Raw genomic sequence first — 115,343 nt, forward strand, 5'->3', positions numbered from 1 at the left:
CCCATCACCAATGGGATCAACCATACTGCTGTTATTATTCTATGTTTTAGCAAAACTTTCCCTCTTAAATTTATTACTCAGCCTGCAAAGTCTCAATTTGAGAACCCGTCAATCCAAAACGGCGCTGCCGGGTAGCAAATACGGCTACCGCATCTTTAAAGGCCTGTTCATCAAAATCTGGCCATAACACATCAGTAAACACTAACTCTGCGTAAGCCGCTTGCCATAACACAAAGTTACTAATGCGAAAATCGCCACCGGTGCGAATCATTAAATCAACTTCCGGTTGATTTTGCATGCTTAAATGCTGACTTAGCGCCTCCTCGGTGAACTGACTGCTGGTCATTTCGCCAGATTCCACCTTTTTGGCTAAGGTTTGCGCCGCCTGCACTATGTCCCAGCGACCGCCGTAGTTGGCCGCCACATTGAGGATCAAACCAGTGTTGTTGGCCGTCTTCTCCATCGCCGCGGCGATCTGCTTCTGCAGTCGGGCAGAAAAACGACTGATGTCCCCTATGATGTTGAGCCTTACCCCGTTTTTATCCAGTAGTTTTATTTCTCGTTGTAAAACGGTGAAAAACAGCTCCATCAGGAGGCTGACTTCTTTCTCGGGTCTGCGCCAGTTTTCACTGGAAAACGCAAACAGGGTTAACGAACCTATCCCCATCTCACGCGCCATACTCACCGCGCGACGAACAGTCTTTACACCGGCCTTGTGGCCCACAACACGGGGCTTGCCCTGTGCCTGTGCCCAGCGTCCGTTGCCATCCATGATGATCGCCACGTGCTTGGGAATAGACTGTTTTACCAGCTCTGCGAGTGCTTCATTAGATAACTCAGAGCCAGATTGAGATTCGATTGACATCTATTACAACCCTTAAAAATAGCAAACGCCGTGTAGTATACCCCTACACGGCGTGCGAACTCTAGTAACGAAACAGGGAGATTAGACTTCCATCAACTCTGCTTCTTTTGCCGTCAAGATCTCATCGATCTGCTTGATGTGAGCGTCAGTAAACTTCTGAATCTCATCTTCAGTGCGGCGTACATCGTCCTCGGTACACTCTTTCTCTTTCTCTAGCGCTTTCACGTCAGAGTTAGCGTCACGACGTACGTTACGTACGGCGATACGACCGTTTTCAGCCTCGGCGCGAACTACCTTGATCAGGTCCTTACGACGCTCTTCGGTCAATGCTGGTAGCGGAATACGGATAGTCGTACCGGCAGACATAGGGTTTAGGCCCAGATCTGAACTCATGATCGCCTTCTCAACCGCTGCAATCATAGTGGTATCAAAGACAGTGATTGCCAGAGTACGAGAATCTTCAATAGATACGTTACCTACCTGCTTAAGCGGGGTTGGCGTACCATAGTAAGGTACCTTGATCGAATCAAGCAGACTTGGGTGAGCACGACCAGTACGTACTTTAGCCATTTGATTCTTAGTCGCTTCAACACACTTCGCCATACGGCTCTTTGCATCTTCTTTGATTTCGTTAATCACGTTAAATATCCTTAAATTCGTTCGTATCGGGTTATTTATTCGGCAGTCTTACGGCTACTTCTAATAAGCGTACCTTCATGGTCGCCCATGATAACACGTCGTAGCGCACCAGGCTTGTTCATATTAAACACTAAGATAGGCATATCGTGATCTCTTGCAAGGGTAAATGCCGCAAGATCCATCACTTTCAATTCTTTTTCCAGGACTTCGCCATAACCCATCTCGTCATATTTTACCGCTTCTGGGTTCTTAACTGGGTCATCTGAGTAAACACCATCTACCTTAGTGCCCTTGAGTACCACTTCGGCTTCGATCTCGATACCGCGCAGGCAGGCGGCAGAGTCTGTGGTACAGAAAGGATTACCCGTACCGGCGGCGAAGATCACCACGCGGCCAGATTTAAGCAGGCTAATCGCTTCGGCCCAGTTGTAGTCGTCACAGACGCCTTTCAAGGGGATGGCCGACATCAGGCGGGCATTCACATAGGCTCTGTGCAGCGCATCGCGCATCGCCAGACCATTCATTACGGTTGCCAACATGCCCATATGGTCGCCCACCACACGGTTCATACCGGCTTGTGCCAGGCCTTCACCACGGAATAGGTTACCGCCACCAATCACAACACCTACCTGAATACCAAGCTCAACCAGCTCTTTAATCTCTTGTGCCATGCGATCTAGCACCTTGGGATCGATGCCAAAGCCCTCTTCGCCCATCAGGGCCTCGCCACTCAGTTTGAGAAGAATACGTCGAAAAGCAGGTTTTGGATTTGTGCTCATAGTTGTTTGTCCTGATAAATGCCGATGGGTAACGTGCCAATTATATAGAAAAAAAAGCGCTGTGCAGCAATCTAATTGGCATAATAAAACCGCAGCGAATGCTGCGGTTTTTAGGGTATCTTACAACTGGCGATTACGCCTTAGAAGCGGCGATTTGCGCTGCTACTTCAGCGGCAAAATCTTCTTCTTTCTTCTCGATACCTTCACCAACTTCTAGACGAATGAAGTTAGTTACTGTAGCGCCTTTCTCTTTTAGGATTTCGCCAACAGTCTTCTTAGGCTCCATGATGAAAGCTTGACCAGTCAGAGAAACCTCACCGGTGAACTTCTTCATACGGCCAGCAACCATCTTCTCAGCGATCTCTTGAGGCTTGCCTTCGTTCATCGCGATTTCGATCTGAACGGCTTTCTCTTTTTCAACAACTTCAGCTGGTACGTCTGATGGGTTAACGTATTCTGGCTTAGAAGCGGCAACGTGCATAGCAACGTGCTTCAGAGTCTCTTCGTCAGCTTCACCAGTTACAACAACACCGATACGGTCGCCGTGACGGTAAGAAGCTTGGCTAGCACCATCGATGTACTCAACGCGACGAACGTTGATGTTTTCACCGATTTTAGCAACTAGCGCAACACGAGTTTCTTCGAACTGAGCTTGTAGGTCGGCAATAGATACTTTGCCAGCTGCAGCAACATCCAGAACTTCGTTAGCGAAAGCCAGGAAGTTAGAGTCTTTAGCAACGAAGTCAGTTTGACAGTTAACTTCTAGAAGTACTGAGAAACCTTCGCCTTGCTTGATCAGGATAGTACCTTCAGCAGCAATGTTACCTGCTTTCTTAGCAGCCTTTGCAGCACCGCTCTTACGCATGTTTTCAATCGCTAGCTCAATGTCACCATTGGTTTCAGTTAGCGCTTTCTTACAATCCATCATGCCAGCGCCAGTACGCTCGCGTAGTTCTTTAACTTGGGCAGCAGTAATTGCCATTGTTAAATCCTCTATAGGTAACTCTACAAATCAAATGTGAAAAAACAGGGGCCTTAGGGCCCCTGTTCACCAATTATCTATCTTGGTTAATAAGGGCGATGAAATTCATCCCGCCTTTATTATTCAGCTTCTACGAAACCGTCTTGCTCAGCTTGTACCGCTAGGTCTTGACCACGACCTGCTTTAGCAGCCGCTGCTACTGACTCAGCATACAGACGAATTGCACGCATAGCGTCATCGTTACCAGGAACGATGTAGTTGATGCCGTCTGGAGAAGAGTTAGTATCAACAACAGCAACAACTGGGATACCTAGGTTGTTAGCTTCTTTAATAGCGATATGCTCATGGTCAGCACCGATAACGAAGATAACGTCAGGTAGGCCGCCCATGTTCTTGATACCACCAAGAGACTTTTCTAGCTTCTCAAGCTCACGAGTACGCATTAGCGCTTCTTTCTTGGTCAGCTTGTCGAAAGTACCGTCTACAGACTGGCTTTCAAGATCTTTTAGACGCTTGATTGATTGACGAACTGTTTTCCAGTTAGTCAGCATGCCGCCCAACCAACGGTTGTCAACGTAGTATTGATCACAAGAAATAGCAGCTTCTTTGATCGCTTCGCTTGCAGCGCGCTTAGTACCAACGAAAAGTACTTTACCTTTCTTAGATGCTACGTTGCTGATGAACGCTAGTGCTTCATTGAACATAGGCACAGTGTGCTCTAGGTTAATGATGTGTACACCGTTACGAGCGCCGAAGATGAAAGGCTTCATCTTAGGGTTCCAGTAACGAGTTTGGTGACCGAAGTGAACACCGGCCTGAAGCATGTCGCGCATTGAAACTGTAGTCATTTTTTTACCTTAAAAAATTGGGGGTTAGACCTCCACGCATCCCATATCTCCGACCTAAATAGGCACCCCGAAGAACGTGTCGATACGTGTGTGATTTAGTATTTAGTCATAGCCATGTATAATGGCCGCCACATTCGCTCAAAGATGGGGTCACAATGAACCTCATCGACAAGAGTCAAACATAACGGCGCGCTTTATACCATAATATCGGCGCCAACACAAATTTTTAGCGCCTTGAGGCGCCCCAAATTCGACTACCGACACAACAGAGAAAGCTTAATGAGTATAGTGATAAAAACAGCCGAAGAGATCGAAAAAATGCGCGCGGCAGGCAAGCTGGCCGCCGAGGTATTAGAGATGATTGCCCCCCATGTTAAGGCCGGGGTAACCACAAACGAACTCAATGATATCTGTGCGAAATATACCGAAGAACAAGGCGCAATTTCGGCCCCGCTGGATTACCATGGCTTTCCTAAATCTATCTGTACTTCCATCAACGAAGTGATCTGCCACGGCATCCCAAGTGATCGCGCCCTGAAAGATGGCGACATCATCAATATTGACATCACAGTGATCAAAGATGGCTACCATGGCGACACCTCTAAGATGTTCCTTATCGGGGACGTCAGCGCCAAAGATAAGCGCCTATGCCGCGTGGCTCAGGAGAGCCTGTATGAGGCGATCAAGAAGGTGCGTCCAGGCATGAAACTGGGCGAGATCGGCACCATCATAGAGAAATATATCAAGAGCAAGAAAACCGGCCTGGAAAAATACAGTATCGTCACCGACTACTGTGGCCACGGCATCGGCGCCGGCTTCCACGAGGAACCACAGGTAATGCACTATAAGAACAATGACAAGACAGTACTGCGTCCTGGCATGTGTTTCACCATAGAGCCGATGATCAACGCAGGTCGTCACACCAGCGTACTGGACAAAGACGACAACTGGACGGTCACCACCTCTGACGGTAAAAACTCGGCTCAGTGGGAACACACTTTGCTGATCACCCCAACGGGTGTAGAGGTCCTTACCCTGCGCGAAGAAGAAAACTTCCCCCGCATCATCAACCACTAATCGCACACGCAGCTAAATTGTGGTTTACTCCCATAGCAGGCCATCCGGCCTGCTATGCTCGCTCTGAGGTTAAGAACTGCAATGAACACTGCGCTAACAGCTAAGAACGCCCTAAAACAACAAAATCAAGAACTCCTAGAACGTTTCAGCGCCGGCGAATCTGTAACCGCCCTGGTCAGCCAACGCTGCCGTTTCGTCGATGAACTCCTTATTGCCCAGTGGCAAGCCCATCAGCTCGATACCACGCCTGTGGCGCTAATCGCCGTCGGCGGCTATGGTCGGGGGGAGCTGCATCCCCAATCCGATGTGGATCTGCTGTTTCTTATCCAAGGTTCGCTCGAATCCAGCGACGAAGCTAAACTCAGCCAGTTTATCGCCTTCCTCTGGGATGCGGGCCTCGAGGTGGGTCACAGCGTCAGAACAATTGATGAGACCATAGCTCAGGGCAAGGCCGACATCACCATCGCCACCAACCTGCTGGAAGCCAGATTACTCTGCGGCCCCCAGGCGATGTTTAATACTCTGTATGACAAGGTGCGTGAGGGCGATTTCTGGCCCGCCAGCGACTTCTTTGTCGCCAAGCGCGATGAGCAGGTGGCGCGCCATGCCAAGGCCAGCGCCTTCGATCTCGAGCCCAACCTCAAATCCTGCCCGGGCGGCCTGAGAGACATTCAGACCATCACCTGGGTAGCGATGCGCTACTTCGACGCCAGCTGCGCCGAGGAGCTGGTCGCCCACGGCTTTCTGGAGCAGGATGAACTCGAGGAGCTGCTGGAGTGTCAGGGCTATCTCTGGCAGCTGCGCTTTGCCCTACACCTGATCTCGGGGCGCGACGAGAACCGCCTGCTGTTCGACCTGCAGCGTCAGGTGGCGGAGCTGCTCGGCTACAAGGACGAGACCCAACTTGCGGTCGAGCAGATGATGAAGCGCTACTATCGCACCGTGCGCCGAGTGATGGAGCTCAATCAGATGCTGCTGCAACTCTTCAAGCGCGCCACCCTGGGCCACACCAAGGAGCTGGAGATCCAGCCCATAGACGAGGATTACCAGCGCCGCGGCAGTTTTATCGAATCCCTGCAGGCAGATCTGTTCCATGACCCGGTAGAGATCATGCGCCTCTTCCTGCACACGGCGCGCAACTCTAACATCAAGGGGATCTACGCTCCCACCCTGCGCAGCCTAAGACGCGCCCGCCGCGCCCAGCAGACACCGCTGATGGACAACGAGGATTGCCGCAAGGTGTTCCTGGAGATCTTACGTCACCCAAGGGGCATAGCCTCTCTCTCCTTGATGCACCGTCACGGCATACTGTCGGCCTACCTGCCAGCTTGGCGCAACATCGAGGGGCAGATGCAGTTCGACCTCTTCCACGCCTACACGGTCGACGAGCATACTCACAGACTGCTGCTCAACATCGACAGATTCTCACAGACGGAGCAAAAGGATGAGTTCCCCTTAGGCTCCATACTGATCAATCAGCTGCCGAAGAAGGGGCTGCTGGTGCTTGCGGCCATCTTCCACGATATCGGCAAGGGACGCGGCGGCGATCACAGTAAACTCGGCGCTGTGGATGCCCAAGAGTTTTGCGATCTGCACGGCCTCAACAAGCATGATGGTCGCCTGGTGAGCTGGTTAGTGGAAAACCACCTGGTGATGTCGGTCACCGCCCAGCGCCGGGATATCTCGGATCCCGATGTGGTGGCCGAGTTTGCCGACAGGGTGCGCGACGCCGTGCATCTTAGCTACCTCTACTGCCTCACGGTCGCCGATATCTGCGCCACCAACGAGAAGACCTGGAACAACTGGAAGGGCTCGCTGCTGCGGGATCTCTACTTCTCCACCCAAAGGGTGCTTGCCCGGGGCAAGGAGAAGCCGGTGGATATTCGCGCCCGCGTGCGCGAGCATCAGGGCAAGGCGAAGAAGGAGCTACTGCGCCGCGGGATCAAGGAGAAGAGTCTTGATACCCTGTGGCAGCGATTCAAGGCCGACTATTTCCTGCGTCATCAGCCCAATCAGGTGGCCTGGCACGCCGAGGCGATACTCAAACACAAGCACGATGAGGCCTTGGTGTTGATCTCCAAGCACACCACCCGCGGCGGCACCGAGCTGTTTGTCTACAGTCAGGATAAGCCTAAGCTGTTTGCCACAGTGATGGCCGTACTGGATAACAAGAATATCAATGTCCATGACGCCAGCATCATGACCTCAAAAGATGGCTACGCACTGGATTCTTTTGTCATTTTAGAGCAAGATGGCAGCCCGGTGTCGCAGATCTCCCGCATCCAGGGGATCAAGAAGGCACTGGTGAAAGCCTTAAGCAATGACACGGCGAAATTGCCGAAATTTAAGAAGCTGCCGCGTAAGATGAAACCTTTCAGGGTACCGACCCAGGTAAGCTTCCTTCCGGCGCGCAAACAAGGCACCAGCATGATGGAGCTGATCGCCCTGGACAGCCCAGGATTATTGGCCAAGGTGGGTGACATCTTCTATCGTTGTGAGATCACCCTGTTAGCGGCGAAGATCACCACCATAGGCGAGCGCGCCGAAGATTTCTTTATGTTGCAGACACAAGATGGGCAGCAACTGAACGAGACACAACAAGAGGCGCTCAGTGAAGCACTGGTCAAGGCGCTCGATACGCAAAACCAAGTTTAATCAACAGACAAATTTATGATAATTGGGAGACGTTAATGGAGGCTTTACGCCAACGTATAGAAGCAGCTTTTGAAGCTCGCGCAGAAATCACCCCTACCACGGTCGAGCCGAGTGTTCGCGCCGACGTTGAGAAAGCCATCGCCATGCTAGACACAGGTGAAGCGCGCGTCGCCGAGAAGATCGACGGCCAATGGCATGTACACCAGTGGCTAAAGAAAGCCGTATTACTCTCTTTCCGCATCTTCGACAACCAGGTGATCGACGGCGCTGAAACCAAGTTCTTTGACAAAGTACCGATGAAATTTGCCGACTATGACGAGGCACGTTTCAAGCAGGAAGCGATCCGCGTAGTACCGCCTGCCGCGGTGCGTAAAGGCTCTTTTATCGGCAAGAACACCGTGCTCATGCCGTCTTACGTTAACCTCGGCGCCTATGTCGATGAAGGCACCATGGTTGATACCTGGGCGACCGTAGGTTCTTGCGCCCAGATTGGTAAGAACGTGCACCTCTCAGGCGGTGTCGGCATCGGCGGCGTGTTGGAGCCGCTACAGGCAGGCCCTACCATCATCGAAGACAACTGTTTCATCGGAGCGCGCTCGGAGATCGTCGAAGGCGTATTGGTCGAAGAAGGCAGTGTTATCTCTATGGGGGTATACATAGGCCAGAGCACCCGCATCTATGACCGTGAAACCGGCGAGATCCACTATGGCCGTGTGCCAGCGGGTTCGGTTGTCGTATCAGGCACCCTGCCCTCTCAGTGTGGCAAATATAACTTGTATGCCGCCATCATAGTGAAAAAGGTCGATGCCAAGACTCGCGGTAAGGTAGGTATCAACGAGTTGCTACGCATCGTCGATTAATTCCTATCGCACCCTAACCTTAAAAAGCCAGGTATTCACCTGGCTTTTTTACCCCTAAAGGGATATCCAGACATATTCTGTTACTCCCAGACATAGCCTGATCCACTCCTCACATACCGATACATTTCGCGACAAATAGCTAACAGCTTTTCGCCAAATAAAGGGCTTTACTCATAGTCGATCCCAACGGAAATATGCTAGGAGCACAAAATGAGAAAGTTACTAACGATTGCCGCCATCGCATTAGCCCCACTGGCTTTTTCTTCTCAAGCCGCCATGTCGCCTCAGATGGAAAAAACCTTAGTTGCCGTATGCAAAGCCGGCGCAAGCAACAGCATTATTGAATTTAACGGTACAATGAAAGAGTATCGCATCAACAAACAGCGCGTCTTCCCTCGCCTTGTCTGCAATGACCAGAGCTTCCATCAATTTGCTTTGAGCAACGGCGCCGATCGCACTGCCGCTAAGATTGAACGCTACAGCTTAGGTACTGTGACCATTAAAGATCTCGCCATGAACTATGGTGACGAAGAGATTTTAGCCGTTAACTTCTAAGGTAATAAGCTTTGGCAATAAGCTGACCAGCTGCTAAAAACCAATAAAAAAGAGCCTACAGGCTCTTTTTTATTAACTATAAATTATAGATTTGCTCGGCACTACAGACTAGAAGACCACAGTCTTGTTACCGTAGACGATCACCTCTTCCTGCAACACCAATTGCAACGCTTTACTCAGTACGCTCTTCTCCACATCCCGGCCACACTTGGCCAGCTCCTCGGCGCTGTAACTGTGATCCACAGGGATCACATCCTGTTTAATAATCGGCCCTTCATCCAAGCAGTTGTTTACAAAGTGGGCCGTGGCACCGATGATCTTCACCCCACGCTCCCACGCCTGACGATAGGGCGAGGCGCCGATGAAGGCTGGCAAAAACGAGTGATGAATATTGATGATACGGTTGGGATATTGCTCGACAAACTCTGGGGTCAGCACCCGCATAAACTTCGCCAGCACCAGGTAGTCAGGGTCATGTTGCGCAATCACGGCTAACATCGCCTGCTCATGCTCATGGCGCGTCTTACCCTCATGAGAGACACAATAGAAAGGCACCTCAAACTTATCGGCTAGCGGCTTGAGCGTGTCGTAATTACCGACGATAGCGGCGATCTCCACATCCAGGCCACCATAATAGGCCTTCATCAGGATATCCCCGAGGCAATGGGCCTCCTTGGTCACCATCACCACCACGCGCTTCTTGCCCTTGACCACCAGCTTACGATGACGCTGCTCAGGCAGTACCTCATCGATATCGGCCAGGAACTTTGCCTCGTCGAACACCCCCTCCAACTCGGTGCGCATGAAGAATCGCCCCTGAGCATTGTCGACAAATTCACTGTTCTTAACGATATTGAGCCCGTGGGCATAACAGACACCCGTGATCTTAGTGATAAGTCCTGGTGCGTCGGCACAATCTGTGATTAAAACTCTCTGTTGCATCTTCTCTACCTCTAAATGTCTAACCTTTCAATTTCACGATTTGTGCCTATCTAGATAGCGCTGCAATAAGCGCCTGATACTCTCCGCTTTCGTGCCATAAACCAACTGAACCCCGTTGCCAACCAATACCACGCCCTTGGCGCCGAGCTTGTTGAGCTGGGCCTTATCCACCAGCTCGGCATGTTTCACGCTGATACGCAGTCGCGTCAGGCAGGCGGTTAACTCATTGATATTATCTTGTCCGCCCAACGCGGTGATCATGGAGATCAGCCCGGCCCGCTGACCGCTGCCCGCCTCCATGCGTCCCGGGGTCTTGAGGTTAAACGCCAAGATGGCGCCGCGAAACACCAGATAATAGATAACCGCCGTGAGGGGGCCGAGGATCAAAAACCATTCTACATTTCTGGACTGTCCCAGCAATAGACTGAAATCGACTAAGCCATGGGAAAACACTACGCTATGGTGGATATCCAGCGAAATCGTCACCGCATAGGCAATCCCCGTCATCAAGGCATGCAGAATAAACAGCAGCGGGGCGACAAACATGAAGGCAAATTCGATGGGCTCGGTGACCCCGGTCAGCCAACAGGCGGTGGCCGCCGACAGCATGATCCCGGCGACTCGGTTGCGCTCGTGTTTATCGGCACAGCGCCAAATGGCCAGCGCGGCTGCGGGCAGGCCCCACATCTTTATTAGATAACCACCGGCCAGATTACCTGCCTGTGGGTCGCCAGCCAGATAGCGGGCCACTTCGCCTCTGACCCACTCATCGCCATTGAAATACTGCCCCATTTCCAGGTAGAAAGGGGCATTCCAGATATGATGTAACCCAAGTGGGATCAGCAAGCGCTCCACCATGCCATATACGGCAAAGGCTGAGGCGGGTTCCTGATAGACGGCCCAGTTTGAGATCTGCTCGATCCAACTAGACAACAAGGGCCACAGTAGCAGAAACAGGTAGGCCAGCAAGATGGCCATCGGCAGCATTAACAGCGGCGCCGAGCGGCGTCCCTCGAAGAAGGAAAACACCGCCGGCAGGCGTATACGCTCGCTGTGCTTGACCGCAAGACAGGTAAAGGCGCCTACCATCATGCCACCGGCAATGCCTGTGTCTATGGTGGCCTGCCCCAAGATCATCTCGGTCGGCAAATGATAGATCTTCGCCAGCGCCGACAGGCTAGAGAAGAAGACTCCATAGCCGAAAACCGCACTGAAGGCGGCTATCCCCTGATCTCGGCAGAAGCCTATGGCAATAGTGACCGCAAACAGCATGGGCATCATGGAGAAAACCAGGTTGCCCACGGTCCACATGAGTGTGGCGAGATCCGCCGAAATAAAAGGAATGGGGTTGGTCGCCAGGCCAATCATCACCCCCGCCGCGGGCAAGATGGCGATAGGCAGCAGCAGGGCCTGGCTCAGCCGCTGAGCAAACTTAAACCATTGACGACTGATCCGGCTCAGTCGGCCGCGTGGTCGTTGATGAGTTGGGTCCATTGGGTTAACCATGCTTTTGCTTCTACTTCCGGCTCCATCGTCTCACAGGCATCTATCTTAAGCAGTTCACCTATGCGCGTGCCGCCAAGTTCAGTTAACAACTCATCGAAACGTATACCGGCGAAACAGAAGGTCTCATAGCTCGAGTCCCCCAGCGCCACGACACCATATTCCAGTTTTGGCAGGTAAGGCGCCTCGCCTCTGAGGGTCTCAAACCAGGGGCTAATATCATCGGGCAGATCGCCCTGCCCCGTAGTGGAGGTAACCACCAGCAGCAACTCATCCTCGGGCGGAACGAAGCCGTTGAGGGTCTCAGGCGTCATCAGAGTGACCTGGATATCTTTGGCCAATAGCTCTTCTTGCAGGGTCTCGGCAACAAACTGTGCATTGCCATAGACAGTTCCATATACCAGATTCACTTTTCTCATGTTTTACTTAGCCCTTAGCGCATTAATTACTTATACTCTAAACATACTTTATTGAAAGCTTGATAGCTACACTAGGTTATTGAGTTTCAAGGATCAATTCGATGCGACACTCGAGCCGACAGAAACATCTAAAGCATGTTCACCGCAGCGCGCACATCAGGCGCATGTGTTATTTCAGAACCGTTCAGTCCCTCTCGCTCAACCCGCATCCCCCATCAGAAATTGACCTCCCCGAAGAGAAGCTATCGCCCCTAACAGTGATAAAATCGGCCTGTGCGCTGGTCAAGTAACCCTAAGGCACGAACTTCAAGTATCGAGTCACGGGCCTTAGGGGTTAGGCGGAATAAACTTCTCTAGGCGCTCACCTTTAGCCGTTAAGCCTCACAGATAAGTAGCGCTTCTTCACCACTCAGCTGCTGGTCATCCCAGCCGAGCAGCTCAAACAGCGACAGCCACTCGGCCTCTAGCTCTGTCTCCACCGCGATTCGCTCGCCGCTTCGTGGATGATTGAACTCGAGTTTCTTGGCAATCAGCCATAAACGATTGACGCCACTATGCTCGCGCATGAAACGGTTCTGCTTGCCGTCACCATGGGTGGTATCACCAATGATGGGATGACGCAGATGGGCCATATGCCGACGCAGCTGATGCTTGCGCCCTGTATGGGGAGTTAGCTGAACCAAGGCATAGCGACTGCTGGCATAGCGGCCAGAAGGATAAGGGATCTCACAATTGAGCAAGGGGTGATAACTGGTCTGCGCCTCCTGCGCCGCCTTGTTAGGGTCGACATTCTTATCACCCAGCTCGTCAAGCTCCTGCTTCAAAGGGTAGTCCAGCAGCCCAGGCTCGTGCATGTTCCCCCTGACTAGGGCAACATAATGCTTTTGCACCGACTTGCTGGCGAACTGCTCACACAACTGATTCGCCATCTCACTGCTCTTGGCAAACAGCAGCACACCCGAGGTCGGTCTGTCGAGACGATGGACGGGAAACACATGGCAGCCCACCAGATCCCGCGTCATCTGCATGGCGAAATATTTTTCCCGCCGCGCAAGGTAGCTGCGATGCACCAGCAGACCAGCGGGTTTGTGGATGGCGACAAGATCGTCATCTTCATAGAGGATCTCGATTGTCGGTGCCGCTTCGACGACAAGGCTGTCATCGTCGCCAGCTAGCCGCTCATTAAGGTTTTCCATGGTTTCAGGGTTAGTTAGATCCACTCAAATGCTCATCTAATTGATTAATAATGGTGATTAATACTCGCATCTCGGCCCTACCTTGCCACACATGCTCGGCCATGGGAGCCAAGGCAATCTGACTGGGCAGCGCGCCATTGACCGCGATGATCTCGCCCATCTTGGGCAGAAAGATAAACTGCAACCACTGCTCAAATGTCATCGACTCGCAGGCAAAGGGCGTCGGGTCCGCCATCGCCTCGGCAGAAGGCGGCTGGTCTTGCCACAAATGCAGTCGTTTCAATTCGGCTTCGATAAGCCCCAGCTGTTTTTCGGTATAGAGAGACACACTCACCTCAATGATAATGATCGCCGTGGCGCCTAAGCCTTTACATGAACCCGAGTCAGCACATGAGTCAGTACAAGAGCTTTAGCCTGCGAGCTATTTCGGCCGAAATTGTACCATCTCAGCGGACTTCTCCCTATAATAAGCGCCATTTAATCTGTTCCCTGTAAGTAAAACGGCATTCTAATGACTGAAATTACCACTCTTACTCAATTTCTCAGCACGGCTAACACCCAATTCCAAGTCTATGATCTCGGCCGCCGGGTACAGCATATTGACATGATGGCCTTCTCCCAGATTGAGGCGCTCCAGGCCCCTTATCCCTCGCCTATCCAAGGCCATGCCCAATTTGCCATCGTCTTCTGGGACGACTCCAACCAACACTTCATCTGGTTCCTTAAGCTCCCCTTGGATGAACGAGGCCTACTCTCACCTGCGCCGAGAACCCAGTTTATTCGTATGGTGATAGAGGCGCTGGGCAGCGATCCCACCCAGGCACTCTCACAAGATCAGCAAGACAAGCTCGCCAACCATCCTTTCGCCTTTAAACCGAGTGCGGAGAAACTTGCGCTGTTCAACGCCTTGGTACGTAAACAGCTGGGCCTACCCGCCTCGGCGCAATATGAATTTGCCTATCAATACCTATCGGGGCAAGTTTCACCTGAGCGTTGGCAAGATGTGGGGTTACAGGGATTAGCGGATATCTGCGTGCGCGCCGCGGCGCTCGACCACAATGAGCAGCTGCTTAACGCCTTTGAACACAGCGCAGACGAAGTCAAGATAGCCCTGTGCCAACAGCTGGAGCACATCACACTCGAGGCGCCTTTAGCCGAGCGGCTGTTAAGCGCGTTTTATCAGGCTAGTCCCGAACAGCGACTCTACTATCTGCGCGCCCTAGCCTCGGCGCCAGCCCTTGCACAGCAAGCGATACAGTATCTGGATGAGCAAGATGCGCTGGATGACAACGCCTTGATCACCATTGCGGGCCGAAATTGGACTGCGTTAAAAGACGATCAGACTCGCAAGATCTATCTCGAGGCCTTAGCAAAACAACCCCAGGGCTTCTTTAACCAGATCTTTGCTGATATTGTGGCAATTCCAGCGATACGAACTCAACTATTGATGGCATTAAGAGACAGCGAGCGTAGCCAAACCCTCGCCAATGCCATAGGTGGACTCTTTAGGGTGACCAAAGCATGATGACAGATTTTTTAATGATCGCCGCGCTGGTGATCATTGCCGCCTTCTTCTGGCAATTACGCCAGATGGCGGAGCTGAGCCGGGTATTTGCCAGCAGTGAATGCAAGAAACAGCGAGTGCAGCTCCTGGCTATCGCCATGGAATCGGCTCGGCCCAGCGTGGGGGGCACTAGCGGACTGACCTGGAAAGCCAAGTTCTTGATGGAGTTCAGCACCGACGGTATCAATCAGTATCGCGCCCATATCTGGATGCATGGTAAGAAGATAGAGAAGATTCAGTGGCCTATCTTTCCCGAACCCGAATGGTTGCAAGCCCCAGAGGCACGAGGTTCGGTCGGCGGCAGCTGTGGCAGTCGCGGCGGTTGCAACTCAGGCGGCTGCAAGTAAGGCATCAAGCACGCATCGACGGCTGCCTCGCATTCCAATGCTTACTAACATTAATGGTCAGCTGGCGGCCATGCATAATACCAATCGTAGTAAATAACTGATCATGCTAGCTTGTTAAAACGTCCAATAACGGTGTTATCATTTTTGATTGTAGAATAACTACTTATCAAAAAATGCTGCCTTATTCTCGAACGTTTTTCCCGCGCTATTTCTGATCACTTACTTACTGTGATTGGTATAAATCCAGGCGCCTGCTATTACCAACAGAGTTCCTGTTCTAAAACCCAGATAAAGAAAAAGCGCGGCTCAATTAAGAGTCGCGCCTTCTATCTTTTTCGCTAAGCAATCCAGCTATTATAGTGCTCCCTGCTCCATCCTTGCGAATTTATGCTCCTTGCATCTTCCTTGGTCCATCTATTCCTTGTACCTTTTAGCACTTCCATACTAAGGTACCGTCCCTGAGCTTGGTCATCCATTTACCAAGTTTGCTTAATCCCTAAGCATGTCCAATCTCTTCCTTGGGATTCCTTTCCTACACTCCTTGTCATCTACCATCCTAGGCAGATATCCATCATCCGTGAGTGTTTGGCCTTCCCTAGTTGTCGACTCTTCCGTGAGTTGCCATCCATGTACCATCCTTGCCATCATCATCCTGATGATGTGTAGGTCATCCTGACCCTTCCTTGCGCATTCATCCTTGAACACTGTTAATTCTAGCGTCCCTGTCACCCAATAATAGGGATGGAAAAAATTCTGCTTAAGAAGTCACATTATTGCCATCTTACAATTTAGCAGTAAGCGTATGAATTTAATGAAAAATGAGTACAGATACAGATATAGACAGCATGTTATCAGCTTTATCTCGCACATCAATGTAAGAGATGTCTCACATGGCGGCGGGCACTTTCTGTGAGCTAAGGCCAACTCCAGCAAAACCTTTTACTCAATGCCCCCAGCTCTCTGGATTTCCTAGCTAAAAAGAGGGGCTAAAAAATCGAGCAGAAAAAGAAAAGGCGCACTTTATAGTGCGCCTTTCTATACTCTTGTGTTAGCCATCCTGCTATCGCCGTGCTCCCTGCATCATCCTGATCACATCGGCGTCCTGCCATCTCCAATTCCTGAGACATCCTGTCTTATTCTTCCCTGGGTGGTCGACTCATTCAACCACGCTCCCACATCCTATGGGCTCCAACGCATCCTGCCATTATCCTTTTATGCTTACTCTTACCTGTTCCCTGGTAAGCAATTCCTTGATAAACATCCTTGGTTACACTCACAATCCCTTGAGTGGCAATCCTTTTAGCAATAGTCCATTTTGCTGAAGTCCATTTCGCGATAATCCCTATCGCCTATCGTCCTAAAGCATCCTGCTCTCATCCATGATGTTAAGATTCTCGCTTCCTCGACAATCTTGCTATCCTTGGCTTTCCTTCGCCGTCCGTATTGCTTAAGTAAGCTCCTTAACTTGAGTTCAGTATACTTACCGCTGCGCCAGAATGTACGCCATCAGAAACAATTGTGAATCGCTTAAATTTTAGACACAGACAAATATACAGTTAACTTATTGAACATTAATGAGATTCAAATATCCGCAGGCGAAAACAGGGGTGATTTCAGGAGAAAGACTCACATGTTTGTAAGCGATCTCTCACAAGCGACCTAGCAAATTGTGAGTCGCCTCATCCTCAACTAAGTTTATTCACCGCTGCGCTAGTACAATCATATTCACCGGCTCGTTCAATGTTCGTGGGTCAAAGGCTCAATAAGCCACTTCCTAGCCGATGCTAAAAGGCTAATGATTGACGAGTCTGTTATTAGCTAAACGAGCGCTATTAGATGAAGGCTTAATAGCTGAGAAGCTATTAGATGAAGGCTTAATAGCTGAGAAGCTATTAGATGAAGACTTAGTTAGAGGGAAATTTTAGCTAAGGACTAATCAGATGATTATCGACTAGGCCCACATTAACCTACCATTAGTGACCTGGCCATTAATGACCTTGCTATTAATGACCAGACGCTAAATATTCAGCCTTAATGCCCAGTCTCATAATGTCCAGGCGCTCAATATCCAAATTATTCGCGACTGGCCTTTATCGACGGCCGGTTAGCCACTGAGCCAACATAACCCAGTCGGCAAAGAAGCTGTATAAGGGGTACTCGAAGGTTGCGGGCCGGTTTCGCTCAAACACGAAATGCCCTATCCAGGCCGCGCCATAACCCAGAACAGGCAGCAACCAGAGTAGCCAATACTTGGCTAGCAGTATGGCCACCACCAGGAGCGCGATTACTGACAGGCTACCCACATAGTGCAAGGCGCGGCATCTGGGATCCCTATGTTGCGACAGGTAGAAGGGATAGAAGTCTTTGAAGCTGGCGTAGCGCTTACTCAATCTCAGGGCTTCGATAGAAAAGCAGCTCGCCCGGCACGCCGCCTATGACCAGACGTTCGATGGGCGCAAAATCCATGGAGGAAAACAGGTGGGCATGATCATCCTGGGTCACGTAAACCCCAACCCCTTCGAGCTCTGGTTGCTCGTCACACCAGCTCATCACCGCCTGGATCAAACGTCTACCTAACCCCTTATGCTGCTCGATCGGTGTGACTGCAATGAACTGCAATATGCCGCATTGAGTGCTGGGTAGATGCTCTAAAATCGAAGATTCTTTCTTCATCAGCGCCTGGGTCGACTGCCAACCGGCGCTCAGCAACATCTTGAGGCGCCAATGCCAGTATCTAGCCTCCCCCAATGGCACCTGCTGGGTCACGATACAGGCTAAGCCAATCAGGCGTTCCTCCTCAAACAGGCCGATCAATGCCTGCTCCTCTTGCCACAGGGTGTGCAACTCCTCACGAATGGCACCGCGTAGCTTCTGCTCATATTGCGCCTTGTCTCCCTTATGCAGGGCAGCAATAAAGAAGGGGTCATCATGGTAGGCGTTATAGAGAATCGAGGCGGCGACGCGTAGGTCTTCGGCGGTTAAATAGACAGCTTTATAGGTTTCGTTAACAGGTGGGGTAGCTGTTGTCATCATTGCTGTTATTCCTTGATCCAGATCAACATGGTCCAATGTAACAAGCTTGTAAAAAAGTGCAAACTTTAATCGATTCGAAACTTTATCAATTTATCGCATACTAAATAGAAGCACCTCATCACCAACAAGCGAGGGATAAGATGGACATCACACAACCGGATCTAGCCACCCTATTTGACCAACTCGGCCTGCCGAGTGAACCCGATGCCGTTGAGGCTTTCATCAAGCAGCATTCCATCGCCGCGGAGATCCATATCGCCGAGGCCCCCTTTTGGACCCAGGCCCAGAGGCATTTTTTAGCCGAAGCCTTAGCAGAAGATGCCATGTGGACAGAGGTGATCGACCATCTCGACGCTCAGCTTCGCACTTAGATAGCGAGGCTTAAACATCCTCTTATGACTCGGGTATCAGGGACTAAAGAATAGGCTTAAAAGTTAGGCTTCGAAAAGTCTCACTAGTGGATGGCTTATACAGAAAAGGCAAGCCGAACTGGCTTGCCTTTTTACTAAAGATTATCCCATTACATGTTGTGGTAGGCCTTCTCACCCCAGCCCACGACGCGATTATCTGTGATCACGATAGGCGTACATTCATCCTTGGTGGTGGTGCCATCTTCGCGTGTACGCTGGGTACGATAGTAGAGCACGTTGATCGTCTTATCTTGCTTGGTATAGGCCTCGTTAAAATCGGCGGTGCCCATAAGTGTCATCACCTGATCGCGCGTCATCCCCAAGGACAACTTAGACAGGTTCACACGATTCTGCTCCTGCACGCGCTCCCAAGAATTGCCCGTGCTCCAGCCCTTGTCGCCTTCACCCACATTCAATACACACCCAGATAGCACTAAACTGGTAGCGCCGAAGACCAATGCTGTTATTAATTTTGTTTTCACTTTCACGTCCTGTTTATCTATTATAACTGGATTCAGGTAAAGCAAAGCTTATGCCAAACAGATATATCTATAATTTTCAAAATCTTGAAGTAAACCCAAGGATCAAGAATATGTCTGTCAGGCTAAAAAGTAAGGAATTTCACCAATCATGAGTCCACTCGAACAGGTGCTGGTCGCCGCACGTAAATTGAGTCTGGCGGGTAAGCCTCCCAGCCTGGCATTGATCAAGGCTAGCCTTGGCAACTCGCTGCCCATGCCTATCCTGGTTCAAGGATTACAACGCTTTAAATCTATGTCAGCCGATGAGCAGGCGGCGATAGTGGTAACCACAAGCGCGCCAGCAGCAAATGTCCAAAGCGACGACGCTACGCCGACGCTGGCCCAGCTCGCCGAGCAGGTTGCCAGGCTCACAGCCAATCAACAGGCCTTGGTTGAGCGTATCAGCGAACTCGAAGCCAAATTAAGCAACAAGGACCCCCGCTGATGCACGTGGTGGAACTCAGATTCGAGTGTTTTGACAACACCACTATCACGGCCGCCGAACGCGCGATTAATGGTCTGTTGGAAGCCTACCGGGCCAATGGCCAGGTACTAGGCCGTGAATTTGCCGTGGCCTTCAATGAAGGGGAGTTCAGGGTGCGCCTGCTGCTGCCAGAAAAGAGCAGCCTGGCCAAACGATTCAACAGCCCCTGGGCCAATTACGCGCTCGAGGAGCTCACCCAGGCTAAGCTGCTGCATCCAAGGGAAAAATATATCGGCCAGGATATCAACTCTGAAGTCAGCAGCACAGAGACCCCCAGCTGGCAACTGCTCTACACCAGCTATGTACACATGTGCTCGCCGCTACGAAACGGCGATACCCTGCAACCCATTCCCCTGTATCAGATCCCTGCAACCTTCAACGGCGATCACAAACGGGTGATCAAGTGGCAAACCGAATGGCAGGCCTGCGATGAGCTGCAGATGGCGGCGGCCACCAAGGCGGAGTTCGCCGCCTTAGATGAATTGAGCCAGTGTTACAGCGACCTGTTTCGCCGAGGCTGGGATCTGCGTGGACGCATCGAATACCTCACCAAGATCCCCACCTACTACTATCTCTACCGCGTGGGCGGCGAGAGCCTGGCCGCCGAGCAGCAAAGGCCCTGTCCACGCTGCGGCAACACCCACTGGCTATTGGAAACCCCTTTGCTGGATCTTTTCCACTTCAGGTGCGACAACTGCCGCATCGTCTCCAACATCTCCTGGGATCACCTCTAATGGCGGTTCGCGCTCACTCGATTCTCGCGAGCTAATTATCTTTTAACACGCCGACTATCTGCTTGAGCGTAGGTGCCGCCACATGGTCTTGAGTCGCTGCCAAATCCCGGGATGATCCGTCTCGGGCATAGGCGCTTCGACCGGCTTTTGTGGCGGGCAGACTCGCGGGCGAAGAGAGGCGATAAAATCCTCCAAACTAGCGGCCAATTGCCTATGGGGCTGCTCGCCGGGGATCTCTATCCAGACGCTGCCGGTCTCGTTCTCCACCACCAACATCTCATCCCCCTCCCCAAGCACACCGATAAACCAGGTCGCAGGCTGTTTCAGCTTCTGCTTCATCATCAGATGGCCGATTAGGTTTTGCTGCAGATATTCGAAATCTTGTTGGTTCCAGGGCTGCAACAACTCACCCTCACCAAAGTCTGAGTCAAACATCAACGGCGCCGCAAAGTAACGCCCGTAGAAGGCCTGTATGCTTGGATGCAGTGTGATTGAGAGGGCATGCTCTATGTTATCGAACTGTCCCTGGCTGTCGCGTTTTACCGCCTGCCACTGCACCGAACGCTCGGGCGATGCATCGACCTTCTCCTGATCACACTCCAGCACGCAGGGAGAGGTCTCCCCGAGCGGGTAATAACGGGGCGATTCCCCCAGTTTATCGCTATAGGCTTGATGATAAAGCGTAAAAAATTGATCCAGTGCAGGCAAAGAAGACACTTAGCAGTTACCCGAATTTTAAGTATAATGTGCGCCTATTTTGACATGGAAAAACGATTGATGACACAGGTTCATGACCCTTATCGCGACGCCCCCGCGTTGTCCAAACTGACCTTAGGTAAATCGACCGGCTATCAAGCCCAATACGATGCCTCCCTGCTACAAGGCGTACCACGCCAGCTCAATCGGGATGCCATCGCCTTAGGTGATACCCTGCCCTTCCATGGCGCCGACATCTGGACCGGCTATGAACTCTCCTGGTTAAACGCCAAAGGCAAGCCCATGGTGGCCATCGCCGAGTTTATCCTCGACTTCAACAGCGACAATCTGATCGAGTCCAAGTCTTTCAAGCTCTATCTCAACAGCTTCAACCAGACCCGTTTCGACTCCATCGAGCAGGTTCAGCAGACCCTGGCTAAAGATCTGTCGGCCTGCGCCGGCGGTGAGGTAGTGGTCAAGATCATCGAGCCAAAGCAATTCGCCCATCAGCGCGTCGTGGAACTGCCTGGCACCTGCATCGACGATCTGGATATCGAGATCGACAGCTATGAATTCTCTAGCGATTATCTTATCGATAGTACGGATGACAAGAGCGTGGTGGCCGAGACACTCACCTCTAACCTGTTGAAGTCTAACTGCCTGATCACCTCTCAGCCCGACTGGGGCAGCGTGATGATCCGTTACCAGGGCCCTAAGATAGATCGCGAAAAATTGCTGCGCTACCTGATCTCCTTCAGGCAACACAATGAGTTTCATGAGCAGTGTGTCGAGCGTATCTTCGTCGACCTCAAGCGCCTGTGTCACTGCGCCAAGCTGACCGTCTACGCCCGCTACACCCGCCGCGGCGGCTTAGACATCAACCCCTATCGCAGCGACTTCGAAAATCCACCCGAAAACCATCGACTGGCACGCCAGTGATCTGTTGAATGAGTAAATAAGCCCGCACTAAGCGGGCTTTTTGTTATAGAGCCCCGATGAAGTAATAAAAGCGCTACACTCACCTCACGTGCCACCTCATCTCACTTCATCTCACTTCAATGCATGCAAAAAATATTATTTAGCACACCTTAAAAATACCACTTTAGAGATACCTCTAATTTAGTATAACCTCATGATCTTTATCACAATTATTGACACAAAAAATCAATCACTGTGCAACATTGTTTTAGATCAACAAACCGATCCTTTTGCAGCCCTATAACAGCTCCTGAGCAATGACCAAACAAAAGGATCACAATTAATGAAACTTCACGCCCTCAGCCTCGCCGTGCTTGCCAGCTTGTCCGCCTCTTCTGCCCTTGCGACAGAGAGCGTCGATCCCCTCAAGAAAGCCTTTATCGACGATTCTCAAGTCAAAGTGCAGTTCCGCCTACGCTATGAAGATGTGGACCTGGCCGATGTCGACCAGCAAAATCAAACCACGCTGCGTACCCGCCTGACTTATCAAACCGGCGACATCTACAAGCTATTTGCCCTGGCTGAAGTGGACGACGTGCGCTCTACCGACGATGAGCCACTGATTGCCGACTATGAATATACACAAATCAATCAGGCCTTTATCGGTTACCGTGGCCCGGCCAATACCTTAGCCCAATACGGTCGTCAGCGCATCCTGCTCGACAACCAACGTTTCGTCGGTGGTGTTGGCTTCCGTCAAAATGAACAAACCTATGATGCCTTCTCGGTGAAGAACACAGCAGTAGAAGGGCTGACGGCTTACTACGCCTATGTGAATAACGTTAATCGTATCTTCCCGGAAGGTTCTGGCAAGGATGAGCACAAGAACAAGACCCACCTGGTTAACGTTAACTACAAAGGGTTAGACTTCGTTAAGCTCAGCGGTTACGCCTATCTTATCGACAACGTCAATGTGGCCGCCTTCTCCACAGATACCTATGGTCTGCGCGCCACTGGCGATATCAAGCTGGAAAAACTCAAGTTCAACTACGAGGCGGAGTACGCCCAGCAGTCTGAAGGCGGCGACAACCCTGTCAGCTACTCTGCGCCTTACTATAAGCTGGGGGCCGGCGTAAACTTCGATGCCTTCGGCGCGAAAGTGGGCTACGAGGTGTTGGGTTCTGACGATGGCAAGGCGGGCTTTATCACGCCACTGGCCACACTACACGCCTTTAACGGCTGGACAGATAAGTTCCTCTTCGGCGGCAAGGGTAACTGGGAAAACGGTATCGTAGATACACACCTGATAGTGACCGCAAAGGTTGCAGGCTTGAAACTGTTGGCCAAGTACCACAAGTTTGATTCAGACTACGGTGATGTGGACATGGGTAAGGAATGGGGCGTCTCAGCCACCTATCCTTTCGCCAAACACTACAGCCTAGGAGTGAAATACGCCAGCTTCAGCGGCGCCGATGCTGGATATGCCTTCTCTAACGACACAGACAAACTCTGGTTGACCTTCCAGGCAAACTACTAAGCCTTTTCCTATCGCCCGAGACGGGCGATAGGCGCCAATACTCCCTGAGTAACAACAGCTTTTGCGGGAAAACCATAGGTGACACGCCTTGGTCTTCCCGCTTTTTTTAGCGGTAAATATCCTGTTAGCTTTTGGGCTAAATTGAAATCTTTATTGGATGAAATCTGTATTGAGTGAAATCTGTAGCTCGGGTAAGGCTTTTCACTTAGACAACAAGGCCTGTGCACTCACCATCTCACAGCGTAAATCTAGCGGATCTGTCGATGATAGGCTCAGCGCGAAGCGATACTCATCATCCAATTGCCACAGCATACTCTGCCAGCCCGCAGCCGGTTGCGCCTGTTGTGGGTCATTGCCTAAATCCGTTTGCTGAGAATCTTCTTTGACGATAAACAGGCGCGCCGCCTGCTCGAGCCTGGCTTGTCTGGTATCTAGCCCCTTAAAATTTAGCGCCTGATGCTCTGTCTCACTCAACTCGAAAAAGAAAGATTTGAGCGAGAGTGCCAGCCCAAGCCCCTTGGCCTTGATGTAGGACTCCTTCAACGCCCAAAGATCGAAGAAGCGCTCTCGCTGACGCGCGCTCGGCAGCGCCAGCAGGGCCTCTCGCTCCTGGCGGGTAAAGTAATGATTCAGGATGGCATGAATGTTGGTGTTCTGCCTCAGCCGCTCGATATCGACCCCGAGTTCCAGCCGCGGCGATTTAGCGATAGCCAGCAACATATAGTCGCCACTGTGGCTCAGGTTAAACACCAGCTGGCTGCGCACAAAAAAAGCTTTGCTGAGAATGGGCTTACCCTTATCCAGGTAATCGAAGCGCCACTCACCTGGGGCGATAGCGCCATCTATGTCGGCATTTAATTGGCTTTGGTTTAACGGGCTTTGGTTTAACGAACTTTGGTTTAACTGGGTATGAGCTTTTGACAGCAGCGCGCGCAGATAGCTCCTGACCAGGAGCCCCTTCTCCCTCGCCGGCGCCATTCGATAGCGGGCAACTTTCTGCTGCTCATCCATAGGTAAGGTATCGAGCATATGCGCTTGCAGCTCGCTGCTAAGTCCCGGCAGGTTCAAGGGGCACAGATAAAGATGTAGTGGGATAGCGTCGCCAGCGGCCATGTTCAACTCGATTAATTTCCTGCGCTTAATGTCCAGCAGAGGAGGAAAAAAGATAAGAGGCCCAAGCCTAGCATCTCAGGCTTTGGAGTACCACACATGCCTTTAAAGCTGAGCCTTTCAAGCGGCGCCGTTCAAAAGGAATCGTTCAAAAGCAGTCGTTCAAGCAAGGCCTTAAGCATAGGATTAGACAAACCAACTAAAAGCTCCACTTAAGCTGCAGGTAGCCCAAGGTGGAAGCCGACTGGCCGAACAGGCTGGCGCTCGAACCGTCGAAGCGCTGCGCGATCAGGCTAAGTTGCCAGTCATCCGCCAGCGAATACTGGTAGGTTAAGCCGACAAAAAAGGAGTCATCATCATAGTAGCTGGCGTTGGCACTGAGACGACTGAGCGGCGTCAGATCAAAACCCAGATCCAGATAATAGGTCCAGGTGGTGAAGCTCAAGGTACGGGCTGAGAGCGGCAGATTCAGGTAGAGCAAGGCACTGTCGACACTCAGGGGCGAAGAGATATAAAGGGCGGCGCCGAGCACGCGCCAGTTGGCATCACTGGCGAAGCTGTAATCCATCTCCAGGGTCGCTACAGTACTGGCCTCAAGTACCTGTGTCGCGCTTGCGAGCGACTGCGTAGTCCTAGGCTCGGCATCGACAGGCGCCACGTATGACGTATTTATAGGATCGAAATGGGTCAGCTCGCCACGCAGCCCCGCGCCCCAAATATCGCCGGCAAATCCGCCACCAAACACCCTGTCGTCACGGGTCTTGCCGAGTATCAGCTGCCAATCCCAGCCCAAGTCATCGCCGAAGTCATAGCCAAAAAAGTTATGCCCAAGATAGCGCCCGGCGTACTGACGATTCTTGCGGCCAATCGATACATCATTTATTGCGCTATCCGCCTCCTGGCTATAGACAAACTCCAGCTGGCTGGCGTAGCCCAACTGGCGGCTAAGCTTTAGGGCATCGACCCCGCGGCGCTCGGCATAGTCGACATCATAGATAGAGTAGGCATTGAAGATATCATTGGGATTCCAAAGCGTACTCATGGCCCAGTTAACCCTAAAGCGCCCGGCGACCAGCTCCCAGTTGTCAGCAAACTGCCAACTTAAATAAGCGCGATCTAACTGGCTGTTGCCGATCCAGCCGTCGCTATCTAGCCAGTTGGCCGACAGATCCCAGTAGCCGGGATCCCAGGCCAGCAGCTCGCCATAGCCCGGCAGCCTGCCGCTGTCCCCCACCATGAGGCGATTGCGCAGGCCGACATTCACCCTGAGCGACTGCCAGCGATACTCGGCGTCGATACGATTATGCAGCAGGCTGTCCCAAAGCTGCTCGCCCTCGGCTGGGTCAACGACAGAGCCGAGATAACTCACATAGCCCTTTACCTGCCAGGGCTGCTCTGGCGTAACGCCAGGAATGGGCGCCGCCTGTGAGCCACGACTTGACAAGGCACCAAGACTCAACACAGCCGCCCAAAGGCAGAGGCTGGCAGCCAGCATTGGCCTTAACCCTAGCTTTAGCATAAGCACTCAGCCGCCCGATTCATTGGCGACGATCCTCAACCAAGCGACCATCCTCAAATACGATCACCCGCTTGGCCCTGGCGATCACCCTGGGATCATGGGTCGAAAAGATAAAAGTAGTGCCCTCCTGCTCATTGAGCGACTGCATGATATCCAGCAGCTCGGCGGTGCTCTTGGCATCCAGGTTGGCGGTGGGTTCATCAGCCATCACAAACCTCGGCCTGGGGGCCAGAGCCCTTGCAACCGCTACCCTCTGCTGTTGCCCGCCCGACAACTTGGCGGGGATCTTATCCTGCTGACCTGTCAGCCCCACCTGGGCGAGCAGCGCCATGGCCCGCTCGCGACACTCGGCCTCGCTGTGGCCTTGCAGCTGCATGACAAACTCGACATTTTCCAGCGCCGTCAGCACCGGCAGCAGGCTATAGTCTTGAAAGATAAAGCCCACATGGTCGCGGCGAAAGGCGATTAGCGCCTGCTCGCTCAGGTGGGTGATATCCTCACCGTCGATAAACACGGCGCCGCTACTCGGACTGTCGATGCCACCTATCATGTTCAGCAGCGTGGTCTTGCCCGAACCCGAGGGGCCCATGATGGCGACAAACTCGCCCTGAGCTATGGTGAGGTCCAGAGACTTTACCGCCGCCACCGGAAAGTCACTCTCGGGGTTATAGATCTTAGTTAATGCTTGAATCGCTATGGTCATTAAATATCTGACTCCTTTGGCCTAATGCTTCTGCGACATGGCGTCTACCGGACGCTGCTTGACTATCTGCCGCGCCGGATAGAGGGCCGCCAGCAGGCTTACAATCACCACCATCGCCAAGGTCGAGAGATACTGGCCGAGGGTGACCTGGGGATAGAGGGTGGTCGATACGCCGAAGGCGCCGAGTCCATCGGCCATGTTACCAAGGGGGATGCCTGTGTTTGCCAGCAGCGCTATCACCAAAACGCTCAGCATGAGGCCAAGTAGCGCCCCCGTCAGCCCAAGCAGCAGAGACTCCAGCAGGATCAGCCCCAGTATTTTGCGCTTCACCATGCCGATGGCCATCAGCACGCCAAACTCCCGCGTACGCTCAAACACCGCCATCAACATGATGTTGGCAATCCCCAATCCCAGCGCCGAGATGAAGATCAGCAAGATCACCGCATTGCTGGTATCCATCTGAGCGATAATGGTAGCCAGCATCGGCTGGATCTGTTGCCAGTCGCGCACCCTGTCCTGGGGCGCCAGCACGCTCGACAACCTCCTGGCAAGCGCCTTGGCGCGGCTATTATCCAGACTGTCGCTCTTCGTCAGGCGAATGGCGATCTCATGCACACCATCCAGCCCCGCCAAGGCGGTCAGATCGGCGCGGCGCACATAGGCGTTGGCCTCATCGAAGGTGCTGGAGGGGGAGCGATAGAGACCCGCCACCCGAAACGCCGCGCCGCTAACCGCCTTATCGGCGTTGCTGAAGGTGAGCACCACCTTGGAGCCCAGCCTCAACTTAAGGCGGCTCGCCGTCTTCTCAGAGATCACTATGGGATGCCGTCCACCGGCCTCGAGCCAGCCACCCTGGGTGATATTGTCGGCGATGGGCGTCACCCTAGCCTCGGCGGCGGGGTCAACGCCATTGATGCGAATGCCGCGACTCGCCCGGGGCGAGGCCAGCATCCCCTGTACCACAAAGCGCGCCGAAACACCTTGCACCTCAGGGATCTGACTAAGCTTTGTCAGCACAGGCTCGGGCGCGCGTATCCGGCTATTGATATCCGGGTCGAGCAGATAGTCCTTGTTATGCACCTGCAGGTGGCTGGTCTGCCAGGCGACGGCGTTATCTATCATGTTGGCGTACATGCCCGTCATGAAACCTAACATCACCACAACGCCCACCAGGCCAAACACCATGGCGCACACCATGATGCTGGTGCGCAGCCGGTTACGCCACAGATTGCGCCAGGCCAAAAGGGCCAACATGGGCGGATGCCAGCCAGAATTATCCTTGGTCATCATCGCCTCCTTTGAGAGCCGCAACCACCACCAGATGCTGGGTGCGCCACAGGGGATAGCAGAGGCACAGCGCCATCAAGCTGAGGATAATGAACACCTGATTGCGCACCAGCGCCAGCGATACCTTCATGGGCATCACTGGCTCCCAGCCCATCTCGAGCATCATCTTGGCGGTCTCGCCAGTCAGAGAGATGGGATGATAATAGAAATAACCTATCACCACGCTGCTGACTCCAAGGCCCAAAGCCGTGCCCAATGCGGCGATCAACAAGGATTCGATCATCACCAGGCGCAGCAAGGTCAGGCGCGCCATGCCGGTCGCCAGCATGACGCCAAACTCCCGCCTGCGCTCCAGCGTCATCATCAAGATGGTGGCAAACAGGGCGAAGCCGACGATGAGATAAAGCAGGCAGATCATAAACAGGCCGCCGGCCCGGTCCAGGGCTATCTGCTGCGCCATCTCAGGGGCCAGCGACTGCCAGTCCCGCACCTTGACCCTGTCACCATAAAGCGCAGAAAGTCTCTCGGTCAGAGGCGCCACCTCATCTAAGTTGTCGCTATGCAGTACCCAGGAGGTCACCTGTTCACCGGTTGAAAACAAGCCTTGGGCCGCGCTCAGGGGCATATAGACCAACTGATTATCCAGCTGCGCCAGGGGGAAATGCAGTATGCCGGCGATAGGATAGACTCCGGCCGCCGTCTGACCATGGTAGCCCTGACCATAGAGCACCAGCTCATCGCCGACACCTAGTTTCAGATACTCCGCCAATCCTTGTCCCAGCAGCACCTGCTGGGCTCCTGGGGTTAAGTAACGACCGGCCACCAGCTTGTCATCTATGGCTGAATAGTCGCTCTCAAGCTGTGGCCGCACGCCGTACACCAGCACGCCTTTGGAACGCTCCTCGCTGGAGGCCAACAGGAAAGATTCGATTCTGGGCAGGGCGTAGCTGATGTGGGGCAAGGCCTTAGCCGGGGCGATAAAATCATCATCGCCGGGCAGTAGATCTTCGATGCTCTCTGTGGTGGCATACTCGGGAGATTGCAGCTGGATCAGGCCGGTAGAGAAGCGGGCACTGTTGTCGATATTGTGCTCGTAACTGCCCTCCTGCATGCTGCGCATAAAGAGGGAGAGAAACAGCGCCAGCGCCAGGGCGAAGGCGGTCAGCAGGGTGCGCCGCTTCTGCCGCCAGAGATTGCGCCACGCCAGCTTAATCAACATGCCTCACCTCTATTCTTGTATCTAATTCTTAGCGTTTTAGATTTATCTCTGTGTTAGTCCCGCAGCGCCTTCATCTGCTGCTGAGAGAAGAAATCATCGCCTATCTCGAAATCAAATGCCGCCTCATGGGTGATAAGCTCGGTGCGCTGCCCCGGTTTATCGGCCGGGATCATCACCATCTTGGTGGCCAACATACGCCCGCCCATCTCCTGAATACCCGAGGTGGTCAGGGTGTTTACCAGCTCATCGAACTCGTCGAAAAATTCCACCTTACGTTGCAGATAATCTCGACTCGAGATCCACAGACGGATACGGCTCCAGACCACGGGCGCGTCTGGCTTGGCGAAGGCATCGATGACGAAGCAGTCATCCCCCTCTATCGATTCGTGCTGCACCAACTGATGGCGATAATCGACCACTATGGAGGACTGATTGATAAGGTCGTCATTGGTGAAGTCTGAGCCCATCCAGGACTGGCTCAACATGGAGGGGGCTATCTTGATGATGCGCTCGATGGCGGGCACCCAGTTCCACATCTCACGGTAGCGTTTGAGAGACACGCTGCCCTTGTCCTTCGCCGGCGCCGTCACCAGTACCAGCGACAGCTCCTGCCCCTTGGTCCAGCTCTTCATGCTCATAGAGCGCGTCCAGTCCGGGCGCACGATATTCATGGTCGCCACCACATAGCTGGACTTGCCGCGCATCTGCTCGTCGGCGCGGCGCACTATCTCGCGTGCCTCCAGGGCGTCGCTACTTTTTATAACCTCAGTCTCGGCAACCCTAGCCTCTGAAAGTAAACTCCCAGTAGCCAGAGTCTCGGCTGTCGCTGAAATTGGTGCCATACACACCAGGGCAAGGCCTAGCATGCCCGCTAACCAAGGTCTCGCTCCATCCATGTCGACGCCTCCCCAAATGGCTCAAATGCCGTGCTAAACACTAAAACTTTAGACTATAACTTGTTGTCTTAAAAGGAAACAAACGAAAGTGTGACCCGCTTTTTTCCCCTCGCTCTTAACTTACTTAAACCTTCTCCTAGGCCTTTTCTCTGTCACCATGACTTGGCGGCGTCGAGGTCACCAGAAATTCCAGCGCCTGCTCACCGCCGTTGCGCAGGCAATGAGCCTGACCCGGCGCCACATGCATCCCCTGGTGAGCAGTGAGTCTATGCTCGATACCCTCCACCTCAAGCAGCGCCGTCCCCGACAGGATAAAGAAAAACTGCTCCGCCACCTTATGGTAGTGACGCTGCTCGCCCCTGCCCACAGGTACCCGCTCCTGAATCACGCTCAGCGCAGGACGCTTCACCAGATGCCAGCCATCACAGGCTTTGCCTTCCATATCCTGTTCGCCCCAAAGATAGTGCTCACTGTTATCGCGACTGACCACCGTCATCGATACCCACTCCTCATTTCCGCTGCTAGATTAATTTATGATGCGACCAAGCTAAAGCTAAGACTCTGCGAGTGCAATAAGCGTCGGGGCATTTAGCTAATGCAACAAAGCGCTGGCACAAGAAAAAAGGAGAACTAAGTTCTCCTTTTTGCGACTCATTTTCTTGACTCAATCATCGAGGCTCATTTTCAATGACTCATGTTTCGAGAGCAGCGAATGACGCTAATGCCTAGGCGGGTTTTAGTGTCATTTAGTGAGCCTTTGCCGCCGAGACCAATGCCTTCTGCACATGATCCGGCACCACATCATAGCGGCTAAAGGTCATGGCAAACTGACCATCGCCGCCGGTTAAGGATTTCAGCCGGGTCGAGTAATCATCGACGGTCGCCAGCGGCGCTTCGACCTCCACTTCCACCTTGCCGTTACCCTGGGCCTGGGTGCCGCAGATGATGCCGCGATTGGCGCTGATATCCCCGGTAATGTCACCCACATGCTCCTGGGCCACCTGAACCTGCATCTCAACGATCGGCTCCAGGATCACTGGGTTGGCTTCCTGCACGGCATCGAGGAAGGCCTTCTTACCCGCCATCACGAAGGCGATCTCCTTCGAGTCGACGCTATGATGCTTACCGTCCAGCAGGGAGACGCGCACATCCTGCATCGGGAAGCCCGCCACAGCGCCGCCGTTCATCGCCTCCTTCACCCCTTTCTCGACCGCAGGAATGTATTGGCTCGGCACAGAGCCGCCCACCACCTTGCTGACAAACTCGAAACCAGCACCTCTTGGCAACGGCTCGACGGTGAGCTCCACCTCACCAAACTGACCGGCACCGCCAGACTGCTTCTTGTGACGGTAACGCGCCGTGGCGCTGCGGGTGATAGTTTCGCGGTAGGCCACCGCGGGCACATCGGTTTCCATATCGACGTTAAAGAGATCATGGGCCTTCTCCAGCGCGATCTGCAGGTGCAAGTCCCCCTGGCCCTGTAGAATCGTCTGTCCTTCGGCCTCGTTCTTGGCGATGTGCAGGCTAGGATCTTCCACCACCAACTTGTTGAGCACCTCGGCAATCTTCTGCTCATCGCCGCGGCGCTTGGCCGACACCGCCAGGCCGAAGATAGGTTGTGGCAGTACCAACTCAGGCAGGTGGAACTCATCTTCGTCGTGACTGTCGTGAAGCACGGCGCCCACGGTCAGCTCATCCACCTTAGAGATGGCGCAGATATCGCCCGGCACCGCAGAGGTCACGCTAACCTGCTTGTCCCCCTGAAGCTTAAACAGGTTACCTACCTTGATGGGTTTACGACCATCGCCGATAAACAGCTTCATCCCCAGAGAGATGGTGCCCTGATAGACCCTAAACACTCCCATGCGACCGAAGAAGGGGTCGATAGCCACCCGAAAAACATAGGCCAGGGCGTGATCTTCGCTGGACTGGGTCACATCCACCGGCAGGGCTGACTCACCCTGCCCCTTGATGAACTGGGGCGGGTTGGCCTCTAATGGGTTGGGGCTCAGCTTGATGATGAGCTCTAACAGCGCGCCTATGCCCACCTGCTGCTCGGCGCTGGTGAAACAGACAGGCACCAGATGGCCCATGCGCAGCGCGGTTTCCAGCGGGGCATGTAGCTGCTCGGGCGTAAGGTTTTCCCCCTGCTCCAGATACAGCGCCATCAGCTCATCGTCTTCCTCGAGCACAGTATCCACCAGCTCATCGCGGGCACTGGCCACATCATGGAACAGGGCCTCCCCCTGCAACTCAGGCTGAGGATGCAGATAACAGTCGATCACATCATCCAGGGCGGCATTAGGCAGATTCACCGGCAGGCAGCGATGACCAAACTTAGTTTGGATCTCATCGAGCAGGCCCGCCAGATTGGCGCCATTACCGTCGATATGGTTAATCGCAATCAGTACCACCTTACCCTGTGCCCTGGCGGCCTCGAAGGCGCGCTGGGTGATGGTCTCTATGCCGGTGGCGGCGTTGATCACCAAGAGCACAGACTCCACACCGCTAAGCGGCAACAAGGCACGGCCGAAGAAGTCGGGCAGACCCGGGGTGTCGATGAAATTGATGTGATGATTGTCGAAATCGAAATTGAGGAAGGAAGGTTCTAGGCTATGTCTGTGGTCTTTTTCCTGGGCAGTGAAATCAGCATGATTTGTGCCCTTGTCCACCCTGCCTTTTTGGGCGATCGCCTCGCCCTGGAACAGCAATGCCTCGAGCAGAGTGGATTTACCCGCCCCTGTGTGTCCGAGCACCGCCAGATTCCGGATCTGCTCCGTGGTAAACTCAGCCATATCGGCCTCCTTTGATCTGTTATATCAATAGGTAACAGCACCACGACCTCTTTCCCTGCCACTAAAATCGTGTTTGCTGCAAACAAAAACAATGTGTTGTGATCGGTCTATTAACAACCAGTATAGGCCTGTCACCCTGCCTTGCTTTTGATCGAGATCACGCTTTAACTCACAGGGTTAATTTAGCTAACGCCTGTCACAAACAGCGAACATATGTAAGCTAAAATAGCCGGTGTCGAAGACTTTTAAGTCCCAGGTGATTGTATTGGCCCTCAAGCTACTGTAGTCTGCTGCTCTATTAACGTCAGTTCAGACGGACAACGCGGGATTATGCAGGCTAGCAGCAAACCGCGACAGCGCTTGTCCCAATAGATTATTGATGGAACGCCCTAACCAGTATGCTCGAGAAGCCTAACCACAAGACGCAGCGCCGGGACTCGCAAACCGCGGCGCGAAAACTCAGCGCCAGTGAATATAGGCACAAGAATGCCACCACCACCCCTGAGATGCGTCAGTTTATCCAGGAGTCGGAATTACCGGTGAGCCAGCTGGCAAAGGTGCTCAACATCAGCGAAGCCACGGTGCGTAAATGGCGTCGACGTGACTCCATCGAGGACACGCCTAACACCCCCCACCATCTCAACACCACGCTAACGCCGATGCAGGAATATGTGGTCGTGGGGCTGCGCTACCAGCTGAAGATGCCGCTGGACAGGCTGCTCAAGGTGACTCAAGAGTTTATCAATCCCAATGTGTCCCGCTCCGGCCTCGCCCGCTGCCTCAAACGCTACGGGGTGTCGCGCATCCACCACATCGAGCGTCCCGAGGTACCGGACCATTACTTCAACCAGCTGCCCATCGCCCAGGGCAGCGACATAGTCACCTATACCTTAAATCCAGAGACCCTGGCCCACACCCTGGCGCTGCCACAGGCCGACGGCGACACAGTGCTGCAGGTGGCCTCGCTCACCCTGCCGCCACAACTGGCGGACGCCGAGCCAAGCTCGGTACTTTTGGGCATAGATCCCCACAGCGACTGGATCTACTTAGATATCTATCAAGACGGTAACACCCAGGCCACCAAGCGATACATCACCCATCTACTTCGTCAGGGGCCGTTTCATCTGCGTAAGCTTTTGGTACGCAACTATCACACTTTCTTACAGCGCTTCCCAGGTGCCACCATGGCACAGCTAACACCCGGCGCTGACATACAGACACCTGAGCATCAGGTAGCAAGCGGAGACTCATAATGAGCCAGACCGAAACATCAAAGACGTCAAGCGATCAGCGCCTCAACAAGCGTCTGAAAGATATGCCCATTGCCATCGTTGGCATGGCGAGCATCTTTGCCAACTCACGTTATCTCAACAAATTTTGGGATCTGATCTGCGACAAGATTGACGCCATCACCGAGGTGCCAGACACCCATTGGCAGGTCGACGATTACTACGACAGCAACAAGAGCGCGCCGGACAAGAGCTACTGCAAACGCGGCGGTTTCATGCCCGAGGTCAACTTCAACCCCATGGAGTTTGGCCTGCCGCCCAACATCCTAGAGCTGACCGACACCTCACAGCTGTTGTCACTCATCGTCGCTAAAGAGGTGCTCGCCGATGCCAAGCTACCGAGCGACTACGACAGAAACAAGATAGGCATTACCCTAGGCGTAGGCGGCGGTCAGAAGATCAGCCACAGCCTCAACGCCAGGCTGCAATATCCAGTGCTCAAGAAGGTGTTCAAGCACAGCGGCATCAGCGACGCCGACAGCGAGATGCTGATCAAGAAGTTTCAGGACCAATATGTCCACTGGGAAGAGAACTCCTTCCCGGGCTCCCTGGGCAATGTGATCGCCGGGCGTATCGCCAACCGTTTCGACTTAGGCGGCATGAACTGCGTCGTCGACGCCGCCTGCGCCGGCTCGCTGGCAGCCATGCGCATGGCCCTGAGTGAACTGGTGGACGGCCGCGCCGAGATGATGATCACCGGTGGCGTCTGTACCGACAACTCCCCCTCCATGTATATGAGCTTCTCCAAGACGCCAGCCTTCACCACCAACGAGACGGTGCAGCCCTTCGATATCGACTCCAAGGGGATGATGATAGGCGAAGGGATAGGCATGGTGGCCCTGAAGCGTCTAGAAGACGCCGAGCGCGATGGCGATCGCATCTATGCGGTGATCAAGGGCGTAGGCGCCTCGTCGGACGGTAAGTTTAAGTCTATCTACGCACCGCGCCCCGAAGGCCAGGCCAAGGCGCTCAAACGCGCCTACGACGATGCCGGATTCCCGCCACATACCTTAGGGCTAATGGAAGCCCACGGCACGGGCACCGCCGCCGGTGACGTGGCCGAGTTTAACGGCCTCAAGTCTGTGTTCAGTGAAGGCTGCGAGACAACCCAGCATATCGCCCTGGGCTCGGTGAAGTCGCAAATCGGCCATACCAAGTCAACCGCTGGCACTGCCGGGCTTATCAAGGCGGCGCTGGCGCTGCACCACAAGGTACTACCGCCGACCATCAATGTGGATCAGCCCAATCCTAAGCTGGATATCGCCAACTCGCCCTTCTATCTCAATACCGAGACGCGCCCCTGGCTGCCACGCCCCGACGGCACCCCGCGTCGCGCCGGTATCAGCTCCTTCGGCTTTGGCGGCACTAACTTCCACTTTGTGCTCGAAGAGTATCAGCGCGAACATAGCCGAGATCAGGGCAAGCTGACCCAATTCCGCCAGCGCGCCGTGCCTCAAAGCTTGCTACTGAGCGGCGCCGACAAGGCTGGGCTCATCGCCACCATCAGGCAGCTCGTTGCAGGCGCAGATAAAAAATCCCTCGACGTCCTGGCCAGTCAACATCCGCTGCGCGCGCTTGACGCCAATGCCCCGCGTCTTGGCCTGGTGGTCAGCGACACAGACAGCCTCAAGACCCAGCTTAATCAGGCGCTTAACCGCCTGGAAGCGGGCGATGAGGCATACTGGTCGCTACCTAGCGGCCTGCACTATCGCAGCAGCAGTCTGGCTAGCCCTAAAGTGGCCGCGCTGTTTGCCGGACAAGGCGCCCAATACCTCAATATGGGGCTTGAGCTTGCCTGCCACTTCCCTGAGATGCGCGAGCAATTTGTAATGGCCGACAAAGTGTTTGCCAGCCAGGATAAGACGCCGTTGTCGCAACTGGTGTACCCGGTGCCAGTCTTCACGACTGAGGAGCGCAAGGCACAAGAGGTACTACTGACCAATACCGCCAATGCCCAGAGCGCCATCGGTGCCATCTCTATGGGACAATACACCCTGCTCAAGCAAGCCGGCTTCACGCCCGACATGGTGGCAGGCCACAGCTTTGGTGAACTCAGCGCCCTGTGCGCCGCCGGGGTAATTAGCCTCGAAGACTACTACCAGCTGACATTTGCCCGTGGCTATGCCATGGCCAGCCCAAGTGTCGAGAGTGTCGAGAGTGTCGAGAGTGTCGAGAGTGCCGAGGGTACCGATCGCGGTACCATGTATGCCATCATCACCAAAACCGCCGAAGATCTGACTCGACTGGAGGCCACCCTTGAAGCCTTCGACGGCGTCAAGGTCGCCAACTACAACGCGCCGACCCAGCTGGTGATCGCCGGGCCGACAGATGCCACCACCCAGGCGGCCAAGGCCCTTAGCGAGCTCGGCTTCAAGGCGATCGCCCTGCCGGTATCCGGCGCCTTCCATACGCCATTGGTAGGCCACGCCCAGGCACCGTTTGCCGAGGCGATCGACAAGGTGAAGTTTGCCAAGCCGGCGCTGCCTGTGTACGCCAACGCCAGCGGCGCTCGCTACGCCAATGTCGCCAAGACCATGAAGAGCGAGTTTAAGCAGCACATGCTGCAATCGGTGCGCTTTAGCGAGCAGCTAGAGGCCATGTACGCCGATGGTGCCCGCGTCTTCATCGAGTTTGGCCCTAAGAATATTCTACAAAAATTGGTAGAGAACACCCTTAGCGGCAAGCTAGATACCCTGTGCAGCATCAGCCTCAACCCTAATCCTAAGGGCGATAGCGACCTGCAACTTCGTCAGGGCGCCATGCAGCTTGCCGTCTGCGGCATCGCACTGGATGAGATAGACCCGTACCAAGCCGAACCGGCCCAGGCCGAGCCAGTCTCTCCCATGAATATCACGCTCAACGCGACCAACTACATCAGCCCGGCGACCCTGGCGAAGATGGAAAAATCCCTTAACACGGGCACCATCACGCCACAGACCCGAGTGCAAGAGAAGATAGTGGAAGTTGAAAAACTGGTCGAAGTCGAAAAAGTTGTCGAAAAATTTGTAGAAGTAGAGAAGATAGTGGAAAAATCGATCCCCGCAGCCCAAGCGCCACGGGCCAATGACTCTCATGGCTCAGTCATCAATACACCTGCCATCCAGACGTTACAGACAATCGCTGGCGATGATGCCCTGACGGCACTGTTCGCCGCCCAGCAACAGACGGCGCAGCTGCATCAACAGTTCCTGACCATACCTCAGCAGTATGGTGAGACAGTCACTCAGCTGATGACGGCGCAGGCACAGATGGCCGCCGCCGGGGTCGCGATCCCTGAGAGCCTGCAGCGCGCCATGGAGCAGTTCCACCAACATCAGGCGCAGACGTTACAGAGCCATACTCAGTTCCTCGAGATGCAGGCCCAGAGCAATCAGAGCGCCCTGCAACTGATGGGACAAGGCGGTCAACCGCTAACGCCTACAGTGCAAGCCGCGCCGCTAGTAACGCCTGTTATTCAGCCTCAATCTTTACCAGCAGAGACGCCCGCCGTCCAGAGCGCTCCTGTCGTGACGCAGGCACCAGTGATGCAGCAAGTGCAACAGGTGCCTGTCGTAGCAGCACCAGTTCATACCGCAGAGGTTCAGGCGCCTGTGCCTGCGACCCCTAGCACTAAGGCACAATTGAGTGCAGACGATATTCAGAAGACCATGCTTGAGGTGGTCGCCGACAAGACAGGTTATCCCACCGAGATGCTGTCGCTAGAGATGGATATGGAAGCCGACCTCGGCATCGATTCCATCAAGCGGGTGGAGATCTTAGGCACAGTGCAGGATGAACTGCCGGGTTTGCCCGAGCTCAGCCCGGAAGATCTGGCCGAGTGTCGCACCCTGGGTGAGATCGTGGCATATATGAACAGCAAGCTGCCGGCCGCAGGCGCTCACACCCAAAAAGCCGCCGCGGGCGCTCACATTACAGAAACCGCCGCAGGCGCTCTTAATACCCCAGAGGTTCAAAACGCAGCCGCAGCTGCAAGCTTGTCATCGACACAAGTCCAAGAAACCATGCTCACCGTGGTAGCCGACAAGACGGGCTACCCCACCGAGATGCTGTCACTTGAGATGGATATGGAAGCCGATCTCGGCATCGATTCCATCAAGCGCGTAGAGATCTTAGGCACGGTTCAGGATGAGCTGCCGGGACTCCCTGAACTCAGCCCAGAAGATCTGGCCGAGTGCCGCACCTTGGGTGAGATCGTTAGCTATATGAACAGTAAACTACCCGCCGCAGGCACTCTCATTTCAGAAGTCGCCACAGGCGCTGTTGCTACCCCAGAGGTTCAAAACACAGCTACTAGCGGTTTATCTTCGACACAAGTCCAAGAGACCATGCTCACAGTTGTGGCCGACAAGACAGGCTACCCAACTGAGATGCTGGCCCTTGAGATGGATATGGAGGCCGATCTCGGCATCGATTCCATCAAGCGGGTGGAGATCTTAGGCACAGTGCAGGATGAACTGCCAGGATTGCCTGACCTCAGCCCGGAAGATCTGGCCGAGTGCCGTACCCTGGGTGAAATTGTTAGCTATATGAACAGCAAGCTGCCAGCTGCAGGCGCTCATATACAACAAGCCGCAGGCGCTATGACCAGCCAACAGCCGACAGCACAAACTCAAGCGGGCGCTGACTTGTCATCATCACAGGTGCAGCAGACCATGCTGACCGTGGTCGCCGACAAGACAGGTTACCCAACCGAGATGCTCTCACTTGAAATGGACATGGAAGCCGACCTAGGCATCGACTCTATCAAGCGTGTGGAGATCTTAGGCACGGTTCAAGACGAACTGCCGAGCCTGCCCGAGCTCAGCCCAGAAGATCTGGCCGAGTGCCGCACCCTGGGGGAAATCGTCGCATATATGGCAGGAAAACTACCCGCCGCTGGCTCTATAGCCACAGAAGTTCAAAGCGCAGCAGCAGACTTGTCATCTGAATTTGTACAGCAGACCATGCTCACAGTGGTGGCCGACAAGACAGGTTACCCCACTGAGATGCTGGCCCTTGAGATGGATATGGAGGCCGATCTCGGTATCGACTCAATTAAACGGGTCGAGATCTTAGGCACGGTTCAGGATGAGCTGCCGGGACTACCGGATCTCAACCCAGAAGATCTGGCCGAGTGCCGCACTCTGGGTGAGATCGTGGCGTATATGAACAGCAAGCTGCCCGCCGCAGGCGCTCATGTTCAACAAGCCGCCGCAGGCGCTTTGGCAGAAACGACGGGCAACCAGGCGCAGAGCGCCTCGGTTACCCAGGTGCAAGCCATCTCCGCCGAGCCGCTGGTCGAGTTGCCACCTCACAGCGAGGTAGCGCTAAAAAAGCTTGAAGCGGCGAAGCCTGATGCCGAGGGTTTCGCCGCCAATGCTACCCTGGTGATCCAAGACGATGGTCACAACGCCGGGGTACTGGCCGAGAAACTCAGCAATAAGGGGCTCAAGGTCGTGGTTGTGCGCCTGCCAGAAGGTCAGCCTCAGTCACCGCTGAGCAGCGCCATTGCCAGCTGGCAGCCTGAAGGACTGGCTGAGCAAGATGTGGTGCAGGCGATAGCAGGAATTAGCGCAAACCACGGTAACATTGCAGGTTTTGTACACCTACAGCCTCAGCAGGAGGCCAACGCTGTCTCAGGGCTACAACTGACCGACGCTGGCTTTAGCCACCTGAGCTCGGCGTTCCTCTGGGCCAAGCATCTGCAGGCGCCATTAAGCACGCAGACGGGTCGTCGCTGCTTTGTCACCGTCAGTCGTATCGACGGCGGCTTCGGCTACCTGGACGCCAAGCAACTGGCCAAGAGCGAACTTAATCAGGCCGCGCTTTCGGGTCTCACCAAGACTCTGAGTCATGAATGGCCAGGCATCTTCTGCCGCGCGTTGGACTTAGCGCCAGAGATGAGCGCAGCGCAGCTGGGCGATGCCCTGCTCGCGGAGCTCATGGACAGCGACAGCGATCTCAACGAGGTCGGTATCAGTGTCGATGCCGGCGGCAAACTGTGCCGTCATAGGCTACAGCCGGGTGAAGCGACGATAAAAACCGCAGAATCCCAGCTAGATAGCTCAGATAAAATACTGGTGACCGGGGGTGCAAAAGGGGTGACCTTCGAATGTGCCCTGGCACTGGCTAAGCGTTGCCAGTCGCACTTTATCCTCGCAGGTCGCAGCGAACATGTTAGCGCGAAGGATCTGCCAGAATGGGCCCAGGGCAAGACTATCGGCGAACTTAAGCAGGCCGCTATCGCTCATCTACTCGCCAGCGGTGACAAGCCAACGCCTAAGCAGGTCGACGCCCTCATCTGGCCGGTAAAGAGCAGTCTTGAGATCCAGGCCGCCCTCAACGCCTTCGAGGCGGTGGGCGCCTCGGCGGAATATCTGGCGATGGATGTCAGCAAGGCAGAGGCGATCGAGCAGGCCCTCGGCGCCATCAATCAGCTAACGCCAATTACAGGACTCATCCATGGTGCGGGCGTACTGGCCGATAAACACATACAAGACAAAACCTTAGATGAGCTTGCGCGAGTCTACGGCACTAAGGTGGCCGGGCTTAAGGCGCTGCTGAGCGTGATCGATCCCGCCCAGCTCAAGCTAGTAGCCCTCTTCTCTTCGGCGGCCGGTTTCTATGGCAACACGGGGCAGAGTGACTACGCCATGGCCAACGAGATCCTTAACAAGGCGGCACTGCAACTGACTCAGTTAAACGAGCAGACCAAGGTGATGAGCTTTAACTGGGGCCCTTGGGATGGCGGCATGGTCAATCCTGCGCTGAAGAAGATGTTTGTCGATCGCGGCGTCTATGTGATCCCACTGCAGGCGGGTGCCGAGCTGTTTGCCACCCAGCTACTTGGCGACAGCGGCGTACAGCTGCTGATCGGCAGTGATATGCAAGGCAACACAGCTAAAGCCGATGAGGCCAGCTCAGTAAAAAAGCCTGATGCGGATGAGGTGCACGTCGCACAGCATCCGCTGCAGCCTGTCACTCAAACGCGCCAGTTAACGCCCGCGACCATGGCCTTTGTCTCAGACCATGTGATCGGCGGTAACCCGGTATTACCGACGGTTTGCGCTATCCAATGGATGCGTGAAGCCGCTCGGGCGCACATTGGCGCCCCGGTAAAGGTGCGCAGCTATAAGCTGCTCAAAGGCATTATTTTCGACACCGAAGCGCCGCAAACCATAGTGCTAACGCTAACCCCTGAATATAAGGGCGATAGCCTGACGGCCATTCAGGCCTCAATAAGCAGCGAGGGACGGCCGCAGTACCAGGCGAGCCTTTGTTTGATGGATAGCGAGGACTGCTCGGCGCCAATCAAGGCCTTCGAGGGGCTGTACAGTGGCGAGGCGGTCACCGATGCCAGCACGCTCTACAGTGACGGCACCCTGTTTCATGGGCCAAGACTGCAGGGATTGGATAAGGTTGTGAGGTTCGATGAGCAGGGGCTTATCGCCTCTGTTAGCCTGCCCCAGGTGCGCGAAGCCGACTGCGGCGAGTTTGTACCTCGCCTAAGCAGCGCAGGCTGTCAGCCTTTTGCCGAGGATCTCTTGCTCCAAGCCATGTTGGTCTGGGCAAGGCTCAGCTATGGGGCGGCCAGTTTGCCATCGGCCATCGACGAATTCATCAGTGTGCAGCCGATGCACGGCGGCGAAACCGGCTATATCGAGCTGAATGTGGTCAAGAGCAATCGCAGAAGCCTGACGGCCGATGTGGCGCTTTACCATCAAGATGGCCGCCTGAGCGCCCTGATGAAAGGAGCCAGGATCACCATCAGCTCAACCCTCAATGCTGCCTTCGTGCCACACGGTGCGCGCGGTGAAACGGCCAACGAGGAGGCGACGCAGTGACCCAGGAGTTTGGCCAAAAGGTAAGCAATGCTAACGCTAACAGCGAAGGCGCTACCCCGCTGCGGGTAGCCCTCTTGCTGTTGCCAAAAGATGCGCCCTTGCCCGATACCTTAGCCAATCAGCCAGTTCGAAAGCTGCAAGTTGACCAAACTGAACCTAAGTTAACCGAGGCTGACCTTACTGAGAATAAGCTGGCTCAGACGCTAGAGCAGGCAGTGAGCAGGGTCGCCACAGGCGATCTGGTTTGCCTGCAAGGCGCCCAGCAAACATTGCTGCTGATGCCATCGCTCAAGGCGGCGCAGCACAAGCTGCACCCTCATGCCCATCTGGCGGCGCTGCAATGTGGTCAAAGCCAGAGCAGTGCACTGCAAGGCGCGCTGGCACAGGCCAAACGCCAACCGGATAGTGTTCAATGCAGAGCGCATATCGATGATATGAACAAGGGCTTCGACGCCTTGTGTCGCCTGATCGCTGATATTGCACAGCGAACCATTAGGCGTTCAGAGAGTCGGCGTCACTACTGGTTTACCGAGCCCTATCAGGGACGAGTAGCGACGCTTACCCTGGAGAATACCCAGCTTCAGCAAGGGAAAGCGCAAACTCATCTGGCCATGGTGCTGACACAGGGCACAGGCCGGCTCAAGGCGCGATCGCTACTGTCGGCCAGCCAGCTGTTCTTTCTGCTACCCGGTAGCAGTGAAGCCGCGCTCAACCAAGGGCTCTGGGCCCTGGCGGCGGCCTTGGATAAGCTCGTCTTATCACAGACCGAGCCCTTAGCGCACGAGATGGCGATCATTGAGCTGATGCAGCAAAATCTCGATGCCTTTGTCACCAGCGGTCCGACACGTTTTGTGATCTGTCTACAGGCCATAAGTATCGAGGCGCTTGGGCAGGAGATCACCGCCATGAGCCAGGCGCTGGCCAAGGTCTGTAAGGAGAAAGGGGAATACCGCACGCCATCGGGTAGCTATTTCAGCGCCGCGCCGCTGGGTCAGGCCAAGCTGGCCTTCGTTTATCCCGGCGTTGGCACCATCTACCCTGATATGCTGCATGAGCTACACAGCTACTTCCCAGCCCTGTTTAGCCGCTTGCAGCAACAAGGAGATCTCAAGGCGATGCTGCAGGCCGATATGATCTATCTAGAAGATAAGGCCGACACTCAACCTATGCCTCTAAGCAAGATGGCCATTGCAGGTGTGGGCGCCAGCTACCTGCTGACTAAGCTACTGGTGGATGAATTTGCAGTGCAGCCACACTTTGCCCTGGGTTACTCCATGGGTGAAGCCGCCATGTGGGCCAGCCTGGATGTGTGGCAAGCCCCCCATAGCTTGATCGATAAGACCCTGAGCGCTCCCCTGTTTACCGAGGAGATCTCAGGTCCGCTCAAGGCGGTTCGTCGTCACTGGCAACTGTCAGAGAACGACCCTCTCGAATGGAACAGTTTTCTGGTTCGATGCCAAGGCGATGATATTCAGCCTTTGCTGGAGCGTTACCCCAGAGTCTATCTTGCCATCACTCAAGGGGATACCTGCGTGATCGCTGGCTGTCAGGCCAGTTGCCAGGCCCTGTTACAGGAACTGGGTAAGCGTGGCATAGCCGCCAATCGAGTGACCGCCATGCATACGCCACCAGCCTTAAGCCTGCAGTCGCAGGTGCAGGCCTTCTATCATCAGGCGATCATAGCCGAGGCCGCCGAGCATCCGGTCAAATTTATCAGCGCCGCCAGCCTCATCGATGGCCAAGATGGCGCAGTCAACGAGACTCAGGCCCTGAGCGCCGAAGCTATCGCTACCTCGATAGCCAAGACCTTCTGCCACCGTCTCGATTTTGAGTCGCTCATCCAGAGCGCAACCCATCAGGGGGCTGCGCTATTTGTCGAGGTCGGTGCCGACAGACAAAACTGCACCCTGATAGATAAAATTCTAAAAGCCAGCGAGACACCCCACGTCAGCGTGCCGGTCAATGCCCGCGGCGCAAACGAGGTGATCACTCTGCTCAAAGCCTTGGGCACACTGATCAGCCACAGAGTTCCCGTCAGCCTCACTGTGCTGCAACTGGGACTCAAGCGTGAACTGGCTAAGCTGCAACAGCGCAGCGCTCAAGGTGAGCCACCGCTCGCCAATACCCTATTTCAAGAGGAAGTCTAATGCCTTCAAATGAAGCGCCTTCTGCCAAACAAGTGCCCCAAAAGACCCGAGGTCATGGCAAGATTGCCATCGTGGGTCTGGCAAACCTCTACCCAGACGCCAAGACCCCTAAGCAGTTTTGGCAAAACCTGCTCGACAAACGCGACTCTCGCACCCAACTCAGCGATGACAAGCTCGGCGCCCACTTAGCCGACTATCGTGGCGAGCAGGGCGAGGCCGATCGCTTCTACTGCGACAAGGGCGGGTATATTGAAGATTTTCACTTTAATCCCTATGGCTATAAACTGCCGCCCGAACAACTCCAAGGGATGGACGATAGCCTGCTGTGGGCGCTGGACACCAGTCGCAATGCCCTGCTCGATGCGGGCATTGCCCTGGATTCTCCTCAGCTATCACGCTGCGGCGTCATCATGGGCACCCTCTCTTTCCCTACGACAAAATCGAATGAGCTGTTTCTGCCCCTCTACCATAAGGCGGTAGAAAAAGCCCTCAAACAGAAGCTGGCCTGCCCAGATTTCAGCCTGAGCGACTATAACGCCCATCGCCCCGCAGCCAACACCTTAGACGTTGCCAATGGTGCCATCGCCCACAACGCCTCAAAGCTAGTGGCCGATGCCCTTGGCCTTGGGCGCGTTCAACTTAGCCTGGATGCCGCCTGCGCCAGCTCTGTCTATTCGCTGAAACTGGCCTGCGACTATCTCAACACGGGCAAGGCCGATCTCATGTTGGCGGGTGCCGTCTCCGGTGCCGACCCTTTCTTTATCAACATGGGCTTCTCCATCTTCCATGCCTATCCGGAGCATGGTTTCTCGGCCCCCTTCGATCGCAATACCAAGGGGCTGTTTGCCGGAGAAGGCGCCGGGGTACTGGCACTCAAACGCCTCGAAGACGCCGAGCGTGATAATGATAAGATCTACGCCATCGTCAGTGGCATCGGCCTGTCTAACGACGGCAAGGGCCAGTTTGTGCTCAGCCCCAACAGTAAGGGGCAGGTCAAGGCCTTCGAGCGTGCCTATCGCCACAGTGGCGTCGATCCTAAACAGATAGAAGTGATCGAATGCCATGCCACGGGCACCCCGCTGGGTGACAAGGTAGAGCTGGCCTCCATGGAGCAATTTTTTGCCCCTAGGCTCGAAGGTGCGAGCGCGCCCATGATAGGTTCGGCCAAGTCCAACTTAGGGCATTTACTTACCGCCGCGGGCATGCCGGGGATCATGAAGATGATCTTTGCCATGAATCAGGGCCAGCTGCCCCCAAGCATCAACCTCAGTGAGGCCATCGAATCGCCAAACGGCCTATTTGGCGCTCATACCCTGCCAAGTCAAGTGACCCCTTGGCCGGTTAAGGTCGATAATCAAACGCGCCTGGCCGGGGTGTCGGTATTTGGCTTCGGCGGCTGTAATGCTCATCTGTTGTTAGAATCCTATACACCCACAGAGTGCGAGCCTTCAACCACTGCGACATCGCCGCAGTTAACTGTGCCTTGTCACAACGGCTCGACACCGCAATTTGTGATCAGTGGCATTGCGGCGCATCTCGGCCCACTTGGCAGCATTAACGCCCTCGACACCTGTATTCGCCAAGGGCAAGAGGCCTTTGTGCCCCTGCCACCAGCGCGCTGGAAAGGGTTAGATCAGCACCCAGAACTGCTAGCGCAATTTGGCCTCGACTCGGCTCCCCAAGGCGCTTATGTGGATAGCTTCGAGCTGGATTTCCTGCGCTTTAAACTGCCCCCCAATGAAGACGATCGCCTTATCGGCCAACAGCTGATGCTGATGAAAGTCGCCGACGAAGCAATACGCGACGCAGCGTTACAGCCAGGGCAAAAAGTGGCCGTCTTGGTCGCCATGGAGACAGAGCTGGAACTGCACCAGTTCCGCGGCCGGGTAAACCTGCACACTCAGCTCAAACAGAGTCTGGATGCCGTGGGCGCTAGCCTGAGCGACAGCCAATATCGCGAGCTTGAGGCCCTGGCCATGGACAGCGTGCTCGACGCCGCCAAGCTAAACCAATACACCAGCTTTATCGGCAACATCATGGCCTCGCGTATCGCCTCCCTGTGGGACTTCAGCGGTCCGGCCTTCACCATCTCCGCTGGCGAGCAATCAGTAGGCCGCGCCCTGGATGTGGCGGAAAATATCATGGTGCAGGAGCAGCTTGATGCCGTGGTGATCGCCGCGGTCGATCTCTGTGGTAGCCTGGAGCAGGTGATGCTGAAAAATGCTATCGCCCCTGTGGCCAGTCAGAGCCATCCAAACGGCTGGCGACTGGCGGAAGGCGCCGGCGCCCTGGTGCTGGAAACCTCATCCCACCAAAGCCAGCGTGGCGCTAGCGCCTATGGCAAGATAGAGAGCCTCAACTTTGGTCCTCAGCATCAATTAGCGCGCCTGTGCGATGAGCTGTTGACTCTCAATGGCACAGATGCCGAGCAGATCTCACTGGTCGAGATGAGTGTGGCGCCTTGCAGCCAGCATCAGCCCCAACAGCTGATAGCGCAGCTGCCTACGGCGCAGGCTCGTCTGATGCAGAGCGACCAACAACTGGGCCACAGCTTTGCCGCCGCCGGCATGACCAGCCTTATTGCCACACTGCTGCGCATGACACAAGAAAGCGCGGGCAACGCCCTGGTCGCCAACTTCAGCGAAGATCAGAGCGCCTTGGTGCACCTTACTCAAACCCACGCCCAGCGCAGTTCGCTGACCCAAAGGCTAGACCAGGACCTCACCACCCATGAGGGGCGTAGCCTGATCAAGCGGGTCACCCTGGGTGGACGCGGCATCATAGAACACATACTGACTCAGCCGCTGACGCAACTGTCAGCGCTGCAAGACAAGTTGGCCGCGGCCAATGGACAAGTTCAGACTAAACCGAAAAAAGTGGCCAAGCTTATAAGCTATTTAGGCCAGGTTAATTCGAACACGACTCAAGCATCACAGTTTGCCACGCCGTCGATGACAGGTGGTGCAACAGGTAACTTACCCACTATGACCCAGCATTCAGCTCAGCCACCAGGCTCACCGATCAGCAACCCTGATCTCAGCGCCTTTCAGGACAATCAACAAAAGGCGCGTCAGGCCCATCTCGCTTTCCTCAAGAGCCGTGAATCAGGCCTGAAAGTGGCCGACCTGCTGCTTAAGCAGCAACTAGCCCAAGCCATAGGTAGCCCATCGGCGCCAGCTTCGGCCTCAAGCGTCACCCAGATGCCACTCAGGCCAAGGCATGATCTAGTCGCGCCATACCGCGCGCCAGTTCCGGCCCATAAGCCCTGCATCTGGGACTATCACGACCTAGTGGAATACGCCGAGGGCGATATTGCCAAAGTATTCGGCCAAGAGTATGACGTCATCGACGGCTACTCGCGCCGGGTGCGCCTGCCCACCACAGATTATCTGCTGGTATCACGGGTCACCAAGCTGGATGCCAAACTGGGCGAATATAAGCCCAGCACCATGACCACGGAATACGACATTCCAGTGGATGCCCCCTATCTGGTGGACGGTCAGATCCCCTGGGCGGTCGCGGTCGAATCGGGCCAGTGCGACCTCATGCTAATTAGTTACCTGGGCATAGACTTTGAGAACAAGGGCGAGCGTGTCTATCGCCTGCTTGACTGTACCCTCACCTTCTTAGGGGATCTGCCCCGCGGTGGCGATACCCTAAGGTATGAGATTAAGATCAACAACTTCGCCCGCAATGGCGATACCCTGCTGTTCTTCTTCTCCTACGAATGTTTCGTTGGCGATACCATGATCCTCAAGATGGATGGCGGCTGCGCCGGTTTCTTTACCGACGCCGAGCTGGCTGACGGCAAAGGAGTGATCCGCACCGAAGAGGAGCTGCTGGCTCGCAGTCGCGCCACCAAGCAGACCTTTAATCCACTCCTGGACTGTCCGCGCAGCCAATTCAGCTATGGCGACATTCACAAGCTGTTGTCGGCCGATACCCAAGGCTGTTTCGGTTCCTCACACGCGGGACCTGCTCAGCCTTCACTCTGCTTCGCCTCGGAGAAGTTCCTGATGATCGAAGAGGTCAGCAAGGTAGAGAGAAACGGCGGCGCCTGGGGGCTTGGCCTGGTAGAGGGCCACAAGCAGCTCGAGCCTAACCACTGGTATTTCCCTTGCCACTTCAAGGACGATCAGGTGATGGCCGGCTCACTGATGGCAGAGGGTTGTGGCCAGTTGCTACAGTTCTACATGCTGCACCTTGGCATGCATACCCAGACCCAAAACGGTCGTTTCCAGCCGTTGGAAAATGCCTCGCAGAAGGTGCGTTGTCGCGGCCAGGTAATCCCGCAATCGGCCCGTCTCACCTACCGCATGGAGGTGACAGAGATAGGCTTCAGCCCACGCCCTTACGCCAAGGCGAATATCGATATCTTGCTAAATGGCAAGGTGGTGGTCGACTTCCAAAATCTGGGAGTGATGATCAAAGAGGAATCTGAATGTACCCGCTATCCAGATCTCGATACTAAATCTACCAACAAAAAGCCAACCGAGGCGACACAAGCCAAAAAGCTTCAAGGTACATCAGCAAATGCACCGCTAATGGCTCAGATCCCCGATCTCAACGCCGCACCTAACAAGGGGGTGATCCCGCTGACGCACGTGGAGGCGCCAGTCACGCCAGATTACCCTAACCGGGTGCCCGACACTGTGCCTTTTACCCCCTATCACCTGTTCGAATTCGCCACCGGCGATATCGAGAAGTGCTTCGGCCCAGAGTTTGCCATCTACCGCGGCATGATCCCGCCGCGTACGCCATGCGGCGATCTGCAGCTCACCACCCGGGTGATAGAGGTTAACGGCCAGCGCGGCGACTTCAAGCGCCCTGCCAGCTGTATTGCCGAATATGAGGTCCCCAAGGATGCCTGGTATTTCGATGCCAACAGTCATCAGGCGCTGATGCCCTACTCTGTGATGATGGAGATTGCCCTGCAGCCAAACGGCTTCATCTCAGGCTACATGGGCACCACCCTCGGTTTTCCTGGTCTCGAGCTCTTCTTCCGCAACTTAGACGGTAGTGGCGAACTGCTGCGTCAGGAGGACCTGCGCGGCAAGACGATCGTCAACGATTCACGCCTGCTCTCAACCGTGATGGCGGGCACCAACATCATTCAGAGCTTCAGCTTCGAGCTGAGCACAGATGGTGAACCCTTCTATCGTGGCACTGCCGTGTTCGGCTATTTCAAGGCCGAGGCGCTCAAAGACCAGCTGGGGCTGGACAACGGCAAGACCACTCAGCCTTGGCATCAGGCCAAGGGCATTGCGCCGGACATAAGGGTCGATCTGCTGGACAAGGGCGGCCGCCACTTCAACGCGCCAGCGGGCCAGCCCCACTACCGCCTGGCGGGCGGTCAGCTGAACTTTATCGACAGCGTCGAGATCGTCGATAACGGCGGCACCCACGGCCTGGGCTACCTCTACGCCGAGCGCACCATAGATCCGAGCGACTGGTTCTTCCAGTTCCACTTCCATCAGGATCCTGTGATGCCGGGCTCATTAGGCGTTGAAGCCATCATAGAAACCATGCAGACTTATGCCATCAGTAAAGACTTGGGCGCTGGGTTCAGCAATCCGAAATTTGGCCAGATCCTCTCCAACATCAAATGGAAGTATCGCGGTCAGATCAACCCGCTCAACAAGCAGATGTCGATGGATGTGAGCATCACCTCGGTCAAAGAAGACGCAGGCAAGCTGGTGATCACCGGTAATGCCAGCCTGAGTAAGGATGGTCTGCGGATCTACGAGGTGAGCGACATCGCCATCTGCATCGAAGAAGCCTAGGCACAAACAAAGATGTAGACAGCGCGATAAAAACACATAGATTGAGCAACATAAGAAAATCGGTCGATGCGGGCCATGCCTAACAAAACAGGCATGTTCCCGGATCGCCCAAGACGAAAAAGGTCTTTTATTAGATGAATCCGACTACCACAAACGAGCAGCTTTCTCCCTGGCCCTGGCAGGTAAGCGACAGCAAGATAAGCTTCGACACGGCCGCCATGGCGACTGCGCTCAAAGATTTCAGCCGCGCCTGCTACCTGGTCAACGACAGCGACCTGGGGGTGGGCATCGCGACCGAGGCGAGCCTGATGACCAATAATCAAGGTTCGGGCACTCAGGCCTCGGGCCATCCAGTCAGCGCCTTCACCCCTGCCCTGGGCACAGAGAGCCTGGGCGATGGCAACTTTCGCCGGGTACACGGCGTCAAGTACGCCTACTACGCCGGCGCCATGGCCAATGGCATCTCGTCGGAAGAGCTAGTGATCGCCCTGGGTAAGGCGGGGATCCTCTGCTCCTTCGGCGCTGCAGGACTCATCCCAAGCCGGGTCGAGCAGGCGATCGAGCGTATCCAAACCGCGCTACCTAATGGCCCCTACATGTTTAACCTGATCCACAGCCCGAGCGAGCCTGCGCTTGAGCGCGGCAGCGTCGAGCTCTTCCTCAAGCACAAGGTGCGCACGGTCGAGGCCTCGGCCTTCCTGGGGCTGACGCCGCAGATCGTCTACTATCGTGCCGCCGGCCTGAGCCGCGACGCCAACGGCAACATCGTCATAGGCAACAAGGTGATCGCCAAGGTAAGCCGCACCGAGGTCGCCGAGAAGTTTATGCAGCCAGCACCTATAAAGATGCTGCAGAAATTGGTGGACGAGGGCCTGATCACCCATGATCAGATGGAGATGGCCCAGGCTGTGCCCATGGCCGACGATATCACCGCCGAGGCGGACTCGGGCGGCCACACGGATAACCGCCCTCTGGTGACCCTGCTGCCGACCATTTTGGCACTCAAGGAGGAGATCCAAGACAAGTACCAGTATGCCACGCCCCTGCGCGTCGGCTGTGGCGGCGGCATAGGCACCCCGGATGCGGCCCTGGCGGCCTTCAACATGGGCGCGGCCTACATAGTGACAGGCTCTATCAACCAGTCCTGTGTCGAGGCGGGCGCCAGCGAGCACACCCGTAAGCTACTGGCCACCACAGAGATGGCCGATGTCACCATGGCGCCGGCCGCAGACATGTTTGAGATGGGCGTTAAGCTGCAAGTGGTCAAGCGCGGCACCCTGTTTCCCATGCGCGCCAACAAGCTGTATGAGATCTACAGCCGCTACGACTCGATAGAGGCGATTCCTGTCGATGAGCGCGACAAGCTGGAGAAGCAGGTGTTTCGCGCCAGCTTGGATGAGATCTGGGCCGGCACAGTCGCTCATTTTAACGAGCGCGACCCGAAGCAGATCGAGCGCGCCGAGGGGAATCCCAAGCGTAAGATGGCGCTGATCTTCCGCTGGTATCTGGGGCTGTCGAGCCGCTGGTCGAACACCGGCGAGCAAGGCCGCGAGATGGACTATCAGATCTGGGCAGGTCCCGCGCTGGGCGCCTTCAACCAGTGGGCCAAGGGCAGCTATCTGGATGACTACAGCAAGCGTCATGCTGTGGATCTGGCCAAGCACCTGATGTACGGCGCCGCCTACCTGGCGCGGGTCAACGCCATCAAGGCACAGGGGATCAAGCTGCCTGGCGAGCTCTTGCGATACAAGCCGCAAGTGGCGCTGGCGTGAGCCTGACCATCGGCTAACTCGGACTCTAGCTAGATCAAAAAAAGCCACCCTAGGGTGGCTTTTTTGTTAGCTTAAACATCTAATGCCGAGACCTGATGAATCAGTCTTGCGCCTGGCTCGGCGTCAGAGTCAGCTTGGCCTCTATCTCCCCTGGCAGCAGCGGCGTCGCCGCGCCGCGGGCATACTCGCTAAAGCCTGCGCGGTAGTATTTCGACAAGGGGTGGCCCGACTGGCCGCCAGGGATCGCCATGATGGCACGCTCTTCATAGCCAGGCTGTACGATGAAGCGCTGGGAGGCGCCGAAACTCTTACGCTGCACCGCCGGCATGAAGGTATCGCCGAAACCGGCCACCTTAGGCATATCCAGCCAGCGACTCAGCAGCGGGAACTGGCGACTAAAGGGATGCTGTATCGCTAGCGTATTCACCCGGCCCCAATTGAGCGCACTCAGCTCACCATCCTCGCTGTATTTATCTAGCAGCTCGTCGCGGGCGGCGACATAGCTGGCGATCACCAGCTCATCCCAGCTGGCAACATCTTGTGGCAGCCAGTCGGCAGGCTGCAGCTTGAGCAGTTGCCAGATGGCGGGCTCCAGATAGCGCTTGAGCACAGAGAGACTCAGCTGGGCGCTATTTAGCTCAGTTTCCAGCGGCGCGAAGGCGCTGTCTAACACCTGACTGCGAAACGCCTTCACCAGGGTGAAGCCCACCGACTCGGCGCAGGCACACTCCTGCCAGTCACGCAGCTGCACTATATCCTTGGCAAAGCGCTTGGGCTCACGCATCAAGCTCTCCAACAGAAAGGCCTGCCAGGGACGGTAGAAGCGAGCCTGATTATCGAGCTGAATGCGATAGAAATCGCTCTCATCGAACAGCTCCTGCTCCAGCAATCGGTCGCGGATCTGCGCGCTTCTGGCCCCCAGGGCGTAGCCGCCATCTCCGTAACGCTCCGCCTCCTGGGTCGACATCACCCTGGCATTGGCGCTCCATAGCCTGTCGCTGACGGGATCCTGAAGCGACGGCAGTACCTTGTCTCTCTCTTGCCACTTATCCCAGGCTATCTCCTTACTAGGCAGGGCGATATCGCTGCTATTGGTGCGCGCAGGGACCGCGCCGGCAAGCTGCCAGGCGGCGTGGCCCTTATCATCGGCCAGCATCAGGTTCTGCACCGGGATCCCAAAGCCGCTGGCCTTGGCCATCGCCTCGGGCACATTATCTATCTGCTCCAGCGCCATCAGCTCCATGTTAACCGCATACTCCTGATGGGCGACCCAGGCCAGGGCATAGGCCTGCTCCCCCAGGCGGCGAACCGGACCGAAGCGTGACAGCGTGATGGCATAGTCCTGCTCGCCCTTTGGCAGCTTGATCGTCTCGTGGACCACCTCAAGCGGCTCATCCTCGGCCAGCGCAACCCAGTCGGCGGTGTCGATATAGGCGTTGGTAAAGCCCCAGGCCAGTTTGCCATTGCTGCCGACCACAATCGCCGGAGCGCCTGGCAGGGACACGCCGGTCACCTGCACCGCCTTGCCCTCACCATCCGGGTAGTTTAGCTGCGCGCGGTACCAGATGATGGGCACGGCGAAGGAGAGGTGCATATCGTCTGACAGCATGGCGCTGCCGGTACGGGTCATCTTGCCGGTCACCGCCCAGTTGTTGCTGCCCACTTCGACCGGCTCCTCTATGGTCACCGCTAGGCGCTGGGCCAGGGTCGAGGCCGTGCTCTGTTTTAGGCTGACGCTTGGACTTAGGCTTGGGTTTGGGCTTGGGCTTGGACTCAGCTTTGGAATTGCCGGCGGATCGGAAGGAAACAGGCTGTTATCCAGCGCCGCCTGATAATTTGAGGTCTGGGTGATAAAGGTGCGCATCTGCGAACCGAAGCGGCGCTCGATATGATCAAGGGCGAGATCACGCTTGGGACCATTGCCCTGCAGGTCCAGATACATGCTGTAGATCACCAGCAGGCTGTCGGCGGGTCGCCATGGCTCACGCTTGGCGCGGGTCAGCAGATACTCGAACGAGGGCAGCGACTGGGCGGCGAGCGCGCGATTGACGCCGTCGGCATAGCTCTGCAACAGCTGTTGCTGGGCGGTGGGCAGATGTCGATAGATATGCTCGGCGCGTTTTCTCAGCTGATGAAAGCGGCGCGACTCATCGAGTTTTACCGCAGGCTTACCGAACAGCTCGGCCAACTCACCGGCAGAGTTACGCCTGAGCAGATCCATCTGAAAAAATCTGTCCTGACCGTGAGCAAATCCCAGGGCAAAGGCGGCATCCTGACGATTCTCGGCGTGGATAACCGCAGTGCCAAGACGATCCCGCCCTATGCTGGTCTTAGCCGAGATCTGACTAGTTTGAACCTCGCCAGAGAGTTTGGGCAAGCTGAGATTGAGGCTGACATAGACGCCGACCACCAGCAGAAAAACGAGCGATAGTAGGATGAGCAACAGGGTTTTCAGGTGTCTTAACATGAGATAAGCGAGTGATAAGTCAATGGAAACTCATCATAACAAAAGTTGCTTACTTGTTAAGCTCCTAAAACGAATTTGTATTTGCTTCCTAGGCCAAGGCCGCGCTACCCCATAGGATGAAGGTTAACGCGCCAAGGTACGATCTCCCGGATGATCCCCCGGATAGTTGTCGATGATCCAGTCGACGATACGCATGATACGCGCGTCACGCTTCTTGGAGGTCTTGTAGGCGATGTAATAGGTCAGCCCCGAAAGACAAGTCGGCAGGTCCAGTTTCACCAGATTTCCCGAGTCCAGCTCCACCTTGAGTGTCTGCTCTAGCCCCAATACTATCCCCTGGCCATAGATAGCCGCCTGCACTGCCAGCATGTTGTGATTGAAGAAGATCTTCTTCTGGTTGGGACTGATGGCGATATCATTGTTTCTAAACCAGGTATCCCAATCGACGCCATAGTCTTTATGTTTGGAATAGAGCAGACAATGTTGATCTAGGGTCGCCAGACTGATCCCCTGTGACTGAGCAAGATAATCTGGGCTGCAGAAGGCCACCAGCTTCTCGGTGACCAGAGGGATGATGGTATAACCGTCCTGACATTCCCGGGTGACAATAAAGATATCGGCGATCATGTCGCTCATCTCAATATCATTCTGGAACATGCCGACATTGATATTGAGCTCCGGGTACATCTGCCTAAGCTGCTCCATCTTAGGCACCAGCCATCTGGCCGCCAGCGAGGTATAGGAATGCACCCTCACCTCACCCGCCATGTTCTGCACCAGGCTGGAGCAGACGCTGTTGAGATCGTAAAACACAGGTGCCAGGCGCTCTCTGAGCTCAATACCCGCCTCGGTAAGATTGATCTTTCCGCCTTGCCTGTAAAATAACTTCTCTAAGAAATAGTCTTCCAGCTGCTTTATCTGCTGCGACACCGCACTCTGGGTGATGCACAGCTCATTGGCCGCGAGGGAACAACTTTCTAATCTGGCACATGCCTCAAATATCTGCAGTGCTCTTAGCGGAATATTATTGTTCATGATTCTTTAGCAAAGCGAAAACCGAATCAAAATGCTAACAAGGGTTCTGCAGAAAAGATGTAACACCGCGCACAATATCTAAGTTAACACCAGGTTAAATTACTGATTCATTGCGGTAATCAGACTAAGATCACTAAGTGACAAGCATGAGCTAGTGATATCGACCACAGACGGCAACTTAAGTGGGGGATGACAGCAGATCCTGCGGCCAACCCCACTCCTCACGATGCTCGTTGAGTACCGATCGCCGAAGCCCGGCTATTCTCCTTGGAGCGCCAGCAGCGGCCTTACCGCCTCGCTCAGCTCGTCAAGAAAGGTCTGCGCCAGAGTAAAGCGTTGTAACATCTTGATAAAGCCGTGAATCGTGCCTTCATACATCTTGTAAGACACAGGCACCCCGGCCAGTTTTAGCTTCTGCGCATAGTTGAAGCCATCGTCACACAGGGGATCGTACTCAGCGGTATAGATGAGCGCCGACGGCAGACAGCTATGGCTGGCGGCATCTAAGGGTGAGCAGTAGGGGTTTTGCCCGTCGGCTGGGCTGCGAAGATAATGACCCCAATAATATTTCATACTCTCTCTTTGCAAAAGATAACCAGTGCCGTGAAGCTTTGCCGAGTCCGTGTCCCAGCCATAATGCACAGCCGGATACACTAGCACCTGACAAGCCAGCAGAGGCCCCATCTCATCGCGCAGCCTCAAGGTCACCGCGGCGGCCAAATTACCGCCGGCGCTGTCGCCCATGATACCGATACGCTTAGGGTCCAGCCCCAGCGCCTTAGCCTGTTCAAACACCCAGAGCGTCGCGTTGTAACAATCGTCCATGGGAATAGGAAACTTATGCTCAGGTGCCTTCTGATAGTTCACCGCGATCACCACGGCGCCAGTGCGATTGGCAAGGGCACGGCTGAAATGATCGTTCGTCTCGATATTAGAGACGACCCAACCGCTGCCATGAATAAAGATCAGCGCTGGTGCGCCAGCCTCAGGCACCTCTATGCCCAGGGGGCGATAGATGCGCACAGGCAGATCCGCCGTCGGACCGGGAATAAAGCTGTGGATCACCTCACTGACCGCCTCTGGCGCCTTACCCGCTTTGGCAATAGCGAGATCCGTCAGCTCCTGACGTCTGGCCTCGGCTGGCGTCATCGTCTCATAGGCGGGCGCCCCAGAGTCTTTAACCTCTTGTAAAAATTGCGCTACCTCGGGATCGAGTGGCATGACTAACTCCTTATATTTAAAGCGCCTTAGATTGAGTCGCCCCCAAGCTGCGCTCGTTTCACCGTCGCCATTCACAAGGCTCGTCCGGTCTCATCTTGCTGATAAAGATACAGAATTGGAGGCGCCTATTAGGCGACCTCCATCCCAATTTGCGTCTATTGCGGCTTACTTGCCTTGCCACACAGGGTCACGTTTCTCGGCAAAGGCCGCCGGACCTTCCAGCGCATCTTCAGAGTGCAGCACACTTGGATAGTGCTTAAGCTGACCACTGCGGATGTGGGCATAGCCCTGTTCGACAGACAGCTCGCCGGTCTCGCGATAGATCTCCTTGATGGCCGCCAGGGCAAGTGGTGCGCTCTGGCTGATCTCGTTTGCCAACTCACGAGCCGTCTCCATCAGTGCTTCTTGCTCAACCACACGGTTGACCACACCCCAGCGCAATGCCTCCTGGGCGTCCATGCTGCGGCCCGTCATCATCAACTCGTTGACGATGGGGGCAGGCAGCAGCTTAGGCAGACGCAGCATGCCGCCGCTGTCTGGCACTATGCCTAACTTGGCCTCTGGCAGCGCGAAGCTGGCGTTGTCGGCGCAGACGATCAGATCAGCCGCCAGAGCAAGCTCGAAACCGCCACCGAAGGCATAGCCATTGACCGCGGCGATCACCGGCTTGTCGAGATCGAACAGTTCGGTCAAACCGGCAAAGCCACCCGGGCCGAAGTCAGCATCTGGTGCCTCTCCCTCTGCCGCCGCCTTGAGATCCCAACCCGCAGAGAAGAAACGCGCGCCGGCACCGGTAATGATGGCGACCCTTAGCTCGGGATCGTCACGAAATGCCAAGAACACCTCCCCCATCTCGTAACTGGTTTTTGCATCGATGGCATTGGCCTTAGGTCTGTCTAAAACGATCTCTAAGATGCTGCCATTACGGGTCACGTGTAATGATTCGCTCATGTTACTACTCCATTGAAGTTATCGCGTGATAACGGAAAAATTTGTACGGCTCGTGGCCTCAACGGGTCTCGAGCAGTTTCTTATCGACTTTGCAGGTGCAGGTGCGGGGAAAGCTCTTGCGGATCTCCACCACACTGGGCACCTTAAACTTGGCCATGTTGGCGCTACAAAACGCCAAGATCTCCTCTAGGGTGAGTGACTGGCCTGGGGCGAAGATGACAAACGCCTTAACGGCCTGATCTCGAATCGGATCGGCTATGCCGATGACGGCGGCATCCTGGATGGCGGGGTGTGACATCAGCACGTTCTCCACCTCTGTGCTGGAGATGTTCTCGCCCGAACGCTTGATCATGTTGCTCTTGCGATCGACGAAGTAGAACAGGCCTCGCTCATCCACGTAGGCCTTGTCGCCGGTGAGCAGCCAACCATCGTCACCTAACGCCGCCCGGGTCGCCTGTGGGTCCTGGTAATACTCCTTAAACAGGCTTCTGCCCGGCACGCCCTTGACCCAGAGATCGCCCACCACGTTGGGCGGCACTTCCCGACCGGTCTCATCGATCACCTTGGCTTCATATCCCAGCCCGGGTCGTCCTATTGACGGCCAATAGCGAGGCTCGCCGGGCGTGTCGCCAATCAAGCCCACCAAGGTCTCTGTCATGCCGTAGGAGTTAAACAGGGTCACCTTGAAGCGCGTCTCGAAATCCAGCTTCTCCTGATCTGAGATATGCATGAAAAACAGCATATCCCGCAGACAATGCTGGTCTTCCCCCTCGGCCACGGGTTGCAGCATCAGGGTGCGCAGGATCATCGGCATGCTATGGGTCAGCGTGGCTCGGTAGTCGCAAATCTGCTTCCAGAAACGGCGGGCGCTGTATTTCTCCAACATCACCAGGCAAGCACCGACGGTAAACACCGCCATGGCCGCATTGCACTGAAAATCGATGTGAAAATTGGGCATCATGGAGAGATACCTGTCCTTGGCCGTCAAGCGGGTCTGCCAGGCGGTATAGTGCCCGGCAAATTGCAGGTTGCAGTGGGTGAGCACCACTCCCTTGGGTAGAGAGGTCGTCCCCGAGGTGAAGAGGATCTCCGCGGGGTCTTCGCTTTCGAGCGGCACATGCAGGTCGAGAGTTGGCGCCTGCAGTGCTAACTTATCATCAAAATTCACCCGCCCCGCAAACTGCTCTCCCGCAGCGCGGGCGACAAAGACCTGCTCGAGCCTTTGACCCTTAGCCGCCAACGCCTCATAGATAGGCAGAAAGCTTGGCTCTGTCACCAGGGCGGTGACGTCACACTTGGTCAGTATATAGCTGCACTCACCCTGCACATATTGGGTGTTGATAGGCACGATCACCGCGCCTATCTTGGCCAGACCAAACCAGCAGAAGATAAACTCCGGGCTGTTGTACAGCTGCACCGCCACCTTGTCGCCCTTGGCTATTCCCTGTTTGAGGAAGAGGTTGGCCGCCCGGTTAATCTGGGCGTCCAGAGATTGATAGGTAAAGGTGCGGATATCGCCGGCAGTATCTTCATATATCAATGCCGTGTTATCACTGTACTGCTGAGCACGCTCCTGCCACATGCACCTTAATGTTCTGCTGCCCACGATATCCATCACTTGCCTCACTTACCTTCAAACACCTTGGCAAGACCCTTGGCGCTCAGCGCCGCGATCTCTTCTGCCGAATAACCGATATCGCTCAAAATCGCCTCGGTATCCATGCCGTGCTTAGGCATGCCGCGCCAGATCTTGCCTGGATTATTCTTGAACTTAGGCATCACGTTAGGGCCCTTGTAGGCCTTGCCGTCGATGTTGGTCCACTCGGTGATAGACTCACGCGCCTGGTACTGAGGATTTCCTTCCAACTCTGGGATGGTCAGCACCTTGGCACAGGCAATCTTCAGCTCGGCAAAGCGTGCCAACACGGCTTCGATGGTCTTGCCGTTGAGGTAGTTGTCCAGGCTGGTCTCGACTTCGTCGCCAAATGGGCATTCCACCCTATGGATAAGCTGAGTGCCCTCTGGGATCTCAGGCGTTGCCCACAGGTGGCTAATGCCCATATCCTTGAACATCTCTTCGATCTGCATGGCACCCACCAGCTCCATGACGATGTAACCATCGGCACACTTGTAGAGGCCGCAACCGGCATAGTAAGGATCTTTACCTTTGGTCATACGTGGGCAGACTTCGCCGCCGTTGAAGTAGTCCATCATGAAATACTGCCCCATGCGCAGCATCACCTCATACATGGCCACATCGATACTCTCGCCGACACCCGTCTCACGCACTTTATGCAGGGCCGCCAAGGCCGCCGTGGTGACCGTCATCCCCGAGAAGTAATCGGCGGTATAAGGGAAGGCCGGCATAGGCTGGTCTTTGTCGCCGTTTTGGATCAGATAACCACTGAAGGCCTGGGCAATGGTGTTGTAGGCCGCAAGGTTGGTGTACTCCTCGGTGCCGTACTGGCCGAAGCCTGACAGGTGAGCGACCACCAGCTTAGGGTTGTGTTGCCATAACACCTCATCGGTAATGCCGCGACGGGCAAAGGCTGGGCCCTTACTGGCCTCGATGAAGATGTCTGTGGTCTCCATCAACTTAAGGAAGGCGTCACGGCCTTCATCCTTAAAGATATTGAGCGACAAGGCGTGTAGGTTACGACGTGACAGCTCTGGATAGTGAGGCTGCACGCGAATGGTATCTGTGTAGGCGACGTTTTCAATCCAGATCACCTCGGCGCCCCACTCGGCCAACATCTGCGCCGCAAAAGGACCGGCAATTTCAATCCCTGAGAACACCACGCGCAGGCCCGACAGGGGACCAAATTGCGGGGTAAATAACTTTTTCGACATATCTAGCATCCTTTTTCACACAAACCCGTCCCCGGCACTGATGCGCAGGCATCAATGCGGTAGCGAATTTTCAAGGTTAATGAGATTGTGAGGAGATGGCGGCCATCACACCGCCATCCTTGGCCAGCGACGCTGGGAGCCGCGTCGCTGCCCTCCCCGTTTAGCGATATTGCTTTAACACGGCGCGGCCTAAGGTGAGGATCTGCATCTCATCCGAACCACCGGATACGCGGTCGACGCGGATGTCGCGCCACATACGACTGATGCGATGTTCACCGGCGATAGCATAGCCACCCAGTACCTGCATGGCGGAGTCGATCACCTCGAAGCCGGCATTGGCACAGAAGTATTTACACATGGCCGAGTCACCCGATGTCATGGTGCCTTGATCGCACTTCCAGGCCGTTTCATAGACCATATTCTTCATGCTGTTGAGCTTGATGGCCATGTGAGCAAACTTGTCTTGGATCAGCTGGAAACGACCGATAGTCTCGCCAAACTGTACGCGCTGGTTGGCGTACTTGGCCGCATCTTCGAAGGCGCAGTAGGCTGCGCCATAGTTGGTCAGGGCCACCAGGAATCGCTCAGAGTCGAACTCTTCCTTCACACGTAGGAAGCCGTTACCCTCGATGCCGAACATGTCAGACTCTTCCAGCTCGACCTCGTCGAACTGCAGCTCGCAGCAGCTATCCATCTTCAGACCCAGCTTAGGTAGCTTGCTCAGCTTGATGCCCGGCTTGGTCATGTCGACAAACCACTCGGTGAACACTGGTGTTTCGCTGTCGGCATCTTTAGCCATCACCACCACATAGGGGATACCCGCGGCGCTGGTGATGAAACACTTACTACCCGTCAGGTAGACCTTGCCGTTGCGACGCTTGTAGGTGGTCAGCAGGCTGCCCACATCAGAACCCGCGCTTGGTTCGGTAATGGCCGAGTTCCACATCTGCTTACCCGTGCCACGCAGCGCCATGATCTTATCGATCTGATCTTGGTTACCGTGTCTCAGCACAGTAGCGATGCCAGGTAGCTGATACAGTACATAGGTTGGCGCGCCCAGGCGGCCCAGCTCCTCCCAGATCGCCGTCAGGGTCACCATGCCCTCTTCGAAGCCACCGTGCTCCTCTGGCAGCAGCAGGCTATCGATACCCATCTCGGCCAGCTCTTTGACAAACCTTTCAGGGTACTGGCTATTTTCGTCACACTCGGCAAAATAGCTTTCCCAGTTCTCCTTCGCCATGAGATCGCGAATACCAGAAACGAATAGCTCTTGCTCGTCGGTTAATTTAAAGTCCATCGTATATTCCTATCTTTACAGTTAACGGCTGCTTAGTGGGAGGGCCCCATTAAGAAGCCCAATTGTTTTTACGTGCATCTTTCAAGAAAGAGATGATCACCAGGATGTTGACGATCACCAGCGGCGCCCCGCCGGCAATGATGGCGGTTTGCAGGGGTTTCAACCCACCCAGTGACAGCAACACGATACCGATCACCCCCACCAACACAGACCAACCCACACGGATCCACACAGGTGGCTCGTTGTCGGCGTCGGCGCCCTTACAGGTCGACATGGCCAGGGTGTAAGAACAGGCATTGATCAGAGTCACTGTGGCGAGGAAACAGAGGATGAAGAAGCCCCACATGGTGATAGTGCTCATCGGCAAGGCAGCCCAGGTCTCGATGATGGCGCGTGGCGCCCCATGATCTTGGATCAACTGGCCCATGTTGATGATGCTTTCGTGCATCAGGTTCACAGTGTTACTACCGAGGATGGTCCACAGGAACCAGGTAGAAGCGGTAAGACCCAATACCATGGTCAGACACAGCTCACGCACTGTGCGGCCACGAGAGATCTTAGCCAGGAAGATACACATCTGGATGCCATACACGACCCACCAGGCCCAGTAGAATACGGTCCAGTCTTGTGGCCAGCTGTCGGCGCTGATTGAGCTGGTGTAGAACAGCATGCGTGGCAGGTAAGCCAGCATCACACCGACGGACTCGGTGAAGTAGTTAACGGTAAAGCTGGTCGCACCGATCAGGAACACCCAGAACAGCATGATGATGCTCAGGTAGCTGCGCAGGTCACTGGCGATCTTAATGCCCTTAGTCAGGCCGAAGGCCACACACACGGCGTTGAAGATGATCCACACAGAGATCACGAAGGTATCGACTTCTATGGTGCGCTCAATGCCGAACAACCACTGAATACATTCGGTCACCAGCGGCGTCGCCAAACCAAGGCTAGTGCCCATGGCAAGGATTAGTGCTACCACATAGATGTTGTCGATGAATGTGCCGAGGATCCCCTTGTGATGCTTACCTAGCACGGGGGCCAGGGTACCGCTGGGGCGAACCACGTCCATCTTCTTCACAAACAGGAAGTAACCTAAGGCGACGGTAAAGAAGCCATATCCCATCCAAGGCAAGGGGCCCCAGTGGAAGAGACTATAGGCCACACCAAGCTCCTTGGCCTGTACCGACATCGACTGAATTTCGAATGGCGGGTAGGTCAGATAGTAGTATGCCTCTAACGAGCCCCAGTAGAGCACGGCGGCGGAGGTACAGGAGGCAAACATCAAGAAGATCCAGCTTCCTGTGCTGAACTCAGGTTTTTCCTGACCCAGACGGTTATTGGCATAGGGTCCCCATACCAGCCAACCCCAACCTATGGCCAGGGCAATCATGTACCACTCAAATGCCCATCCCCAAGAGTGGGTCAGATAATGAAATACTTCCTTGATAACAACATTGGCCGCATCGAGATCTCTTACGGTCAAGTAAGAGAGCAATATCACGGCAATCAGAGAAGGGAAAAAGATTTTAGGTTCAATCATCACCTTCTTCTTTTTCCCTTCTGCGAGATCAAATCCCATGGTTTTTTCGTTCATCTTAATAGATCTCCCTCTTTTTAGGAGGACAATAGGTAAAAGCCAATTTCATCCGTACATTTATGTTTTATCGACAAGCAGACCTCGACCAAACACTTCCACATACAATTGATAAGCAGTTTTTATTTTGTTTTACCACACAACTTTAATTACACCGCAATTAACGAGTAATTAAATGGTTAGCAGGCATTTAAATAATACGTAGGCAATCTTATTGTTCAGTGATCGTTATCACGTATAAATAAAATCAATAAAAAGCCATAAAAACAGACCATCTAAATGACATCTATAAGACATAATTAATCGTCGACACGGTCACAAAAAACATGTGATCACGATATAAAATTAGAAATAAAAAGTGATTTAAATCATAGTGAAACCAGCTAACGCCATACAGCCAAAGGCAAGCAAAGTCATAAAATACAACATCTTATGCATCAATAGCAATAATAAAACCTAGAATCAAGTCAACTAACAACAAATACTAAATAGGTTATTAGAAAATCTAAAAATGACAGAATAAGTTTGGCTTAACTGGTCATAAGAAAAGCTAAACCATCTTATTAGCCATACTTATACCCTTTTAAACAAAACTAAAAAAACCAAGACTCATTAGCCCAACTAATATATCTGTTAGAAACTCTCCAAGGCCAAATTTAAATTCAAAGCATAAATGTGAAGCGTGTAACATCAGATTAAATATTTATGATCCTATAATTGCCCCACAGTCAATCAACAGAATGGCAAATACAAGTTATTTATCGTCTATCTGTAGCGACTACATGTTTAAATCTATTAATGATAATTCTAGATCGTCTGTCTCACTCAACGACAGTAGATCATCAGAATTAATATTTTATCGTTTTGATTAGGCCATAAATAAACACTGATAATTTGGAGATATAATGAAAATTATTACCTGCTATAAACTGGTCCCCGAAGAACAAGACATATCGGTAAATGGTGACGGCTCGCTAGATACCAACAAGGCCGCCCCTAAGATTAACCCTTTCGATCTCAACGCCGTCGAAGCCGGTGTACAGCTTAAAGCTATGGTTGAAGGCAGTCAGCTCACCGCCCTAAGCGTTGGCGGCAAGGCACTGGATAATCCCAAGGCACGCAAAGATATCCTCTCCCGTGGTCCTGACGATCTGACGCTAGTGATCGATGAGCAATTTGGGGCACTACTGCCCCATCAAACCGCACGTGTTCTTGCTAGCGCAGCACGCCAGTGCGAGTTTGACCTGATCCTCTGTGGCGATGGCTCGGGCGATCTATTCGCCCAACAGGTGGGTATGCAATTGGGTGAACTGCTTAACGTCAGTTGCATCAATGCCGTCAGCAAGATTGTGTCGGCCACGGATAGCACTCTAACGGTAGAAAGAGCCCTGGACGATGAAGTTGAAGTGCTGGAGATCGACCTACCTGCGGTGATCTCAGTCTCTGCCGACATCAATGAGCCGCAGATCCCATCTATGAAGACAATTCTGGCGGCAGCGAAGAAGCCCGTTACCACACTCGACACCCAAGCGTTGCCGCTGGAAGCACTACCTAAACTGGTCGACGCCATCAGTGTAGTCGCACCGAAGCAGGCTGAGCGCGCACAGATCATCGTCGAAGGTGACGATGAGACGCAAATCGCGGCCTTTGCCGACCATCTACGTAAAGCAATGAACTAATCGAGGGGAATACGATGAGCAAACTATCAAATGTATGGGTATTTAGTGATATTGCCACACGTCTACCCGAGACCATCGCCGGTGGTCGCACCTTAGGTGAAAAAGTCTCTGCCTTTATCATCGGCAGCGAAGCCGATATCGCCACGGCCTACTCCTACGGCGCCACGCATGTCTATTACCTTGGCAACAAGGCCGATGCTCAGATGGTGGAAGACTATGCAGCTACCATGAGCCAAGCGATCAATGACGGCGACAAGCCAACCCTCGTTTTGCTTCCGGCCACCAAGCGCTGCAAGGCACTGGCAGCAAAACTCAGTGTCCAGCTTGAGGCTGGCCTAATCAACGATGCCACCGAGGTAAGCCTGGATGAAGGCGTCACCGCCAAACATATGGTCTATGGCGGCCTGGCCATAGGTACTGAGAGAATCACCTCCCCCGTGGCCCTGGTCACCCTGGCCAGCGGTGCCTTTGAGCCACAAGTTGCCGATACCTCACTAACGGGTGAAGGGGTCTCCTTAGCTTTCGTTGCGCCTAAACAGGCCATTCGCTGCATCGAACGCCGCGTCAAGCAAGGTAATAGTGTCGATTTAGGGAAAGCTAAACGCGTTATTGCCGTAGGTAGTGGTATCGGCAATCTGGACAATCTGGCTCTAGCAGGCGAACTCGCTACAGCCATCCAAGCTGAACTCGGCTGCTCGCGCCCTATCGCCGAGACTGAGAAGTGGATGGAGCGCGAACGCTACGTGGGCGTGTCGGGTGTCATGCTTAAACCCGACATCTACCTTGCCCTGGGTATCTCAGGGCAGATCCAACACATGGTGGGCGCCTTAGGTTCTCAAACCATACTCGCGGTCAACAAAGATAAGAACGCGCCGATCTTCCAATACGTGGATTACGGTCTGGTAGGTGACATCAACAAGGTACTACCAGCCCTTATTCAGGCCATGAAAGGCTAGGCAGATCAAGGTGGAGAGCCGGGCCTAGGGCTCGGCCTCCCTCCCCCAACACAAGAGTGACTAGATATGTCAGAAGAAGCATTTGACGCGATCATCGTTGGCGCCGGGCTCGCAGGCTGCGTCGCCGCCTATGTCCTAGCCAAAGAGGGCGCCGATGTATTGGTGATCGAGCGCGGTAATTACGCCGGCAGCAAAAACATGACGGGCGGCCGCCTCTACGCCCATAGCTTGGAGAAGATCATCCCAGGCTTTGCCAAGGAGGCCCCCATAGAACGCAAGGTCACCAAGGAAAAGGTCACCTTCCTGACCGATGATACCGGCGTCACCCTGGACTATCACAACGGCCGCGAACAGAGCCCGCTGCAGGAGTCTTACACCCTGCTTAGGGGCGAGTTTGACCAGTGGCTCATGGGCAAGGCCGAAGAGGTGGGCGCTCAGTTCATCACAGGGATCAGAGTGGACGAGATCCTCACCCAGGATGGCAAGGTTATCGGTGTTAAGGCCGACGGCGATGAGCTTACCGCCAAGGCGGTGATCTTGGCCGAAGGGGTCAACCCCATTTTGGGCGAACAGCTAGGCATGGTGAAGCCTAAGGTAAGCGCCGATGCTATGGCGGTCGGTGCCAAGGAGCTAATCGAGCTCCCCGAGTCGGTGATCAAAGACAGATTTAACCTAAAGGATGACGAAGGCGCCGCCTGGCTATTTGCCGGCTCCCCCTCCAATGGCCTGATGGGTGGCGGCTTTATCTATACCAACCGCAATAGCATCTCCCTAGGCATAGTGTGTGGCCTGCATGGCATAGGTGAGTCGGATAAGAGCGTGCCACAGATGCTGGAAGACTTTAAGAATCACTCGCTCATCAAGCCTCTCATCGAAGGTGGCAAGCTACTGGAATATTCAGGCCATGTAGTGCCCGAGGCGGGTCTCAACATGGTGCCTAAGCTGGTTGACCATGGCGTGCTGATCACCGGCGATGCTGCGGGATTCTGCCTAAACGTCGGTTACACGGTTCGCGGCATGGATCTCGCCATCGCCTCTGGAGAGGCTGCGGCCAAGGCAGTACTCGCGGCGCGCGCCCAGCAAGACTTCTCGGCCCAGGGGCTGAGCAGCTACCAGAGCCTGCTGGAAGAGAGCTTCCTGATGAAGGACATGAAGCTATACAAGCAGCTACCCGCCTTCATGGAGACACCGCGCATCTTCAATCAGTATCCCAAAATGGTCGCCGACATCATGCACCAGATGTTCACCATAGACGGAACCCCTGCGCAGCCACTACGCAAGACGTTGCTGAAACACTGCAAAGAGGTGGGTTTCATGAACCTAATCAAAGATGGTTATAAAGGAGTCACATCAATATGACCGAAGCAGTCAATGTCGACGTGAAATTGGGTGTCAATAAGTTCTATGTCGATGAGGGACACCCACACATCATTCTAAAAGACAACCCGGACATAAAGGAGTATCGCAAGCTGGTAAACGCCTGCCCTGCGGGCCTCTATAAGCTGGAGCAGGACGGCAGCATACGTTTCGACTCCGCCGGTTGCCTGGAATGCGGCACCTGTAAGTTTCTCTGTGGCGAGACCATTCTAGAGAAATGGGAATACCCAAGGGGCACCTTCGGTATCGAATACCGCTACGGATAACCCGTTTGGGATATAAATAAGTCTTTAATCGTTATTATCGCGCCAATAACATGGCAAATAGATATCGGCCATTCAAATAAATGAATACTTGAAACGATATTAATCATAAAAGTTTTATTGCGCGCGATAAAAAATAACCAAAGCCCTACACCGATCACGAAGTTATAAATTAACAATTAACAGACTTTAAAACAGAACAAAAAACTTGGTTACATCACCGTTTACAAAATGTAAACCAGATAAAATAACAGCGCGGGTCGATGATTATAAAAAGATCAAATGTACAAATTTAAACCTGTGTACATTTTAACGCCCGGCACAACCTGACAAGTTGTGATTTAAATTAACAAGTTAAGTCGGTGGTTAGAAGCATGAAATCAAAGAAGAGTTTCGATGATTTGGAGTTTACTCCGCTTCATAAAAAAATAATGTTATGGGGAAGTGGGGGTCCTTTCCTCGATGGTTATGTTTTAGTGATCATAGGGTTAGCCCTACAACAACTCACTCCCGCCCTAGAGCTGGATGCCCAATGGATAGGACTGGTAGGAGCCGCGACCCTGGTCGGCCTGTTTATCGGTACGGCGCTATTTGGTTATGTCGCCGATCTTTTTGGGCGCAAACTGATGTTCATGATAGATATCATTGCCATCGCGGTCCTCTCCTTCGCCACCATGTTCATCTCCTCCCCCATAGAACTGGTGATATTGCGTTTCTTGATTGGCATAGTCATAGGCGCCGACTACCCTATCGCCACCTCTATGGTCGCCGAATTTTCCCCAACGAAACAACGCGCCTTTACCATGGGCTTCATCGCAGCCATGTGGTACGTGGGCGCGACCGCCGCCAATATGGTGGGCTATCTGCTATACGATGTCACCGATGGATGGCGCTGGATGTTTGGCAGCGCTATCGTCCCTTGCCTGGTTATCTTGCTCGGACGCTTCCACCTGCCGGAATCTCCCAGGTGGCTGCTGAAGAAAGGCCGTATCGAAGAGTGCAAACAGGTGATGCACCAATTTTTCGGCAAAGATATCAGCCTGAATTTTGAGACTGCAGAGCAGACTAAATACAGCAAGTTATTCGAGGCAGTTTATTTAAAACGTGTCCTGTTTGTCGGCATTATCTGGACCTGCCAGGTGATCCCTATGTTCGCCATATATACCTTTGGCCCGGAGATCATCGAACTCTTGGGCTTCACCGACGGTAAAGATGCCGCCCTGGGTAATATTGTCATCAGCATCTTCTTCATGGCGGGCTGTATTCCGGCCATGTACTGGCTTAACTCCATAGGTCGTCGCCCCCTGCTCATCGGCAGCTTCGCCATCATGACAGCCGCCCTAGCGGTGCTGGGAATAGTGGATACCCCGAGTATCTGTCTGATTGTTGCCGCATTTGCCATCTACGCCTTCTTCTCCGGTGGCCCGGGGATCTTGCAATGGCTATATCCTAACGAACTGTTTCCGACAGAGATACGCGCCTCGGCGGTTGGTGCCGTGATGTCTTTCAGCCGTATAGGCACTATCGTCTCCACCTATGGCTTACCACTGTTTATGGCGACCTATGGCATCTCGGCCACCCTGCTAGTTGGCGCGGCGATCTCCCTGCTTGGGCTACTGGTTTCCGTCTTTATGGCGCCGGAAACCAAGGGGCTGACACTGGAGACCACCAGCTCGGTGGACTTTGAGTAGCACCATCCTAACTGGATGAATGACGAGTATTATCGGCATGAAGAATAGGACAATACAGACAGCTTAATAAATAACGCTTTCGATAGTTAATTAATCACAAATAAAACATTCAATAAGTTATTACCACTCTTGCAGAGTTCAGGTAAGGAGGTTTTGTACACCTTGGAAAACACAAGATATTTAAAGCGCCACATCAATAAAGTTTAAAAAGTAATAAACAAATATAAAGCAACACAAGTTAAAATTTAAATTGGATATACGATGATGAATAAAACAACATTTTGCCTTTCTATTTTAGCCAGCGCCATGGCGCTCAGTAGTTTCAATACCTTAGCCGCAGAAGAAGATGGTATTAATATTCACGGCGCCGTGCGTATTAATTATGCTTATAAAGACTATAGCGAGAGTTCTAAAGACAAAGGCGGTGACTTTACCTTCGATATGGCCTCGCTAAGATTTGATGGCAAACTGGGTAATTGGGGATTGAAATCTGACTATCGTTTCACCTCTGGCACCAACTACATCAAGTATGGTTATGCCTTCTATGATCTCAACCCAGAGTGGCAACTACAGATGGGTATCAACCAGGTACCTTTCGGCAACCGTGATTATATTTCAAATAGCTATTGGTTCGGCCTGCCCTACTACCTGGGCTTCGAAGACGACTATGACATTGGTGTGAAGGCGACCTTCGAACGCAACGGCTGGCATACCGACATGGCCTTTTACAAAAGCGCCGAGTATGGCCCAACTGAAAACAAACGCTATGCCGCCGATCTCTACACAGGCACCATCAATGGCACCGAATACAACAACGAAGAAACCAATCAGATCAACCTGCGCCAGACCTACACTGTCGAACATCGGGGCGGCACCACCACGATAGGTGCATCATTAGAAGCGGGTCAGATCTACAACGCCAAGACAGGCAATAACGGTGATCGCTACGCCGTTGCGGCTCACCTCAACACAGTATTCGACGGCTGGAACATTCAGCTACAGGCAATGCAATATGAGTTCAATGCCGCCGATGCGGTCGATGACAACAAGATCGCCGTCTCCGTGGTGAGTTGGCAGTACGAAGTAGCATCGAAAGGCCAGATCTACAACCTGAACATCGCCAAGACTATTGCCACTGATTGGGGCAGTATCAAGTTCTACAACGATTTCGGCCTGATGACGCCGGACGTAGATGATGACACCTACGACAACAGTATGCAGAACGTATTAGGCGCCGCACTATCTGCCGGTCCGACTTACACCCATATCGACTTCATCATGGGTAAAAACATGACCTTCTCCACCGCTAACAACGACCATGTCGGCCTGCCCGAAGTCGGCAACGATTGGGACAAGCGCATCAATATCAGCATGGCCTACTATTTCTAACCGCCAGTGTGGTCTATCGACTATCGGACGCCACCCTCATTCGATAGTCGATGACCACCTTTAGGGTCGGCTCCGAGTTCGTTTAACGCTGTACGAATAGCTTTTGGCCCAGCCTTCGCCCCGTCGAAGGCTTTTTTTAATTTATCAACGAGGTTATCAGCGCATGTTCAAGCTTAAAAACCTAGCCGTTAATCACAAGATAGCGCTCGCCTTTAGCTGTATCGCCGTTGCCATCGTGGCTCTCAGCATGATGCTAATTTCGGGACTCAATCAAACACGTGACAATATTCTCACCCTGACGGATGAGGTGCTGCCCAACGTCTTGCTGGTCGAGAAAATTAAGTTTGTTACTATCTTCATTCGCCGAGATCAATTCAGTTTTCTTCCCAGTATTGGCGACCCCGAAATGAAGAGCTGGATGCAAACGACAGACGATATGATCCAAGATGTCACTAGGATGATCGACTCCTACGAGAAAGCCATTAAAACCGACGCCGAGCGTCAGGCGTTTATACTGGCAAGAACACATTGGCGCGATTACCTCGCCGCCCAGAGTGGCTTTAACGAGATAGTGTTGAAACAAGATTTAGCCGGGGCAAACACTTACCTGCTCAGTTCATACAAGCAGTTCAATAAGATGCAAGAAGCCCTAAACCAGCTTACCGCCATCAATGTGACCCGTACCGAAGCCGACAGAGTCAGCACCCTAGAAGGTGTGAGTCGCACCTCCATTAAAACCTATATAGGTATCGCCGCCGTAATTGTCCTTATGGCATTGATGACACTTTTACTGGGCAGGCAGATTCGCGCACCGCTGCAAGCCGTGATGCAGATGGCTCAGGCGATTGCCAGTGGTAATCTGACCTATAACATAGATCGTAAGCAGATAGGCACAGACGAATTCGGCCAACTAGCCGATACCTGTATCAGCATGCAAAACAATTTAACGGCCTTGGTAACTCAGATCAGTGCAGCGGTAGAGCAGCTAAGCACCTCTATCGAAGAGGTCAGCGCCATCTCTACCCAGTCTTCTCAAGGCATGGCTGCGCAGCAAAGTGAAATCACTATGGTCGCCACGGCAATGCAGCAGATGCAGGCCACGGTCAATGAAGTCGCCATGAATACAGAGGACGCCTCTACATCGGCCAACGCCGCCAATGACTTTGCCGACCGAGGCAACCAAGAGGTCAAACATAATATCCAGGCCATCGAACGGGTCTCCACTGTGATCGACGAGGCCGGAGAAATGGTGGCGCAACTGGAGAAGGACTCTGCCAGTATTTCCATGGTCGTAGACGTGATAGGCGGTATCGCCGAACAAACAAACCTGCTGGCGCTCAATGCCGCCATCGAGGCCGCACGGGCCGGCGAGCAAGGCAGAGGCTTTGCTGTAGTTGCCGACGAGGTGAGAACCCTGGCCGGCAGGACTCAAGATTCTACTCGTCAGATAGTGGAGATTATCGAGAAGCTGCAACAAAGAGCCGTCGAGGCCGGCAGCGCCACCAAACAAAGTTGTGAGATGATTCGTCGCTGTGTGTCACAGAGCCTGGCAGCCGGCGATAAGATAAGCGAAATCGAAGTCGCCGTTGCACAGATTGCGGCGATGAACATTCAGATCGCCAGCGCGTGTAGCGAACAAAACTCGGTGACCGAAAACCTCAGCCAAAACATAGAGCGAATCAATGTCTCCTCGGCGGAGGCTGCTCAGGGTGCCAGCCAGACGGCCCAGGCCTGTATTGAGTTGAGCCAACTCTCGCTGGAACTAAAAACCATGGTCGATCACTTTCAAACGACCTAGGGTTCCCTCCCGCTGCGATGATAGATATCTGGCCCTGTGGTATTGACCCCAGGGCCTTTCTGTTTCGCTTAACGGATAAGATTGCAATACAATGACAATTCATTCTCTAGTAGCTTCAACTTTAACCACTAAAAATAACAAAACAGCCATGGCCCGCCCCAACAAGAAAGCGCCCAGTCGCACCGTCGAAATTTTCTGTGCCCAGTGTAAGACCCGACTGTTTAAGTATCGTAAGGGCGGAAAAGGTGCCTTGGTCAAATGCTTCAAGGAGCGCATCGTAGAAGATGATACGCACACGCCCTGCCATTGCCCAAACTGCGAGCAGTGTTTTGCCCGCGACACCTTGATTAGAGGCGTACCCGCTTTTAAGATAATTGGTGGCAAGGTGACAATGAAATAGCTAACCATTTGCAAGATAAGCTAAATTTATCATTCAACTTAAGCCGCTCTCGGCGCGACTAGGCACAACTTGACGCAAATCGATTAAAGTTAGCAGTAAAAAGGGATTCAATGCATAAAAGGGATGACGAGTCCATGGGATTAACCAAGCGAGCAGCAAGGTGGTTACAGGCAAGTCCTGGGCAGACTGCTGGCCTGAAGAGTCAAATAGGTCGACTCGCACGCATCCCTCTTAGACCCTCCTTGTCACTAGCCCATACACTCGCGCTTACACTCACGCTTACACTCACGCTTACATTTGCCCTAACACTCAGCGCTAACGCCGACTCCTGCGAACTCACCATGGGCTATCGCACCAGCGAGCGCCTGCCTTACATACATGCCGAGCCGAATAACCAGGGGCTCTATCTCGCCCTGTACCAGAAGGCGGCAGAGCGGATCGGTTGTACCCTCAAGGTACTCAGGGCTCCCAAGAAGCGGATACTCAGAGAAATGCGTCTGGGCAAGGTGGACTTTTATCCGGGCTTTGGTTTTACACAAAAGCGTAATCAGTACAGCTACTTCATTGCCAATGGCCTCTATGAGCGTTACACAGGGATCAGCCACAAAGACCTAGCACAAATCAGCTCCCTTAACGAGTTGGTCGGCACCCCCTATGTGCTACTCATCTCACCCGGGGGCTATGATCTCGATGGCATTCCTAAGGGCATAATCACCCGTCGTCCGCCGGAGATGGATGCCGCCCAGGCCTTTGAGCTGCTGATTGCCCGCAAGGGTGACTTCTTCAGCTATGATGAGACCACCTTAAGGTTCGAACTGGCCCACCATCCCCACCCCGAGCTCAAGCTTCACCCAGAATGTTGCGAGCCAATGCGCGACATGTACCTGGGATTTTCACGGGCGAGTCGCTATTTTAAGGCCTCACACAATCCTGATTACGATCCCAGCCAAGCCGAATCCATCGCCAACAGAAGACTATTGTTGACGCCCGGCAGTAAGGCTCACGCCCTAGCCGGCGAACTGGAGAGAATGCGTGCCAGCGGTGAGACAGAAAGGATAAGAGAGAGCTTTTTCGCGCCAAGCCACTGATGCGACTTCCGCCTCACACAGTCAATGACTTGAATAGCTTGAGTGACTGGATAATGGCTTGAGCAATCGCTTGAGCAATATCTTAGGCAGTGCCTGCGACTTTATTGTGTCACAATCTGCGATTATGCTATGACTGACTGCGAGCTAAGGCCCAATCCAAGCTTGGCCTGTTGCATCGATAGCTCACTAGACTAAACTGCGTCGGTGAAGGCTGATGGATAAGCGAAACGGAATGTGTAAATTGGCATAAGGAAACAAGGATGAATTCACTACTCAAGGCATGGGACGCCACCCCCGAATTACTAAAACCACTCGTCGCTCTGGCGTTATTGGGACTCTTGTGTCTCACCGCATTTTTCTTCGGCCAGTTGATCGGCCTGCTGCTCTACTAAGCGCTAACGAATCGTCAGGCTAGCATCAATCGCCAGGCTAGCATCAATCGCCAGACTCGCTGGCGATTGTCTCGGCAAGGCAGAGATCACTGCCGGTTTTGCATGAAATCTTCGCTGAAGTCGGTCGGCCAGTACTTATAGCCTTGTACGGTCGCCTGCGCCGCCGCCCCCATCAAATTAACCTGATAGGTTTTTACGCCGTCGAGATCCACCGACTGATTGGCCGACACCTGATCGCCACTCTCCTCATATTTGGCACTGGCCTCCGCCTGAGCCTGGCCCTCATAGCCTGAGTCCTTAAATCTTTTCAGCGCATCTGGCTTCATGAAGGCCTGCACGAAGGCCACCTGCTTCCAGCCGATCCCGGCACCAACGCCGCCTGTCGCGAAGCGATAGTAGCTGTTCTTGCCGCCTTCGCTCAGTACACAGATGCCGCCCCCCGTCGATAGCGCAAACAGATAACTGTTACTGCCGGTGCAGACCACGTGGGCAACCGAGTTCGCCACCGCGCGCTTAGCCCCCGGATGCTTTGCGTAGATGCTTGCCAAGGCCTCCTGGGTCTCCTGACGGGCATTGGCCTTCTTCGCCTCGGGCGTATTGCCTGTAGCGCAGCCAGCAACAAGTGTTATCCCGATAAAAGCCAAAAGTGTTTTTCTTGTCGAAATTGTAAACATACCAACTCTCTATTAACGCCTGTGCGAAATACGCAAAATAAATTTAACCAATTGAATTTTAATAAAATATTTTATTGCCGCGTAATATATCCAGGCATTAAAACAATGCAAAACAGATGGTCAACTGTGAGAGCTCAGCAGCAAATCTACCCGATTAAATAATAGATAAACCTAAAGTGTATTAGTAGTGCAGATAGTTTGAGTGATGGAACATCTAAGGCAATTAGCCAGAGTCGATACAAGCGTATGGATGAGCGAAAGGGAATGAACTAATCGGGATGAACTAAATGGGTGAATAAAACGAAACGAGTAGTCAGTTAAATAGCTGTCGCTAGGCCAACACTAGAGTTAGAGCTAAATCTAACGCTAGCGCTAAAGCTAAAACTGATTACTAAGAGTGGGAGTTAATCAAGCTCGCCTGCAATCGCCAGTCAGACTGGCGATTGTCTTGGACAGAAAGCCGCTACTTATCTTTCTCGATGAAGTCATCGGTAAAGTCTGTCGGCCAGTATTTATAGCCTTGCACCGTCGCCTGCGCCGCCGCCCCCATCAAGTTGATCTGATAAGTTTTCACCCCATCGAGATCCGCAGATTGATTGGCCGACATCTGATCGCCACTCTCCTCATACTTAGCGCTGGCTTCGGCTTGGGCCTGACCCTCATAACCAGAGTCCTTGAATCGCTGCAGCGCATCTGGCTTCATGAAGGCTTGCACGAAAGCCACCTGTTTCCAGCCAATCCCGGCGCCAACGCCGCCCGTCGCGAAGCGATAGTAGCTGTTCTTGCCGCCTTCACTGAGCACGCAGATGCCACCACCCGTCGATAGCGCAAACAGATAACTGTTGCTGCCGGTACAGACCACGTGAGCAATCGAACTCGCCACGGCCGATTTGGCAGCTGGATGCTCGGCGTAGATACTCGCAAGGGCCTCCTGGGTCTCCTTACGGGCATTTTCCTTCTTCGCCTCGGGCGTATTGCCTGTGGCACAACCGGCAATGAGTGTAACCAAGATAGCCGCCATAAATGGCGTTTTCATCGACAATGTAAACATCCTTTTCCCCTCATTCATTTCAGCATTAATATTTGAAATAACACTAATTTATAGAAGTGAAAATCCAATAAATCAAATTGGTGTTGCACAAAATTCATCCAGAAATATAAGCCCTATAGAGACCCTGCCGATGCAAGCGCCACCACCAATTTGCTCACTTAGCCAACATGAGATGTTAAGGCTAAGGGATGTTAAGACTAAGCGATGTCGAAACTAAAAAATGTTGAGAATAAGGGAAAGCTAAGCAGTGGTTGATAAAGACTGTTCATTAGTTCGCCATCCATAACTTGGTCAATCCAAGGCGCGACATTTTGTCTCGCCCACCACTTAATTCAGCGATCCCTGTAGCAAGTTAACTTGCCGGCTAAATCCGTCTATTGCCCAGGGGCGAAATCTCGGGTTTGATAGGCCAATCTATGACAAACAGGGATTTTAATCATGAAATATCAGTGGTTTCTAGGCACGCTTTTCATCGCAGGCATGAGCGCTCAGGTGACGGCCCATGAGGCGCCCATCGAATTTCGCGCCGCCGGCAGCCTCAAGGCCGCCATGACAGAGGTGATTGGCGCCTATCAGGCCAAGGGCCATAGTGAGGTTGCCCCTCAGTTTGCTCCATCTGGACTGCTTAGAGCGCGTATCGAGTCCGGTGAGAAGGTGGATCTCTTTGCCTCGGCCAACATGAAACATCCTACTACTTTGAGCCAGGCTTCCCGCAGCGGCGATGTGGTGATGTTTGCCCGTAACAAGCTCTGCGCCCTGGCGCAGCCAGAGGTCGAACTCTCAAGCGAGACTCTGCTGACCCAGATGCTCAATAGCAAGATACGCCTTGGCACCTCTACCCCTAAGGCAGACCCCGCCGGTGACTATGCCTTTAAGGTGTTCGAGCGCGCCGAGGCCATCTCATCCGGCGCCCAGCAGCAGCTGGAAGCCAAGGCACTTAAGCTAACCGGCGGTCCGGACAGCGCTAAGCCACCGAAAGGCCGTAATCCCTACGGCTGGGTAATGGAGAACAAGCAGGCGGATATCTTCCTCACCTACTGCACCAACGCCGTGCTGGCGCAGAAAGAGGTCAAGCCCCTCAAGATAGTGCAGCTACCTGAAAACCTCAGCGTCGGCGCTAATTACGGCCTGACCGTCATTCAGGATGCGCAGCCCCATGCAGCGGATCTGGCACTCTTTATCCTGTCGCCACAGGGGCAAAAAATTCTGGCCAGCTACGGCTTCGACACCCCAACCTTGCCCTAGCAACGACTCAGTCCTAACAACTCCGCTTCCTTAGCAACTAAGTCCTTACAGCAAAAAGGGCTGGCACATGCCAGCCCTACCTTAAACACTTCTAGTGCTCTTAAATATCGACCCGTTAACGCGCTATTCCTTAAACAGATCCAAGGCCGCACGGCTCATCGCCTGCACTCCCGCCTCGATGGCGACGGGGTAATCCGGCGCAAACTTGCTGGAATGCAGCGAGGGGAGACTCGCTCCCGATACCTGACTGGCCGCATAATCTGCCACGGGCACAGCGCCTAACCAGAACAGGGTGATAGGCTTTTTAGCGGGCGTTAAGCCATACAAGCCAAAATCTTCTCCCGCCATCACAGGCGATGCCTCCAAGACATTATCATCCCCCAGTTGCTTGGCGATGCTGGCCCTGACCTTAGCTGTCTGCTCCGGGTCGTTGTAGGTCGATGGAATGCTCTCCTCCTGATGCACATACACATCAGGCCACTCGGCCTCGCTCAGTCCCGCACTAATGGCGATCCCCTTAGTGAGTCGCTCGATGGCGGCGATCTGCTGCTCGCGCACCTTAGGATCGTACGAGCGCAGCGTCAGCTGTAGCTTCACCTCGTTGCCTATGATGTTGTGTTTCGAGCCGCCGTGAATCGAACCCACGGTGATCACATTGGGCGATAATGGCGAGACCTCCCGGCTGACGATAGTCTGCAAAGCAAGCACTATGCGCGCCGCCAAGACCACAGGATCGACCGTGGTATGGGGATAGGCGCCGTGACCGCCGCGCCCCTTCACGCTGATATCCACCGAATCCACGTTCGCCAGGGCATAGCCCGGGGCGATGGCCACCTTCCCCGCAGGTACCGAGGCGCTGACATGCAGCCCAAGAATATGATCGGGTGTCGGGAACTGGCTAAACAGCCCCTGTTTAAGCATCGCCTTGGCACCGCCCCCCACCTCTTCGGCAGGCTGAGCCACCAGCATCAAGGTGCCCTGCCATTTATCTTTTTGCTGAATCAACTGCTGCGCAGTGCCCACCAGATTGGTCATGTGCACATCATGGCCACAGGCATGCATCACCCCCACCTGATTGCCCTGGGCATCAAGGGTGGTGACCTTAGAGGCGTAGGCTTTGCCCGTCTCCTCGACAATCGGCAATGCATCGGTATCGGCGCGGATCATCACGGTGGGGCCCTTACCGTTACGGTAGATGCCAACCACGCCATGACCGCCAAAATCCCGAGTCACCTCTATACCTAAGGCCTCGAACTCGGCCGCCATCCTCGCTCCACTCTGTTGCTCATGATAAGAAAGTTCGGGAGCTTGGTGCAGCTCGAGATAGAGACTGGAGAGCGCCGGCATGGCTTGCTTGACCGACTGCGACAGCGCCTCGTCTTGGGCCCAGAGGCTTTGGCTGGTGCCGAGGGCAACCAGGGCGCCCACTAAACAGGATTGATGAATGATCTGGCGTAACATGCTTGACTCCATTGCCTAAAATTTTTCCACTAGGTGCTCAGCATAGCGACTCTTAGGGCGGAAACCAATCTAGCCATTATTCTATATCCCATGCACCACCGGCGAGACAAAAGAGAGTTTTGCCTCTCCCTTGCCATTTGCCCGGCAAATCGGTAGTTTCATATGCCTGTACACCCGGACACGCATACGTCCAGCTAGTCACAAGAATAATGAAAGGACTTTTTGATGGGGAATATTCTTTGGGTCGCCTCCTATCCCAAATCGGGCAACACCTGGGTTCGCGCCTTCCTTGAAAACTATATCCAGAACGCCGAGCAAGGGGTCGACATCAACACCATGCACAAGATCTCGACCGCCGAGTCGGCAGCGCACCGCTTTCAAGCGCGCCTGCAAGATGGCCGTAAGACGATAGACCTCAGTCTGGATGAGATCTGCGCCCTCAGGCCCGCGGTACAAGCCGACATTGCCATGCAGGCTCACGGCACCACCTTCGTGAAGACCCATAACTATCTGGGCACCTATAAAGAATATCCGCTGCATAACTCTTCGGTGACCTCGGGCTCCATCTACATAGTGCGAAACCCCTTAGACGTCACCGTCTCTATGGCCAACTACTTCGGTTACAGCATAGATGAGACCATCGCCTACATGGCAGAAGAGATGACAGGCACCCCCAACGAGCCCGAAAACGTGCCACAGGTGATCACCTCATGGTCAATGCATGTCTCCAGCTGGACTCAAAACCCAGAAGAGGCCAAGCTGGTGCTGCGCTACGAAGATATCTTAGATGACCCTAAGAAGGTGTTTCGCAAGATAGAATCTTTCCTCGGCCTGAAGAAAGACCCCAATCGCCTCAAGAACGCCATCAAGCACTCCTCCTTCGCCCAGCTTAAGGCCCAGGAAAGCAAACGCGGCTTTGTGGAGAAACATGAAAATGCCAAGTCTTTCTTCCGCCAAGGCAGCAAGAACCAGTGGCGTCAGGTACTGAGCGACGAGCAGGTGGCAAAAATCGTTGAGCACCACGGCGAGCAGATGGCGAGATTCAAATATCTGCCGGGTAAATTACGCTAGGATTTACCCACAAAAAAACGCAGCCTGGGCTGCGTTTTTTATTACCTATCTAGCTGATAACAGGGCCAGTTATAAACGATAGCTGAGGCTCAGCTTAGCGTTGCGTTCGGCGCCAGGCATACCGCCGAGGAACATGGCTTTCTCATAATAGTCCTCATCCAGCAGGTTATTCACATTCAGCTGCACTGTCCAACTGTCTGCCTGATAACTCAACGCAGCATCCATCACGGTATAACTGGGCACATAACCATCTGGGATCCCAAACGATGCGGAGTGGGTGCTGCGCTCATCTACATATTTTGCGCCCAGGCTGACACTGAGCGGACTCGGCAGCTTAAACCAGTCGGCATCATAGGTCACCCAGGTACTGGCCGTCACATAAGGGACACCTTTCTGACGCGTATCGAAGCTAGTACTGTTGGGATCTTGCTTGTCTCTGGCGTCTTGATAGACACCATTGACATTTATCGCCCAGCGCTCACCAAGGTGAGCATTGAGATCCAGCTCAACCCCTTTGGTCTCTTCCTTGCCGTCATAGAAATATTGCGCGACATCTGGGCCCGATACCCCCGCCTCATAGTCCTTGTTATTGTATTGCAAGTTCGTTCGTGAACTTTCAAACACCACAATCGAGGCCAGCATCTGATCATCAAAGGCTTTAAAACGTACTCCTATGTCGTTGCTGATAGACTCCGAGTCGTCTCTATCGGCACCATCGCCCTTTAGGCTGCCCAGCACGCTATAGGCGGTGCGCCCCTTGGCGTGATTGATAAAGAACGACAGATCATCGGTTGGCATGTAGGTAATGCCCAAGTTATAGGTCATCCCATCATCTGAGGTATCGGCTTCCGGCGTAGGCTGTGCGAGACTGGCGCTGTAGCGCGCATCGACGCCATAATGCTCGTAACGCTGAGAGATGTCATTGAAGGCGACGCCAATTCGCGTCGTAATACCAAAATCAAAGTAGCCCACATGTTGCAAGCCCACGCCCCATGCCTGCACCTTCTTGTTATAGTTGCTGGTCATCAGAGGGTCATAATCTTCGAACTGTCCTTGTGCCCAATTAGGCGAGCGAATATCGAAAATATAGGGCAGCTGGCCCTGATAGATCACCTCACCGGCCTTGTTCTTGATCACCTTGTCCGCGTCATAGATGGAGTATTGCTTGAAGCGAATATTGCGATCTTCAAAATTGGCGTTAACTAACAGCTCGTTATCTATTCCCGCGACGCTAAAGTCATAACGCAGATCGGCAAAATACTGCCACGAAGTCTCGTCGGCCTGAACCTGACGATACTCCTGGCGACGTGCGGCGAAGGGATACAGACGATCATCTACCACCAGAGGCGCTCGGGGATCGCTGTTGATCACCCCGTTGCGGTTCCAATAAACATAGTTATAGGCACCTGTCTGACGGGCAAATCCCGACTGATAATCGCGATACTGCAACTGCTGATTAAGGAAAAGATTGTCAGCGAAAAAGATATTATGGGTCAGCTTAAACCTTAGCTCTTCACCCTCATTGTCCTTCGCCATCGGCGAAATGATCCCAGCCTCACCGAAGGCATAGGGAGTCAGGCCATCACCGGCAGATAACGAGTCAGCCAGTTGATGGCGCTGTTCATCGCTCAGCTGTAATCCCGCGTTAGAGGCATCGTTGATAAGATCTTGCCAGCTAACCTCACCCGCAGGCTTACCCCCAACCGACGCAGCATTGTAAATACGAATCGGATGTCCGATAGAGTCTACCGCTATCGCATCTTTGATGTAGGCGGCACTGAGCATGATATCTTGCTGATCGCTCAGTAGATATTTTAATGAAGCGTAAGCCTCATCCCTATCGGTACCTATGTCTCGATACCCCTCGCTTCTGGCATGCTTTGCCACCAAACGATAGGCCGCCTTATCTGTCAATGCTGCTGTGCTGTCTAGCCCCAGTGAATAGCTGTCCCACTGGCCAACTTCGGCAGTGAATTGATGACTGGCATTAAACTGAGGCTTCTTCTCAATAAGGTTGATCACGCCGCCGGCGCTGCCCATGCCATAGAGGCCGGTTGCAGGGCCTTTTAGCACTTCAACCGACTCGACATTAGTCAATGAGCGTGTCGGATTAAAGGTGTTTCCCAGACCCGCACCACCATACATGCCATCATAGGTGTAGTTCGCCCCCAGGCCACGGATAACGATATTGTCGCCTATGCCATAGTTGTTGCCCGCCTGGGTCACACCACTGATGTTACGCAGCAGCTCCTGCAGCTCTGTTGCCCCCTGGGTCGTGATCAACTCCTCATCGACCACCACTACGGCTGCAGGCGTCTCCATGAGTGACATATCAGATTTAGTGGCCAGGCCTGAATTCATCACGACCTTGTTTTGCCGGCCATATACGGTAATGCGTTCGACCTCTGCCGAAGCTTGTTGCTCGATACTGGTATTGTGTTGCTCTGCCGATACCGATAAGGATACGGCACATCCTAGCGCGACTGCTGATAAGCGCATCTGTTTCATTTGTTAAGAATTCCCCTAAAAATTGCACGCAAATGATAACGATTATCAATAAGCTTTCAATATGGAGAAGCCAAGGGGAGAGAGAAGCAGAAGCTTTGTAATTGTTTAAGAAGGAGTTATTGTAGATTTTTTACATTGTAAATACGCCTTAGATGACGTTTTACAAACTTAAAGCGCAAAAAATGCAGCCCTGGGGCTGCATCTTATTTATCGACATTCACTATCTAAAATTGGACCTGAGTCTAAAAATGGACGTGAGTCTAAAGTTGGGCTAACGCCGAACGTTAATCTAGCGCCTAAAACTGATAATGCACGCCTAGATAGACATTACCCCAGTCGCTTTCCACCTGCTCATCGAGCCCGGTCGCATCGAGATCGGTATAGAGCATCTCATAGGCAATACGCACGTTAATGCCATTGTCGAAAGCCATGTTAAAGCCAGTGCCCCACAGCCAGCCATTGCCGTCGTAGTCCAGATCGGCCTCGACCTTAGTAGCCGCCATACCCGCCTTGATGAACATAGAGTAAGTATTATTGAAATAGTGGTGGAACTTGGCCGCGATAGACAGCTGATTGGCCTTCACATCCCCCACATCGACAAAGTTGTCGGTGCGAACATAGGTGCTCTCGACAGCGAAGTTTTTACTGAAATAGTAACCGCCATAGAGACCATAACTGATGGCCGACTCGTCAAATTCTCCCGCCTCTAGCGTAGAATGACCCGCCATGGCCCCCAGGTAATACCCCTTAATATCGGCAACCGCCATCGCAGATCCCGATGCGATAAGACTCGCCAAACACAGTGCCAGCATAGATGCGCGCTTCATGCTTCCCCCGGAAACGAAACATTTACAAGTAGCTAACATACTAGACCAAAAATCGCATTAAATTAAGTCTTTAATTGCCACTTTGATAAAAAACCAACCAAGCTTTGTCCGCCCGGCAAATAGGTAGAATCCAGGGCATAAAAAATGCAGCCTGGGCTGCATTTTTCTCACAACGACGTCTAAAACCAGTTAACTGATGGCATTGGCTTAGGCAATTAATCTTCTAACGCCTTTGTTTGCCGTAGTTAGTGCTTCTCATCCTCGGCGGGGCCGCTGAGGGGCTTGTTACCCGATATCATCGCCGACACTAGGCCAGGCTGATGTTTAATCTCGGCTACTATCACCCCGGCCACATGCAGCACTATCATCAGGAGCAGCAGATACACGCTATACACATGCACCTCGCCGGCCAGCGACTTATAGGGCTTTAATACCGCCACCTTCTGCGCATCGACGCCGGTGTCGTCATAAGGCTTGATGCTGGCACCATCGACGCCAGGCTGGGCGATATAGTCGCTGACCGCACCGCCAAAGGGTGGGTAATAGATATCGGTTCCGGCGCGCACCAGGCCTGTCACCATTATGGTCACCAACAGCAGCATCATGGCAAAGATGGCCAAGCGCCCCATGGGATTATGATGCAGATATTGAGGCGACTCCCCCTTGGCCAGCTTGGCCTTGTAGCGAGACAGCCCCTTGAAATCCGGGAGAAACTGACTCAGGCGGGCGCTATGACTGCCGATGACACCCCAGATCAGCCTGACACTCAGGTTAATGGCAAACAGGTAACCGACCCAGACATGCAGTTTCTTCAAGCCAATCTTGGCTTCCAGGCCGCTGATGCCGATATCACCCTTAAATAACATCACCATGCCAATGAAGATCAGCACCATGACTAAGCCAAGGTTTATCCAGTGAAACAACCGCGTTGGCTTGTCCCACACCTTGTAAACCTTCACCTCTTGACTGACTCCTTCATGACTAACTGCCCCTTGATTGGCAGCCACTTGATTAATCGCCTCTTTTGGCATCGTCTCCCCCATTTCAGACGTTTATCCAGAGGCTAATAATATACGCCTGTTGGGGGCAAAATTTTGTGAAATATGCTTCATGGCAAGGCAACTTAACCTTAATTTTTTTATGGTTAATTAATCTTGCTACGAAAGAAGATCTCGATGACTTTGTTAACCCTGCTGGCGGCGTCTGATAAGGCTCAACCAGCCCAACCCCAGTAGCCCGAACAGCCAGCCCACAGAGAGGCTACCGCCACTCACCTCGACTTCGGTGACGACCTCTTCGACCACATACTGGTCGCGATCGGCGCTCTCCAGCGGCAGGCCATAGAGATCATCCAGATCATCGCTGCTGATAGTGGCGACGATATCGCTGTAACCCACCTCATAGAGATCGATCAACACATCATAATGGTCCGTCGGATAACCAGTATGCAGCGTGGTAAGCACCTCAAAATCATCGTCGCTGGCATCGTCCACTATGGTGAACACATCTGTGGTGTGGTACAGCTCCCAGGGGCCGCCATTACGGCTCAGATAGAGGTCGGCATAGACGTTGGCATGCTCACCCAGATAATAACTGTGGACGTCGGCGTCGAAGGTCACGCTGAAGGTGCGATAGAAGCCGTCATAATCGATATCTTCAAACAGGCGGCTGCTGGCCTCATAGATAGCAAATTCGTGGTAGATCCCCGCCTCGAGGCGCTGAGCGGAGGATTTGAGCGTCTTAGTACCAGCCTGATCTGAACCTTGCTCTGCGCTGAGTGTCAGGGCCTGGCGCTCGGCAATCACCTGCTCACGCGTCTTACGCGGGGCAAGTTCCACCTTCTGCTGTTTAAGCTGGTCGGCGCTCGCCTGCTGCGTGCTGGTCATGGCCTGCCCGGCGCGGCTAAAACCTTGGGCCAGCGTCTGTTCATCCTGCACTACGCTGGTCGATGCCGAGCCGACTAGAGCTGTATTTTCTCCGAGATTGTCTGCCGCCATGGCTGCGCCGCTACCCAGCATGGTCAACAAGGCGGTGGCCTTGATGGCGCTATACAGCTTACCCAGAGCAGAGGGGGCCTTAATTGAGGGCGTCATAGTTGAGAGCGTCTTAGTTAATGGCGTATTAGTTGCCAGCTGCTGGCTCGTTTTCATCGTGAGTCTGTTCATAATCAATCTCCATAGAATGGACTGCGTCTTGCTTAAGGCCATTAGATGCGATCGAAAATGAACGTAAGCTGAACATTAAAAATCAGCCTATTCAACAAGATGGCGAAAAATTAAACATTCAGCTCTTGTTCATCTGCGCAAGATAACAATGAAAAAGCACGCTTGCCGCTTTACCCTGGCGAGCATGGAGATTCGCGGCATATGTTTCTTATTTTTATAGGATCTTTTACACTGTCCGAAGAATTCAACACAGGTGATTTTGATGAAACCAGCCCTAATATTGCTCGCCATAGCGTCACTCCTGTTTCCCCTACATGGATACAGTGCGGACTATGGAATATCGGCGGCCAGTAGCAGCATCTTGATGGCAGCTCAGAAAAATACCAATCAAAATCTACGTGTTAAAAATCGTCAGCAGGCCACTCAGATGGTAAAGGGGCGCTATAACGCCAAGGTCCTGAGCGTGCAATCATCACGGGTCAATGGCAACCCAGGCTACCGCGCCAAGTTGCTCAGTAAAGATGGCGTGGTCTTTTATGTCGCCATCGACGCCGTCACAGGACAGATGAGCCGACAATAACCTGCTAAGAAAGGACACGCCAATGCGATTACTACTGGTTGAAGACGATTTAGCCCTTCAGGAAAATTTGAGACAACACCTGCTCGATGCCAACTACACCTTAGACATCGCCAGCGACGGCGAAGAGGGCCTGTTTCAGGGACGAGAGTATCCCTACGACGCCGCCATTATCGACGTGGGACTGCCTAAGTTAGATGGTATCGCGCTGATCGCCAGGTTAAGAGAAGAGGGAATAGACTACCCCATACTGATCCTGACGGCCCGTGACAACTGGCAAGACAAGGTCGAAGGCCTGGATGCCGGCGCCGACGACTACCTGACCAAGCCGTTTCATCCCGAAGAGCTGGTCGCCAGGCTCAAGGCGCTGATCCGCCGGGCGGCGGGCAAGTCCAGCCCAGTGATTCAAAACGGGCCCTACTCTCTCAACACCAGCAGCCACGAAATAAAATTTGGCGACCAGGATGTCAGCCTGAGCGGCTCCGAATACAAGCTGTTCGAGTATTTCATGCTGCATATCGGCGAGGTGAAGTCCAAGAGCATATTGATCGAACACATCTATGATCAGGATTTCGACTTAGATTCCAACGTCATCGAGGTCTTCATCCGCCGCCTGCGTAAGAAGCTCGACCCAGACGGCCAGTATGGTCTTATCGAGACATTGCGTGGCCAAGGCTACCGCCTCAAGCCACTGGATAACAGTTAAGCTTTCGAGGCCATCTGATGAGCAGCCAGCGCGCCCCACAGGGCAAACTCAACTCCCTCAGGGTTCGTCTGATCCTCAGCGCCCTACTGCTGATATTGCTGCTGCTGCCCACCATTGGCTTCGCCCTCAACAACGCCTTTAAACAACAGGTAATGACCAACGTCAGAGAGCAGCTAAGCGCCTACCTCTATTCTGTACTGGCGGTGGCCGAGATGGACGATGGCAAGCTCTATATGCCAGAGGCGCTACTGGAAAATCAGTTCAATGTCATAGGCTCAGGCCTCTACGCAGTGATCGACAGCGCAAGCGATCACCGAACTGAAAGCGACCGCCAGGGTAACAACCAAACTGAAAGTGACCGCCGGGCCAGTTTTGAGCCCCTCTGGTCATCCAACTCCTTTCTTGGGTTAAACATCACGACTCCCCTGCCCCATCCTAAGGTGGGACGCAGCGAATTTGGCGAGCTGATGTTAGAAGAGCAGCCCCATCTCATCTACAGCTTCAGCGTACGCTTTGCACCCGGCGAGGCCCAGCGCCAGAGCGCGCCAATCACCATCCACATCATCAAAGATCTCGACGGCGTGGCGCAGCAGCTCAAGGCCTTTAGCCAACATCTGTGGAGCTGGCTGGTGGTGTTGATGCTGGTACTGCTGGCTATTCAATTTGCCTGGTTGGCCTGGACATTAAAACCCCTTGCGCGCTTCAGAGAGGAGCTGGGACAGGTACAACGGGGCGAGGCGGAGCAGCTCAGCGGCCATTACCCCAATGAACTGCAGGCAGTGGCCAAACAACTCAACACACTGCTGAGCACAGAGCAGCGCCAGCGCAGTCGATATCGCAATGCCCTCTCTGACTTGGCCCACAGCCTCAAGACGCCACTGGCGGTGATCCAAAGCCAGAAAGATCTCAGCCCCACCTCACTTGAGCAGGTCGGACAGATCAATCGCACCATAGGCCACCAACTCAAGCGTGCCCAGAGCGCCGCCGGTAACGCCTGGCACCTGGGGATCAAGGTCAGCCTGGTCTCCGACAAGCTGCTGCGCACCCTGGTCAAGATCCATCCCGGGGTAGCCCTCAGCTATGGCAAGGCCCCTAAGGAAAACCAGATCTTCTACGGCGATCAGAGCGATCTCACCGAGATGCTGGGCAACCTGCTGGATAACGCCTGCAAGGCCGCTAGAAACAAGGTGATGCTGAGCGTCGACGCTGACAATGGAAAACTCATCATCAGCGTCGAAGATGACGGCGCCGGTGTTAGCCCAGAGCAGCGTCAGCTCATACTCGAGCGTGGACGACGCGCCGATACCTATGAGAAGGGCCACGGCATAGGACTCGCCATCGTCGGCGATCTGGTGCAGAGCTATCAGGGAGAGCTCACCATAGACAGCTCGGCGACGCTTGGCGGCGCCAAATTCATCCTGAGCTTCCCTCAGCAGTTCGCCGAGTAGCCAGAGTTCAGACTTAAGCGTGAGCAAAAGCCGGGGTTGAGCTAAAGCCTAAATCAGCTCGGTTCGCATTTATTATTTTTACCCCATTTTTAGCTTTCAGCTAATGTTCATCTTGGGCCTTTTATTATCTGAGTAAATCCAATGACAGATAAGCCTAGGAGACGTTATGAAAAGCATCAGACAATGGACTTTGCTCCTGCTCATTGCCCTTTCACAGTCACTGCTTACCCCTTCAGTGTCGCGGGCAGAAGACGCTGTTCAAGAGATCCAGTTTAGCGATGCCGAGCTTGCGCAGATGCTGGCCCCCATTGCCCTGTATCCCGACAGCCTACTCACCCACATTTTAATTGCCTCCACCTATCCGCTAGAGGTGGTGCAGGCCAATCGTTGGCGCAACAAAAACAAGTCGTTAGAAGGCGCTGAGGCGGTTAACCGCGCTGAGAAACAGGACTGGGATCCCAGCGTCACCGCCTTGGTCGCCTTTCCCGACCTGCTGCAACGCCTGAGTGATGACCTAGAGTGGACCCAAAAGCTGGGCGACGCCTTCTTGCAGGACGAGGAGCGAGTGCTGGACAGCATTCAGAGCCTGAGACAACAGGCCGAGCGCGCCAATGCCTTCGACGATATGGAGAATATGAAGGTCACTAAGGTCAATCGCCAGATCGTTATCGAACCTGTGCAGCGTGAGGTGATCTATGTGCCTTACTATGACACCCGAGTAGTCTACGGCCATTGGCACTGGTACAACTACCCGCCTGTGTATTGGGCCTATCCGCCCCATTACGCCGGTTACTACCCGGGCCATATTTCGGGACACTTCTACTTCAACAGCGGCATACATATCAGCTTTAACTACTTCTTCAGTGCGTTTAGCTGGCGTCAGCGTCACATAGTGGTGACCCATCACCACCACACGACTCGTTACCGCCCTTACAGCCGAATCGTGACCAGCAGCGGCGCCCAACGTTGGCACCACAAGCCGGTGCATAGACACGGTGTTGCCTATGGCTCGCCTAAGGTGAAGGCCCGCTACGACAAGTATCGTCCTAACCGCTATGACGTAAAACACAATAGCAGCATGGAGCACTACTCCAATTCAAAGCAGGCCAAGCCGAGTCAGGCCAAGCACTATAACGCGGCGCAGGTTCAAAAGCGCCGCGAGCAAAACTTCAGCCACAAGCTGAGCGATGCCCGCAGCCAGCATGACCGTCATCAAAACGCGCATAAGACGCCGACCAAGTATTATGAGAAGCGCGACCGACTCAGCCTGAATGACAAGGCCAATCGCTCATCGAGCAATAAAGCCGACAACAGGGCGAAAGAGTGGAATAGAGAGAAGAGCCCTCAGCGAAACGATAGCCATCAGCGTGAAATGAAGAGCCATCAGCGAGAAGTGATGAGCTCTCAGCGGGAAAGGAGCCATCAGCCCCAGAGCTACCAAAGAGAAAGGAGCCCTCAGCGGGAAGTAAAAAGCCCTCAGCGGGAGATGAGCCCTCAGCGAGAAGTGAAGAGCCATCAGCGGGAAAGGAGCCATCAGAGCAATAACGGTCGCGGCGCCTCATCTCACAACCAACAGGGCCGAACTAAGCAACATGATAACTAACATTATTGGCGGTGGCAATCACCGCCGCCATTTTTCTCGAATCAGATTTCAATACTCGGATCCCGCCCCCTATTCACCTAAATCTACCAGCGTCTTAATCTACCAGCCTAGGGCGCCACGGCAAGCCATAGAAGCGGTAGTAGCCCACCAGATTACTGCCGATGAACAACAGCTCCATCAACACAGCCGTGGGCGAACCCACCAGATAATTGTTAAGCAGCCAGATGCTGGTGCCCACTAACATCAGCTGTCTCAGGCGTTGATCCCTTGGACAGAAGGCGGCAATAGTCTGAGTACAGCTGCCGGCAAAACTTATCAGGCTCAGGGGGCCAGCATAGGTAAATAGGGCGATCAGGCTATTGATCCCCAGAAACAGCCAGAGCAGGCGCCGCGAGTGCGAAAATACGGTCACCAGGTAGCGAATCGCGGCGACCAACATGAGCCCGGCTGCCGTCCACTGGAGCAGCAGCGCAAAATGAGCGCTGATTAATACCCCAGACAGTGCGAGGCAGAGCACTATGTGGCGCTTCTGCTTGAATTGAAAAGAGAGAATGTCTGTAACGATCGCCATGGCGATCAGGCATTGAGAGAGAAGAAACAGCGACATACACCACCTAAGATTTCAACATGCGAAAGATGGCGCTAGTATGGTTCAGCCTTGATTCAAGGTGCATTAACTTAAGATAAGCCGGGAAGAATCTTTTCGGTGCTTATATGTACTAGCTTAAACCAAGGCAGAGAAAGTGTCGCACCGTTATCTTTTCACCTATAGCAATAAATCTGTCTTTTTAAACTACTACTTCTCATTCGTTCCTCTCATCACTTAGTCTCAGGTTAGGCTAGCCTGGCCTTGAGCCGCGACAGACTCACGGGCGTAATACCTATATAGCGAGCCAGCTGCACGTTACTCAGGCGCTCGACCCACATGGGCCTATGGTTGACCAGATAGAGGTATCGCTCCTCGGGACGTTTGAGCAGTAAGAAGGCCTCCTTCTCCTCCTTGTACAGCAGCTGTTGACTCAGCAAGGCGATCAGCACGCCTTGCCAGCTGGCCTGTTTTAGCTGCGCGAGGGGGAAGCGCACCAGGGTCGCGTCACTCACCGCCTCCAGCTGATAGGGCGCCGCATCCCCCGTCAGCAGGCTGTGATAGAGCAGACAGAGCTCCCCTTCGAAATAAAACTCCTTCGAAAACAGGCCGCCACAATCGCCATAATACTGAGCGCCCAAGATGCCACCGACGATGAAATAACCATGCTCCTGGCAGGCCCCTTGGTGCAGCAGTATCTCACCTCTGGGCGCGCGAATGCATTTGGCCTGACTCAGCGCCTCACAACATTCATTATCCGCCAGCCCAAGCTGACCTAGTCGCTCAGCAAAAATGCTAAGGGCATCATTAGCTGGTCTCTGTGTCACTCTGTTTCCTCTGCGCTCTGTTTAGGCCCTGATGATAGCACTCCCAGACGACACTGAATAACCCTTGCCCTTTTCGCCAGATACGTATGAGCATATCAGTAAAACGCCTCCTTTAAACCGCGCCGTTTTTTAGGCTAAACTCAGAGGTCATCCATGATTTTATTTAAGTTTTTAACCAGCGGAGAGCCACAGATGTCAACACGCGTTTTTGTGATAGCCCAGTTTCGTCCCAAGGCGGGAAAAGCCGCCGAACTCTTCGAAATACTCAAGGCTCTGGAGCCCGACTCACTGCGGGAACAGGGCTGTATTCAGTACATTCTCACCCGCCAGATAGATCATCCGAGCGCCAGTCGCACCGACTACCCTATCGTGTTCAATGAGATCTGGGCCGATGGCGAAAGCTGGGCGGCTCACGGCCGTCGCCAGCAGATCAAACACTTCTTCGACACTCAGGTAAGCGACCCCGCAGGCCTGGTGGATGATGCCATAGTGACCGCCTATACCGACGAGGGCTACGAATACGACGCCCCGGTATTTATCTAGCCATTTGCCTAATCCTCGCCTCAAGAGGTAAAAAACGCAGCCTAGGCTGCGTTTTTTTAAGCGTTTTTCATGGCTTTCGCTATTAGTTGGCTACACCTGTCGCGGCCTGGTTTTGCGTCGACCAGAGGGTCACGCGAGCCTGACTGTCGAGGCCATTAACCATACGCGCCACCTGATCTTGGGTGAAGTTGGCGTATTGATCTGAGTAGGCCATAAAGTTCTGCCAGTTGATGGTCTGTCCCATGCAGTTGACTATGCCGCCATCACCCGGGTTCATCTGCCAACTGTTTTGCTGTGGCGTATCACAGTTCTCATCGCCCGTAGTGCCGCAGCGGCGCTCCATGCCACGCTTACAACCGCCTTCGAAGGTGTGGATCAGATCCAGGAAGTGACCAAACTCATGGGTCAACACAGAGCGAAAATTCTCATCGGTATTGCTACCAAGGTAGGCGCCGTTGTAGGTCACCCGTGCCAGTCCCTCGTCTGACATTGTGGTATCCGGGTACCAGGCCACCCCTGAATTGTTGGTCACCCCATCGGCATAGAGGTCGTTCTGAATATAGACATTCATGTACTTGTAGTTATCCCAGTGATCCCGCTTCACATCTGAACTGGAATAGTTACCCGCCCCGGACGATGCCGGATGATAGACGATACCCGAAGTGGGATTCCCCTGGGGATCGATACTGGCTAGGCGAAACTCGATATTGAGCGCCTGCTTCACCCCTTGGAATTCTGCATCTATATCGGCGAAATCGGCGGTGCGCCCTTGAAAGTCTTCGTTGGTCTTGTTGAGCGCATCTATGATCACCGCATCGGTCACCGTCTTGCCATTGAACTGGGTGCCATACACGTGGAACACGACAGGGATCACATAACTTGGGGTCGTCGACAGGGCCAGCGCCGAAGGGGTATCGCCGGTCGCCACACTGGCGTCATCGCCAGGCTTGGCCATGGCGCGCTTACGTTCAAACAGCTTAGTATGACGAGCCTTGGCCTCAGCCTCGGCGGCAGGGAAATTACGATAATGCTGAGCGTTGATCTCCCCCGCCTTACAGTGATCGGCGGCAAACTCGGGCTGCTTGGCGCTAACGCCTGCGCTAGTGGTCAACAGGGCGGCCAGGATAGATAAAGTCAATTTGTTGGTCATGTTATTAGTCACTCTTATTGTTAGCTTTTTAGGGTAAATCGCCCTCTCCCTGGCGTCTGCGCTTCCTTTCGGGTGAATAACAACATTACCTATTGAGATAAAATATTCTGTATACAATATACTCAAATAAAAATAGGAGTAAACCCAAATGTGAATATTTTGTAAATCTGTGATTTCACATAGACTGCTGGATTGCGGTGACACAACGGCAACTCGACTCAAAGCTAAAGAGACAAAGAAGTATGTTGATTGAACGTGGGATATTGCTGGCTAAGTGGTAGGTGGCGTCAGCAAAGATTTATAGTATCAAACTGATTTTATTCAGGTAAATACATTAAAAAGACATAAGAAAGCACAAGTGCGATCGCCTGATGCACTATCAGAGAGGAGCGTCGCCAAAGATAACGCTCTGCCAAATAGAAAGCGCAGACAAATAGAAAACGCAGAAAAAGAGAAAGCGCCGCTAAAGATAAAGCCTTGCCAGCAACTCGACTCGACCTAATGGGCTAAATATTTGGGCTTGTCTAGCGCCTTACTTCCCTGCTATCGACCATGACCCACTAATAGCCAGTCTGAGCACCGGCCCTCGCCCTGAGCAGTTTAAACTTATGAAATCCCAGGTTTCTCAGCCTTTGTAGATCGAAATCTATCATGCCCTGCATCTCTCTCGCCTTAAGATCTTGGGAGCACTTAAACTCGCCCCCCTGCCCCTTATTAAACTTAGAGATAGACTTGTAACAGATTCGCGCCGGGCAGGTGTAGGCACAGCCCGCATTGGCAAACAAACGAATACGATCTTTCTGCGCCAAGGCCGCCAAGAAGGCCTCTTCATCGTTGAGCACCATAGGAAGCACCAGGGTGTCGTAGAGCCCAAAGGCCTCTTCGATCTGCTCGGGTTTTAGCAAATTCTTAATCACGCTGGCTTCGATGTCATAGTCGGGAAATTCCTGCTTGATCCAGTAAGCGAGGTCATCGTTTGTGCAGATAATAGAGTTGCGCTTGTGATGATACTTAGCCAGCAAGGCGCGATTGGCGTCGAACTCTTCCTTGGTGGCAAAGTGGTTGGTAAAGGGAATTCTAAGCCCAATACCATGATCCGCCAGCAGGCCCGTGTCCCGCTCGGACAGCTGGCGCATCAGATAGAAACGCCCGCCATATAGGGTAGATGGCTCGACGAAACCAAATACACTCTCAATCTGCCCAAGGGGCACCGCGGCAAAGTGTTGTCTTAAAAACTTAATCACCGACTGATGATCCGCCTTGCCCCGCGCCGAGATGGTATAGGTACTCTTGGGTGTATTGTTCTCGCAGCTATCTGCCTTGTTGCTCATATCATTGCTTAGTTAACCTTTAGATAACAAAACAATATAAAGCTAAGCCTGCTAGACCACTATGACACAGATCAAATAGCAACCTGTCCCACGTCGACATAAAAAAACGCAGCCATTGGCTGCGTTTTTGTAATAGAAAGATTAAGGATTAATCGCCGAAGTCGTCCAGTAGTATGTTTTCCTGCTCAACCCCTAAGCTCTCCAGCATGTTGATCACCGAGGAGTTCATGATCGGAGGGCCACACATGTAGAACTCACAGTCTTCCGGCGCCTTATGATTCTTCAGGTAGTTCTCATAGAGGACGTTATGGATGAAGCCTGTGTAGCCGTCCCAGTTGTCCTCTGGGAGCGGATCCGACAGGGCCACGTGCCACTCGAAGTTATCGTTTTCCGCCGCCAACGCGTCGAACTCCTCCTGATAGAAGATCTCGCGGCGTGAACGGGCACCGTACCAGAAGGTCATCTTACGCTTGGTCTGCTCACCCTTAAGCTGGTTAAAGATGTGTGAGCGCATCGGCGCCATGCCGGCACCACCACCGATAAACACCATCTCGGCGTCCGTCTCCTTAACGAAGAACTCACCAAATGGCCCAGAGATGGTGACCTTGTCGCCCGCCTTGAGGTTAAAGATGTAAGAGGACATCTTACCCGGTGGCAGCCCTTCTGATGGCGGGGTGGCGATACGCACGTTGAGCATGATCACCCCTTTCTCATCCGGGTAGTTGGCCATGGAGTAAGCGCGCAGCACATCTTCCTCTACGGTCGAGACCAGATCGAACAGGCCATACTTTTCCCAGTCGTCACGGTATTCGGTCGGGATATCGAAATCGCTGTATTTCACCTCGTGAGCCGGCGCTTCAATTTGAATATATCCGCCCGCCTTGAACTTCACATCTTCCCCTTCGGGCAACTTGAGCAGCAGCTCCTTGATGAAGGTGGCCTGGTTATCGTTAGAGATCACCTCACACTGCCACTTCTTGACGCCGAAGATCTCCTCCTCCAGCTCAAGCTCCATGTCTGTCTTCACCGCCACCTGACAGGCCAGACGACAACCCTCTTTGGCCTCTTTCTTGTTGATATGGTCACGCTCGGTCGGCAGGATATCGCCGCCACCCGACTTGACCTTTACCCGGCACTGACCGCAGGTACCGCCGCCGCCACAGGCCGAAGGAATAAAGATATTCTTGCTCGCCAGGGCGCCCAGTAGCTTATCGCCTGCCGCCGTGGTTATGCTCTTGTCATCATCGTCGTTGATGCGGATGCTCACGTCACCGTTGATCACCAACTTACTCTTGGCGACTAAAATCACCATCACCAGCACACACACCACTATGGTGAACATGCCTATGCCTATTGCCATTTCCATCTAATAACCCTTTTCTTAATGCACTGACACTAGCACGCCCGTTACAGCGAGATGCCGGAGAAAGACATAAAGCCCAATGCCATCAGGCCCGTGGTAATAAAGGTGATACCCACACCTTGCAGCCCGGCTGGAATGGCGTGAAACTTCATCCGCTCACGCAGGCCCGCCAGCAGCACGATGGCCATCGCCCAGCCAAGGCCTGAACCGGTGGCAAACACCACAGACTCACCCAGGGTGTAGTCGCGGTTAGCCATGAAGATCACCCCGGCGAAGATGGCGCAGTTCACCGTCAGTAGCGGCAGGAAGATCCCCAGGCTGTCGTACAGGCTAGGAATATACTTATCCAGAAACATCTCCAGGATCTGCACCAAAGCCGCGATCACCCCGATGAAGGTGATGAGCTTAAGGTAGCTCAGGTCCAGCTCGGGATAGCCCGCCCAGGCCAGGGCGCCCGGCGCCAACACCTTGGAGTAGATAAGCTGGTTCAGCGGCACCGCGAGTGTCATCACCACGATAACCGCAATACCCAGACCGAAGGAGGTCGATACCTTCTTCGACACGGCCAGGAAAGTACACATGCCCATGAAGAAGGAAAGCGCCATGTTGTCGATAAAGACGGCCTGAACAAAGAGATTGATATAGTGTTCCATAGCCTTAACCTCGCTTACGCTGGATAACATTGATGGCCCAGATCAGTAAGCCAATCAGGAAGAATGCACTCGGCGGCAACTTAAACATCTCGTTGGCCAGATACCAGCCGTCGTTCTCGACCGTCTTTAAGATCTCATGGCCAAACAGGGTGCCGGCGCCCAGTAGCTCACGCACGAAGGCGACGCTGAGCAGGATAACGCCATAACCCATGGCGTTGCCCATGGCATCCACCACAGCCAGATGCGGCGGCATCTTCATGGCGAAGGCTTCGGCGCGGCCCATGATGATACAGTTGGTGATGATCAAGCCCACAAACACCGACAGCTGACGCGACAGCTCGTAGGCCACATCCTGCAGCACCATGTCGACGATGATCACCAGGGATGCGATCACCGTCATCTGAGCGATGATGCGCACGCTGTTAGGAATAAAGTTACGGATGCTGGAGATGATCAGGTTGGAGAAGACCAACACGAAGGTCACCGCCAGGGTCATCACCAATGCGGTCTGCATTGAGTTGCTCACCGCCAGCGCCGAACAGACCCCCAGCACCTGCATGGCCACGGGGTTATTGGCGAAAATCGGGCCGGTTAGAATGTCCCGGGTCGCCGTCATACTCTTACTCATCTTAAACCTCCGACGCTTTTAGCTTGTGAAGGAAGGTCTGATAACCTTCGACCCCAAACCAGAACTGCATGGCACGCTGTACGCCGCGTCCCGTCATGGTCGCGCCGCTCACGGCATCTACACCATGGAGATCGCCGGCCTTAGCACCGCCCTTGACCACCTTGAAGGAAACCTGTCCCTTCTCATCAAACAGCTGCTTGCCCTTAAGCTTGTCGGTCCAGGCCTTGTCGTCGAGGAAGTCGCCGATACCCGGTGTCTCACCATGCTCGTAGAAGACCACGTTTTCTATGGTGTTCAAGTCTGGCTTGAGCGCCACATAACCATAGATGATCGACCAGAGCCCCTTGCCATAGATAGGCAGCACCACGGCGTGCAGCTCGCCCTTGTCGTCAAACACCTTGAACACGCGGGCCTGATTGGCGCGGGTCTTGATTTTGGCGATATCTTTCTTAGGCTTGCTCGAGGTCTGCGGATTGATGGCCGCCATGCGGTCGTCGAAATCCAGCACGTTCGCCTGGCTATCGATAACTCCAGTGTCCAGCTCCACCAGCAGAGGCTTCACAGACTGCTCGAAGATGGCGCGAAAATCTTTGTCGCCGCTGATATCGATATCGGCGGCCAGCAAGACGTTGCGCTTAAGCTCGTCGCGCTTCTTCACCAACTTACGTTCTTTGAGTACCTCGGCCGTTCCTGTGATCATAAAAGAACAAGAGAGGCAGAGGACTAGTGTGAAGATCATGGTCCCCACAACGGTATCTTTCTTAAATGCCATTAGCGTTGCTTCTCCATAGTGGCGCGCTCTCTGGAACGACGAAACAAAAAGGATGCGAAGATTGACGACCAGAGGTTGGCGGTCTGGATCCTTAACATATGTTCTGACTTATAAGACATTGCGTTTCAGCCTCCGCTTCATGTTGCTGCGCGCCACCAGGTAATCGAAGAGCGGCGCCCACAGGTTGGCAAACAGAATCGCCAGCATGATCCCTTCAGGCATCTTGAGATTCAGCACGCGGATAAGTACTGTCATGAAGCCGATCAGGGCGCCGTAGGCAAACTTGCCTTGGCGGGTATAGGCTGTGGTCACAGGATCTGTGGCCATAAACATCATCCCCAGCGCGAAGCCGCCGGTGACCAAATGCCAGGTCCAAGGCATGGCGAACATCTCGTTCTTGGCCGAACCGATAAGGTTGAACAACACGGCGGTTGCCACCATACCGGCCATCACACCGGCCACCACGCGCCAGTCGGCCAGGCGAGTCAGCAGCAGGAACAGACCGCCGATCAAAATGGCCAGCGTGCTGGTCTCGGCGATAGAGCCGACGGTGAAGCCGAAGAAGGCATCCCACCACAACGGGTCACTAAAGGCCTGATACCAGGTGTAACCCTCGAAACTCATCTTGCCCGCAGCAGTCTGAATCAAGGTTGTCGCTCCCGAGAAGCCATCGACCGCCACAAACTGGGCGATCTGCGCCACCTCGGTCGGGTAGGCAAAGTAGATAAAGGCGTAACCAGCCAGCGCAGGGTTGAGGAAGTTGTACCCCATGCCGCCAAACACCTCTTTGGCCATGATCACCCCGAAGGTGATGCCAAGGGCCACTATCCACAGCGGAGTCGATACCGGCAGGATCAGGGTAAACAGCAAGGCGGTGACGAAGAAGCCTTCATGCAGCTCCTGGCGACGCACCTTGGCAAACACCATCTCCCAAAACAGGCTCACCAACAGCGCGGTAAGATAGATGGGCAGATAGAAGCTCAGGCCATAGCCAAACAGGCCAAAGAAACCGCTCTGCTCGCCGAGGCCGCCGGTGATGGCATTGAACGGCAGTAGCTGCCAAACATCGGGCGTGGTCAAGCCAGAAGCCAGCGCCAGCTGCGCCTGCAGACCCAGGTTATAGATGCCAAACAGAATCGCCGGCAGCAGACACAGACCCACCAGGGTCATTGTACGTTTTACATCGATCGCATCACGAACATGCACCTTACCTTTGGTGCTACGGCCATGGGCATAAAGCAGCGAGCGCAGGAAGCTACGCATCGACGAGCCGTGGGCATAGTAATTCTCTTGCACATCTGGCTTATTGTCTTGCTTACTCATTAACCTTCCCTCTCAATAATATCTAGGCAGATGCGAAGTTCCCGTCCGAAGTCATATTTACCCGGACAGACAAAAGTACACAGGGCCAGATCTTCTTCATCCAGCTCTAAGGCCCCCAGGGCCTGCGCCTCATCTGTGTCACGCACCACGAGATCACGCACCAAAAGGGTCGGCAGGATATCCAGCGGCATCACGCGATCCAGCTGACCGAAGGCCATCATGGCGCGGTGTGAACCACCGGCATGAGTAGTCAGGTCGAACAGACGCTTGGTCGCCTTGAAGCGAGAGGTCACGGCGCGGGTGATAGAAAACTTGTCTGCGCCGCCGCGCACCCATGGCAGTAGCTGATGTTTAGCGTCTTCCGCCAGCACGGAGATCTGCTGATGGAAACGGCCCAGATAGTCGTGAACGCCAAAGGCGGTATGGCCAGCCAGTACAGAGCCTGACACCACACGGTTGCTGCCTGGCTTGATCTCACCCTCTACCAGGGTGCTGAGCTGAGCGCCCAGCTGAGTGCGCAGCAGTCTTGGATTGAGCGCCGTCGGGCCACCCAGGGCCACCACGCGATCTGTGTAGAGCTCACCGGTCAGGAACAGCTTGCCGTAGGCGATCACATCCTGATAGCCAAGGTGCCATACTGGGCGTTCCAGGCTGGCAGGCGCGATGAAGTGAATATGGGTGCCCACCAGACCAGCGGGATGCACACCGGCAAAACGATGGCTCTCGACGCTCGGCAGATCGGCGCCCGGCAGGGCTTCACCGGCATCGTGACACAGGTGGATCTTGCCAGAGGTGAGATAAGTCAGTACCTCAAGTCCGGCGGCAAAGGCCTCACGCTGCTCTGCGATGATCACGCGGGGATCGGCCGCCAGCGGGTTGGTGTCCATGGCGTTGACGAAGATGGCGGCAGGTTCGCTGTCGAGCAGGGGCACGCGCGAGAAGGGGCGAGTGCGCAGCGCGGTCCACAGACCACTCTCGACCAGGTTTTGCTGTACGGCTTCACGGCTCAGGCGGCTCAGATCAGAATAGGCCTTAAAGGTGACTTGCTCATCGCCCTCGACCTGGATCACCACAGACTGCAACACACGACGCTCGCCGCGGTTGATCTCGACGACCACACCACTGGCCGGCGCGGTGAAACCTATGCCCGGCGCCTTCTTGTCTTCGAACAGGGTCTGACCCTTCTTCACCCGATCGCCGACCTCCACCAAGAGGGTGGGTTTCAGGCCAACATACTCTTCACCCAGCAGTGCCACCTTTGCAGGACGAGCGCAGCAATCTATCTCTTGCCTCGGCTCGCCGGCGATAGGCACATCTAGGCCCTTCTTTATCGTCTTAATCTTGTCTGGAAAACCTGCCATCGCAAACATCAACCGTTACTAAATTGGGATGCCTCATGGTAAAAGTTTGTTAACCGGGATTCCGCTATTGAGGTCACATTCCGACACCAGCCTGTAACTTAGCTACAGTTTTTCCGCCGGATTTGTGATCCTGATCGCTGGCGAATCCTAAGAACTGTTAACAATGTAGTTTTATAACAATAAAACAGGTAAAGGGGATGCCGCTTATTTAGCTGGGGCTAAAACGTTCAATTTGGGACAAAAATTGCTCGACTCGAGTGGTGTCATCCGGGTCCTTTTTTGATGCAATAGGATCCAGAGAAAAAAGCCGGATAGCCAATCCGATCTCGAGCCAATTCGACCATAAAACTCACCTCATAGAGCAAATCACCTGCAAACCAAAAAGATTTAGACATCTAGAAGTCTAAATGCTATGGTCGTTTTTCGATCACAGGTTTTCAGTTAAGCGATAGGATGAATTAGATGAAACTCGAATCTCTAGCCCTGCATCATGGATATATCTCGGAAGCGACCACCAAGGCGGCGGCCGTGCCCATTTATCAGACCACCTCTTATACCTTCGACGACACCCAGCATGGTGCCGACCTGTTTGATCTTAAGGTGGCGGGCAACATCTATACCCGCATCATGAACCCCACCACAGATGTGCTCGAACAACGCCTGGCCGCCATCGAAGGCGGTATCGGCGCACTGGCGCTGGCCTCCGGCATGGCCGCCATCACCTATGCGATTCAGGCACTGACACAGGTGGGCGATAATATTGTCAGCACCAGTCAGCTCTATGGCGGCACCTATAACCTGTTTGCCCATACCCTGCCCAGACAAGGCGTCGAGGTGCGTATGTCGGCCTTCGACGACTTCGATGGCCTGGAGGCCCATATCGATGACAAGACCAAGGCGCTGTTTTGCGAGTCTATCGGCAACCCGGCGGGCAATATCGTCGACATCGCCCGTCTGGCCGAGATAGCCCACAGGCATGGCGTGCCGCTGATCGTCGACAATACGGTCGCCACTCCAGTGCTCTGCCGCCCCTTCGAACATGGCGCCGATATAGTCATCCATTCACTTACCAAATATATTGGCGGCCACGGCACCACCATAGGAGGGGTGATCATCGACTCGGGCAAGTTCGACTGGGCGGCTCAGCCTAAACGCTTCGCCCTGCTCAACGAGCCAGACCCCTCCTATCATGGTGTGGTCTATACCCAGGCGTTTGGTCCGGCGGCCTTCATTGGTCGCTGCCGCGTGGTACCGCTACGTAACACCGGCGCCGCCCTCTCGCCCCAGAGCGCCTTCCTGCTACTGCAAGGCTTAGAGACGCTGGCCCTAAGAATGGAGCGTCACTGCGACAACGCCCTGGCCCTGGCCAACTTCCTCCAGCAAGACCCCAGGGTCAGCTGGGTCAACTATGGCGCACTGGACAACAGCCCCTATCGCGACAACTGTGAGAAGATCACCTCGGGTAAGGCCTCGGGCATCATCAGCTTCGGCATCAAGGCGGAAGATAGCGAGGCGGCCAAGGCGGCTGGCGGACGTTTTATCGATGCCCTGCAGATGATCCTGCGCCTGGTCAACATAGGCGATGCCAAGTCCCTGGCCTGCCACCCGGCCACCACCACCCACAGGCAGCTCAACGGCGAAGAGCTGGCCAAGGCGGGTGTTTCAGAAGATCTTATTCGCATCTCGGTCGGCATAGAGCATATCGAGGATATTATCGCGGATGTCTCTCAGGCGCTGGATAAGGCGATCTAATTTAAAGGCTCCTGCTAAGCGCTTAGATAACTGACTTAACAAGCCAACCCAGATACCGGCCCCAAGCATCGCCCTACGAGGCGCTGTCGTTGGGGCCGTTTTTTATCTTCACTTTAAGCCCGCTCCTGGCGTTAACACGGCCTCAAGGGCTAGGCGCGCAAGCAAGAAGTTGAGGCAAGCGCTTGAAAATACGGTAGTAACATTAAGTCTTGGGATAGGCTATGATGCCGAAGCGGTCTAGATGCTAAAAAGGAGAAGGCAGGCATGAAGACAAAGAGGTCAAACGCTTGATGATGCACAGGCAAGAGATCGAACATATCCCCGTCTTTGGCTCGCCATCTCAGCTATTTAAGCCGGTTGCTCGGGAGTATCCAGATGGCCAACTACTGGCGCCCCATTGGCACCATGCCGCCCAACTGATTTACGCCGAATCCGGTGTGATGGAACTAAGCAGCGAGGAGAGTTTTTGGATAATCTCGCCTCAGCAAGCGCTGTGGATGCCCGCCGAGCAGCCCCACAGACTCAAGGCCCGAGGCCAAGTCAGCCTACGTAGCGTCTATTTTCAACCAGATACCCTGCCCGATAGCTTCTCCAAGCAGCCCCAAAGTCTGGTGGTCAGCCCCCTGCTTCGAGAGCTGATGAAGAGTGCGATGCCGGTGACCAGCAGCAGTCCGCCCAGCAGCAGAGAGGTGCACCTGATGCAACTTCTGATGAGTGAGATCGGCTGGGCACAAGAGATCCCCTTGAAGCTACCCATGCCAAAAGATAACCGACTACAGAAGATCTGCCTAGGCTTGCTTGCAGATCCCGGCAACGACAGTACGCTCATCCAGTGGGGAGAGATAGTCGGCGCATCACCCAGAACCTTATCCCGGCTATTTCAAACCCAGCTGGGGACGAGCTTCGCCATTTGGCGTCAACAGGCCAGAATATTCGCCGCCATCCCCAGGCTAAATCTCGGCGAGCCCATAGTACGGGTGGCGATGGAGATGGGCTATGATTCTGCCGGCGCCTTCGCATCGGCATTTAAAAAGATGATGGGAGTTACCCCGAGCGAGTTTCGCACACAAGTTGTCTGATTAGCGAAGATACCTGTCCGTTTCAAGGCAGACCCCTTCGCCCTCTCGCCTTACTATTTTCTCGTTTCCCCATATTTGAGGTTCAGAGTTAATGAGTGATAGAGAGGTGATTATGAGTCAATTTACCCGCCACAGCGTTAAGGTGCCAGCCAACGGAGTCGAGCTAGACGCCTGGCTTTATCTGCCTGTCTGCGAAGAAGCATCCCTGAATAAACCAGCCCCGGCGATTGTGATGAGCCACGGCTTCGCCGCCGTTAAAGAGCTGTACATCGACAAGTTCGCCGAGGCATTTGCGAAGGCGGGCTTTGCCGTACTGCTCTATGACCACAGAAATTTCGGCAAGAGTGGCGGTGAACCCCGAGGCGAGATCATCCCCTATCAACAGATAGAAGATATGAGGGAGGTGATCAACTGGCTGAGCTTTCGTCCCGAGGTTAACGCCGAGCAGGTCGGCGTGTGGGGCACAAGTTTTAGCGGTGGACATGCCATCATGGTGGGCGCCTTAGATCGCCGGGTGAAATGTGTCGTCGCCCAGGTACCGACCATCAGCGGCTATCAAACGTTTCTTCGCCGGGCAGGTTCACGGCTCAGCGCAGTGCAAAAAGAATTTGAGCAGGACAGGGCAAGGCGATCCCAGGGCGAGACGCCCAGTTACATAGGAGTGATCCCCCAAGAAGAGCAGCCCGGCATCTATGCCAGCGATGAAGCCATGGAATTTTACGGTAAATCCTGGACGCTCGCCGAAGGATGGGAAAATCGGGTCACACTCAGGTCCAGCGAAAAAGCGAGCGAGTATGAGCCTGGGCTCTGGATAGCGCGCGTCAGTCCAACGCCGCTCTTGATGATAGTCGCTGAAAATGACACTGTCACACCGACAGACTTAGCCCTATCGGCCTTTACCAGGGCGCTAGACCCCAAGCGGCTCTGCCTGCTGCCTGGCGGTCACTTCGACCCCTATGTGAAACACTCAGTGCGTTCGATAACGGAGGCGATAGCATGGTTTAGCAAATACCTGAATTAAGATTCTAATCAGGCTTTTGTGGCCGAGGTCGCAAAAACCGTTCACTCAGATTTCTTGATTAAGGTCATGGTTTTACGCCTTTTGCCCCTAAGCCATAGGTATAATGCTATCTCTGCCGATGTGTTGACTATAATGATGGGTAGCGATTTGCGCGCAAGCAGGCGACAGGCCAAGGGAGCGGCACATGTACTACACCTCGACGGACCTTAATCAGCACCCCTCTATCATGAGCAAGCTGTCACACCTTCACGCCACCACCCAGGCCAAGCTGCCGCAGATCACCCGTATCGCCGTCGCCCTATACGACCAGGACAGCGACATAGTGCGCACCTTTATCTATAGCGGCAAGCCCTCCCCCCTCAACCACTATCAGGCCAATCTCAGCCAGTGCCACTCGCTGCAAGAAGTTGCCCGCTCCAGAGAGGCCAGGATAGTGCAAGATCTTGGCATCTACAGAGACAGCCGACACGAGCACGCCATCAAGATCTATGAGGCGGGCTATCGCAGCAGCTATACCCTGCCCCTGCTTTCAGGCAATACCCTGCTGGGCTTTATCTTCTTTAACGGCGACGACGAGCAGGTGTTCGACAAGCGCTGCGTGGAGCATCTGGATCTTATCGGCAATCTGCTGGCGCTGATGGTAATCAACGAGTTGAGCGAGGTGATCACCCTGGCCTCGACCATGAAGACCGCCATAGATGTCACCCATTTTCGCGACCCGGAAACCGCAGGTCATCTGAGTCGCATGGCCCATTATTCGCGGCTGATCGCCCAGCGCGTGGCGGATGAGAGGGGCTTAAACGATCACTTCATCGAACATATCTTCATGTTTGCGCCTCTGCACGACATTGGCAAGATCACAGTGCCCGACGAGATCTTGTTTAAACGTGGCCCGCTCACCCCAGATGAGCGCACCGAGATGCAGAAACACTGTGAGTCGGGCCGGGATCTTATCGACAAACTCTTGTGTAACTATCGCCTGAGTAACCTGGACCACACCAAGATGCTGCGCAATATCGTACTCTGTCATCATGAGGCGATGGATGGCTCCGGCTACCCAGCGGGACTGATTGGCGAAGCTGTGCCGATCGAGGCAAGAATCGTGGCGGTTGCAGACGTGTTCGATGCCCTCACCAGTGAGCGCCCCTACAAGGCCGCCTGGACCAATAGCGATGCCTTTGCCGAGCTTGCACGTCTGGCGGGCAGTAAGCTGGACGCCGACTGTGTCGCCGCCCTCCATGAGGCTCTCCCCGAGGTGCTCAGGATTCAAGCCACCTTCGACTCCACCGAGTTCTAATGCTAACAGCAAAAAGATTGGGCGCGAAAAAGCAAAATAGGTAGCAAAGCATTAGCGCCAAAGGCAACTGATCTGAGACCTGAGAGCAGAGCGCAGAAAAGGATTAGCACTGAGCTAGGCATCACTAACATAATAAAAAAAAGAAAAAGAAGATAAGAAAAAGGCCTGCTAAGCCAGGGCGCTAGCAGGCCTTTGTTACTCACTATGTCTCTCACCTTGAAAACAAGATTTTAAAGCAGAGACACTTAGTCAGAAACATTAGGTCAGAGACATTAGGTCAGAGACATTAGATAAGAGACACCAAGTAAAAGACGTTGAGTCTCAAACATTTGTCTGACAGAAATCTTAGAAACGACCGACTACGCCAAGACCGATATTTACACCATCGAAATCTGAATCCAACACGCGGATCAATTCGAACTTAGCCGAGAAGTTATCAGAAATACGCAGCCAGTAAGCGGTTCTCACGTCGAATGCATCATCATACTCTGTATCGGTATAACCCAGACCCACAGACCAAGCATTGTTCACATACCAGTCTGCGCCCAGGTTAATCTTGTCGTCATTGTCACTGTGAGTCCAGTTAGCCTGCAGATCCACGCCAGCAGTAGATTGTAGCGCGATATAGCTGCGAACCTTCACACCATAGCTCTCTTCAACACCCTTGTCGCCATCGGCATAGAAGACAGACACAGATGAAGAGTCATTGAAGTAGTAACCCACTTCCGCGCCATAGGTGTCGAAGTCAAAGTTAGCATAGTCGTGCTTGTTATAGTTCACGCCAACAAACCACTTAGAGGCGAATACATAAGTACCATCGATACCGTAATAGTCCAGGTCGGCATCGTCGATGTTGCTGTAGTAAGCCCCCAGGTTAGAGCTTTGCGCCAGGAAGCCATTTAAAGCATATGGGCTGCTTTTCTGATCCACTGGCGTCACATAGTAGCGGTAGTTCGCGTTCCAGGTACCATCGCCGAACGCTTCAGAGTTAGACTTATAGTTCAAACCGGCTTCGTGTTGAAAGGCATTGTCCTGGGCAGCGATGGCGCTCATGCTGCTAAGACCAAGAAGAATGGCAACGGCTGTTACTGATTTTTTCATCAATGTATTCCCTTATATTTATGAAGCTAGGAGAATAAAAGACAAAAAATAGAAAGGTGTTTTACACAATCCATTGTAAAATTCTGATATTTATGAGAATAAATATCCGGCGCTCTCCTAGCGGCGCTAACGATACGCCATAGTTTAGGAAAAGTGCAATAAAAACTTCATAAAAGCCAAGCAATAAAACATTAACAAAAACAATGAGCAACAAATAGATAACAAGTGATACCTAAAGATTACACTTCTCCCCCCTGACTCAAAGACACCCCGCAGCTTGCTCTCGTATCCTCATAAGCCATTAATTTTTAGAGACCACTAATCCTAAGACGCTTTGACCTTATCGGAAATTAGTGCTCGGCGAATAGCTGCGCTGGGCAGCTAGTTGCTCAGGGCAATCATGGGCTCTGGGTAGTCAGTTGCTCTAGTTCTATTTAGCGCTAGACGGTCTTAGTCGCTTTTGTCTGCTCTCGTTCATCGAGGATTAACATTCCCTGAGTGATCGCCTGCACCGCCCTGGACTTAAACTCGCGGCGATACAGGGTATGGACCACCACCAGGCTAGAGACGATAAACAGCAGCGGATGGAAGAACCAGCCCAGCACAGCCATGGAGAAATAGTAGGAACGTAGGCCATAGTTATAGGCATGAGCCGCCCTGTCCTGCACTATCGCCATCTGCAGCGCATAGGCCTTTAGCTGCTCATCTTGACCACTCTTATCGACTGGGGTCGCCCCCACCATGACGTTGAGGAAACCATATTGGCGCATCGACCAGGTAAACTGAAAGAAGGCCATCACAAAGATCAGCGTCAATATGCCAAGTTTGAACTGGATCAGCATGTGAACCGGCGGCGCCGTCATGGGGATAGAGGCGATCACTGCCTCCAATCGCTCGACCTGGGCAAATAGGGTCAATACCCCGGCAAGCACCAGCATAGTGGTGCTGGCGAAGAAGGTGATGTTTCGCTCAAGGTTGGCCAGCAGCGCCGCCTCCGCCACCCTCACCTCGCGTCCCAGCAGCTGATACATCCAATGAATACGATGCTGATGCAGGCAACGGGCGATACAGTTAGTGTTCTTGGCCTTCTTGCGGGCGAAGCGGGCGTAACCTATCCAGCAGCTAAAGAAGCAGGTCACGGCGATAAGGTCGAGCAGGTAATTATTCATCATGGATTCAACTTGTTAACTAGGGGCAAAGTGGTCAATGACTGCCAAGGCTCATTTAATCATAGCCCATTGATATTGCAACTCAATTTCCTCACACCTTAATGTCTAATTGGTGTGGTTGTGCGTAATAGCTCCCTCAGGCGCTCATCGCCAGCAAAACCATGACAGGTGGCAGTTGGCTGCTGGCTATAAGGTGCAGTTAAATGGGGGCAAGCGAGAAAAGCGCAGGCAAATTAAAACCGATCCCTATGCCTGCACATTCGAGCATTTCTGCTGGCTTATCGTCGGTTTATCTGAATCCTCGCCCCATTAAGACCACCTTCTCGATGCAATCGGCTACAAATAGATAGAAAACGAGCAGGAAAACACAAGAGCGTCCGCGACTTAGGCTATACCTGTATGCAATTCTTAGCTAAGATGGTCAAGAAATTGTTACACCCATGTTTTCCGGCATGAGACCCGTTAACAATTGCAACGTCACCAAACACAAGAGTTTAATAATAAAGGATTATTTATGAAGTCAATCTCAAATGCTCTGTTTACAAGCCTGATCGCATCAGGCCTCTTGCTCACTGGCTGTAGCGGCGGTGGCAGTGGTAGCGATACCTCTGGCAGCGGCGGCTCCATAGGCACGGGCAGCACGGTGAAATGGGTCGAGGGAGAATTTACTCCCTATGCACAATTGGCCAACCAATGCGATGCGGGTCTCAAGGAAAAACTGTGGTTACGTTCTTGGAGTAACGACACCTACCTTTGGTACAGCGAGATCATCGACAGAGATCCGGCGCCTTACCAGGTCTTAGAATATTTCAGCCTACTGAAAACCGAAAACCTGTCGGCCACTGGCAACCCTAAAGATCAGTTCCACTTCTCTATGCCCACCAGCGAATGGGAACAGCTCAATCAATCGGGCGCCTCGGTCGGTTATGGCATGAGCTTCCATCTCCAGCAGGCCAGCAGCACCGCAGACAGAAAGGTTACCGTGACCTACACAGAGCCTAGTTCACCGGCCACCAGCGCCAATATCGCCCGCGGCGCCGTCATCGTCAGCATAGATGGCGTGAGCGTGAAAGATGCCAACGACACGGCCTCGATCAATACCCTGAATAACGGCCTCTTCCCCAGCGACGACGGCCAGGAGACACGCTTCACTATCCTAGATCTTGGCGCCAGCCAGACCCGTGACGTGGTTCTTACCGCGCAAACAGTGGTCTCGACTCCAGTACAGAACACTAAGGTGCTCGCCAGCCCTTCGGGTAACGTGGGTTACTTCCAATTTAACTCCCACATCGCCACGGCAGAGCGCGGCCTCTATGATGCCATCGCCACGCTGGCCAATGCCAAGGTAGACGATCTGGTACTGGATCTGCGCTACAACGGCGGCGGTTTACTGGCCATGGCGAGCCAGCTGGGCTACATGATTGCCGGCCAGCAGGCGACGCAAAATCGTATCTTCGAGCGCAGCACCTTTAACGACAAGTACCCCACCAAAGATCCTGTCACCGGCCAGACCTTAACGCCTATGCCTTTCATCGATGAAACCATAGGCTTTAATCCAAGTCTGTTGAGCGGTGGTCAGAGCCTGCCAAGCCTTAACCTGTCACGAGTATTCGTGCTCACCACAGACAACACCTGCTCCGCCAGTGAGGCGCTGATCAACAGCCTACGCGGTATCGATGTCGAAGTGATCCAGATTGGCGGCACCACCTGTGGTAAGCCCTATGGCTTCTACCCAACGCCGAACTGCGCCACCACCTACTTCACCATTCAGTTTAAGGGTGAAAACGACAAGGGCTTCGGCGACTACTCAGACGGTTTCGTCCCCAGCAGCAACCCAACGCTACAAAGCGAAGTGCCAGGCTGTGACGTAGCAGATGATTTCAATCATGCCTTAGGCGACCAGGAAGAGAGCCAGTTTGCTGCGGCCCTCTACTACCGTGATAACAACAGCTGCCCGGCTCAGGTGGCAAAGGCGTCACGTACCCAGGCGAAACCTCAGTTTGTCGATGCGGGTTATGTGCTGCAAGATACCCGCAATCAAAACCTGCTGTTTAATAACCGGATTCTGACTCAGCCTAAGTAGGATTTATGATGAAACGCATAGTTCGTATTATGCTCGGCGTCATGCCGTTAACGCTCCTTGGCTGCTCACTACAGGCACAAGACGCTACTTTGCCGGATCCTGTGCCAGCCCCAGTGCCAGCAATAGTCAGTGAGCCCAGTGCAGAGAGTCTGGCTGAGCTGGAAAACGCCATCGCCAAGCTGTTACAGATGCAGAAGGTGACCCTAGCCGCCGATGCATTCACCCGAAACAGTCGTGTGGCGCTTGAGCGCAATCCCCATAAGGATCCTAACAGTCAGCTGTTGATGGGCCGCAACTTTGAGCTGCCGCAAATCGTCCAGCTTTGGATTAGTGGTGATGAGTGTTTTATTGCAGATGCCGAGGAGCATCGCAGTGCGCCGCTGACGGTGACTCGCTGCTCACCAGAATAGACCAATCAGCCAGGCTATCTGGCCATCAAGATGAGTCATCCCCACGACGGCTGCTTACCCAAAGCAGCCGTCGTTTTTTATTATTAATGCACTCATAGCTAACCTTATCTGCTGGCCGTGAACCTATCGTCAGACCTAAATAAGGACGCTCCCCCTCCCTAACGACAAAGACCCATTCTGTAAACCTCATCCAGCTCACAGGGTACGTTAGGCGAGATAAAATGCTCCTTCGATACGCTATCGCGAGTACTCAATAGAACCGTCTGCACTGAGTTAGTACATATCCTTCTAAATGTAACAATTGTTACAGTGATATTATCCCGCGCTTCTCATTATTGTTTTACATACCAATTATTAAGAGGCCTTATGCGCTTAGCTGTTTCCGCATTAGCAGTGTCATCTGCACTCATCCTTCCTGGCGTCCACGCTGAAGATCAACAAGCCAGCTTTGAAAAAATCGAGATCATAGGTTCACGTATCGCACTACGTACCGCCACAGATAGCGTGGCACCGGTGGACATTATTACCGCCGAGCAGCTCGAATCGACGGGGATGACAGAAACGGCAAAGGCACTGCAATTTGCCGCGCCCAGCTACAGCTTTCCATTCTCATCGGTAACCGATGGCTCAGATGCGGTGCGCCCGGCGAGTCTGCGCGGCCTATCACCGGATCACACCTTAGTCTTGGTCAACGGCAAGCGTCGTCACGGCTCGGCACTGGTCCATCTGAGTGGCACAGTAGGTAAAGGCTCATCTAACGTCGACCTGAACGCCATTCCGATGACCGCAATCAAACGCATCGAGATTCTGCGTGACGGCGCATCGGCGCAATATGGCTCCGATGCGATTGCCGGCGTCATCAACGTGGTGTTAAAAGACAATGAACAAGGTGGTAGCGTATCGGCGCAGGCAGGCCAAACCTACGCGGGTGACGGCGAACAGTGGCGCGTGGGTGCCAACCATGGCATAGCCTTGGGTGACGATGGCTTCGTCAATGTCTCACTAGAGGCACACCATAAAGACAGCACTAACCGCGCAGGGCTAGATCCTCGCCAGCAGTATCCGCAGTTAGCCGATGGCTCTCTAGATCCTCGCGAAGCCAGCTTTAATCGCAAGAGCCATCAGGTTGGCGACGCCGAATACGACAACCTAGGCCTGTTCATCAACGCAGCCAAGGCCATTTCAGACAAGGGCGAGCTATACGCCTTCGGTGGCGTAAGCAAACGCGAAACTAAATCAGGCGCCTTCTATCGTAGAGCCCTGGATAAACGTAACTTAACCGAGGTGTATCCCGACGGTTTCTTACCCCAGATCAACCCTGAAATTATCGACACCTCGTTGGTGCTTGGTTATGAGTTCACCCTGGGTGAATGGAACATCGATACCTCCGCAGGCCATGGCGAAAATTCATTTAACTACAATATTGTTAACTCATTAAACGCATCTTTGGGCCCCGATAGCCCGACCGAATTTGATGCAGGCACCTTGTCGACCCGTGAAACCAACTTAAACATCGATGCGTCGCGCTATTTTAACTTTGCAAACGACTCAGAGATCCTCTTTGCCGCGGGCGTGTCATGGCGCAAGAATGGCTACCAAATTGAAGCGGGCGAGAGTGCTTCCTACATCAATGGCGGTTTCGATAATCGCGCCGCCGGCAGCCAGGGCTTCTCGGGCTTTACCCCAGAATCTGAAGTCGACGAGACCCGAGATAACACGGGCGTTTATGTCGAGCTAGAAAACCAGTTAACCGATGACTTTTACTGGGCGGCGGCGCTGCGTTACGAAAACTATTCAGACTTCGGCGACAACACCAGCTGGAAGCTAGCGGGCCGCTACGACTTTACCGACAACCTGGCCCTGCGCGGAACCATCAACACAGGCTTTAGAGCGCCTAGCGTGCAGCAGCTGTATTTCAGCAATATCTCTACCCTGTTTAACCCCGATCCTGTCACGGGTCAGTTGGTACCGACAGAATCGGGCACATTCAACACCCTGTCACCCGTGACAAAAGGCTTAGGGATCAATGAGCTCGAGCCAGAGTTGTCACAATCTTTCAGTCTAGGTCTGGTCTATCGCAATGATGCGGGCCTGGCACTGACCTTGGACGCCTATCAGATCTCTATCGATGACCGTATCATCTTGTCGAGCTCAGTCACGCCAGATGATTCACCGGCGGTCGCAGAGGCCTTGGCCGGCACCAATGCCGAATCGGCACGCTTCTTCATCAACGCCGTCGATACCCGTACCCGAGGCGTCGATCTGGTAATAAGTCAGAATTTTGATATCGGCGCTTGGGGCGATCTGCAAGCCAACCTGGCCTATGCCTATAACAAAACGGAAATTCAAGACATTCATTTCCCGCAAGTGTTAGACGGCGTAGGTAAAGAGCTCTTCGATCGCATCGAACAAACCCGTATGACCTCGGCCACGCCAAACAACACAGGCAACCTGGGACTCACCCATAGACTAGGTGATTTCAAGACCAACATTCGTCTCAGTTACTTCGGCGACTATACTGTGGGCTACTCCTCAGGCGATGTCACTTACAGCGACCAATGGGTTATGGATATGTCGGTGCAATATGCGGCAACTGATGCGCTAAGCTTTACCGCCGGGGCGCAAAACCTGTTTGATGTCTACCCGGAGAAGCGTCCGGACAGCAACAACTTCAATGGCATCTTCGTCTATCCATTAACCAATACGCCATTTGGCTTTAATGGTGGTTACGTCTTCTTAGAAGCCAAATATACCTACTAGTCCCCGTAGGTTCATCACTCTAAAACAGGCCATATATGGCCTGTTTTTTTATTTAGCCACACATAGATGCATGCAAGTGACAGCCTAAGCAACTTGTTCCCATTGGCGCCCTATGTGAGAATCGACAGCAGGCATTTGAGGGAAGAATATGACACAAGCACCAGATAACTCATCTACAGCTCAAACGGCTCTTGATGACGCGAGTGACGAAATAAAACTCGCCGTAGACCTTATTTATCTTCTGGAGAGTAATGAGATTGAGCCAGATGTGGCACTGGCGGCTTTAGAGATAGTAAAGCAGGACCTAAAGAGAAAACTGAGCAAAGAAAACTGAACAAGGCTAACACTTAGCCGCTTACACTCAGGGCATCACGAAGTCATTTACGGACTGTTTATTGCTCCCTTTCATTACGCCCATCTATTGCTAATGAATTAACCATAAAAAAACGCAGCCTAGGCTGCGTTTTTAGTGTTACTCAGGGAGTTGTTTAGAAGATCACTGTCTGCTCGGCAGTACAGGTAGAAGTACCTTCGTCACAAGCCTTATAAACATAAGTTCCGCCACCCTTAGTGTTGATGGTGTCAGTGTAGGTGCTGCTCGCCGAAGTGGTCGCAAGCTTGCTGCCATCACGGTAAACATCTACGTTTGCACCAGCGGCGCCAGAGAAGGTCAGATCCACTGTCTTAACGCCCTTGTTCTTGTAGCCGTTGGCCGACAGAGTGAAATCACCACCAGTGTTTCCGCCACCATTGTCGCCACCGGCACAGCCGTTAGCAGTCAGGTAAGCATCGGCAGCCGCAGCCTGAACGATACCGTAACCGAAGTACTCATCTTTACCCGGTGCACCGCTGTCCATGGCAGTCGCTTTCAGCGCAGCACGGATCTCGCTACCTGTACACTGGTTGTGGTTAGACCAAACCAGCGCCGCAATACCAGATACCGCAGGAGTCGCCATAGAAGTACCGCTCATGAAGCCGTAGTCGGCAGTACCGATATCTACAGTTGCAGTGCTCGCCGCTAACAGCGCCGCACGATCTTCCTGTGCAGTGCCTACTGCTGGGATAGAGGTAGTGTTGGTGTCACCTAGAGTGCCGTACAGCATGCCAGGCTCGTTGTTGATGATGATCGCACCGACACCACCCGAGTTTTCACAGTTAGCGACCTTGTCGTGGAAAGAGATCACGCCGCGGTCGATCACACAGATGTTACCGTTAGCGCCAGCATCGGTCGCTTCGGCAGTGCCCATGTAATAGGTGTTGCCTGAAACTGTGCCTGAATTTTCCATCGCGCTGCTGGCAAATGAAGCGCCGTCTGCACTCAAGTTAGACGCAGTCGCCATGCCTGCAGGGTAAGTTGATAGTGTGTCTACACCACCGGCAGTCACTTCCACACAGATAGTCTCGTCTGAAGTCGCCTTAGGACCACGACCCGAAGTACAAGATGGGAACTGAGAGAAATCGGCGATGTTGTTGTTTGCATCGTTCGCGCCCACCATCATGACAGATGGGTAACCCGCTGGGTATGAACGTACGTTGTTACCATCGTTACCCGCAGCGGCAACCACCAGACCGCCTGCATCGACGAAGGCTTGGAAAGCGTTAGATTCGGTAGAGTTAGCTCCGCCACCACCTAAGCTCATGCTGATGATGTTGGCACCGGCCGCGCTACACAGGTTAGTGGCATGGGCCAGATCAGATGAGTAACCCCATCCTTCAGCGTTGAATACCTTGATGATGTGCATGTCGACGCCAGGCGCCATACCGATCACACCGACGTTGTTGTCGGCTGCACCGATAGTACCGGCAACGTGAGTACCGTGTGGGCCGCCGTTGACGTTCCAGTTGCCTGTACCCGAATCGTTGTCGCCAGTGATCTTGTTCCATTCGAAATCTGGGTTAGACGCGTCCAGACCCGAGTCGATGATACACACCTTCATGCCGGCTGCGGCGTTGAAAGTCAGCTGATCAGCCTGTGATTGATACACAGCGTAAGGTGTTACCTGCTGCGTCATTGGGTTGCCCGCATCATCGCTAAAGCTCATCAGATGACGACGCTGGTCCGCCTCGACTAATTTAACGTGTGGGTTGTTTAACAGTCCCTTGACCTGGGCCAAATCTTTGCCCGCAAAGGTTGCAGCGATAAAGCCTTCACCATCTACATGGATCTGTGCGCCTAACTGCTTAGCCAGTGCCTTAACGACACCCTTACTGCCATTGTCTACCTGGATGATGTAACGATCATCATCGGCAAATGCCTGAGTTGATAGGCCAACACTTAATGCCATTACCGCACTTGCCAACTTAGTTAACTTCATAGAGGTCTCTCCATTATATTTATTTTGTTAAGAGTCTTTTTATTAGAACTTCCCTGAATAGCAAATGCCGCGGTATATCTCTCTTCAATTGCGACCTGATTTGGCATTTACTACCACACAACAAGGCA

At 53.7% G+C, this 115,343-nt stretch carries 92 protein-coding genes (1 of these 92 only partly in view); 41 read left to right on the forward strand and 51 right to left on the reverse strand.

The genetic code is table 11. The features are described from left to right. The 6 genes from K0I63_RS13610 to rpsB form a co-directional block, all read right to left on the reverse strand. A protein-coding gene (locus tag K0I63_RS13610; protein ID WP_220081390.1) for a phosphatidate cytidylyltransferase crosses the window boundary here: on the reverse strand, positions 1-53 show its 5' portion. It extends 805 nt beyond the left edge of the window; the window shows 53 of its 858 coding nt (coding positions 1-53); it begins with the start codon at positions 51-53; its stop codon lies off the left edge, out of view. A 20-nt stretch (positions 54-73) separates the two neighbouring features. Further along, a complete protein-coding gene (gene uppS, locus K0I63_RS13615; protein WP_011866428.1) occupies positions 74-865 on the reverse strand; it encodes an undecaprenyl pyrophosphate synthase in 792 nt (263 codons plus the stop codon). Positions 866-946: 81 nt separating this feature from the next. After that, positions 947-1,504: a ribosome recycling factor gene (gene frr / locus K0I63_RS13620; protein ID WP_011866429.1), complete on the reverse strand. Its 558-nt coding sequence runs from the start codon at positions 1,502-1,504 to the stop codon at positions 947-949. 35 nt (positions 1,505-1,539) lie between these two features. After that, positions 1,540-2,283 (reverse strand): UMP kinase, encoded by a 744-nt coding sequence (gene pyrH / locus K0I63_RS13625; protein ID WP_011866430.1) that lies wholly within the window; start codon positions 2,281-2,283, stop codon positions 1,540-1,542. Between the two features lie 133 nt (positions 2,284-2,416). After that, positions 2,417-3,265, reverse strand: coding sequence for a translation elongation factor Ts (gene tsf, locus K0I63_RS13630; RefSeq protein ID WP_011866431.1), 849 nt, complete (start codon positions 3,263-3,265; stop codon positions 2,417-2,419). 119 nt (positions 3,266-3,384) lie between these two features. Next, positions 3,385-4,113 carry a 30S ribosomal protein S2 gene (rpsB, locus tag K0I63_RS13635; RefSeq protein ID WP_011866432.1) on the reverse strand — a complete coding sequence of 243 codons (729 nt, stop codon included), beginning with the start codon at positions 4,111-4,113 and terminating at the stop codon, positions 3,385-3,387. A 234-nt stretch (positions 4,114-4,347) separates the two neighbouring features. Between rpsB and map the strand changes: the two genes are divergently transcribed. The 4 genes from map (at position 4,348) to K0I63_RS13655 (ending at position 9,260) form a co-directional block, all read left to right on the forward strand. After that, entirely contained in the window at positions 4,348-5,190 is an 843-nt protein-coding gene (gene map, locus K0I63_RS13640) for a type I methionyl aminopeptidase (protein WP_223294717.1), read from the forward strand. Positions 5,191-5,271: 81 nt separating this feature from the next. Then, positions 5,272-7,845, forward strand: a complete 2,574-nt coding sequence (gene glnD, locus K0I63_RS13645) for a bifunctional uridylyltransferase/uridylyl-removing protein GlnD (RefSeq protein WP_220078742.1) — start codon at positions 5,272-5,274, stop codon at positions 7,843-7,845. Positions 7,846-7,880: 35 nt separating this feature from the next. Further along, on the forward strand, positions 7,881-8,705 hold the full coding sequence (dapD, locus tag K0I63_RS13650; protein WP_220081391.1) for a 2,3,4,5-tetrahydropyridine-2,6-dicarboxylate N-succinyltransferase: 825 nt from the start codon (positions 7,881-7,883) through the stop codon (positions 8,703-8,705). 210 nt (positions 8,706-8,915) lie between these two features. Next, entirely contained in the window at positions 8,916-9,260 is a 345-nt protein-coding gene (locus tag K0I63_RS13655; protein WP_011866436.1) for a DUF3718 domain-containing protein, read from the forward strand. 108 nt (positions 9,261-9,368) lie between these two features. Here the strand turns inward: K0I63_RS13655 and purU are convergent, their stop codons facing one another. The 5 genes from purU to K0I63_RS13680 all read right to left on the reverse strand — a co-directional run bounded on the left by purU (position 9,369) and on the right by K0I63_RS13680 (position 13,648). After that, entirely contained in the window at positions 9,369-10,202 is an 834-nt protein-coding gene (gene purU, locus K0I63_RS13660) for a formyltetrahydrofolate deformylase (protein WP_220081392.1), read from the reverse strand. Between the two features lie 33 nt (positions 10,203-10,235). Continuing rightward, the gene (locus K0I63_RS13665) at positions 10,236-11,708 is read right to left on the reverse strand and encodes a PTS transporter subunit EIIC (protein WP_220071908.1); all 1,473 of its coding nucleotides are present in this window, start codon (positions 11,706-11,708) and stop codon (positions 10,236-10,238) included. Further along, the gene (locus K0I63_RS13670) at positions 11,660-12,124 is read right to left on the reverse strand and encodes a flavodoxin (protein ID WP_011866439.1); all 465 of its coding nucleotides are present in this window, start codon (positions 12,122-12,124) and stop codon (positions 11,660-11,662) included. The genes K0I63_RS13665 and K0I63_RS13670 overlap by 49 nt, the downstream gene beginning before the upstream one ends. Positions 12,125-12,498: 374 nt before the next feature. Then, a complete protein-coding gene (gene truC, locus K0I63_RS13675) occupies positions 12,499-13,320 on the reverse strand; it encodes a tRNA pseudouridine(65) synthase TruC (RefSeq protein WP_220083451.1) in 822 nt (273 codons plus the stop codon). A 10-nt stretch (positions 13,321-13,330) separates the two neighbouring features. Next, positions 13,331-13,648, reverse strand: a complete 318-nt coding sequence (locus tag K0I63_RS13680; RefSeq protein WP_220078745.1) for a YqcC family protein — start codon at positions 13,646-13,648, stop codon at positions 13,331-13,333. A gap of 183 nt (positions 13,649-13,831) precedes the next feature. On the opposite strand from K0I63_RS13680, the gene K0I63_RS13685 reads away from it, so the two are divergent. Together K0I63_RS13685 and K0I63_RS13690 are read left to right on the forward strand one after the other, a co-directional pair. Further along, positions 13,832-14,845: a DUF3549 family protein gene (locus K0I63_RS13685; protein ID WP_220081393.1), complete on the forward strand. Its 1,014-nt coding sequence runs from the start codon at positions 13,832-13,834 to the stop codon at positions 14,843-14,845. Further along, on the forward strand, positions 14,842-15,231 hold the full coding sequence (locus tag K0I63_RS13690; RefSeq protein ID WP_220071911.1) for a DUF3301 domain-containing protein: 390 nt from the start codon (positions 14,842-14,844) through the stop codon (positions 15,229-15,231). Before K0I63_RS13685 ends, K0I63_RS13690 begins: the two co-directional genes overlap by 4 nt. A gap of 2,090 nt (positions 15,232-17,321) precedes the next feature. Here the strand turns inward: K0I63_RS13690 and K0I63_RS13695 are convergent. Both K0I63_RS13695 and K0I63_RS13700 read right to left on the reverse strand, forming a co-directional pair. Next, on the reverse strand, positions 17,322-17,621 hold the full coding sequence (locus tag K0I63_RS13695; protein WP_220081394.1) for an Mpo1-like protein: 300 nt from the start codon (positions 17,619-17,621) through the stop codon (positions 17,322-17,324). After that, entirely contained in the window at positions 17,614-18,264 is a 651-nt protein-coding gene (locus K0I63_RS13700) for a GNAT family N-acetyltransferase (RefSeq protein WP_011866445.1), read from the reverse strand. The genes K0I63_RS13695 and K0I63_RS13700 overlap by 8 nt, the downstream gene beginning before the upstream one ends. Positions 18,265-18,404: 140 nt before the next feature. Here K0I63_RS13700 and K0I63_RS13705 point away from each other — a divergent pair, with 140 nt between their 5' ends. After that, the gene (locus tag K0I63_RS13705; RefSeq protein ID WP_011866446.1) at positions 18,405-18,635 is read left to right on the forward strand and encodes a DUF2789 domain-containing protein; all 231 of its coding nucleotides are present in this window, start codon (positions 18,405-18,407) and stop codon (positions 18,633-18,635) included. Positions 18,636-18,784: 149 nt separating this feature from the next. Here K0I63_RS13705 and K0I63_RS13710 read toward each other — a convergent pair whose 3' ends face one another. Then, entirely contained in the window at positions 18,785-19,156 is a 372-nt protein-coding gene (locus tag K0I63_RS13710) for a DUF3192 domain-containing protein (RefSeq protein ID WP_144200280.1), read from the reverse strand. Positions 19,157-19,304: 148 nt separating this feature from the next. On the opposite strand from K0I63_RS13710, the gene K0I63_RS13715 reads away from it, so the two are divergent. Together K0I63_RS13715 and K0I63_RS13720 are read left to right on the forward strand one after the other, a co-directional pair. Further along, positions 19,305-19,640 carry a hypothetical protein gene (locus tag K0I63_RS13715; protein ID WP_220081395.1) on the forward strand — a complete coding sequence of 112 codons (336 nt, stop codon included), beginning with the start codon at positions 19,305-19,307 and terminating at the stop codon, positions 19,638-19,640. Then, the gene (locus tag K0I63_RS13720; protein WP_220081396.1) at positions 19,640-20,413 is read left to right on the forward strand and encodes a Zn-ribbon-containing protein; all 774 of its coding nucleotides are present in this window, start codon (positions 19,640-19,642) and stop codon (positions 20,411-20,413) included. The genes K0I63_RS13715 and K0I63_RS13720 overlap by 1 nt, the downstream gene beginning before the upstream one ends. A 54-nt stretch (positions 20,414-20,467) precedes the next feature. Here the strand turns inward: K0I63_RS13720 and syd are convergent, their stop codons facing one another. Continuing rightward, the gene (gene syd, locus K0I63_RS13725) at positions 20,468-21,130 is read right to left on the reverse strand and encodes a SecY-interacting protein (protein WP_220081397.1); all 663 of its coding nucleotides are present in this window, start codon (positions 21,128-21,130) and stop codon (positions 20,468-20,470) included. Positions 21,131-21,190: 60 nt separating this feature from the next. On the opposite strand from syd, the gene queF reads away from it, so the two are divergent. Together queF and K0I63_RS13735 are read left to right on the forward strand one after the other, a co-directional pair. After that, positions 21,191-22,048, forward strand: coding sequence for an NADPH-dependent 7-cyano-7-deazaguanine reductase QueF (gene queF, locus K0I63_RS13730; RefSeq protein ID WP_190272390.1), 858 nt, complete (start codon positions 21,191-21,193; stop codon positions 22,046-22,048). A gap of 322 nt (positions 22,049-22,370) precedes the next feature. Then, entirely contained in the window at positions 22,371-23,564 is a 1,194-nt protein-coding gene (locus K0I63_RS13735; RefSeq protein WP_220081398.1) for an alginate export family protein, read from the forward strand. A 201-nt stretch (positions 23,565-23,765) separates the two neighbouring features. Here the strand turns inward: K0I63_RS13735 and K0I63_RS20045 are convergent, their stop codons facing one another. The 8 genes from K0I63_RS20045 to fusA all read right to left on the reverse strand — a co-directional run bounded on the left by K0I63_RS20045 (position 23,766) and on the right by fusA (position 33,093). Further along, entirely contained in the window at positions 23,766-24,677 is a 912-nt protein-coding gene (locus K0I63_RS20045) for a 4'-phosphopantetheinyl transferase family protein (RefSeq protein ID WP_286670306.1), read from the reverse strand. A 196-nt stretch (positions 24,678-24,873) separates the two neighbouring features. Beyond that, on the reverse strand, positions 24,874-26,169 hold the full coding sequence (locus K0I63_RS13745) for a hypothetical protein (protein WP_220081399.1): 1,296 nt from the start codon (positions 26,167-26,169) through the stop codon (positions 24,874-24,876). A gap of 43 nt (positions 26,170-26,212) precedes the next feature. Next, positions 26,213-26,896: an ABC transporter ATP-binding protein gene (locus tag K0I63_RS13750; protein WP_220081400.1), complete on the reverse strand. Its 684-nt coding sequence runs from the start codon at positions 26,894-26,896 to the stop codon at positions 26,213-26,215. Positions 26,897-26,917: 21 nt separating this feature from the next. Continuing rightward, positions 26,918-28,186 carry an ABC transporter permease gene (locus tag K0I63_RS13755; RefSeq protein ID WP_258406871.1) on the reverse strand — a complete coding sequence of 423 codons (1,269 nt, stop codon included), beginning with the start codon at positions 28,184-28,186 and terminating at the stop codon, positions 26,918-26,920. After that, on the reverse strand, positions 28,170-29,402 hold the full coding sequence (locus K0I63_RS13760; RefSeq protein ID WP_220081401.1) for an ABC transporter permease: 1,233 nt from the start codon (positions 29,400-29,402) through the stop codon (positions 28,170-28,172). Before K0I63_RS13760 ends, K0I63_RS13755 begins: the two co-directional genes overlap by 17 nt. Positions 29,403-29,455: 53 nt before the next feature. Continuing rightward, on the reverse strand, positions 29,456-30,298 hold the full coding sequence (locus tag K0I63_RS13765; protein WP_220081402.1) for an outer membrane lipoprotein-sorting protein: 843 nt from the start codon (positions 30,296-30,298) through the stop codon (positions 29,456-29,458). 136 nt (positions 30,299-30,434) lie between these two features. After that, positions 30,435-30,794 (reverse strand): cupin domain-containing protein, encoded by a 360-nt coding sequence (locus K0I63_RS13770; protein ID WP_220081403.1) that lies wholly within the window; start codon positions 30,792-30,794, stop codon positions 30,435-30,437. A gap of 250 nt (positions 30,795-31,044) precedes the next feature. Next, a complete protein-coding gene (fusA, locus tag K0I63_RS13775) occupies positions 31,045-33,093 on the reverse strand; it encodes an elongation factor G (RefSeq protein ID WP_220081404.1) in 2,049 nt (682 codons plus the stop codon). Positions 33,094-33,491: 398 nt separating this feature from the next. On the opposite strand from fusA, the gene K0I63_RS13780 reads away from it, so the two are divergent. The 5 genes from K0I63_RS13780 (at position 33,492) to pfaD (ending at position 51,907) form a co-directional block, all read left to right on the forward strand. Then, positions 33,492-34,346 (forward strand): helix-turn-helix domain-containing protein, encoded by an 855-nt coding sequence (locus K0I63_RS13780; protein ID WP_220081405.1) that lies wholly within the window; start codon positions 33,492-33,494, stop codon positions 34,344-34,346. Next, positions 34,346-42,205, forward strand: coding sequence for a type I polyketide synthase (locus K0I63_RS13785; RefSeq protein WP_220081406.1), 7,860 nt, complete (start codon positions 34,346-34,348; stop codon positions 42,203-42,205). The genes K0I63_RS13780 and K0I63_RS13785 overlap by 1 nt, the downstream gene beginning before the upstream one ends. Beyond that, positions 42,202-44,352 carry a PfaB family protein gene (locus K0I63_RS13790; RefSeq protein ID WP_220081407.1) on the forward strand — a complete coding sequence of 717 codons (2,151 nt, stop codon included), beginning with the start codon at positions 42,202-42,204 and terminating at the stop codon, positions 44,350-44,352. The genes K0I63_RS13785 and K0I63_RS13790 overlap by 4 nt, the downstream gene beginning before the upstream one ends. Further along, positions 44,352-50,135: a hotdog fold thioesterase gene (locus K0I63_RS13795; RefSeq protein ID WP_220081408.1), complete on the forward strand. Its 5,784-nt coding sequence runs from the start codon at positions 44,352-44,354 to the stop codon at positions 50,133-50,135. Before K0I63_RS13790 ends, K0I63_RS13795 begins: the two co-directional genes overlap by 1 nt. A gap of 134 nt (positions 50,136-50,269) precedes the next feature. Continuing rightward, complete coding sequence (pfaD, locus tag K0I63_RS13800) at positions 50,270-51,907, forward strand: eicosapentaenoate synthase subunit PfaD (RefSeq protein ID WP_220081409.1); 1,638 nt, start codon at positions 50,270-50,272, stop codon at positions 51,905-51,907. Positions 51,908-52,007: 100 nt separating this feature from the next. Here pfaD and K0I63_RS13805 read toward each other — a convergent pair whose 3' ends face one another. The 8 genes from K0I63_RS13805 to caiT all read right to left on the reverse strand — a co-directional run bounded on the left by K0I63_RS13805 (position 52,008) and on the right by caiT (position 63,322). Further along, positions 52,008-54,374: a penicillin acylase family protein gene (locus tag K0I63_RS13805; RefSeq protein ID WP_220081410.1), complete on the reverse strand. Its 2,367-nt coding sequence runs from the start codon at positions 54,372-54,374 to the stop codon at positions 52,008-52,010. A gap of 123 nt (positions 54,375-54,497) precedes the next feature. Beyond that, positions 54,498-55,409 carry a LysR substrate-binding domain-containing protein gene (locus K0I63_RS13810; protein WP_011866467.1) on the reverse strand — a complete coding sequence of 304 codons (912 nt, stop codon included), beginning with the start codon at positions 55,407-55,409 and terminating at the stop codon, positions 54,498-54,500. A 258-nt stretch (positions 55,410-55,667) separates the two neighbouring features. After that, a complete protein-coding gene (lipP1, locus tag K0I63_RS13815) occupies positions 55,668-56,630 on the reverse strand; it encodes a LipP1 family hormone-sensitive lipase (protein WP_220081411.1) in 963 nt (320 codons plus the stop codon). 165 nt (positions 56,631-56,795) lie between these two features. Next, on the reverse strand, positions 56,796-57,581 hold the full coding sequence (gene caiD / locus K0I63_RS13820; protein ID WP_220081412.1) for a crotonobetainyl-CoA hydratase: 786 nt from the start codon (positions 57,579-57,581) through the stop codon (positions 56,796-56,798). Positions 57,582-57,639: 58 nt separating this feature from the next. Beyond that, the gene (caiC, locus tag K0I63_RS13825; protein WP_220083454.1) at positions 57,640-59,196 is read right to left on the reverse strand and encodes a crotonobetaine/carnitine-CoA ligase; all 1,557 of its coding nucleotides are present in this window, start codon (positions 59,194-59,196) and stop codon (positions 57,640-57,642) included. An 8-nt stretch (positions 59,197-59,204) separates the two neighbouring features. Further along, entirely contained in the window at positions 59,205-60,431 is a 1,227-nt protein-coding gene (caiB, locus tag K0I63_RS13830) for an L-carnitine CoA-transferase (RefSeq protein WP_011866471.1), read from the reverse strand. 160 nt (positions 60,432-60,591) lie between these two features. Continuing rightward, the gene (gene caiA, locus K0I63_RS13835) at positions 60,592-61,728 is read right to left on the reverse strand and encodes a crotonobetainyl-CoA dehydrogenase (protein ID WP_220081413.1); all 1,137 of its coding nucleotides are present in this window, start codon (positions 61,726-61,728) and stop codon (positions 60,592-60,594) included. Between the two features lie 49 nt (positions 61,729-61,777). Then, positions 61,778-63,322, reverse strand: coding sequence for an L-carnitine/gamma-butyrobetaine antiporter (gene caiT, locus K0I63_RS13840; protein ID WP_220081414.1), 1,545 nt, complete (start codon positions 63,320-63,322; stop codon positions 61,778-61,780). A 905-nt stretch (positions 63,323-64,227) separates the two neighbouring features. Here caiT and K0I63_RS13845 point away from each other — a divergent pair. The 10 genes from K0I63_RS13845 to K0I63_RS20015 all read left to right on the forward strand — a co-directional run bounded on the left by K0I63_RS13845 (position 64,228) and on the right by K0I63_RS20015 (position 74,355). Further along, complete coding sequence (locus tag K0I63_RS13845) at positions 64,228-65,001, forward strand: electron transfer flavoprotein FixA (RefSeq protein WP_220081415.1); 774 nt, start codon at positions 64,228-64,230, stop codon at positions 64,999-65,001. Positions 65,002-65,015: 14 nt separating this feature from the next. Further along, positions 65,016-65,957: an FAD-binding protein gene (locus tag K0I63_RS13850; RefSeq protein ID WP_220081416.1), complete on the forward strand. Its 942-nt coding sequence runs from the start codon at positions 65,016-65,018 to the stop codon at positions 65,955-65,957. Positions 65,958-66,023: 66 nt separating this feature from the next. Beyond that, the gene (gene fixC / locus K0I63_RS13855) at positions 66,024-67,316 is read left to right on the forward strand and encodes an FAD-dependent oxidoreductase FixC (protein WP_220081417.1); all 1,293 of its coding nucleotides are present in this window, start codon (positions 66,024-66,026) and stop codon (positions 67,314-67,316) included. Then, entirely contained in the window at positions 67,313-67,600 is a 288-nt protein-coding gene (locus K0I63_RS13860; protein ID WP_011866477.1) for a ferredoxin family protein, read from the forward strand. The genes fixC and K0I63_RS13860 overlap by 4 nt, the downstream gene beginning before the upstream one ends. 428 nt (positions 67,601-68,028) lie before the next feature. Beyond that, a complete protein-coding gene (locus tag K0I63_RS13865) occupies positions 68,029-69,288 on the forward strand; it encodes an MFS transporter (RefSeq protein WP_258406873.1) in 1,260 nt (419 codons plus the stop codon). Between the two features lie 261 nt (positions 69,289-69,549). Continuing rightward, on the forward strand, positions 69,550-70,677 hold the full coding sequence (locus K0I63_RS13870) for a hypothetical protein (protein WP_220081420.1): 1,128 nt from the start codon (positions 69,550-69,552) through the stop codon (positions 70,675-70,677). Positions 70,678-70,840: 163 nt separating this feature from the next. Beyond that, on the forward strand, positions 70,841-72,475 hold the full coding sequence (locus K0I63_RS13875) for a methyl-accepting chemotaxis protein (RefSeq protein ID WP_220081421.1): 1,635 nt from the start codon (positions 70,841-70,843) through the stop codon (positions 72,473-72,475). Between the two features lie 148 nt (positions 72,476-72,623). Beyond that, the gene (locus K0I63_RS20010) at positions 72,624-72,875 is read left to right on the forward strand and encodes a hypothetical protein (RefSeq protein ID WP_258407014.1); all 252 of its coding nucleotides are present in this window, start codon (positions 72,624-72,626) and stop codon (positions 72,873-72,875) included. Between the two features lie 242 nt (positions 72,876-73,117). Beyond that, positions 73,118-73,963: a type 2 periplasmic-binding domain-containing protein gene (locus K0I63_RS13880; RefSeq protein ID WP_220081422.1), complete on the forward strand. Its 846-nt coding sequence runs from the start codon at positions 73,118-73,120 to the stop codon at positions 73,961-73,963. A gap of 260 nt (positions 73,964-74,223) precedes the next feature. Further along, complete coding sequence (locus K0I63_RS20015) at positions 74,224-74,355, forward strand: hypothetical protein (RefSeq protein ID WP_258406501.1); 132 nt, start codon at positions 74,224-74,226, stop codon at positions 74,353-74,355. An 86-nt stretch (positions 74,356-74,441) separates the two neighbouring features. Here the strand turns inward: K0I63_RS20015 and K0I63_RS13885 are convergent, their stop codons facing one another. Both K0I63_RS13885 and K0I63_RS13890 read right to left on the reverse strand, forming a co-directional pair. Continuing rightward, positions 74,442-75,029 (reverse strand): lipid-binding SYLF domain-containing protein, encoded by a 588-nt coding sequence (locus K0I63_RS13885; RefSeq protein ID WP_220081423.1) that lies wholly within the window; start codon positions 75,027-75,029, stop codon positions 74,442-74,444. A gap of 463 nt (positions 75,030-75,492) precedes the next feature. Beyond that, a complete protein-coding gene (locus tag K0I63_RS13890; RefSeq protein WP_011866483.1) occupies positions 75,493-76,080 on the reverse strand; it encodes a lipid-binding SYLF domain-containing protein in 588 nt (195 codons plus the stop codon). Between the two features lie 438 nt (positions 76,081-76,518). Here K0I63_RS13890 and K0I63_RS13895 point away from each other — a divergent pair, with 438 nt between their 5' ends. Continuing rightward, positions 76,519-77,325 (forward strand): molybdate ABC transporter substrate-binding protein, encoded by an 807-nt coding sequence (locus K0I63_RS13895; RefSeq protein ID WP_220081424.1) that lies wholly within the window; start codon positions 76,519-76,521, stop codon positions 77,323-77,325. Between the two features lie 123 nt (positions 77,326-77,448). On the opposite strand, the gene K0I63_RS13900 is transcribed toward K0I63_RS13895, so the two are convergent. After that, a complete protein-coding gene (locus tag K0I63_RS13900) occupies positions 77,449-78,786 on the reverse strand; it encodes a M20 metallopeptidase family protein (protein ID WP_220081425.1) in 1,338 nt (445 codons plus the stop codon). A 225-nt stretch (positions 78,787-79,011) separates the two neighbouring features. Here K0I63_RS13900 and K0I63_RS13905 point away from each other — a divergent pair, with 225 nt between their 5' ends. Further along, positions 79,012-79,857, forward strand: a complete 846-nt coding sequence (locus K0I63_RS13905) for a sulfotransferase domain-containing protein (protein WP_220081426.1) — start codon at positions 79,012-79,014, stop codon at positions 79,855-79,857. Between the two features lie 69 nt (positions 79,858-79,926). On the opposite strand, the gene K0I63_RS13910 is transcribed toward K0I63_RS13905, so the two are convergent. The 4 genes from K0I63_RS13910 to K0I63_RS13925 form a co-directional block, all read right to left on the reverse strand. Then, a complete protein-coding gene (locus K0I63_RS13910) occupies positions 79,927-82,365 on the reverse strand; it encodes a TonB-dependent receptor (protein WP_220081427.1) in 2,439 nt (812 codons plus the stop codon). 296 nt (positions 82,366-82,661) lie between these two features. Beyond that, positions 82,662-83,192: an outer membrane beta-barrel protein gene (locus K0I63_RS13915; protein ID WP_011866488.1), complete on the reverse strand. Its 531-nt coding sequence runs from the start codon at positions 83,190-83,192 to the stop codon at positions 82,662-82,664. A 245-nt stretch (positions 83,193-83,437) separates the two neighbouring features. Beyond that, on the reverse strand, positions 83,438-84,223 hold the full coding sequence (locus tag K0I63_RS13920) for a cytochrome b/b6 domain-containing protein (protein WP_258406874.1): 786 nt from the start codon (positions 84,221-84,223) through the stop codon (positions 83,438-83,440). A gap of 153 nt (positions 84,224-84,376) precedes the next feature. Beyond that, positions 84,377-85,357, reverse strand: coding sequence for a choice-of-anchor H family protein (locus K0I63_RS13925; protein WP_258406875.1), 981 nt, complete (start codon positions 85,355-85,357; stop codon positions 84,377-84,379). A 262-nt stretch (positions 85,358-85,619) separates the two neighbouring features. Between K0I63_RS13925 and K0I63_RS13930 the strand changes: the two genes are divergently transcribed. The 4 genes from K0I63_RS13930 to K0I63_RS13945 all read left to right on the forward strand — a co-directional run bounded on the left by K0I63_RS13930 (position 85,620) and on the right by K0I63_RS13945 (position 89,691). After that, complete coding sequence (locus tag K0I63_RS13930; protein WP_220081428.1) at positions 85,620-85,937, forward strand: PepSY domain-containing protein; 318 nt, start codon at positions 85,620-85,622, stop codon at positions 85,935-85,937. 22 nt (positions 85,938-85,959) lie between these two features. Continuing rightward, positions 85,960-86,640 carry a response regulator transcription factor gene (locus tag K0I63_RS13935; RefSeq protein ID WP_220042982.1) on the forward strand — a complete coding sequence of 227 codons (681 nt, stop codon included), beginning with the start codon at positions 85,960-85,962 and terminating at the stop codon, positions 86,638-86,640. Positions 86,641-86,657: 17 nt separating this feature from the next. Beyond that, a complete protein-coding gene (locus K0I63_RS13940; protein WP_220081429.1) occupies positions 86,658-88,088 on the forward strand; it encodes an ATP-binding protein in 1,431 nt (476 codons plus the stop codon). Between the two features lie 166 nt (positions 88,089-88,254). Further along, positions 88,255-89,691: a DUF3300 domain-containing protein gene (locus tag K0I63_RS13945; protein WP_258406876.1), complete on the forward strand. Its 1,437-nt coding sequence runs from the start codon at positions 88,255-88,257 to the stop codon at positions 89,689-89,691. A gap of 94 nt (positions 89,692-89,785) precedes the next feature. Here K0I63_RS13945 and K0I63_RS13950 read toward each other — a convergent pair whose 3' ends face one another. Then, positions 89,786-90,298 carry a YgjV family protein gene (locus K0I63_RS13950; RefSeq protein ID WP_220081430.1) on the reverse strand — a complete coding sequence of 171 codons (513 nt, stop codon included), beginning with the start codon at positions 90,296-90,298 and terminating at the stop codon, positions 89,786-89,788. A gap of 227 nt (positions 90,299-90,525) precedes the next feature. Then, a complete protein-coding gene (locus K0I63_RS13955) occupies positions 90,526-91,104 on the reverse strand; it encodes a Crp/Fnr family transcriptional regulator (RefSeq protein WP_220081431.1) in 579 nt (192 codons plus the stop codon). 192 nt (positions 91,105-91,296) lie between these two features. On the opposite strand from K0I63_RS13955, the gene K0I63_RS13960 reads away from it, so the two are divergent. Next, the gene (locus K0I63_RS13960) at positions 91,297-91,647 is read left to right on the forward strand and encodes a putative quinol monooxygenase (RefSeq protein ID WP_220081432.1); all 351 of its coding nucleotides are present in this window, start codon (positions 91,297-91,299) and stop codon (positions 91,645-91,647) included. An 82-nt stretch (positions 91,648-91,729) separates the two neighbouring features. Here K0I63_RS13960 and K0I63_RS13965 read toward each other — a convergent pair whose 3' ends face one another. The 8 genes from K0I63_RS13965 to K0I63_RS14000 form a co-directional block, all read right to left on the reverse strand. Further along, positions 91,730-92,797 (reverse strand): M43 family zinc metalloprotease, encoded by a 1,068-nt coding sequence (locus tag K0I63_RS13965; RefSeq protein ID WP_220081433.1) that lies wholly within the window; start codon positions 92,795-92,797, stop codon positions 91,730-91,732. A 560-nt stretch (positions 92,798-93,357) separates the two neighbouring features. Further along, positions 93,358-94,128 carry a hypothetical protein gene (locus K0I63_RS13970; protein WP_220081434.1) on the reverse strand — a complete coding sequence of 257 codons (771 nt, stop codon included), beginning with the start codon at positions 94,126-94,128 and terminating at the stop codon, positions 93,358-93,360. A gap of 148 nt (positions 94,129-94,276) precedes the next feature. Beyond that, complete coding sequence (gene nqrF / locus K0I63_RS13975) at positions 94,277-95,494, reverse strand: NADH:ubiquinone reductase (Na(+)-transporting) subunit F (RefSeq protein WP_011866501.1); 1,218 nt, start codon at positions 95,492-95,494, stop codon at positions 94,277-94,279. A 41-nt stretch (positions 95,495-95,535) separates the two neighbouring features. Further along, the gene (nqrE, locus tag K0I63_RS13980) at positions 95,536-96,144 is read right to left on the reverse strand and encodes an NADH:ubiquinone reductase (Na(+)-transporting) subunit E (RefSeq protein WP_011866502.1); all 609 of its coding nucleotides are present in this window, start codon (positions 96,142-96,144) and stop codon (positions 95,536-95,538) included. A 4-nt stretch (positions 96,145-96,148) separates the two neighbouring features. Continuing rightward, a complete protein-coding gene (locus K0I63_RS13985; protein WP_011866503.1) occupies positions 96,149-96,772 on the reverse strand; it encodes an NADH:ubiquinone reductase (Na(+)-transporting) subunit D in 624 nt (207 codons plus the stop codon). Position 96,773: 1 nt separating this feature from the next. Continuing rightward, positions 96,774-97,544: a Na(+)-translocating NADH-quinone reductase subunit C gene (locus K0I63_RS13990; RefSeq protein WP_220071951.1), complete on the reverse strand. Its 771-nt coding sequence runs from the start codon at positions 97,542-97,544 to the stop codon at positions 96,774-96,776. A 108-nt stretch (positions 97,545-97,652) separates the two neighbouring features. Further along, on the reverse strand, positions 97,653-98,867 hold the full coding sequence (locus tag K0I63_RS13995; protein ID WP_220081435.1) for an NADH:ubiquinone reductase (Na(+)-transporting) subunit B: 1,215 nt from the start codon (positions 98,865-98,867) through the stop codon (positions 97,653-97,655). Beyond that, complete coding sequence (locus K0I63_RS14000; RefSeq protein ID WP_220081436.1) at positions 98,867-100,228, reverse strand: Na(+)-translocating NADH-quinone reductase subunit A; 1,362 nt, start codon at positions 100,226-100,228, stop codon at positions 98,867-98,869. The genes K0I63_RS13995 and K0I63_RS14000 overlap by 1 nt, the downstream gene beginning before the upstream one ends. Positions 100,229-100,690: 462 nt before the next feature. On the opposite strand from K0I63_RS14000, the gene K0I63_RS14005 reads away from it, so the two are divergent. The 4 genes from K0I63_RS14005 (at position 100,691) to K0I63_RS14020 (ending at position 105,377) form a co-directional block, all read left to right on the forward strand. Further along, the gene (locus tag K0I63_RS14005) at positions 100,691-101,980 is read left to right on the forward strand and encodes an O-acetylhomoserine aminocarboxypropyltransferase/cysteine synthase family protein (RefSeq protein WP_220081437.1); all 1,290 of its coding nucleotides are present in this window, start codon (positions 100,691-100,693) and stop codon (positions 101,978-101,980) included. Between the two features lie 290 nt (positions 101,981-102,270). Further along, entirely contained in the window at positions 102,271-103,059 is a 789-nt protein-coding gene (locus K0I63_RS14010) for an AraC family transcriptional regulator (protein ID WP_220081438.1), read from the forward strand. A 112-nt stretch (positions 103,060-103,171) separates the two neighbouring features. Continuing rightward, positions 103,172-104,080, forward strand: a complete 909-nt coding sequence (locus K0I63_RS14015; protein ID WP_220081439.1) for an alpha/beta hydrolase — start codon at positions 103,172-103,174, stop codon at positions 104,078-104,080. Between the two features lie 184 nt (positions 104,081-104,264). Continuing rightward, a complete protein-coding gene (locus K0I63_RS14020) occupies positions 104,265-105,377 on the forward strand; it encodes an HD domain-containing phosphohydrolase (RefSeq protein WP_220081440.1) in 1,113 nt (370 codons plus the stop codon). Between the two features lie 345 nt (positions 105,378-105,722). Here K0I63_RS14020 and K0I63_RS14025 read toward each other — a convergent pair whose 3' ends face one another. Together K0I63_RS14025 and K0I63_RS14030 are read right to left on the reverse strand one after the other, a co-directional pair. After that, positions 105,723-106,478 carry a putative porin gene (locus tag K0I63_RS14025; protein WP_220081441.1) on the reverse strand — a complete coding sequence of 252 codons (756 nt, stop codon included), beginning with the start codon at positions 106,476-106,478 and terminating at the stop codon, positions 105,723-105,725. Between the two features lie 440 nt (positions 106,479-106,918). Continuing rightward, positions 106,919-107,647 (reverse strand): DUF599 domain-containing protein, encoded by a 729-nt coding sequence (locus K0I63_RS14030; protein ID WP_220083457.1) that lies wholly within the window; start codon positions 107,645-107,647, stop codon positions 106,919-106,921. Between the two features lie 514 nt (positions 107,648-108,161). On the opposite strand from K0I63_RS14030, the gene K0I63_RS14035 reads away from it, so the two are divergent. The 4 genes from K0I63_RS14035 (at position 108,162) to rsmS (ending at position 113,234) form a co-directional block, all read left to right on the forward strand. Further along, positions 108,162-109,730 (forward strand): S41 family peptidase, encoded by a 1,569-nt coding sequence (locus K0I63_RS14035; protein WP_220081442.1) that lies wholly within the window; start codon positions 108,162-108,164, stop codon positions 109,728-109,730. Positions 109,731-109,735: 5 nt separating this feature from the next. After that, positions 109,736-110,140: a hypothetical protein gene (locus tag K0I63_RS14040; RefSeq protein WP_258406877.1), complete on the forward strand. Its 405-nt coding sequence runs from the start codon at positions 109,736-109,738 to the stop codon at positions 110,138-110,140. Between the two features lie 366 nt (positions 110,141-110,506). Continuing rightward, positions 110,507-112,900, forward strand: coding sequence for a TonB-dependent receptor plug domain-containing protein (locus K0I63_RS14045; RefSeq protein WP_220081443.1), 2,394 nt, complete (start codon positions 110,507-110,509; stop codon positions 112,898-112,900). A 148-nt stretch (positions 112,901-113,048) separates the two neighbouring features. Then, positions 113,049-113,234 carry a pleiotropic regulatory protein RsmS gene (gene rsmS, locus K0I63_RS14050; RefSeq protein ID WP_220081444.1) on the forward strand — a complete coding sequence of 62 codons (186 nt, stop codon included), beginning with the start codon at positions 113,049-113,051 and terminating at the stop codon, positions 113,232-113,234. 154 nt (positions 113,235-113,388) lie between these two features. On the opposite strand, the gene K0I63_RS14055 is transcribed toward rsmS, so the two are convergent. After that, entirely contained in the window at positions 113,389-115,215 is a 1,827-nt protein-coding gene (locus K0I63_RS14055) for a S8 family serine peptidase (RefSeq protein ID WP_220081445.1), read from the reverse strand. Between the last annotated feature and the right edge of the window lie 128 nt (positions 115,216-115,343).

The organism is Shewanella rhizosphaerae (assembly GCF_019457655.1).
GTDB lineage: Bacteria > Pseudomonadota > Gammaproteobacteria > Enterobacterales > Shewanellaceae > Shewanella > Shewanella loihica.

Bases quoted from the DNA above. Each gene is read 5' to 3' on its own strand.
- uppS (WP_011866428.1), bottom strand. From the start codon at position 865: ATGTCAATCGAATCTCAATCTGGCTCTGAGTTATCTAATGAAGCACTC.
- pyrH (WP_011866430.1), bottom strand. From the start codon at position 2,283: ATGAGCACAAATCCAAAACCTGCTTTTCGACGTATTCTTCTCAAACTG.
- tsf (WP_011866431.1), bottom strand. From the start codon at position 3,265: ATGGCAATTACTGCTGCCCAAGTTAAAGAACTACGCGAGCGTACTGGC.
- rpsB (WP_011866432.1), bottom strand. From the start codon at position 4,113: ATGACTACAGTTTCAATGCGCGACATGCTTCAGGCCGGTGTTCACTTC.
- glnD (WP_220078742.1), top strand. From the start codon at position 5,272: ATGAACACTGCGCTAACAGCTAAGAACGCCCTAAAACAACAAAATCAA.
- dapD (WP_220081391.1), top strand. From the start codon at position 7,881: ATGGAGGCTTTACGCCAACGTATAGAAGCAGCTTTTGAAGCTCGCGCA.
- K0I63_RS13655 (WP_011866436.1), top strand. From the start codon at position 8,916: ATGAGAAAGTTACTAACGATTGCCGCCATCGCATTAGCCCCACTGGCT.
- purU (WP_220081392.1), bottom strand. From the start codon at position 10,202: ATGCAACAGAGAGTTTTAATCACAGATTGTGCCGACGCACCAGGACTT.
- K0I63_RS13665 (WP_220071908.1), bottom strand. From the start codon at position 11,708: ATGGTTAACCCAATGGACCCAACTCATCAACGACCACGCGGCCGACTG.
- K0I63_RS13670 (WP_011866439.1), bottom strand. From the start codon at position 12,124: ATGAGAAAAGTGAATCTGGTATATGGAACTGTCTATGGCAATGCACAG.
- truC (WP_220083451.1), bottom strand. From the start codon at position 13,320: ATGGAAAACCTTAATGAGCGGCTAGCTGGCGACGATGACAGCCTTGTC.
- K0I63_RS13685 (WP_220081393.1), top strand. From the start codon at position 13,832: ATGACTGAAATTACCACTCTTACTCAATTTCTCAGCACGGCTAACACC.
- K0I63_RS13690 (WP_220071911.1), top strand. From the start codon at position 14,842: ATGATGACAGATTTTTTAATGATCGCCGCGCTGGTGATCATTGCCGCC.
- K0I63_RS13700 (WP_011866445.1), bottom strand. From the start codon at position 18,264: ATGATGACAACAGCTACCCCACCTGTTAACGAAACCTATAAAGCTGTC.
- K0I63_RS13705 (WP_011866446.1), top strand. From the start codon at position 18,405: ATGGACATCACACAACCGGATCTAGCCACCCTATTTGACCAACTCGGC.
- K0I63_RS13715 (WP_220081395.1), top strand. From the start codon at position 19,305: ATGAGTCCACTCGAACAGGTGCTGGTCGCCGCACGTAAATTGAGTCTG.
- K0I63_RS13720 (WP_220081396.1), top strand. From the start codon at position 19,640: ATGCACGTGGTGGAACTCAGATTCGAGTGTTTTGACAACACCACTATC.
- queF (WP_190272390.1), top strand. From the start codon at position 21,191: ATGACACAGGTTCATGACCCTTATCGCGACGCCCCCGCGTTGTCCAAA.
- K0I63_RS13735 (WP_220081398.1), top strand. From the start codon at position 22,371: ATGAAACTTCACGCCCTCAGCCTCGCCGTGCTTGCCAGCTTGTCCGCC.
- K0I63_RS20045 (WP_286670306.1), bottom strand. From the start codon at position 24,677: ATGGCCGCTGGCGACGCTATCCCACTACATCTTTATCTGTGCCCCTTG.
- K0I63_RS13745 (WP_220081399.1), bottom strand. From the start codon at position 26,169: ATGCTGGCTGCCAGCCTCTGCCTTTGGGCGGCTGTGTTGAGTCTTGGT.
- K0I63_RS13750 (WP_220081400.1), bottom strand. From the start codon at position 26,896: ATGACCATAGCGATTCAAGCATTAACTAAGATCTATAACCCCGAGAGT.
- K0I63_RS13755 (WP_258406871.1), bottom strand. From the start codon at position 28,186: ATGATGACCAAGGATAATTCTGGCTGGCATCCGCCCATGTTGGCCCTT.
- K0I63_RS13760 (WP_220081401.1), bottom strand. From the start codon at position 29,402: ATGTTGATTAAGCTGGCGTGGCGCAATCTCTGGCGGCAGAAGCGGCGC.
- K0I63_RS13765 (WP_220081402.1), bottom strand. From the start codon at position 30,298: ATGGATGGAGCGAGACCTTGGTTAGCGGGCATGCTAGGCCTTGCCCTG.
- K0I63_RS13770 (WP_220081403.1), bottom strand. From the start codon at position 30,794: ATGACGGTGGTCAGTCGCGATAACAGTGAGCACTATCTTTGGGGCGAA.
- fusA (WP_220081404.1), bottom strand. From the start codon at position 33,093: ATGGCTGAGTTTACCACGGAGCAGATCCGGAATCTGGCGGTGCTCGGA.
- K0I63_RS13780 (WP_220081405.1), top strand. From the start codon at position 33,492: ATGCTCGAGAAGCCTAACCACAAGACGCAGCGCCGGGACTCGCAAACC.
- K0I63_RS13785 (WP_220081406.1), top strand. From the start codon at position 34,346: ATGAGCCAGACCGAAACATCAAAGACGTCAAGCGATCAGCGCCTCAAC.
- K0I63_RS13795 (WP_220081408.1), top strand. From the start codon at position 44,352: ATGCCTTCAAATGAAGCGCCTTCTGCCAAACAAGTGCCCCAAAAGACC.
- pfaD (WP_220081409.1), top strand. From the start codon at position 50,270: ATGAATCCGACTACCACAAACGAGCAGCTTTCTCCCTGGCCCTGGCAG.
- K0I63_RS13805 (WP_220081410.1), bottom strand. From the start codon at position 54,374: ATGTTAAGACACCTGAAAACCCTGTTGCTCATCCTACTATCGCTCGTT.
- K0I63_RS13810 (WP_011866467.1), bottom strand. From the start codon at position 55,409: ATGAACAATAATATTCCGCTAAGAGCACTGCAGATATTTGAGGCATGT.
- lipP1 (WP_220081411.1), bottom strand. From the start codon at position 56,630: ATGCCACTCGATCCCGAGGTAGCGCAATTTTTACAAGAGGTTAAAGAC.
- caiD (WP_220081412.1), bottom strand. From the start codon at position 57,581: ATGAGCGAATCATTACACGTGACCCGTAATGGCAGCATCTTAGAGATC.
- caiC (WP_220083454.1), bottom strand. From the start codon at position 59,196: ATGGATATCGTGGGCAGCAGAACATTAAGGTGCATGTGGCAGGAGCGT.
- caiB (WP_011866471.1), bottom strand. From the start codon at position 60,431: ATGTCGAAAAAGTTATTTACCCCGCAATTTGGTCCCCTGTCGGGCCTG.
- caiA (WP_220081413.1), bottom strand. From the start codon at position 61,728: ATGGACTTTAAATTAACCGACGAGCAAGAGCTATTCGTTTCTGGTATT.
- caiT (WP_220081414.1), bottom strand. From the start codon at position 63,322: ATGAACGAAAAAACCATGGGATTTGATCTCGCAGAAGGGAAAAAGAAG.
- K0I63_RS13845 (WP_220081415.1), top strand. From the start codon at position 64,228: ATGAAAATTATTACCTGCTATAAACTGGTCCCCGAAGAACAAGACATA.
- K0I63_RS13850 (WP_220081416.1), top strand. From the start codon at position 65,016: ATGAGCAAACTATCAAATGTATGGGTATTTAGTGATATTGCCACACGT.
- fixC (WP_220081417.1), top strand. From the start codon at position 66,024: ATGTCAGAAGAAGCATTTGACGCGATCATCGTTGGCGCCGGGCTCGCA.
- K0I63_RS13860 (WP_011866477.1), top strand. From the start codon at position 67,313: ATGACCGAAGCAGTCAATGTCGACGTGAAATTGGGTGTCAATAAGTTC.
- K0I63_RS13865 (WP_258406873.1), top strand. From the start codon at position 68,029: ATGTTATGGGGAAGTGGGGGTCCTTTCCTCGATGGTTATGTTTTAGTG.
- K0I63_RS13870 (WP_220081420.1), top strand. From the start codon at position 69,550: ATGATGAATAAAACAACATTTTGCCTTTCTATTTTAGCCAGCGCCATG.
- K0I63_RS13875 (WP_220081421.1), top strand. From the start codon at position 70,841: ATGTTCAAGCTTAAAAACCTAGCCGTTAATCACAAGATAGCGCTCGCC.
- K0I63_RS20010 (WP_258407014.1), top strand. From the start codon at position 72,624: ATGGCCCGCCCCAACAAGAAAGCGCCCAGTCGCACCGTCGAAATTTTC.
- K0I63_RS20015 (WP_258406501.1), top strand. From the start codon at position 74,224: ATGAATTCACTACTCAAGGCATGGGACGCCACCCCCGAATTACTAAAA.
- K0I63_RS13885 (WP_220081423.1), bottom strand. From the start codon at position 75,029: ATGTTTACAATTTCGACAAGAAAAACACTTTTGGCTTTTATCGGGATA.
- K0I63_RS13890 (WP_011866483.1), bottom strand. From the start codon at position 76,080: ATGTTTACATTGTCGATGAAAACGCCATTTATGGCGGCTATCTTGGTT.
- K0I63_RS13895 (WP_220081424.1), top strand. From the start codon at position 76,519: ATGAAATATCAGTGGTTTCTAGGCACGCTTTTCATCGCAGGCATGAGC.
- K0I63_RS13900 (WP_220081425.1), bottom strand. From the start codon at position 78,786: ATGTTACGCCAGATCATTCATCAATCCTGTTTAGTGGGCGCCCTGGTT.
- K0I63_RS13905 (WP_220081426.1), top strand. From the start codon at position 79,012: ATGGGGAATATTCTTTGGGTCGCCTCCTATCCCAAATCGGGCAACACC.
- K0I63_RS13910 (WP_220081427.1), bottom strand. From the start codon at position 82,365: ATGAAACAGATGCGCTTATCAGCAGTCGCGCTAGGATGTGCCGTATCC.
- K0I63_RS13915 (WP_011866488.1), bottom strand. From the start codon at position 83,192: ATGAAGCGCGCATCTATGCTGGCACTGTGTTTGGCGAGTCTTATCGCA.
- K0I63_RS13920 (WP_258406874.1), bottom strand. From the start codon at position 84,223: ATGCCAAAAGAGGCGATTAATCAAGTGGCTGCCAATCAAGGGGCAGTT.
- K0I63_RS13925 (WP_258406875.1), bottom strand. From the start codon at position 85,357: ATGAACAGACTCACGATGAAAACGAGCCAGCAGCTGGCAACTAATACG.
- K0I63_RS13930 (WP_220081428.1), top strand. From the start codon at position 85,620: ATGAAACCAGCCCTAATATTGCTCGCCATAGCGTCACTCCTGTTTCCC.
- K0I63_RS13935 (WP_220042982.1), top strand. From the start codon at position 85,960: ATGCGATTACTACTGGTTGAAGACGATTTAGCCCTTCAGGAAAATTTG.
- K0I63_RS13940 (WP_220081429.1), top strand. From the start codon at position 86,658: ATGAGCAGCCAGCGCGCCCCACAGGGCAAACTCAACTCCCTCAGGGTT.
- K0I63_RS13945 (WP_258406876.1), top strand. From the start codon at position 88,255: ATGAAAAGCATCAGACAATGGACTTTGCTCCTGCTCATTGCCCTTTCA.
- K0I63_RS13950 (WP_220081430.1), bottom strand. From the start codon at position 90,298: ATGTCGCTGTTTCTTCTCTCTCAATGCCTGATCGCCATGGCGATCGTT.
- K0I63_RS13960 (WP_220081432.1), top strand. From the start codon at position 91,297: ATGTCAACACGCGTTTTTGTGATAGCCCAGTTTCGTCCCAAGGCGGGA.
- K0I63_RS13965 (WP_220081433.1), bottom strand. From the start codon at position 92,797: ATGACCAACAAATTGACTTTATCTATCCTGGCCGCCCTGTTGACCACT.
- K0I63_RS13970 (WP_220081434.1), bottom strand. From the start codon at position 94,128: ATGAGCAACAAGGCAGATAGCTGCGAGAACAATACACCCAAGAGTACC.
- nqrF (WP_011866501.1), bottom strand. From the start codon at position 95,494: ATGGAAATGGCAATAGGCATAGGCATGTTCACCATAGTGGTGTGTGTG.
- nqrE (WP_011866502.1), bottom strand. From the start codon at position 96,144: ATGGAACACTATATCAATCTCTTTGTTCAGGCCGTCTTTATCGACAAC.
- K0I63_RS13985 (WP_011866503.1), bottom strand. From the start codon at position 96,772: ATGAGTAAGAGTATGACGGCGACCCGGGACATTCTAACCGGCCCGATT.
- K0I63_RS13990 (WP_220071951.1), bottom strand. From the start codon at position 97,544: ATGGCATTTAAGAAAGATACCGTTGTGGGGACCATGATCTTCACACTA.
- K0I63_RS13995 (WP_220081435.1), bottom strand. From the start codon at position 98,867: ATGAGTAAGCAAGACAATAAGCCAGATGTGCAAGAGAATTACTATGCC.
- K0I63_RS14000 (WP_220081436.1), bottom strand. From the start codon at position 100,228: ATGGCAGGTTTTCCAGACAAGATTAAGACGATAAAGAAGGGCCTAGAT.
- K0I63_RS14005 (WP_220081437.1), top strand. From the start codon at position 100,691: ATGAAACTCGAATCTCTAGCCCTGCATCATGGATATATCTCGGAAGCG.
- K0I63_RS14010 (WP_220081438.1), top strand. From the start codon at position 102,271: ATGATGCACAGGCAAGAGATCGAACATATCCCCGTCTTTGGCTCGCCA.
- K0I63_RS14015 (WP_220081439.1), top strand. From the start codon at position 103,172: ATGAGTCAATTTACCCGCCACAGCGTTAAGGTGCCAGCCAACGGAGTC.
- K0I63_RS14020 (WP_220081440.1), top strand. From the start codon at position 104,265: ATGTACTACACCTCGACGGACCTTAATCAGCACCCCTCTATCATGAGC.
- K0I63_RS14025 (WP_220081441.1), bottom strand. From the start codon at position 106,478: ATGAAAAAATCAGTAACAGCCGTTGCCATTCTTCTTGGTCTTAGCAGC.
- K0I63_RS14030 (WP_220083457.1), bottom strand. From the start codon at position 107,647: ATGAATAATTACCTGCTCGACCTTATCGCCGTGACCTGCTTCTTTAGC.
- K0I63_RS14035 (WP_220081442.1), top strand. From the start codon at position 108,162: ATGAAGTCAATCTCAAATGCTCTGTTTACAAGCCTGATCGCATCAGGC.
- K0I63_RS14040 (WP_258406877.1), top strand. From the start codon at position 109,736: ATGATGAAACGCATAGTTCGTATTATGCTCGGCGTCATGCCGTTAACG.
- K0I63_RS14045 (WP_220081443.1), top strand. From the start codon at position 110,507: ATGCGCTTAGCTGTTTCCGCATTAGCAGTGTCATCTGCACTCATCCTT.
- rsmS (WP_220081444.1), top strand. From the start codon at position 113,049: ATGACACAAGCACCAGATAACTCATCTACAGCTCAAACGGCTCTTGAT.
- K0I63_RS14055 (WP_220081445.1), bottom strand. From the start codon at position 115,215: ATGAAGTTAACTAAGTTGGCAAGTGCGGTAATGGCATTAAGTGTTGGC.